The sequence below is a fragment of the Pseudomonas sp. ICMP 8385 genome, assembly GCF_002699915.1.
GTDB lineage: Bacteria > Pseudomonadota > Gammaproteobacteria > Pseudomonadales > Pseudomonadaceae > Aquipseudomonas > Aquipseudomonas gessardii.
In genome coordinates, this window is record NZ_LKBY01000067.1 from 1 (window position 1) to 111,049 (window position 111,049).

General features: G+C 61.7%; 108 protein-coding genes and 1 pseudogene (1 of these 109 cut by a window edge). 54 read left to right on the forward strand and 55 right to left on the reverse strand.

The features are described 5' to 3' along the window. From AO268_RS33695 to AO268_RS07460, 4 genes are all read right to left on the reverse strand, one after another. The coding region (locus tag AO268_RS33695) for a DUF6531 domain-containing protein (RefSeq protein ID WP_373562120.1) at positions 1–2,165 on the reverse strand (2,165 nt) is incomplete at its 3' end. After that, on the reverse strand, positions 2,141–2,512 hold the full coding sequence (locus AO268_RS33700) for a hypothetical protein (protein WP_373562119.1): 372 nt from the start codon (positions 2,510–2,512) through the stop codon (positions 2,141–2,143). The genes AO268_RS33695 and AO268_RS33700, both read right to left, overlap by 25 nt. Further along, positions 2,505–3,638, reverse strand: coding sequence for a hypothetical protein (locus AO268_RS33705; RefSeq protein WP_099168328.1), 1,134 nt, complete (start codon positions 3,636–3,638; stop codon positions 2,505–2,507). Before AO268_RS33705 ends, AO268_RS33700 begins: the two co-directional genes overlap by 8 nt. 172 nt (positions 3,639–3,810) lie before the next feature. Continuing rightward, on the reverse strand, positions 3,811–4,683 hold the full coding sequence (locus tag AO268_RS07460) for a WYL domain-containing protein (RefSeq protein WP_076964959.1): 873 nt from the start codon (positions 4,681–4,683) through the stop codon (positions 3,811–3,813). A 122-nt stretch (positions 4,684–4,805) separates the two neighbouring features. Between AO268_RS07460 and AO268_RS07465 the strand changes: the two genes are divergently transcribed. Both AO268_RS07465 and AO268_RS07470 read left to right on the forward strand, forming a co-directional pair. Then, entirely contained in the window at positions 4,806–5,039 is a 234-nt protein-coding gene (locus tag AO268_RS07465; protein ID WP_076964958.1) for a hypothetical protein, read from the forward strand. A 96-nt stretch (positions 5,040–5,135) separates the two neighbouring features. After that, positions 5,136–7,100 carry a hypothetical protein gene (locus AO268_RS07470; RefSeq protein WP_099168329.1) on the forward strand — a complete coding sequence of 655 codons (1,965 nt, stop codon included), beginning with the start codon at positions 5,136–5,138 and terminating at the stop codon, positions 7,098–7,100. Here AO268_RS07470 and AO268_RS07475 read toward each other — a convergent pair. The 11 genes and pseudogenes from AO268_RS07475 to exaC form a co-directional block, all read right to left on the reverse strand. Continuing rightward, positions 7,097–7,495, reverse strand: coding sequence for a MerR family transcriptional regulator (locus AO268_RS07475; RefSeq protein WP_099168330.1), 399 nt, complete (start codon positions 7,493–7,495; stop codon positions 7,097–7,099). The genes AO268_RS07470 and AO268_RS07475 overlap by 4 nt on opposite strands. Next, a pseudogene (locus AO268_RS07480) lies at positions 7,482–8,077 on the reverse strand (NAD(P)H-dependent oxidoreductase). The gene AO268_RS07475 and the pseudogene AO268_RS07480 overlap by 14 nt, the downstream one beginning before the upstream one ends. A gap of 383 nt (positions 8,078–8,460) precedes the next feature. Beyond that, positions 8,461–9,234, reverse strand: coding sequence for a LexA family transcriptional regulator (locus AO268_RS07485; RefSeq protein WP_099168331.1), 774 nt, complete (start codon positions 9,232–9,234; stop codon positions 8,461–8,463). 224 nt (positions 9,235–9,458) lie between these two features. Then, positions 9,459–9,986 carry an inorganic diphosphatase gene (ppa, locus tag AO268_RS07490; protein WP_003176323.1) on the reverse strand — a complete coding sequence of 176 codons (528 nt, stop codon included), beginning with the start codon at positions 9,984–9,986 and terminating at the stop codon, positions 9,459–9,461. A gap of 111 nt (positions 9,987–10,097) precedes the next feature. After that, positions 10,098–10,910 carry a zinc-dependent peptidase gene (locus tag AO268_RS07495; RefSeq protein WP_099168332.1) on the reverse strand — a complete coding sequence of 271 codons (813 nt, stop codon included), beginning with the start codon at positions 10,908–10,910 and terminating at the stop codon, positions 10,098–10,100. A gap of 6 nt (positions 10,911–10,916) precedes the next feature. Beyond that, positions 10,917–11,573 (reverse strand): DedA family protein, encoded by a 657-nt coding sequence (locus AO268_RS07500; RefSeq protein ID WP_038443607.1) that lies wholly within the window; start codon positions 11,571–11,573, stop codon positions 10,917–10,919. Between the two features lie 303 nt (positions 11,574–11,876). Then, positions 11,877–12,335 (reverse strand): GNAT family N-acetyltransferase, encoded by a 459-nt coding sequence (locus tag AO268_RS07505; RefSeq protein ID WP_099168333.1) that lies wholly within the window; start codon positions 12,333–12,335, stop codon positions 11,877–11,879. Between the two features lie 105 nt (positions 12,336–12,440). Further along, positions 12,441–13,280 carry an ethanolamine ammonia-lyase subunit EutC gene (eutC, locus tag AO268_RS07510; protein ID WP_099168334.1) on the reverse strand — a complete coding sequence of 280 codons (840 nt, stop codon included), beginning with the start codon at positions 13,278–13,280 and terminating at the stop codon, positions 12,441–12,443. Then, positions 13,277–14,671 carry an ethanolamine ammonia-lyase subunit EutB gene (locus AO268_RS07515; protein WP_076964949.1) on the reverse strand — a complete coding sequence of 465 codons (1,395 nt, stop codon included), beginning with the start codon at positions 14,669–14,671 and terminating at the stop codon, positions 13,277–13,279. The genes eutC and AO268_RS07515 overlap by 4 nt, the downstream gene beginning before the upstream one ends. A 52-nt stretch (positions 14,672–14,723) precedes the next feature. Further along, positions 14,724–16,157 (reverse strand): ethanolamine permease, encoded by a 1,434-nt coding sequence (gene eat, locus AO268_RS07520; protein WP_076964948.1) that lies wholly within the window; start codon positions 16,155–16,157, stop codon positions 14,724–14,726. Between the two features lie 204 nt (positions 16,158–16,361). After that, on the reverse strand, positions 16,362–17,882 hold the full coding sequence (gene exaC, locus AO268_RS07525) for an acetaldehyde dehydrogenase ExaC (RefSeq protein WP_099168335.1): 1,521 nt from the start codon (positions 17,880–17,882) through the stop codon (positions 16,362–16,364). 291 nt (positions 17,883–18,173) lie between these two features. Here exaC and AO268_RS07530 point away from each other — a divergent pair, with 291 nt between their 5' ends. The 5 genes from AO268_RS07530 (at position 18,174) to AO268_RS07550 (ending at position 24,081) form a co-directional block, all read left to right on the forward strand. Then, a complete protein-coding gene (locus AO268_RS07530; RefSeq protein WP_076964946.1) occupies positions 18,174–20,096 on the forward strand; it encodes a sigma-54-dependent Fis family transcriptional regulator in 1,923 nt (640 codons plus the stop codon). Positions 20,097–20,468: 372 nt separating this feature from the next. Next, on the forward strand, positions 20,469–21,560 hold the full coding sequence (locus tag AO268_RS32345; RefSeq protein WP_130898277.1) for a hypothetical protein: 1,092 nt from the start codon (positions 20,469–20,471) through the stop codon (positions 21,558–21,560). Positions 21,561–21,828: 268 nt separating this feature from the next. Continuing rightward, entirely contained in the window at positions 21,829–23,178 is a 1,350-nt protein-coding gene (gene mpl, locus AO268_RS07540; protein ID WP_099168336.1) for a UDP-N-acetylmuramate:L-alanyl-gamma-D-glutamyl-meso-diaminopimelate ligase, read from the forward strand. Beyond that, on the forward strand, positions 23,175–23,804 hold the full coding sequence (gene ubiX / locus AO268_RS07545; RefSeq protein WP_076964944.1) for a flavin prenyltransferase UbiX: 630 nt from the start codon (positions 23,175–23,177) through the stop codon (positions 23,802–23,804). The genes mpl and ubiX overlap by 4 nt, the downstream gene beginning before the upstream one ends. Beyond that, positions 23,797–24,081 (forward strand): YceK/YidQ family lipoprotein, encoded by a 285-nt coding sequence (locus tag AO268_RS07550; RefSeq protein WP_099168337.1) that lies wholly within the window; start codon positions 23,797–23,799, stop codon positions 24,079–24,081. Before ubiX ends, AO268_RS07550 begins: the two co-directional genes overlap by 8 nt. 624 nt (positions 24,082–24,705) lie before the next feature. On the opposite strand, the gene AO268_RS07560 is transcribed toward AO268_RS07550, so the two are convergent. From AO268_RS07560 to AO268_RS07570, 3 genes are all read right to left on the reverse strand, one after another. After that, complete coding sequence (locus AO268_RS07560; RefSeq protein ID WP_076964942.1) at positions 24,706–25,347, reverse strand: oxidoreductase; 642 nt, start codon at positions 25,345–25,347, stop codon at positions 24,706–24,708. Between the two features lie 29 nt (positions 25,348–25,376). Continuing rightward, the gene (locus AO268_RS07565; protein WP_099168338.1) at positions 25,377–27,095 is read right to left on the reverse strand and encodes a C13 family peptidase; all 1,719 of its coding nucleotides are present in this window, start codon (positions 27,093–27,095) and stop codon (positions 25,377–25,379) included. Positions 27,096–27,233: 138 nt separating this feature from the next. Next, the gene (locus AO268_RS07570) at positions 27,234–27,689 is read right to left on the reverse strand and encodes a MaoC family dehydratase (protein ID WP_099168339.1); all 456 of its coding nucleotides are present in this window, start codon (positions 27,687–27,689) and stop codon (positions 27,234–27,236) included. A gap of 208 nt (positions 27,690–27,897) precedes the next feature. Here AO268_RS07570 and AO268_RS07575 point away from each other — a divergent pair, with 208 nt between their 5' ends. From AO268_RS07575 to AO268_RS07590, 4 genes are all read left to right on the forward strand, one after another. Then, positions 27,898–28,260, forward strand: a complete 363-nt coding sequence (locus AO268_RS07575; protein ID WP_057438999.1) for a CidA/LrgA family protein — start codon at positions 27,898–27,900, stop codon at positions 28,258–28,260. Then, positions 28,257–28,973 carry an LrgB family protein gene (locus AO268_RS07580; RefSeq protein WP_076964939.1) on the forward strand — a complete coding sequence of 239 codons (717 nt, stop codon included), beginning with the start codon at positions 28,257–28,259 and terminating at the stop codon, positions 28,971–28,973. The genes AO268_RS07575 and AO268_RS07580 overlap by 4 nt, the downstream gene beginning before the upstream one ends. 21 nt (positions 28,974–28,994) lie before the next feature. Continuing rightward, a complete protein-coding gene (locus tag AO268_RS07585; RefSeq protein WP_099168340.1) occupies positions 28,995–29,585 on the forward strand; it encodes an LON peptidase substrate-binding domain-containing protein in 591 nt (196 codons plus the stop codon). Between the two features lie 107 nt (positions 29,586–29,692). Beyond that, positions 29,693–29,899: a hypothetical protein gene (locus AO268_RS07590; RefSeq protein WP_076964937.1), complete on the forward strand. Its 207-nt coding sequence runs from the start codon at positions 29,693–29,695 to the stop codon at positions 29,897–29,899. 1 nt (position 29,900) lies between these two features. Here the strand turns inward: AO268_RS07590 and AO268_RS07595 are convergent, their stop codons facing one another. Together AO268_RS07595 and AO268_RS07605 are read right to left on the reverse strand one after the other, a co-directional pair. After that, positions 29,901–31,217 (reverse strand): bifunctional DedA family/phosphatase PAP2 family protein, encoded by a 1,317-nt coding sequence (locus AO268_RS07595; protein ID WP_076964936.1) that lies wholly within the window; start codon positions 31,215–31,217, stop codon positions 29,901–29,903. A 159-nt stretch (positions 31,218–31,376) separates the two neighbouring features. After that, entirely contained in the window at positions 31,377–32,060 is a 684-nt protein-coding gene (locus AO268_RS07605) for a DNA-3-methyladenine glycosylase (RefSeq protein ID WP_099168374.1), read from the reverse strand. A gap of 177 nt (positions 32,061–32,237) precedes the next feature. Here AO268_RS07605 and AO268_RS07610 point away from each other — a divergent pair, with 177 nt between their 5' ends. From AO268_RS07610 to AO268_RS07670, 13 genes are all read left to right on the forward strand, one after another. Continuing rightward, on the forward strand, positions 32,238–33,503 hold the full coding sequence (locus tag AO268_RS07610) for a glutamate-5-semialdehyde dehydrogenase (RefSeq protein WP_099168341.1): 1,266 nt from the start codon (positions 32,238–32,240) through the stop codon (positions 33,501–33,503). Continuing rightward, positions 33,503–34,147, forward strand: a complete 645-nt coding sequence (gene nadD, locus AO268_RS07615; protein ID WP_076964190.1) for a nicotinate-nucleotide adenylyltransferase — start codon at positions 33,503–33,505, stop codon at positions 34,145–34,147. The genes AO268_RS07610 and nadD overlap by 1 nt, the downstream gene beginning before the upstream one ends. 70 nt (positions 34,148–34,217) lie before the next feature. Then, the gene (gene rsfS, locus AO268_RS07620) at positions 34,218–34,712 is read left to right on the forward strand and encodes a ribosome silencing factor (RefSeq protein WP_032861691.1); all 495 of its coding nucleotides are present in this window, start codon (positions 34,218–34,220) and stop codon (positions 34,710–34,712) included. Positions 34,713–34,721: 9 nt separating this feature from the next. After that, positions 34,722–35,189 carry a 23S rRNA (pseudouridine(1915)-N(3))-methyltransferase RlmH gene (rlmH, locus tag AO268_RS07625; RefSeq protein ID WP_029292262.1) on the forward strand — a complete coding sequence of 156 codons (468 nt, stop codon included), beginning with the start codon at positions 34,722–34,724 and terminating at the stop codon, positions 35,187–35,189. Positions 35,190–35,204: 15 nt separating this feature from the next. Next, a complete protein-coding gene (gene mrdA / locus AO268_RS07630) occupies positions 35,205–37,100 on the forward strand; it encodes a penicillin-binding protein 2 (RefSeq protein WP_076964192.1) in 1,896 nt (631 codons plus the stop codon). 31 nt (positions 37,101–37,131) lie between these two features. Continuing rightward, positions 37,132–38,235 carry a rod shape-determining protein RodA gene (gene rodA, locus AO268_RS07635; RefSeq protein ID WP_154220613.1) on the forward strand — a complete coding sequence of 368 codons (1,104 nt, stop codon included), beginning with the start codon at positions 37,132–37,134 and terminating at the stop codon, positions 38,233–38,235. 17 nt (positions 38,236–38,252) lie between these two features. After that, the gene (gene mltB, locus AO268_RS07640; protein ID WP_076964194.1) at positions 38,253–39,263 is read left to right on the forward strand and encodes a lytic murein transglycosylase B; all 1,011 of its coding nucleotides are present in this window, start codon (positions 38,253–38,255) and stop codon (positions 39,261–39,263) included. Beyond that, entirely contained in the window at positions 39,263–40,258 is a 996-nt protein-coding gene (locus AO268_RS07645; protein ID WP_099168342.1) for a septal ring lytic transglycosylase RlpA family protein, read from the forward strand. Before mltB ends, AO268_RS07645 begins: the two co-directional genes overlap by 1 nt. Positions 40,259–40,441: 183 nt before the next feature. Continuing rightward, positions 40,442–41,599: a D-alanyl-D-alanine carboxypeptidase family protein gene (locus tag AO268_RS07650; protein WP_029292257.1), complete on the forward strand. Its 1,158-nt coding sequence runs from the start codon at positions 40,442–40,444 to the stop codon at positions 41,597–41,599. 85 nt (positions 41,600–41,684) lie between these two features. Continuing rightward, positions 41,685–41,960, forward strand: a complete 276-nt coding sequence (locus AO268_RS07655; RefSeq protein ID WP_029292256.1) for a DUF493 domain-containing protein — start codon at positions 41,685–41,687, stop codon at positions 41,958–41,960. After that, the gene (gene lipB, locus AO268_RS07660) at positions 41,960–42,607 is read left to right on the forward strand and encodes a lipoyl(octanoyl) transferase LipB (protein WP_076964196.1); all 648 of its coding nucleotides are present in this window, start codon (positions 41,960–41,962) and stop codon (positions 42,605–42,607) included. The genes AO268_RS07655 and lipB overlap by 1 nt, the downstream gene beginning before the upstream one ends. A gap of 25 nt (positions 42,608–42,632) precedes the next feature. Next, entirely contained in the window at positions 42,633–43,634 is a 1,002-nt protein-coding gene (gene lipA / locus AO268_RS07665; RefSeq protein WP_162493910.1) for a lipoyl synthase, read from the forward strand. Between the two features lie 173 nt (positions 43,635–43,807). Continuing rightward, a complete protein-coding gene (locus AO268_RS07670) occupies positions 43,808–44,740 on the forward strand; it encodes a S66 peptidase family protein (RefSeq protein WP_099168343.1) in 933 nt (310 codons plus the stop codon). Positions 44,741–44,807: 67 nt separating this feature from the next. Here AO268_RS07670 and AO268_RS07675 read toward each other — a convergent pair whose 3' ends face one another. The 5 genes from AO268_RS07675 to leuS form a co-directional block, all read right to left on the reverse strand. Next, the gene (locus AO268_RS07675) at positions 44,808–46,133 is read right to left on the reverse strand and encodes a lytic murein transglycosylase (RefSeq protein WP_099168344.1); all 1,326 of its coding nucleotides are present in this window, start codon (positions 46,131–46,133) and stop codon (positions 44,808–44,810) included. Positions 46,134–46,194: 61 nt separating this feature from the next. Continuing rightward, positions 46,195–46,359 carry an alternative ribosome rescue factor ArfA gene (arfA, locus tag AO268_RS07680; RefSeq protein WP_032861705.1) on the reverse strand — a complete coding sequence of 55 codons (165 nt, stop codon included), beginning with the start codon at positions 46,357–46,359 and terminating at the stop codon, positions 46,195–46,197. 233 nt (positions 46,360–46,592) lie between these two features. Continuing rightward, positions 46,593–47,630 carry a DNA polymerase III subunit delta gene (holA, locus tag AO268_RS07685; RefSeq protein ID WP_076964200.1) on the reverse strand — a complete coding sequence of 346 codons (1,038 nt, stop codon included), beginning with the start codon at positions 47,628–47,630 and terminating at the stop codon, positions 46,593–46,595. 39 nt (positions 47,631–47,669) lie between these two features. Then, positions 47,670–48,275: an LPS-assembly lipoprotein LptE gene (locus tag AO268_RS07690; RefSeq protein WP_076964201.1), complete on the reverse strand. Its 606-nt coding sequence runs from the start codon at positions 48,273–48,275 to the stop codon at positions 47,670–47,672. 90 nt (positions 48,276–48,365) lie between these two features. Next, positions 48,366–50,972, reverse strand: a complete 2,607-nt coding sequence (gene leuS, locus AO268_RS07695; RefSeq protein WP_099168345.1) for a leucine--tRNA ligase — start codon at positions 50,970–50,972, stop codon at positions 48,366–48,368. 262 nt (positions 50,973–51,234) lie between these two features. Between leuS and AO268_RS07700 the strand changes: the two genes are divergently transcribed. After that, positions 51,235–51,549 carry a hypothetical protein gene (locus tag AO268_RS07700; RefSeq protein ID WP_076964203.1) on the forward strand — a complete coding sequence of 105 codons (315 nt, stop codon included), beginning with the start codon at positions 51,235–51,237 and terminating at the stop codon, positions 51,547–51,549. A gap of 85 nt (positions 51,550–51,634) precedes the next feature. Next, positions 51,635–52,396 carry a YdcF family protein gene (locus AO268_RS07705; RefSeq protein ID WP_099168346.1) on the forward strand — a complete coding sequence of 254 codons (762 nt, stop codon included), beginning with the start codon at positions 51,635–51,637 and terminating at the stop codon, positions 52,394–52,396. Between the two features lie 123 nt (positions 52,397–52,519). Here AO268_RS07705 and lnt read toward each other — a convergent pair whose 3' ends face one another. The 5 genes from lnt to miaB form a co-directional block, all read right to left on the reverse strand. Beyond that, the gene (lnt, locus tag AO268_RS07710; RefSeq protein ID WP_076964205.1) at positions 52,520–54,043 is read right to left on the reverse strand and encodes an apolipoprotein N-acyltransferase; all 1,524 of its coding nucleotides are present in this window, start codon (positions 54,041–54,043) and stop codon (positions 52,520–52,522) included. An 8-nt stretch (positions 54,044–54,051) separates the two neighbouring features. Continuing rightward, on the reverse strand, positions 54,052–54,891 hold the full coding sequence (locus tag AO268_RS07715; RefSeq protein WP_005791724.1) for an HlyC/CorC family transporter: 840 nt from the start codon (positions 54,889–54,891) through the stop codon (positions 54,052–54,054). 42 nt (positions 54,892–54,933) lie between these two features. Continuing rightward, the gene (gene ybeY / locus AO268_RS07720) at positions 54,934–55,392 is read right to left on the reverse strand and encodes an rRNA maturation RNase YbeY (RefSeq protein ID WP_099168347.1); all 459 of its coding nucleotides are present in this window, start codon (positions 55,390–55,392) and stop codon (positions 54,934–54,936) included. Beyond that, the gene (locus AO268_RS07725; protein WP_029292238.1) at positions 55,385–56,389 is read right to left on the reverse strand and encodes a PhoH family protein; all 1,005 of its coding nucleotides are present in this window, start codon (positions 56,387–56,389) and stop codon (positions 55,385–55,387) included. The genes ybeY and AO268_RS07725 overlap by 8 nt, the downstream gene beginning before the upstream one ends. 236 nt (positions 56,390–56,625) lie before the next feature. Beyond that, positions 56,626–57,954: a tRNA (N6-isopentenyl adenosine(37)-C2)-methylthiotransferase MiaB gene (miaB, locus tag AO268_RS07730; RefSeq protein ID WP_003215455.1), complete on the reverse strand. Its 1,329-nt coding sequence runs from the start codon at positions 57,952–57,954 to the stop codon at positions 56,626–56,628. Between the two features lie 132 nt (positions 57,955–58,086). Here miaB and AO268_RS07735 point away from each other — a divergent pair, with 132 nt between their 5' ends. Next, positions 58,087–58,413 carry a DUF1820 family protein gene (locus AO268_RS07735; RefSeq protein ID WP_003236992.1) on the forward strand — a complete coding sequence of 109 codons (327 nt, stop codon included), beginning with the start codon at positions 58,087–58,089 and terminating at the stop codon, positions 58,411–58,413. Between the two features lie 118 nt (positions 58,414–58,531). Here the strand turns inward: AO268_RS07735 and AO268_RS07740 are convergent, their stop codons facing one another. The 4 genes from AO268_RS07740 to AO268_RS07755 form a co-directional block, all read right to left on the reverse strand. Continuing rightward, positions 58,532–59,086 carry a tetratricopeptide repeat protein gene (locus AO268_RS07740; RefSeq protein ID WP_099168348.1) on the reverse strand — a complete coding sequence of 185 codons (555 nt, stop codon included), beginning with the start codon at positions 59,084–59,086 and terminating at the stop codon, positions 58,532–58,534. Positions 59,087–59,311: 225 nt separating this feature from the next. Further along, positions 59,312–60,595, reverse strand: a complete 1,284-nt coding sequence (gene hemL, locus AO268_RS07745; RefSeq protein ID WP_099168349.1) for a glutamate-1-semialdehyde 2,1-aminomutase — start codon at positions 60,593–60,595, stop codon at positions 59,312–59,314. Positions 60,596–60,612: 17 nt separating this feature from the next. Further along, positions 60,613–61,236 (reverse strand): thiamine phosphate synthase, encoded by a 624-nt coding sequence (gene thiE, locus AO268_RS07750; protein WP_099168350.1) that lies wholly within the window; start codon positions 61,234–61,236, stop codon positions 60,613–60,615. Positions 61,237–61,254: 18 nt separating this feature from the next. Further along, positions 61,255–62,052, reverse strand: a complete 798-nt coding sequence (locus tag AO268_RS07755; protein ID WP_076964210.1) for a hydroxymethylpyrimidine/phosphomethylpyrimidine kinase — start codon at positions 62,050–62,052, stop codon at positions 61,255–61,257. A gap of 285 nt (positions 62,053–62,337) precedes the next feature. On the opposite strand from AO268_RS07755, the gene AO268_RS07760 reads away from it, so the two are divergent. The 4 genes from AO268_RS07760 to AO268_RS07780 all read left to right on the forward strand — a co-directional run bounded on the left by AO268_RS07760 (position 62,338) and on the right by AO268_RS07780 (position 68,824). Beyond that, on the forward strand, positions 62,338–64,707 hold the full coding sequence (locus tag AO268_RS07760; RefSeq protein WP_099168351.1) for a hybrid sensor histidine kinase/response regulator: 2,370 nt from the start codon (positions 62,338–62,340) through the stop codon (positions 64,705–64,707). Positions 64,708–64,795: 88 nt separating this feature from the next. Further along, complete coding sequence (locus AO268_RS07765) at positions 64,796–66,445, forward strand: acyl-CoA dehydrogenase family protein (protein ID WP_099168352.1); 1,650 nt, start codon at positions 64,796–64,798, stop codon at positions 66,443–66,445. Between the two features lie 208 nt (positions 66,446–66,653). Continuing rightward, positions 66,654–68,117, forward strand: a complete 1,464-nt coding sequence (gene amn, locus AO268_RS07775) for an AMP nucleosidase (RefSeq protein WP_076964213.1) — start codon at positions 66,654–66,656, stop codon at positions 68,115–68,117. A 71-nt stretch (positions 68,118–68,188) separates the two neighbouring features. Beyond that, positions 68,189–68,824 carry a pseudouridine synthase gene (locus tag AO268_RS07780; RefSeq protein WP_076964214.1) on the forward strand — a complete coding sequence of 212 codons (636 nt, stop codon included), beginning with the start codon at positions 68,189–68,191 and terminating at the stop codon, positions 68,822–68,824. Here AO268_RS07780 and AO268_RS07785 read toward each other — a convergent pair. Further along, positions 68,819–69,028 carry a DUF2788 domain-containing protein gene (locus AO268_RS07785; protein WP_057439039.1) on the reverse strand — a complete coding sequence of 70 codons (210 nt, stop codon included), beginning with the start codon at positions 69,026–69,028 and terminating at the stop codon, positions 68,819–68,821. The genes AO268_RS07780 and AO268_RS07785 overlap by 6 nt on opposite strands. 213 nt (positions 69,029–69,241) lie before the next feature. After that, positions 69,242–69,721, reverse strand: coding sequence for an Lrp/AsnC family transcriptional regulator (locus AO268_RS07790; protein WP_003176264.1), 480 nt, complete (start codon positions 69,719–69,721; stop codon positions 69,242–69,244). A 406-nt stretch (positions 69,722–70,127) separates the two neighbouring features. Between AO268_RS07790 and AO268_RS07795 the strand changes: the two genes are divergently transcribed. Beyond that, a complete protein-coding gene (locus AO268_RS07795) occupies positions 70,128–70,946 on the forward strand; it encodes a DUF6515 family protein (RefSeq protein WP_099168354.1) in 819 nt (272 codons plus the stop codon). Here AO268_RS07795 and AO268_RS07800 read toward each other — a convergent pair. Together AO268_RS07800 and AO268_RS07805 are read right to left on the reverse strand one after the other, a co-directional pair. Beyond that, positions 70,943–71,836: a cation diffusion facilitator family transporter gene (locus AO268_RS07800; protein ID WP_099168355.1), complete on the reverse strand. Its 894-nt coding sequence runs from the start codon at positions 71,834–71,836 to the stop codon at positions 70,943–70,945. The genes AO268_RS07795 and AO268_RS07800 overlap by 4 nt on opposite strands. A gap of 15 nt (positions 71,837–71,851) precedes the next feature. Then, the gene (locus AO268_RS07805; RefSeq protein WP_076964217.1) at positions 71,852–72,271 is read right to left on the reverse strand and encodes a polyribonucleotide nucleotidyltransferase; all 420 of its coding nucleotides are present in this window, start codon (positions 72,269–72,271) and stop codon (positions 71,852–71,854) included. A gap of 138 nt (positions 72,272–72,409) precedes the next feature. Here AO268_RS07805 and hrpB point away from each other — a divergent pair, with 138 nt between their 5' ends. Continuing rightward, complete coding sequence (gene hrpB / locus AO268_RS07810) at positions 72,410–74,917, forward strand: ATP-dependent helicase HrpB (RefSeq protein WP_099168356.1); 2,508 nt, start codon at positions 72,410–72,412, stop codon at positions 74,915–74,917. Positions 74,918–74,968: 51 nt separating this feature from the next. On the opposite strand, the gene AO268_RS07815 is transcribed toward hrpB, so the two are convergent. Both AO268_RS07815 and AO268_RS07820 read right to left on the reverse strand, forming a co-directional pair. Further along, positions 74,969–76,057 carry an endonuclease/exonuclease/phosphatase family protein gene (locus tag AO268_RS07815; RefSeq protein ID WP_099168357.1) on the reverse strand — a complete coding sequence of 363 codons (1,089 nt, stop codon included), beginning with the start codon at positions 76,055–76,057 and terminating at the stop codon, positions 74,969–74,971. Between the two features lie 72 nt (positions 76,058–76,129). Then, the gene (locus AO268_RS07820) at positions 76,130–76,792 is read right to left on the reverse strand and encodes a YciC family protein (RefSeq protein ID WP_076964559.1); all 663 of its coding nucleotides are present in this window, start codon (positions 76,790–76,792) and stop codon (positions 76,130–76,132) included. 169 nt (positions 76,793–76,961) lie between these two features. Here AO268_RS07820 and AO268_RS07825 point away from each other — a divergent pair, with 169 nt between their 5' ends. From AO268_RS07825 to AO268_RS07835, 3 genes are all read left to right on the forward strand, one after another. After that, positions 76,962–77,654 carry a DUF2076 domain-containing protein gene (locus AO268_RS07825; RefSeq protein ID WP_099168358.1) on the forward strand — a complete coding sequence of 231 codons (693 nt, stop codon included), beginning with the start codon at positions 76,962–76,964 and terminating at the stop codon, positions 77,652–77,654. 119 nt (positions 77,655–77,773) lie between these two features. Further along, positions 77,774–78,250, forward strand: coding sequence for a LabA-like NYN domain-containing protein (locus AO268_RS07830; RefSeq protein ID WP_076964529.1), 477 nt, complete (start codon positions 77,774–77,776; stop codon positions 78,248–78,250). A 25-nt stretch (positions 78,251–78,275) separates the two neighbouring features. Continuing rightward, positions 78,276–78,887 carry a 3'-5' exonuclease gene (locus AO268_RS07835; protein WP_076964530.1) on the forward strand — a complete coding sequence of 204 codons (612 nt, stop codon included), beginning with the start codon at positions 78,276–78,278 and terminating at the stop codon, positions 78,885–78,887. A gap of 64 nt (positions 78,888–78,951) precedes the next feature. On the opposite strand, the gene AO268_RS07840 is transcribed toward AO268_RS07835, so the two are convergent. Then, a complete protein-coding gene (locus AO268_RS07840) occupies positions 78,952–79,410 on the reverse strand; it encodes an Lrp/AsnC family transcriptional regulator (RefSeq protein ID WP_099168359.1) in 459 nt (152 codons plus the stop codon). 160 nt (positions 79,411–79,570) lie between these two features. Here AO268_RS07840 and yedA point away from each other — a divergent pair, with 160 nt between their 5' ends. Together yedA and AO268_RS07850 are read left to right on the forward strand one after the other, a co-directional pair. Beyond that, positions 79,571–80,467 (forward strand): drug/metabolite exporter YedA, encoded by an 897-nt coding sequence (yedA, locus tag AO268_RS07845; RefSeq protein WP_076964532.1) that lies wholly within the window; start codon positions 79,571–79,573, stop codon positions 80,465–80,467. A gap of 48 nt (positions 80,468–80,515) precedes the next feature. After that, entirely contained in the window at positions 80,516–81,847 is a 1,332-nt protein-coding gene (locus AO268_RS07850) for a DEAD/DEAH box helicase (protein ID WP_099168360.1), read from the forward strand. 119 nt (positions 81,848–81,966) lie between these two features. Here AO268_RS07850 and AO268_RS07855 read toward each other — a convergent pair whose 3' ends face one another. Then, entirely contained in the window at positions 81,967–83,202 is a 1,236-nt protein-coding gene (locus AO268_RS07855) for a TIGR03862 family flavoprotein (RefSeq protein ID WP_099168361.1), read from the reverse strand. 174 nt (positions 83,203–83,376) lie between these two features. Next, the gene (locus AO268_RS07860; RefSeq protein WP_076964538.1) at positions 83,377–84,297 is read right to left on the reverse strand and encodes a histone deacetylase family protein; all 921 of its coding nucleotides are present in this window, start codon (positions 84,295–84,297) and stop codon (positions 83,377–83,379) included. 75 nt (positions 84,298–84,372) lie between these two features. On the opposite strand from AO268_RS07860, the gene AO268_RS07865 reads away from it, so the two are divergent. The 3 genes from AO268_RS07865 (at position 84,373) to AO268_RS07875 (ending at position 86,467) form a co-directional block, all read left to right on the forward strand. Then, positions 84,373–84,942, forward strand: a complete 570-nt coding sequence (locus AO268_RS07865; protein ID WP_076964539.1) for a GNAT family N-acetyltransferase — start codon at positions 84,373–84,375, stop codon at positions 84,940–84,942. Positions 84,943–85,013: 71 nt separating this feature from the next. Continuing rightward, positions 85,014–85,883, forward strand: a complete 870-nt coding sequence (gene tesB, locus AO268_RS07870; RefSeq protein WP_076964540.1) for an acyl-CoA thioesterase II — start codon at positions 85,014–85,016, stop codon at positions 85,881–85,883. Beyond that, positions 85,880–86,467, forward strand: coding sequence for an HAD family hydrolase (locus AO268_RS07875; protein WP_099168362.1), 588 nt, complete (start codon positions 85,880–85,882; stop codon positions 86,465–86,467). Before tesB ends, AO268_RS07875 begins: the two co-directional genes overlap by 4 nt. A gap of 39 nt (positions 86,468–86,506) precedes the next feature. On the opposite strand, the gene AO268_RS07880 is transcribed toward AO268_RS07875, so the two are convergent. From AO268_RS07880 to AO268_RS07890, 3 genes are read right to left on the reverse strand one after another with little or no spacing between them, the layout of a single operon-like run. Continuing rightward, the gene (locus tag AO268_RS07880; RefSeq protein WP_099168363.1) at positions 86,507–87,478 is read right to left on the reverse strand and encodes a hypothetical protein; all 972 of its coding nucleotides are present in this window, start codon (positions 87,476–87,478) and stop codon (positions 86,507–86,509) included. Then, positions 87,479–88,366 (reverse strand): KPN_02809 family neutral zinc metallopeptidase, encoded by an 888-nt coding sequence (gene ypfJ, locus AO268_RS07885; protein WP_099168364.1) that lies wholly within the window; start codon positions 88,364–88,366, stop codon positions 87,479–87,481. A 52-nt stretch (positions 88,367–88,418) separates the two neighbouring features. Next, on the reverse strand, positions 88,419–88,832 hold the full coding sequence (locus AO268_RS07890) for a hypothetical protein (RefSeq protein WP_076964544.1): 414 nt from the start codon (positions 88,830–88,832) through the stop codon (positions 88,419–88,421). Positions 88,833–89,027: 195 nt separating this feature from the next. Here AO268_RS07890 and AO268_RS07895 point away from each other — a divergent pair, with 195 nt between their 5' ends. Continuing rightward, positions 89,028–89,906 carry a DMT family transporter gene (locus AO268_RS07895; protein ID WP_076964545.1) on the forward strand — a complete coding sequence of 293 codons (879 nt, stop codon included), beginning with the start codon at positions 89,028–89,030 and terminating at the stop codon, positions 89,904–89,906. 1 nt (position 89,907) lies between these two features. On the opposite strand, the gene AO268_RS07900 is transcribed toward AO268_RS07895, so the two are convergent. Beyond that, positions 89,908–91,242, reverse strand: coding sequence for an MFS transporter (locus AO268_RS07900; protein ID WP_099168365.1), 1,335 nt, complete (start codon positions 91,240–91,242; stop codon positions 89,908–89,910). A 254-nt stretch (positions 91,243–91,496) separates the two neighbouring features. Between AO268_RS07900 and quiC the strand changes: the two genes are divergently transcribed. Both quiC and AO268_RS07910 read left to right on the forward strand, forming a co-directional pair. Then, positions 91,497–93,392, forward strand: a complete 1,896-nt coding sequence (gene quiC / locus AO268_RS07905; RefSeq protein ID WP_099168366.1) for a 3-dehydroshikimate dehydratase QuiC — start codon at positions 91,497–91,499, stop codon at positions 93,390–93,392. Between the two features lie 71 nt (positions 93,393–93,463). Next, positions 93,464–94,129 carry a TetR/AcrR family transcriptional regulator gene (locus tag AO268_RS07910; protein ID WP_076964548.1) on the forward strand — a complete coding sequence of 222 codons (666 nt, stop codon included), beginning with the start codon at positions 93,464–93,466 and terminating at the stop codon, positions 94,127–94,129. Positions 94,130–94,175: 46 nt separating this feature from the next. Here the strand turns inward: AO268_RS07910 and AO268_RS07915 are convergent, their stop codons facing one another. Both AO268_RS07915 and aroQ read right to left on the reverse strand, forming a co-directional pair. After that, entirely contained in the window at positions 94,176–95,030 is an 855-nt protein-coding gene (locus AO268_RS07915) for a shikimate dehydrogenase (RefSeq protein WP_099168367.1), read from the reverse strand. Beyond that, positions 95,027–95,464 carry a type II 3-dehydroquinate dehydratase gene (gene aroQ, locus AO268_RS07920; protein ID WP_076964550.1) on the reverse strand — a complete coding sequence of 146 codons (438 nt, stop codon included), beginning with the start codon at positions 95,462–95,464 and terminating at the stop codon, positions 95,027–95,029. Before aroQ ends, AO268_RS07915 begins: the two co-directional genes overlap by 4 nt. A 286-nt stretch (positions 95,465–95,750) precedes the next feature. Between aroQ and AO268_RS07925 the strand changes: the two genes are divergently transcribed. Then, positions 95,751–96,179, forward strand: a complete 429-nt coding sequence (locus tag AO268_RS07925; RefSeq protein ID WP_076964551.1) for a DUF4160 domain-containing protein — start codon at positions 95,751–95,753, stop codon at positions 96,177–96,179. After that, the gene (locus tag AO268_RS07930) at positions 96,176–96,613 is read left to right on the forward strand and encodes a DUF2442 domain-containing protein (RefSeq protein ID WP_099168368.1); all 438 of its coding nucleotides are present in this window, start codon (positions 96,176–96,178) and stop codon (positions 96,611–96,613) included. Before AO268_RS07925 ends, AO268_RS07930 begins: the two co-directional genes overlap by 4 nt. A gap of 32 nt (positions 96,614–96,645) precedes the next feature. Here AO268_RS07930 and trmA read toward each other — a convergent pair whose 3' ends face one another. Together trmA and AO268_RS07940 are read right to left on the reverse strand one after the other, a co-directional pair. Then, on the reverse strand, positions 96,646–97,725 hold the full coding sequence (trmA, locus tag AO268_RS07935) for a tRNA (uridine(54)-C5)-methyltransferase TrmA (protein ID WP_076964553.1): 1,080 nt from the start codon (positions 97,723–97,725) through the stop codon (positions 96,646–96,648). Next, the gene (locus AO268_RS07940; RefSeq protein ID WP_032861840.1) at positions 97,722–99,017 is read right to left on the reverse strand and encodes an NCS2 family permease; all 1,296 of its coding nucleotides are present in this window, start codon (positions 99,015–99,017) and stop codon (positions 97,722–97,724) included. The genes trmA and AO268_RS07940 overlap by 4 nt, the downstream gene beginning before the upstream one ends. Positions 99,018–99,228: 211 nt before the next feature. On the opposite strand from AO268_RS07940, the gene AO268_RS07945 reads away from it, so the two are divergent. Further along, positions 99,229–99,675, forward strand: a complete 447-nt coding sequence (locus AO268_RS07945) for a DUF4879 domain-containing protein (RefSeq protein WP_099168369.1) — start codon at positions 99,229–99,231, stop codon at positions 99,673–99,675. A gap of 6 nt (positions 99,676–99,681) precedes the next feature. Here the strand turns inward: AO268_RS07945 and AO268_RS07950 are convergent, their stop codons facing one another. Continuing rightward, the gene (locus AO268_RS07950; protein ID WP_076964555.1) at positions 99,682–100,902 is read right to left on the reverse strand and encodes an MFS transporter; all 1,221 of its coding nucleotides are present in this window, start codon (positions 100,900–100,902) and stop codon (positions 99,682–99,684) included. Between the two features lie 345 nt (positions 100,903–101,247). Here AO268_RS07950 and AO268_RS07955 point away from each other — a divergent pair, with 345 nt between their 5' ends. From AO268_RS07955 to AO268_RS07965, 3 genes are read left to right on the forward strand one after another with little or no spacing between them, the layout of a single operon-like run. Then, complete coding sequence (locus AO268_RS07955) at positions 101,248–102,687, forward strand: cytochrome ubiquinol oxidase subunit I (protein WP_076964556.1); 1,440 nt, start codon at positions 101,248–101,250, stop codon at positions 102,685–102,687. Positions 102,688–102,690: 3 nt separating this feature from the next. Then, entirely contained in the window at positions 102,691–103,698 is a 1,008-nt protein-coding gene (gene cydB, locus AO268_RS07960; protein ID WP_076964557.1) for a cytochrome d ubiquinol oxidase subunit II, read from the forward strand. 12 nt (positions 103,699–103,710) lie between these two features. After that, positions 103,711–103,878, forward strand: a complete 168-nt coding sequence (locus AO268_RS07965) for a DUF2474 domain-containing protein (RefSeq protein ID WP_076964558.1) — start codon at positions 103,711–103,713, stop codon at positions 103,876–103,878. Positions 103,879–103,927: 49 nt separating this feature from the next. Here AO268_RS07965 and AO268_RS07970 read toward each other — a convergent pair whose 3' ends face one another. Further along, positions 103,928–105,052 carry a methyltransferase gene (locus tag AO268_RS07970; protein ID WP_099168370.1) on the reverse strand — a complete coding sequence of 375 codons (1,125 nt, stop codon included), beginning with the start codon at positions 105,050–105,052 and terminating at the stop codon, positions 103,928–103,930. 176 nt (positions 105,053–105,228) lie between these two features. After that, positions 105,229–105,939 (reverse strand): autoinducer binding domain-containing protein, encoded by a 711-nt coding sequence (locus AO268_RS07975; RefSeq protein WP_076963557.1) that lies wholly within the window; start codon positions 105,937–105,939, stop codon positions 105,229–105,231. A gap of 472 nt (positions 105,940–106,411) precedes the next feature. On the opposite strand from AO268_RS07975, the gene AO268_RS07980 reads away from it, so the two are divergent. Continuing rightward, positions 106,412–107,188 (forward strand): ferredoxin--NADP reductase, encoded by a 777-nt coding sequence (locus AO268_RS07980; RefSeq protein WP_099168371.1) that lies wholly within the window; start codon positions 106,412–106,414, stop codon positions 107,186–107,188. A gap of 61 nt (positions 107,189–107,249) precedes the next feature. On the opposite strand, the gene mscL is transcribed toward AO268_RS07980, so the two are convergent. Next, positions 107,250–107,666 carry a large-conductance mechanosensitive channel protein MscL gene (mscL, locus tag AO268_RS07985; protein ID WP_076963559.1) on the reverse strand — a complete coding sequence of 139 codons (417 nt, stop codon included), beginning with the start codon at positions 107,664–107,666 and terminating at the stop codon, positions 107,250–107,252. A gap of 288 nt (positions 107,667–107,954) precedes the next feature. Between mscL and AO268_RS07990 the strand changes: the two genes are divergently transcribed. The 3 genes from AO268_RS07990 to radA form a co-directional block, all read left to right on the forward strand. After that, complete coding sequence (locus AO268_RS07990; RefSeq protein WP_076963560.1) at positions 107,955–109,496, forward strand: catalase; 1,542 nt, start codon at positions 107,955–107,957, stop codon at positions 109,494–109,496. 61 nt (positions 109,497–109,557) lie between these two features. After that, complete coding sequence (locus AO268_RS07995; RefSeq protein ID WP_076963561.1) at positions 109,558–110,088, forward strand: ankyrin repeat domain-containing protein; 531 nt, start codon at positions 109,558–109,560, stop codon at positions 110,086–110,088. Positions 110,089–110,123: 35 nt separating this feature from the next. Continuing rightward, positions 110,124–111,049 carry the 5' portion of a DNA repair protein RadA gene (radA, locus tag AO268_RS08000; RefSeq protein ID WP_057441136.1) on the forward strand. The gene runs 442 nt beyond the window's last position, so only the first 926 of its 1,368 coding nucleotides appear in the window; the start codon lies at positions 110,124–110,126; the stop codon falls past the right edge of the window.

Sequence of the window (111,049 nt, forward strand, 5' to 3'; positions counted from 1 at the left end):
TCGTCGTAGTGGTAGTGGCTGAGCAGTTGGCCCTGCTGGCGCTGGTGCTCGCGGCCGGCCTGGAACAGGTGTGAGGTGAGGGGCCGGCCATTCAGGTCGATAGTGGCAAGGTGCCCGCCCTTGTCGTGGTTGAAGGTCAGGCGGTTGTTGTCCGGCAGGCGCAGGGTTTCGAGTTGGCCACAGTGGTCGTAGCCATAGCGCAAGGTGCCCCAGCCTTGGTGTTCGGCAGTCAGGCGATTCTGGTTGTCGTATTCGTAGTGCAGCGGCCAGTGGCCGTCGTCGACGCTGAGGAGGTTGCCGAGGCGGTCGTAGGTGTAATCCACGGTACTGCCATCGGGCAGGGTTTTTCTGATAAGGCGGCCGGCGTGATCGCGCTGGTAGGTGGTAATCAGCTGACGGTCATCATCGCCAAACTCGGTTTTTTCCTGCAGGTGGCCGTTAAGGTCGTAGGCGTAGGCGGTGCGTTGGCCGTCGAAGCCGGTTTCCTGCTGGATCAGGCCGTTGGCGTGGTAGGCCAGTTGGTAGGTTTCACCGGCTTCGTTTTCGATTTCGGTCAGTAGCAGGCGGGTACTGTCGTAGCGATAGCGCAGCGCCGTGCCATCGGGATTGATCCGGCGACTGATCAGGTGCAAACCGTCGGCATATTCATAGCGGGTCACGCGCCCCAACTCATCACGCTCGGCGGTGATTTTTCCGTAGGGGTTGTAGCTCAATTCGCGGGTGGCGCCGCCCGGCATGACCACCTTGATCAGGCGGCCCACCGCGTCCCACTGATACTGGGTCAGCGCGCCGTGTTCATCCTCGCGGGCAACCTGCCGGCCGAAAACGTCATAGCGATAACGCCGCACACCGCCATTGGGTAGCTGCTCCCCAATCAGTTGCCCGAGATCGTTCCAGGTCAGGCGCTGACAGCTGTGGTCCGGGAACCAGATGGCCAGCAACTGCCCGCGCTTGTCGTAGCTGTACTCGGTGATATTGCCGTCTGGATCGGTCTGGCGCGTGATCGCGCCCTGCTCATTACGCTGGTACTTCCAGACCGCCTCACCCCGGCGCATGACCCGTACGAAACCATGCTCATGCTCGTAGGAGGTCGGCTCGTCATCCCCAGGAAACAGCGCCACCAAGCGCCCAGCCTCGTCGTACTGATAGGCCGTGATCGCGCCGAGGGGATCCTGCTCAACCGTCAGCCGCCCCTGGGCGTCGTAGGACTTGAAGTGCTTACCGCCATCGGGATCAACCCGCTGCACCAGGCGTGCCTGCGGGTCATGCACGTAGACTTCCTGGCTGCCATCGGCGTGCAGCAAGGTGACGCTGCCGTTGTCATCCCAGGCATAGCGCGTATCCATCTGCGCAAAACTGGCCCAATGCCGTACACAGCGCGCCGCCTTGCCAGACCGTTCCCACGCCCAGAAGAAACTCGCCCCACCGGCCAACTGCCGTTCAGTGATGACCGAGAGGCTGTCGTACTGATAGCGCTCGCTTTCGCCGACGGCATTGGTCGCCTCAAGCAGTCGCCACTGTTCGTCATAGCGGTAGGCAACCAGGTTCTGCTCGGTCACCCAGGCGTCGTCCGCTTCGCTGTCCACGCGAAACACCTGGTAGTCCACCGCCACGATATGCCCACGGTCATAGCGCAACAGCAGGGCGCGACCGGCACCGTTATCCAGGCGCAGAATCCGCCCCAAGCCATCGCGGGAAATACGCAGACGGTTGTCATACGCATCGCTGATCGCTGTCAGCACACCGTCGTGAAAGTGGTAGAACCGTGCCCCTTGAGCCAGCACCAGTTCATCCGACGCCGCCCCCAGATAAATCGCCGCTTCAGCCAGGCTATTGCTGATGGCCGGGCGAGCCGTGGAGGGTAGGGGAAAGGTGGTGCTGCGGTTCTCATGATCGGTCCACACCACCGAGCCGCCGACCACACGCAGGCGCTGGGCCAACGAATGGCTCCAGCCAAAGCCCAGGCCGCAATCCACCTCCACGGCGCTGGTGCGATACAGGCGCGTCCAGGCAAATGGCAGTACGCCATCCAGATGGCTCCAGCCAAAGCCCAGGCCGCAATCCACCTCCACGGCGCTGGTGCGATACAGGCGCGTCCAGGCAAATGGCAGTACGCCATCCAGTTCGCCATCGGTCAGGGTCAGCAGTTCTTCGCCGGTGACCATGGACACCGGGCAGCCGTGGGTCGCGGTTTTATCAGCGCTGGCGGTTGCTTCACCGTTGGGGGATCGCCGGTGACCATGGACACCGGGCAGCCGTGGGTCGCGGTTTTATCAGCGCTGGCGGTTGCTTCACCGTTGGGGGTTTTCGCGGAGGAGGGCGCGTCGTCCACGGCCTCTACCTGCTTGAGCGTGGTATTGCGCCGCGCCCCCCAGTGCATCCGCAGGCCACCCTTTTTCAAGCCGCCGACAACGCCGCGTACGGCCACGGCCTTGTAGCGCTCCACCGCCCCCATAAAACGCTTGAGGATGTCGAACACGCCCTTGACGAAGCCCACCGCCAGCTCAACCACCTGCGCCCCATACTTGGCCAGGCGCAGCCCCAGATAAACGCTTGAGGATGTCGAACACGCCCTTGACGAAGCCCACCGCCAGCTCAACCACCTGCGCCCCATACTTGGCCAGGCGCAGCCCCAGATATGCGATCCCGGCGCCTTGCAGGGCAATGGTCAGTACCAGCGCAATCAGCAAATCAATCAGCAACGACACGGCAAACCCGGCAAGCACCTCGGCGGTTTTCCCTGCAACCAGCGCAATCAGCAAATCAATCAGCAACGACACGGCAAACCCGGCAAGCACCTCGGCGGTTTTCCCTGCGACCTGGCTGGGCGGCAACGCCGACAGCCAGATCATCGCCGTGCGCAACATCAGGTACAGCGCGGCCTCGTCGCTGGCCAGCAACATCGCCTGTTCCATCACCTGCGGCGCCTCACGCGCCAGGGCTGCCAGCTCGGCGGCCTGGGTGCCTAGGCGTTCGATGTGCTTGGCCGGGTCCTTGAGGATGTCCTGCACCAGCGACAGGCTGTCCCACACCTCGGAAATGGCTGACCAGGTGCCGGCCAATATCCCACTGCCAATGGCACTTGACGCCGACGCCTGCCAATGCGGTTTGAACCCCCTCCATTCCTTGCGCAGCCAGGCTTGTAGCTCGGCGGTCAAACCGTCGTAGGAGGTAAACAGCGCCTCCACCTGCGCCGGCGTAACCCCGCCCTGCACGCGCACCTGATAGCGCCCACCGGCCGTGCAGTGATGGGTGCCCTTGCCCTGTGCATCCAGTTGGATCTGCGTGGAACTGCCATCATCCAGGCCAATCACCTGTACCTGGAGATTGCCCAGGGGCACGTCATACACCGACTCGAATTGGCTCTCGATCCTCAGCTCGCCGCCTGCCGGGCACACGGCAACACTGGAGGCAAAATCCGTGTCGCTCATGCTCACCGACACCTGGGAGTCACCAACCCGCAGCACCCGCTCCAGGCCCAGCAGCGACGGCAAATCCGCGGCATGGCTGGCCTTGTCCAGGGCCTGCGCGTACCAGCTTGTTACCTGCTGGCGGTACAACGCCAGGCTCTGGTGAAAGCCATCGAGCTCGTATTCGATCAGGTCGAGGGGCGATGAATCAGGGGCAGGGGCTGGCATCCATGACGTCTCTGCAAAAGAAAGGCGTCGGAGAATGCCGCAGGAAAAGGGAGGGTGGAGGTGTGGGCCGTTAAATCAGAATGGGCTTACGTGCAGGGGGCGTTTTCCAGGTGAGATCGCCGCTTATACCCACATGAAACGGCGATGCTGTTGACTGGTAAAAGCCGATTTTTCAGTCATACAACCAAGGCTTCAGCTCCTGCAGGTTTTTCACCACGATCTGCTGGGCCTCGGGTTTGGGGTCGAGGTTCTTCGGATCGATCTGGTAGCGCTGTAGGACATATTTCACCAAGGCCTGGCGACTGGGGATCACCAACTGCCCATCGACCATGCCCAAATCCGCCTCGATAATTGCCCGCTGCGCCGCTGCCAGGCGCTGGTCCGGGGTGATCACCAAGTCCACGGCGGCCTCCCAAACGTGATCGGCGTCGATCAGGTTCTCGGATTTGCCCAGCAACTCCGGTTCACCGCGCAGGCGGCTCAGGACGAAGTCGCGGTATTTGCCGTTCTTCTCGCAGTAGGCCCGGACATGCCAGCGCATACCGGTGTACACCAGGGTATGCGGGGCAATCAGGCGCACTTCCGGCTCGGGGTTGGCCAGGGACACGTACTCGGTTTCCAGGCGCAACCCTTCGCGGCAAGCCTTGAGCAGCGGGCGTAGGATTTGTGGGCGGATGCTGCGGTCCGGCACCTCCAGCACCTTGGTATGGGCATAGGCCAACGCCAGCCCTTCGATGTGCGGCGCGCGTTCGTTGTTCTGGTACAGCAGGTGCAAATAGGCGCTGGCACTGTCGTCGATAAAGCGCGGCTTGAAGTGCTTGCTCGGGATGTAGCCCTTGAGCTGCTTGTCATATGTCAAGTTTCGGGGCGCATGTTCGGTGATGTAGGTGTTGATATCTTTCGAGGCCTGCTGGCGACTGATGCCGAAGCTCTGGATCAAGTGCCCCGTGGTCAGGCGGCCTTCCCACCAGGCGACGGTTTCGATCAGGCGATAGCGAAGTGCCAGGTCCCAGCGCACCTGTTCGACGGATTGTTTGCGTTTCATGACCCCTCCCATATGTGCGATTACTTTACCTGTATCTGTCTACAGTATGGACCTGTAATAAAACACGACATATCGTTTTGCTGTCTTCGAGATCGCTCGAATTCACTAAGAGGATGCAGGATATGGGGATGTCGGAGCTTGTTTCGACCAGTGCGTTGGTACTCATTGGCGTGATCTTGCTGGTGCTGTTGATGCAGTACCTGCGCCTCCGGGAAATTTGGAGGTTTGTTGCGGGCTGCCGTACGGCGACACGCTGGGCCAAGATTCGCGAGATGGAAAACCGTGAACTCAAGCGCGCCCTGCGGGCAGAGCGGGCACGGGTCCAGGAGCTGAAGCTAAGGCTGGAGCTGTCTTGAAGGGTGATCAAGGTGATGGCCTAGTGCTATTCTGCCGCGCAGCTTCCGGCGTCCAGGCTCAATGACGCTGAAAAAATCAGAAAGGGAGATAGGGACATGTCGTTGTTGGAGTTTTTGCAGGCCAAGAAATATTCAAGTTCGGGGCGGGTTCATGTCGCACCCAACATCCCGAAGAAACTCTTGAGCAACGCCCTTTCTGCCTACGGCCTGACCGTGGACCCCAGCGAAGTGGTGGTGCTGATTGACGACACCATGTTTGCCAGCGGCAAGGACGGCTGCTTGATCGGCCAGGATTACCTGGCCATCCGCGAAAGCTTCAGCGATGCCGTGGCCTATGCCTACGATGAAATCGACGGGTTGGAAATCAAGGGCAGCAAACTCTTCCTCAACAAGCGTCAGGCGATTGCCTTCAACATGCCGGACAAAGACGACCTGCACGATTGCTTTTCCCTGTTGCAGGAATGGCTGCGTACCCGGGGCGGCGAGCAGTCGGCCCCGGTGGCGACGCCGGCGGCGGTAAAGGCCTCGGCCGGCAACCAGGAACTATCGGCAGCCCAGGTCGATTCCATTGTGCAAATGACCCTCAGCCTGGCCCAGCGCCTGGGGCTGGAGCGCGTGTACGTGCGCCCGCATATCCCGCAAAAAAAGCTGCAGGCGGCCCTGGAATCGTACGGCGCCAACATGAGCGAAGATGAAGTGCTGGTGCTGATTGACGACACCCTGTTCGGTGGCGCCAAGGAAGGCGTATTGATGGGCGAGAGCAAGCTGGCAGTGAAGATGGTCTTCGACACCCCGCGCCTGTTTTTCTGGCGCCACCTGGACTCGCTGGCCGTGGAAAAGCGCGACCTGTTCGTCAACTCGCGCAAGGTCGGAACCTTTACCCAAGTGGGTGAGAAAGAACTGGGTGAATTCTTCTCTGTGATTAACGAGGCCCTGGGGGATGCCCGCCGCGGGTTGGCCGATCAGCCGCTGGTGGCGGTTGCGCAACCTATCGTTGCAGTGGTTGCCGCCCAGCCTGAGGCCCCGACCCCACTGGCAGAACCGGTTGCCGAAGAGATCCTCGCCCTGGCAGTCATCGAAGAGACAACCTCTGACGGTCCACAGAAAAAAATCAGCGGCAAGGACAAACTGTTTGGCTACGTTGCCGTGGCCATCGAGCAGAATAAATCGAAGATCCTGCCATTCATCAAGGACAAGACCGGCGAGGCTTCCCTGGCGGCCTTGCGTGATGATGGCAATGTTGAAAAACTTGGTGGGTTTATTTACGCCTTCCTGCCTGGAGTCGTGCGCCTGGCCCTCAAGGAAGAAACTTTTGTGCGGTTCGTCCTCGACAACCGCAACAAGCTCCTCGACAAACTGCTGGCCGGCGAAGCCGAGCGGGTCGCGGCGCTGCAAGACATCACCCCGCCGACGCGACTGGCCCCGACCTATCACGCCGAACTCGATGACCTGCTGATGGACGACGAGCCTGTGGTGCAACCCGGGCAACGGGCTATCGAGAAAATGCAGGCCATCCTCGCCGACCTGAAGCAGGAACAGCGTGACGACCCGGATTCAGCGGTTATCTGGCAGTTGCCGATCAACTACCTGGGCGCGGTGATTCCCAAGGCGCAAAAACTTATTGGCTTCCCTGATGAAGAAGTCGAAGGCCAGATCTTCTTTGTGCTGGCCTTTATGTATGGCTTCTCGTTTCATAAGATTCCCGAGTCGGTTCGTCAGCAAGATGGTCTGCTCGAAGGTTTTCTGACCGGGTTTCTGATGGTGTGCGAGAACTACCAGGCGCGCAGCCCAGGCAGCAAGGTAAGGCCGGAAGACGACCAGATGTTGATGGCAATGGCCATGGCCAAAATGGCCACCAAGCAGCAGCTCAATGAAATGGTCAGGAAGATGCTGGATGAGTACAAGGATGTCGCCAAGCCTGGTGACTTTGAACTCGACGACATCATGTTGCTGCTGCGTGAAGCCAATGGTTTTGCCGAGCAATGGGTCGACAGCCTGACACGGGAAATTATCGCCGAAGAACGCGCCCTGCAAAACAAATGGGGCGATCTGCTGAACTAGCTGTGGCGCGCAGTGCCGGTTTCCACCAGACGTGCAAACTGGCACTGACCCTGGGCCTGCTCCAGGCTGCCTTCAAACGCCACCAGCCCTGCATGCACCTGTTGCAGGGCTTCGATCTGCGCCATCAACTCGTGCTTCTTTTGCGCGATCGCCTGGTTGGCGCGCTGCCACGGCAGTTCATCGCCACGGTGCCCGTGCAGAATCCCCAGCAACTCCTTGAGCTTGAAACCCAACTGCTGCGCGCACTTGATAAACGTCAGTAACTCAACGCTCTGCGCTGAGTAAACCCGATACCGACCCTCGCGTTGCGGGGGTGGCAGCAAGCCGATGTCCTCGTAGTGACGAATCGCCTTGATCGTCGTGCCTGACAACTGCGCGGCTTTACCGATGTACATGGAGGTCCTTTCCTAAAAGAATGTGCCGGCCTTTTTCAGCCACCTGTCCCGCTGCGCCGCAGTAGAGCCCAGCAGCGGGCCGAACAGCACTGTCTTGATCGGCTTGATGCCACAAAACTCAAGGGTGGTCTTACGCATCTGGTGCACGCCGGGCATGCGGTAGAACCAACGGTAATACCACGGTGGCGTATCCAGGGCTACCAGCAGATGGGCGGTGCGGCCCTTCAAGAGCTTGTCGGGGAATGCCTTGCCCTTGCGGTATTTGAAGGCAAAGCCAGAGAGGAAAATCCGATCGATAAACCCCTTCAACAAGGCCGGCACACCGCCCCACCAAATGGGGAAGACAAACGTCAGGTGTGTGGCCCAGAGTATGTCGGATTGGGCACCAAGCAAGTCGGGTTCCAAGGCTTGGTCCTGGTGATAGGCGTGGTGCAGGATCGGATCGAAAACCATCTCGCCGAGCCGTAGGATACGGACTTCATGGCCGGCGGCTTTGGCCGATTGGAGGTAGGCTTCGGCGAGTGCCGAACAGAAACTGGTGCTGGAGGAGTGGCCGAGGATGACCAGAGTGCGCTGAACCACGGGGAAAGCCCTAAGGGAAATGATGTTTAGCGTAGGGTCTGCCGTATAGGGGAGAGTCAAGGGCGGCAAAAAACTGGTGATTCAAGATGGGCTTGGTTCTGGGCGTGCGGGCAGTGCGGAATATTTGCGGTGGGGCGTGTTTGGGGGCTTATGTTGTTGGTTGGGGGCTTTTATAGGCATTAAAAAGCCGGCTTGTGGCCGGCTTCTCGGGGACTGGTTAAGTCTATTTTTGGTAAACCTCACCAGCCTTCAATCATTCACTCAGGCTTTCACCCAAATGATAAAGGGGGCATCAGCGGGAACTCCTCCGCATCGCCGGGCAGGGGGTGTTGGCGCTATGCCAACCCCTGCCAAATGTGCCGCGCATGATACTCATGTTTTCCTTAGTTTCCCAGCGTTTGGTCTGATTTAGAGCTGTCGTAGCCGATCAGATGGTCATCCAGCGGCACCGGTGGGCGGCGGTTGTTGAGGGTGGACCACCAGAAGACCCAGCCGAGGATTTGTACGTTTTGCTCGAAGCGTTGGTCGTAGGTCAGGAGTTCGTCGGGGTGTTCGTTGCTGTTGTGGCTGCGCATGCGCAGGCCGCCGCCGGGGCGGTTGTAGAGGTATTTGATGCGCAGCATGCCGTCGTGTTCGAGGGCGTAGATTTCGCCGTCGATGATCTGGGTGCGGCCGCGGTCGATGGCCAGGATGGCGCCGTCCTGGATAATGTCGATCATGCTGTTGCCGACCATATAGGCCCCCAAGGCGCGTTCGGCAGTGACGTTGAGTTGTTCCAGGGTGCGCAGGGAGAGGCGTAGGCTTTCCTGGGTGTTGAAGGAGGCGTGGAGGGGGATTTCCACGTCGATCTTTTCCGGGCCACTGGCGGGGCCGCAGAGATAGTGGCCGCAGTCTTCGCGTGTGGCAGCGCTGTTTGCGGGGTTGGGGCCTTCCAGCTGGAGGTTGGTCGGCGGGTATTTAGGGCCTTCGCCGGTACGCAGCCAGCGGCTGGTGACACACAGCAGTTCTGCTATTTCGTCGAGCCGGGCCATGGGCACGCCGCGCTTGAACCAGTTGTTCACATGCTGGGGCGTGACGTCGCGATTCTTGGCGAAGTCGGATGCGGAAAGATGAACTTCCCGAAGTAACATTCTTAAGCGATCACCTGATGTATTCATAAACGCAGAGTTTACTGGCCGGAAAAACAGATCAAATAAACCATGAGTTGAATTGGTGTATGTAGGTGTTTCCTTATTGCAAGTAAAATCCTGGCTAAATGCTGTGTGGTTAAACGTTAGTTGCTGTTTTGTTTATCCAGTTGAACATGTTGTTTAATTTTTCCCACAAAAAAAGCCCCGGATAATCGGGGCTTTTTTGATTGCCGGGGCAATGAGTAGCGGTATCAGCCTTTGTAGGCGGCTACCGACTTCATGATCTCGGCACGGGCGGCGTCTGCGTTGCCCCAACCGTCGATCTTCACCCATTTGCCTTTTTCGAGGTCTTTGTAGTTCTCGAAGAAGTGCTTGATCTGTTCCAGCAGCAGTGGCGGCAGGTCGGTGTATTCCTTCACGTCGACATACAGCTGGGACAGCTTGTCGTGTGGCACTGCGATGACTTTGGCATCGCCGCCGCCGTCGTCGGTCATGTTCAGGATGCCAACCGGGCGGGCGCGGATGACCGAGCCTGGGGTGACCGGGTAAGGGGTCACGACCAGCACGTCGAGGGGGTCGCCGTCGTCAGCCAGGGTGTTGGGGATAAAACCGTAGTTGGCCGGGTAGAACATCGGGGTGGCCATGAAACGGTCAACGAACAGGCAGTCGCTGTCTTTGTCGATTTCGTATTTGATCGGCGCATGGTTGGCCGGAATCTCGATGGCGACGTAGATGTCGTTCGGCAGGTCTTTGCCAGCCGGAATCTTGCTGTAGCTCATTGGGCGTTGCCCCCGTAGTTGGCCAGGTAAAGTGGCCGGATTGGCCTAAAAGTGGCGGCGATTATAGGCATATTCCTGCGCCGATGCCACGCGCCAGACGTCGTACGGTACTTAGCCTTCAGTCTGATAGCGCGGGTCGCTGGCCTGCAGATGTTTCAGGCGGGCCAGTGGATCCTGGCGGTAAAACTGACTCAGTTGCGCGTAGACCTGTGGATAACTGTCTGCGAGCAAATCCGGGGCGCTGAAGAAATATTCGCTGGTGACGGCAAAAAATTCTGCCGGGTTTTCCGCCGCGTAAGGGTCGATGGCGGTTTCGGCGTCGGGGTTGTGGTCGAGCTGGCGGTTGAGGTCGTCATAGGCGCTCTGCATCACACTGGCCCATTGCTGCACGGGCATGCCATGGTGCAGCGGCGGCAGGCCGTTGGCATCGCCATTGAGCATGTCGAGCTTGTGCGCCAGTTCGTGGATCACCAGGTTGTAGCCCTCCCAATTGCCGCTGGCCAGCACGCCCGGCCAGGCGAGGATCACCGGGCCTTGCTGCCAGGCTTCGCCGCTGTGTTCGCCATCCCATTCATGTTCCACGCCGCTGGCGTCGCGATGGCGCTGGGGGCTGCGGAAGTCATCGGGGTAGAGAATGATTTCGTGGAAACCCTGATACCACTCCAGCTCGCCGAGGTTCATCAGTGGCAGTTGGGCCTGGGCGGCGAGCAGCAGGCGTTGTTCCTGGTGCAGTTCGACGCCGGGCAGGGCGGTGAGGTGCTTTTCGGCGAGGAACAGCACGCTGGCTTCACGCAACCATTGGTCCTGTTCGGCACTGATACCGTCGAGGAAGGTCAGGTGATGGCGCACCCGTTGCCAGGTTTCATCGGCAACCGGGTGCTTGGCCAGGAGGCGCCGGCGACGCCAGGCGCTGAGGGACCACATGGCCGATCAGTGCGGCTTGGCTTCGGATGAGGTGCGGCCAAAGCGGCTGCGGGCCACGCCAATGATCATCGGCACCAGCGACAGCAGGATGATGAACACTACCAGCAGCGACAGGTTTTTCTTGATGAACGGTACGTTACCGAAGAAGTAGCCCAGGGTGACAAGGCCGCCGACCCAGAGGATGGTGCCCAGCACGCTGAAGCCAAAGAAGCGCGGATACGGCATTTTGGCGACGCCGGCGACGAACGGCGCGAAGGTGCGCAGGATCGGCAGGAAGCGCGCCAGGGTCACGGTTTTGCCGCCGTGCTTGTCGTAGAAATCGTGGGTTTTTTGCAGGTAATCGCGGCGGAAGATTTTCGAGTTGGGGTTGCTGAACAAGCGTTCCCCGGCGGTGCGGCCGATCACGTAGTTGGTGCTGTCACCGAGGATCGCCGCCAGCATCAGCAGGCCACCCAGCAGGACCGGGTCCATGCCGCCACCCGCGGCGACGGCGCCGGCAATAAACAGCAGGGAATCGCCGGGCAAAAACGGCATGACCACCAGGCCGGTCTCGCAAAAAATCACCAGGAACAGGATGGCGTAGATCCACGGACCGTAATTGGTTACCAGCAGGTCGAGGTACACGTCGAGATGCAGGATAAGGTCGAGCGGGTTGAAATCCATGGATGGCACCTGTGTGAATGACCCGACTCAGCGGGCCTGTGCGGAGGCTCGGGTAATAAGGCTACGCGTGTATGCCGTTTTTCTTACAACCCTAAAAGGTCGGCATTATACGGATTGAATGGTGAAAAGCGTGTTGGTTTTGTAGCGGGGGATGTCGCAGCTATTCTGACTAGCACTGATCCAAATGTGGGAGCGGGCTTGCTCGCGATAACGGTGTGTCAGTGAAAAATACCTCGACTGACCCAGCGCTATCGCGGGCAAGCCCGCTCCCACATTTTTTTGTGGTGTTTGGGCGAATGGCTTTTAGTCTTCGCTGATCGGCAGCGTGTAGTTCTTGAACTCGGTGTCTTCACGAAAGCCCATGGACTCATAGGTCTTCTGCGCCACGGCGTTGTCGCTGCTGGTCGATACGCGCAAGCGCACGGCATTGGTTTCCTTGGCCATCTTTTTTGCGGTGCGCATCAGGTTGTCGGCCACCAGTTGGCGGCGGGCATCCTCGGCGACGTAGATGTCATTGAGGATCCACACCCGTTTCAACGACAGTGAGGAAAAGCTCGGATACAGCTGGCAAAAGCCCAGCAGTTTTTTGTCGTCGTCATCCGCCAGGGCCAGGTAGATCACCGATTCCTTGCGCCGCAGGCGCTTTTCCAAAAAGGCCCGGGATGAGTCAGGAAAGGGCAGCGCGCCATAGAACTCGCGGTACTTGACGAATAATGGGGTCAACAGGTCCAGGTGTTCCAGAGTCGCTTGAGTAATCCGCATGCTAGGCCTCAACTTCTATAGGAATACAACGGCAAACGGTCCATTACTCGGGCGGCCGCCACTTGATGCTGCCTAAGGTGGCGAAAAATCGCAATCGTGCCGGCATCACTCCTTGGGCGGGCTAAGTAGGAAGTTACCTTTCATCAAGTCGGGATCATCCGACTCCAGTGTTTGAACCTGTGCCTCATCCTTGAGATTGACCCCCGACAACTGCCGCCGACAGGCCTCGCGCATCAAGTACAGCAAACGGTGCGCCGCCATGCCGTAGCTCAGGCCCTCCAGGCGTACATTGGAAATACAGTTGCGGTAGGCATCGGTCAGGCCGACCTTGGGGTTGTAGGTGAAATACAGCCCCAAGCTATCCGGTGAGCTGAGTCCCGGCCGCTCGCCGATCAGGATCACCACCATCTTGGCGCCGAGCAACTGGCCGATTTCATCGGCGACTGCCACCCGGCCCTGTTCCACCAGGATCACCGGCGACAACGACCAGCCTTCAGCGTGGGTCTGTTCTTCCATGCGTGTCAGAAACGGCGCGGTGTGTTTATGCACCGCCAGCGCCGATAAACCATCGGCCACCACCACCGCCAGGTCCACGCCGCCCGGGTTGGCCAGGGCATAGTCGCGCAGGGCCTGTGCCGACTCATCGCTCAGGCGGCGCCCCAGGTCCGGGCGTTGCAGGTAGCTGTGGCGGTCGGGTGCAGCGCTGCGCAGCAACAGGCTGTCGCGGCCACGTTCGGCCATTTGGCGGCTCAATCCGGCATGGTCAAAGGGCAGGTGTACCGCGTCGCGGGCCTGGGCATGGGCGAACTGGAAGTCCAGTTGCGCCCCCGTGGGAATGCTGGTGCCGGTGCGGCCCAGGGCAATCCGCGCCGGGGTCAGGCGCCGCAGTTCCAGCCACGGGTTATCGCTTTGAGGTGTGTCGATCTGCACTGGAGGCTCCTTCATCCCAATTGCGCCAAGGCGTGACGGAAGGCCGGGGGCAGGTTGTTGCCAAACCGCACCTTGCCATCGGCTTGCGTGAAGATGCCCATTTTCGCCAGCCACTGTTCAAATTCCGGCGCGGGCTTCAACCCCAGGGTTTGCCTGGCGTAGAGCGCGTCGTGGAAGGAGGTGGTCTGGTAGTTGAGCATGATGTCGTCGGAACCCGGGATGCCCATGATGAAGTTGATCCCGGCCACGCCCAGCAGGGTCAGCAGGGTGTCCATATCGTCCTGGTCGGCTTCGGCATGGTTGGTGTAGCAGATGTCGCAGCCCATGGGCACGCCCAGCAGCTTGCCGCAGAAGTGGTCTTCGAGGCCGGCGCGGATGATCTGCTTGCCGTTGTACAGGTACTCGGGGCCGATAAACCCGACCACGGTGTTGACCAAAAACGGCTTGAAGTGCCGCGCTACGGCATAGGCGCGGGTTTCGCAGGTTTGTTGGTCAATCCCAAAGTGCGCGTTGGCCGACAGGGCGCTGCCCTGGCCCGTCTCGAAATACATCAGGTTGTGCCCCAGGGTCCCGCGATTCAGGCTCAAGCCTGCGTCGTAACCTTCCTGCAACACATTCAGATTGATCCCAAAGCTGGCATTGGCGGCCTCGGTGCCGGCAATCGACTGGAACACCAGGTCCAGCGGCACGCCGCGGTTGATGGCTTCGATGGAGGTGGTGACGTGGGTCAGCACGCAGGCCTGGGTCGGGATTTCGTAGCGCTGGATGATGGCATCGAGCATTTCCAGCATGGCGCAGATCGAGGCGATGCTGTCGGTAGCCGGGTTGATGCCGATCATGGCGTCGCCGTTGCCATACAGCAGGCCGTCGAGGATGCTCGCGGCGATGCCGGCCGGTTCATCGGTCGGGTGGTTGGGTTGCAGGCGTGTGGACAAGCGCCCGCGCAGGCCCATCGTGCCGCGGAACTGGGTGACAACGCGGATCTTCTGTGCCACCAGCACCAGGTCCTGCACGCGCATGATCTTCGACACGGCGGCGGCCATTTCCGGGGTCAGCCCTGGCGCCAGGGCGCGCAGGCTGTGTTCGTCGGCCGCGTCGCTGAGCAGCCAGTCCCGCAGGCCGCCGACGGTCAGGTGGCTGACCACGGCAAAGGCCTGCTGGTCGTGGGTGTCGATGATCAGCCGGGTGACTTCATCGCTTTCATAGGGGATCAGCGCCTCTTGCAGGAAGTGCTTCAACGGGATATTGGCCAGGGCCATCTGCGCCGCCACCCGTTCGCCGTCGTTCTGCGCGGCGACGCCGGCGAGAAAGTCCCCGGAGCGGGCGGGACTGGCCTTGGCCATCACGTCCTTGAGGCTATCGAAACGGTAGGTCAATGCACCGACCGAGTGGGAAAAACTTGCCATACAGACTCTCCATGACGACGCGGGCGGTGGCCCGCGACGTGGTTTACGGCGTTTAGTGCAAGGCGGCCTCTGCGGCCTGGATCGCCGCGAACTCTTCTTCCGGCGTGCCTGCTACCAAGTGATGCCGACTGTAGAAAGCAAAGTAAGCAATTAATACTCCATAGATGATCGCCGCGCCAATCACCACGCGCGGGTCCACCAGGAAGCCTGCCACGACGGCGATGCAGGCCAGTATCAAGGCCAGGCCCGAGGTGAAGATGCCGCCCGGCGTGCGGTATGGCCGCTCCATTTTGGGGCGGCGGATGCGCAGGGTGATATGCGCAGCCATCATCAACACATAGGAAATGGTCGCGCCAAATACCGCCACCAGGATCAGCAGGTCGCCCTGGCCGGTCAGCGACAGGCCAAAACCGATGATCCCGGGAATGACCAGGGCCAGCACCGGTGCTTTGCTTTTATTGGTTTGCGACAATTTACGCGGCAAGTAACCCGCGCGGGACAGGGCGAAGATCTGCCGGGAGTAGGCGTAGATGATCGAAAAGAAACTCGCGATCAGCCCAGCCAGGCCCACCAGGTTGACGAAGCTGCCCATCCAGGTCGAGCCGCCATAGGCCAGGGCCAGGGATTCCACCAGCGGGTTGCCGGACTTGACCAGCGCCAGGGTGCCGGCGCCGCCCGGGGCGATCACCAGGATCAGCAGGGCAAAACTGGTGAGCACCACAATCGCGCCGATCAGGCCACGGGGCAGGTCGCGCTTGGGGTTCTTGGTTTCTTCGGCGGCCAGGGGCACGCCTTCGACGGCGAGGAAAAACCAGATCGCATAAGGGATCGCGGCCCACACGCCGACATAACCAAACGGCAGGAAACTGCTGGCGCCCCTGGCCTCGGTCACGGGAATGTCCAGCAGGTTGGCGACGTTGAAGTGCGGCACCATCGCTACCAGGAACACGCCCAGGGCAATCGCGGCAACGGCAGTGATCACGAACATCAACTTCAGCGCTTCACCGACGCCCAGGATATGGATGCCGATAAAGATGATGTAGAACGCCAGGTAGATCATCCAGCCGCCAATGCCGAACAGCGACTCGCAATAGGCGCCGATAAATACGGCGATGGCGGCGGGGGCGATGGCATATTCGATCAGGATCGCCGTGCCGGTGAGAAAGCCCCCCCAAGGGCCGAAGGCGCTACGGGCAAAACCATAGCCGCCGCCAGCGGTGGGGATCATGGACGACAGTTCGGCCAGGGAGAAACACATGCACAAGTACATGGTGGCCATCAGCAATGTGGCGAGAAACATCCCGCCCCAGCCGCCCTGGGCCAGGCCGAAGTTCCAGCCGGCGTAGTCGCCGGAAATCACATAGGCCACGCCGAGGCCGACTAATAGCACCCAGCCGGCGGCGCCTTTTTTCAGTTCGCGTTGTTGGAAGTATTCGGAGCCGACTTTTTCAAAGTCGACTGACGAACTGGTGGGTTCGCTAGGCATGGGGAAGTACCTTTGGTTCTTATTGTTTTATCCCGGCTGATTTGAGCCGGATGAGATGCCGAGTATTTGTGATGATTCAGTGTGGGAGCTGGCTTGCCTGCGATAGCGGTTTCACATTCAACATGAGTGTTGGTTGTGCTGGCCTCATCGCAGGCAAGCCAGCTCCCACACTTGATTGCATTTCAAGTGTGGGAGTGATGAGGGTTAGAAGAAGCCCAGTGGGTTGATGTCGTAGCTCACCAGCAGGTTTTTGGTCTGCTGATAGTGATCCAGCATCATCTTGTGCGTCTCGCGCCCCACGCCGGATTTCTTGTAGCCACCAAACGCCGCATGCGCGGGGTACAGGTGATAGCAGTTGGTCCACACACGCCCGGCCTTGATCGCCCGGCCCATGCGGTAGGCGCGGTTGATATCGCGGGTCCACAGGCCGGCACCCAGGCCAAACTCGGTGTCGTTGGCAATCGCCAGCGCTTCGGCTTCATCCTTGAAGGTGGTGATGCTGACCACCGGGCCAAAGATTTCTTCCTGGAACACACGCATCTTGTTGGTGCCCTTGAGCAGGGTCGGCTGGATGTAATAGCCGCTGGCCAGGTCGCCGGTCAGTTTCTCCACCTTGCCGCCGGTCAGCAGCTCGGCGCCTTCGCCCTTGGCGATTTCCAGGTACGACAGGATCTTGTCGAACTGCTGCTCGGACGCCTGGGCGCCGACCATGGTGTCGGTGTCCAGCGGGTCGCCACGTTTGATCGATTCGACCTTCTTCATCACCACTTTCATGAAGTCGTCGTAGATCGACTCTTCCACCAGCGCGCGGGAGGGGCAGGTGCACACTTCGCCCTGGTTGAAGAACGCCAGCACCAGGCCTTCGGCAGCCTTTTCGATAAATTGCGGTTCGGCTTTCATGATGTCGGCGAAGAAGATGTTCGGCGACTTACCGCCCAGCTCAACGGTGGACGGAATAATGTTTTCGGCCGCGCAATGCATGATGTGCGAGCCCACCGGGGTGGAGCCGGTAAAGGCGATCTTGGCGATACGCTTGCTGGTCGCCAGGGCCTCGCCTGCTTCCTTGCCGAAACCGTGCACCACGTTCAGTACGCCCGGTGGCAGCAGGTCGCCGATCACTTCCATCAGCACGTTGATGCCCAGCGGGGTCTGCTCGGCGGGCTTGAGTACCACGCAGTTGCCGGCGGCCAGGGCGGGCGCGAGTTTCCAGGCGGCCATCAGCAGCGGGAAGTTCCACGGGATGATCTGCCCGACCACGCCCAGGGGTTCGTGGAAGTGATAGGCGGCGGTGTGTTCGTTGATTTCGGCGCTGCTGCCTTCCTGGGCGCGGATGCAGCCGGCGAAGTAGCGGAAGTGGTCGGCGGCCAGGGGGATGTCGGCGTTGAGGGTTTCGCGCACCGCCTTGCCGTTGTCCCAGGTTTCGGTGATGGCCAGCAGTTCGAGGTTCTGTTCGATGCGGTCGGCGATTTTCAGCAGCACCAGCGAGCGGTCCTGGGCCGAGGTCTTGCCCCAGGCGTCGGCGGCGGCATGGGCGGCGTCCAGTGCCTTGTCGATGTCCTTGGCTGTGGAGCGCGGGAAGTCGGCGATGGGCTTGCCGTTAACCGGCGAAGTATTGGTGAAGTAGTTGCCATCGACCGGGGCCACAAATTCGCCACCGATGTAGTTGCCGTACTTGGCCTTGAACGAAACGATAGCGCCTTCAGTTCCAGGGTGTGCGTAACGCATGGGGGGTATCTCCTGACTTCTTATGTTTATTGGAGTGCAGCGTGGCTGCGCTTGATAAAGCGTAGAGCAAAGGTCGGGCCAGTGCCTTGCAGGTCAGGTAAATCAAGGGTTGTGGGTTTGTTGCAGGGCGTTGCTGTGACAGGCCTGGTACAGCCTGTGTGACACTTTGTGCCATAAACGGTACAGCCTGTGACCCATGGGTCGCTCCGGCATTGCAATGCGCCAAGGCCTGGAGGATGCTGGGTGCCCCGGTCCGCGGTGTGTCCCACGCAACAGGAGAACAATAAGAATATGCACAACGATGATTTCAGCCGCCATGCCCGGCAAGTCCTGACGGTCACCCGCGGGCAAGACCCGCTGCACGGCCCCGGCAGCGACCCATCGATCGCCCGCTCCTGGCTACGCTGCCTGGAGGACTACCACCTTGACCCGGCACTGACCATCGCCCCCACGGTGCTGGAGCATGATCGCCTGCTGGAAAGCCGCGAGCGCCTGCAACAAGTGCTGCACATTGCCGGCACCGAAATGAACCATTTGCATCAACAACTTTCCGGCGCGGGGCACGCGGTGCTGCTGACCGACGCGCGCGGGGTGATCCTCAATTGCGTCACCGCGCCCAGCGAGCGCAAGGTGTTCGAGCAGGCCGGCCTGTGGCTCGGCGCCGACTGGAGCGAGGCCTGTGAAGGCACCAACGGCATCGGCACCTGCCTGGTGGAGCGCCAGGCCCTGACCATTCACCGCGACGAACACTTTCGCGGGCGCCACACCGGGCTGACCTGTTCCGCCAGCCCGGTGTTCGACCCCCATGGCGACCTGCTGGCGGTGCTCGACGTGTCCTCGGCCCGCGAGGCGGTGTCGCGCCAGAGCCAGTTCCACACCATGGCGCTGGTCAATCTCTCGGCGAAGATGATCGAGAGCTGCTATTTCCTGCGTCACTTTGAAAACCACTGGTTGCTGCGTTTCCACCTGCAGGCCGAGTCCGTGGGCCTGTTCAGCGAAGGGCTGCTGGCGTTTGATGGCGAAGGGCGGATCTGTGCGCTCAACCAAAGCGCACAGAACCTGCTGGGCCAGCCGCGCGGGCGCTTGCTGGGGCTGCCGGTGGAGATGTTTTTCGATTGCACCCTGGACCAGTTGCTCGGGCGCGCCAGTGCCAATGCCAGCGCCAGTTGGCCTCTGCGCACCCGGGATGGGCGCAGTTTGTTTGCGGTACTGCGCGGCGAGGCCCGCCGGGCGCCGACTCCTGTAGTGCAAGCGCCACCAAAGGTTGAGCGACCACGCTTGCCGGGTATCTGCCTGGGGGATGAGGCGCTGCAAAACGATTTTCGCAAGGCCTTGCGGGTCTTCGAGCGCGATGTGCCGCTGCTGATCAATGGCGAAACCGGCTCCGGCAAGGAGGCTTTCGCCAAAGCCGTGCACCACGCCAGCCAGCGTGCCGACAAAGCCTTTGTCGCCCTGAACTGCGCGGCCATCCCCGAGAGCCTGATCGAGAGCGAGCTGTTCGGTTACCGCGGCGGCAGCTTCACCGGCGCCCGTAAGGAAGGCATGCGCGGCAAGCTGCAGCAGGCCGACGGCGGCACTTTGTTCCTCGACGAAATCGGCGACATGCCCCTGGCCTTGCAGACCCGGCTATTGAGGGTGCTGGAAGATCGGTTGGTGGTGCCCATTGGTGGCGAGCCGCAAGCGGTGGATGTGCGGATCATCAGCGCAACCCACCGTGACTTGTTGGCGCGGGTAGCCAGCGGCACTTTCCGTGAAGACTTGTACTATCGCCTCAATGGCCTGGAAGTGGCATTGCCACCATTACGCGAGCGTAGTGACAAGTCGCAGCTACTGGACTTTCTACTGGCGCAAGAAGCAGACGGGCAGCCGATAGTGCTGGCTATCGAGGCGCGTCAGGCACTACTGGATTTCTCCTGGCCGGGTAACGTGCGGCAACTGCGTACGGTGCTGCGTACATTGGCTGCACTGTGTGAAGGGGGGAGGGTAGGGTTGAGCGACTTGCCGGCGATGATTGGCCAGGCCTCCTCCCAGGCACAAATCGCCGTACCGCGAGGCAGGCAGCCATTGGAGGATGCCGAGCGCCTGGCATTGCTGGCCACCCTGGAGCAGCAGCGCTGGCATATGACCCTTGTTGCGGAACAGTTGGGCATCAGCCGCAATACCTTGTACCGCAAGTTGCGCAAACATGGCATCGCCTTGCGTTCAGCGGGCTGACTGAGGTCGAGGGGGCTTAAGCTCCCTGGATGACTTGCTTGTCTTGTAGTTGTGCGAATGGGTGATGGATTAATTGTTTTTTTGTATTTTAAGTTTGCTGATGGTCGGGTGGGAGAAGTCAGGTAGTAACTAATTAAAGCATTTTTTGCGTTTCCAGGTGATAGCGTAAAAGGTGGTAAAATTTCTGATGATTAGAGATTGTTGTTGTAAGTTGTAGTAGCTGTTTTTGTTTGTGTATTTTGTGGAACTGATTTTTGTTTTTTTATACTCAAGTGGGGCAGGCGCTTCAATGTTTATTGAAACGTTGGCTTCAGGGATGCTTGAGTTTAGCAGTGACGCTTCATGAGCTATTTTTACTATAGAGGTGAAGATATGAATATTACAAATTTCCCGGCGAAAAGTTCTCTGCAAGTTATGGAATCGGTCGCTTGGGGAGATAATCAACAAGTAGCCACCGGTACGAAAAGTGCGCCAAGCTTGAATGAAACAGCGGGCGTTCCAGAGGGCCCCGCACCCGGCGAGGCGAATACGGCGGGTGAAGGTTCTGTGCGCACAAAGAGGGGGTTTAAATCTTTAGGCCTTCCCAGGGTTTTCTCCAGGCCCAAGCCCAACATTCCCCAATCGCCTGGGCTTGCAGGTACCTATAAATCCCTTTCAGATAGCGTTCCGCGCCCGCCCGTCGGCCCTCCAAACACTCCTGGGATCACTAACTTCAGGAACCTCGCGTTCAAAACGCAGCACCCTGGCTCGCCAATCTCTGGTCCGGTCAAGCCGGCGGTTGCGAAACCGACGACTTTTGGCGATGTGGCAGGCAACCTGATTGCAGCCGATCGTCTGGTCAAGGCCGGTGTATTTAAAACGGGTCCGTCCTTGAAGACTGTCACACGTGATGCGGTTGTGAATGCGACTGTAAATGGACTTGTCAGCACACCGTTAAGCATTGGCACTTACGCGGGTTCAGTGTGGAGTGGTGAAACTATCAAAGGTAACTTTAGCGCCAATACCCCATTGTTGCCGCCGGCCCACCTGCCGGCACCAAGTCAGATGGCCAATGGCGTTGCTGCGGCGTCAGGCACTACGGGGGAGCAAGATGCCGCAACGATTAATTTGCGCTTGGATAATGCCGAGTTAAAAATGCTGCTTTTGACCAATACGCTCCAAACTCTTGTAGAGGGTGGCGAGGGCAAGGCTCTTGGGAAGAGTCCGGACTGGCCAACCGGGGTGAATGAGCGCCTCGAAAAACTTGATAAGATTTACTCTGGGGCAGAAAAGGCTTTGCAGGCAGTTGCCGAAGAAAATGAATTTATTTTCAAACCCTATAAAGATGAATCTGCGACCGGGTCCAGTAGTGTCACCCATCAATTGGATGTGCTTGATAAAAGAAGCGATCAGATCAGTAAAAGTATAGGGCGCATGGTCGCCGTCCGTGAGTTGGAAGAAAAGGAGAAAGGGAGCATAGTTTAAAAGTGAACTTTCTGTTTTTGGTTCGGTAGTTTAAATGTGTTTGTATGTTTTAATAACTGAAAGTTGTCGGGCCTGGTGTTGTACGGGGATTTCCCAATCACCGGGCTTGACTCAGTTCATTGAGTTGTAGAAAAAAGTAGAAAAAGCCCGCGACTGCTTGCCCGAGAACGCGGTGATCATGGCTGGAAAAGATTGCACGCTAATCGCTAAAAGAGTGCGAATTTTCCCACCCTACGCTAACCTGCCTCGATGTTTTACGAGGTCGACTATGCACATTCATATTCTCGGTATTTGCGGTACCTTCATGGGGTCGATGGCGGTCCTGGCCAAAGAGCTGGGCCATCATGTCACCGGCTCCGATGCCAACGTCTATCCACCCATGAGCACGCAATTGCAGGCCCAGGGCATTGAGTTGACCCAGGGTTACGACCCGGCGCAATTCAACCCGGTGCCGGACCTGGTGGTGATTGGCAATGCCATGTCCCGTGGCAACCCGGCTGTGGAATACGTACTGAACAACGGCCTGCCTTATGTCTCTGGCCCGCAATGGCTGGCTGACCATGTGCTGCAAGGCCGCTGGGTGCTGGCGGTGGCCGGTACCCATGGCAAGACCACCACCAGCAGCATGCTGGCCTGGGTGCTGGAGCACGCGGGCATGAGCCCGGGCTTCCTGATCGGCGGTGTGCCGCAGAACTTCTCGGTGTCGGCGCGTTTGGGCGATACCCCGTTTTTTGTCATCGAAGCCGACGAGTACGACAGCGCTTTCTTCGACAAACGCTCCAAATTCGTTCACTACCGCCCGCGCACGGCGATCCTGAACAACCTGGAGTTTGACCATGCGGACATCTTCCCCGATCTGCCAGCCATCGAGCGGCAATTCCACCACCTGGTCCGCACTATTCCCAGCGAAGGTCTGGTGATTCATCCCACCACCGAGCCGGCCTTGCAGCGCGTGATCGAGATGGGCTGCTGGACCCCGGTGCAAACCACCGGCGCGGGCGGGCAGTGGCAGGTCAAGTTGTTGAGCGAGGATGGTTCCAGGTTTGAAGTGCTGTTTGAGGGCGAGGCCCAAGGCATCGTCGATTGGGATATGACCGGCCAGCATAACGTCGCCAACGCCCTGGTGACCCTGGCGGCGGCGCGCCATGTCGGCGTGGTGCCGGCCATGGGCATTGCCGCGCTGAGTGCGTTCAAGAGCGTCAAGCGGCGTATGGAAAAGGTCGCTGAAGTGAATGGGATTACCATCTACGACGACTTTGCCCACCACCCCACGGCAATTGCCACCACCCTCGACGGCCTGCGCAAGCGTGTCGGCGATGCACCGGTGATCGCGATTATCGAGCCGCGCTCCAACTCCATGAAGCTGGGCGCACACCGCGATGGCCTGCCGGAAAGCGTCAACGATGCCGACCAGGTGGTGTGGTACGCACCGGCCAATCTGGGTTGGGACCTGGCGGCCGTGGCCAGGCTGTGCACGGTGCCGTCGGTTGTCAGCGACTCCCTGGAAGGCATCATCGAACAGGTCAAACGCCAGGCCAAGCCAGGCACGCATGTGGTGATCATGAGTAACGGCGGCTTTGGCGGCCTGCACGGCAAACTTGCGCAGGCGCTGCAATGAGCGGGCCGGAACGCATCACCCTGGCGATGACCGGTGCGTCTGGCGCGCCTTATGGGCTGCGCTTGCTCGATTGCCTGGTGCGCGAAGACCGCGAGGTGCATTTCCTGATTTCCAAGGCGGCGCAATTGGTGATGGCCACCGAGACCGATGTCTCGCTGCCGCCCAAGGTGCAGATGATGCAAGCCTTCCTCACCGAATACACCGGTGCGGCGGCAGGGCAGATCAAGGTCTACGGCAAGGAAGACTGGATGGCGCCAGTGGCCTCCGGCTCCGGTGCGCCGGCGGCGATGGTGGTGGTGCCGTGCTCCACCGGCACCTTGTCGGCGATTGCCACCGGTGCCTGCAACAACCTGATCGAGCGCGCGGCAGATGTGACCTTGAAGGAGCGCCGCCAGTTGATCCTGGTGCCGCGCGAGGCGCCGTATTCGAGCATTCACCTGGAGCACATGCTCAAGCTGTCGAATATGGGCGTGACCATTCTGCCGGCGTCGCCAGGCTTTTATCACCAGCCGCAGACCATCGATGACCTGGTGGATTTCGTGGTAGCACGGATTCTCAACCTGCTGAATATCCCCCAGGACATGCTGCCGCGCTGGGGTGAGCATCATTTGAGCAGCGATGAATAAAGCCCTGCTGATCGCGCTGGCACTGCACCTGACGGGCTGCGCCACCGCACGCACCCTGGATGCGGCCAAACCCGGCGCGCCAGTGGTGTATGCAGGCACGCGCCTGGATCTGTATGCAATGCAGGGTGGCTGCTGTGCCATGGACCGCTTTGGCGCCGAAGCGCCGAGCTACCCCGGCCTCGACCTGCCGGCCAGTGCCTTGCTCGACACGCTGCTATTGCCGCTGTCGGCGTTGACGGTGCTGGGGGTTGGGTTTAATGCGACGGGTGGGTTGTAGCCTGTAGCGGTGGATGTTGTCTGGGTGCGCCCCATCGCAGCATAGGTATCTACACAACTCTCTTCTCGGTCTGTGTACATATCCATTATTGCGATGGCGGCCAGTCAGCCAACGTATTTATCGACTGATACACCGCCATCGCGGGCAAGCCCGCTCCCACAGGGGGACGCGCACGCTTCAAGGATCAGGTCGGCTGTCAGGCCGCCTCGCTTTGCTTGTGATTTTGATCTTAGGCGCCCCGTTAAACCACGCTGGCCGTCATCCGATATTGATTTGGGGGGTAAACCGGCAGGACGCCGGTTTAGCCGCGCTGGGCCATGGATGGCCCATCGCGGCGGCCCCCCAAATCAATGTCGGATGACGGGCACACCGAGCCTAGGCGAGGTGCCGAGTGGTGGGGCAAGAGCCCTTTGGTTACTTTGGGGCTTTTCCAAAGTGACCCGCCGTCAGGGCGGAACCCTAAGTGGCCGTTACCGCAGCAATGGATATGTACTCATACCCAAAAGAGAGTTGTGTAGATACCTATGCCCATCGCAGGCAAGCCAGCTCCCACATTTGATCTGTGAATGCATTCATGTGGGAGCCGGGCTTGCCCGCGATGAGGCCCGCCCGGTCACCGCAGATTCACTTGCCGAGTTTACGCAACTCATCCGACTCGACAACCCGCACCCCATCCTGCTCTTCCAGCGCCAGGCGCCACATGGCCCGGGCCAGTTCGCACACTTCGATGCCGCGATACTTGCCGGGAATCAGCCGTGACAACGGCCCCACGAGTTTCTCCGCCAGGCGTGTCTCCAGGCGTTCACCCAGCAGCAGCGAGGGCCGCACGATGGTCAGTTGCGGCCAACCCTGGGTTTTCAAGGCCTGTTCCATCTCACCCTTGACCCGGTTATAGAACACCGAGGATTTTGGGTCGGCGCCGATCGCGCTGATCACGATCAGGTGCCGAGCCCCCATTTCCCGGGCGCGCTTGCCGAATGCCACCACCAGGTCCAGGTCAACCGCACGGAAGGCCTGTTCGGAACCGGCTTGCTTGAGGGTGGTGCCCAGGCAGCAAAAGGCCAGGTCGACCCGGCCGCTCAGGTGTGGCAGCAATACGCTGGGGTCGCCGACCGGGTTTTCCAGGTGCGGGTGCTCGGCCAGCGGGCGGCGGCTGGGGGCCAGCACGCGAGTGACGGTGGGCTCGTTGAGCAGGCGATCCAGCAGATGTTCCCCGGTCAAGCCCGAGGCTCCGGCAAGCAATATATGCTGAGGCGTCAAGTACATGGTGTTTCCCCCCTTGATACAGTTTCAGCTTAGTTGCTCTTGGCGTCCTTGCTATTGATAGAGACGCTTTCCAGCGCCTTTCGTGCCTGCTGATTACGCAATAATTGCCAACGGGCGATCACGCGCTTGGGGGCCCAGATCTGTGGTTCGGAGGCCTCGAAATTATCAGCCATTTCCCGTTCGGTCACATGCCGTTGGGCCAGCTTGAAGGCGTGCTGCAAATCGTCGGTCTGGGTCAGGGCCTGGGCGAACAAGGCATCGCCAAAGTAGGTGAAGTCGGCTTCTTCCGAGCAGCCAAACGACACGCGATCGGCGCGCGAGGCGGTCATGAGCAGGGTGTGTTCATCCTTGAGCGCCGGGATGAAGCCGCCGGAGTAGCACGCGGAAATCACGATGACCTTGTCGCGGTTTTTCAGTGGTGCCATCACCGCAGCCAGTTCGTCGCTTGGCAGGTCGGCCAGCTCCATGCGGGGTTGGTCGAGCACCAGTTGGTGTTCATGGGTGCCGTGGCTGGTCAGGTAGATAAACACCAGGTCTTCGGGGCCGGTGCGCTCGGCCAGAGTCTGCACGGCGCGGCGCAGGCTTTCGCGGGTCGCCATCGGGCGGTCGGCGATATGGTCGCGGTGGTTGACCAGGCGGATCTGCCCGCGCGCGCCGAAGCGGCTGGCCAGCAGGTTGCTGACATAGTCGGCCTCGCGCAGGAATACGCTTTGCTTGCCGTCGCCGGCCACCACCAGGGTGTATAGCTCGACGGCCGGGGTAGACGCCGGTACGGCGGCGAGGGCGTCGTCGAGCAAGCGGCCCTGGGCCAGTACCCCGACTTCCAGGGTATCGGGCAACAGCTTGCCGTCGGCATCGCGCACGCGCAGGCCGTTGGCCCAGGTCCCGGCCTGCACGGTGCCATCGGCGAGTACCAGGGTGCCCTGGCCGTGATAGCTGTCGTTGTCGAAACCACCGATATAGAAACTGCCATCACTGAGGTTCAGGCGCCCTTCACCGGTAAAGCGCCAGTCACTGAAGTGCCCGAGGTAATGGCTGCCATCCACGCCGGTCAGTTCGCCCTTGCCGCTGAGGGCGCCTTCGCGGAACTCGCCGGTCCACACGTCGCCGTCGGCGTTTTCGTAGCGGCCCTTGCCGTTGAGCTGGTTCTGCTTGAAGTGGCCGATGTACATGTCGCCTTCGGCGCTGTTGAAGGTGCCATTGCCCTCCAGCTGGCCATTGACGAAGCGCCCGCTGAACTGGTTGCCGCTGTCGTCGTTGCGCTGGCCTTCGCCGTTGGGCTTGCCGTGGGCAAACTGGCCCTGGTATTGGCTGCCGTCGGCCAGTTCCAGGCGGCCGAGGCCGGAATACTGGTCGTCCTTGAATTCGCCGCGATAGGTCATTTGCCCCTCTTTGAGGGTGCCTTCGCCATTGCGCCGGCCTTGCCTGAAGCCGCCGACGTAGGTATTGGCCGAGGTGGTCAGGGTGCCCTGGCCGTCGAACAGGCCTTGCTGGAACTGGCCTTTATAGACCTCGCCGTTGCTGCCATGCCATTCGCCCTGGCCATGCCACTGGCCCTTGTCGAATTGCCCGGCGTACCAACTGCCGTTGGGGTAGTCCACCCGGCCCTGGCCTTGCAACAGCCCATCGACCACATCCCCGCGATAACGCCCGCCGTCTGGCAGCCGGGCATCGGGCGGCAACAGGGGTTCGCCATCGCCGCAAGCGGTGAGCAACAAGGCGAGAGCAAGGGGGGCGAGTGGGCGCATAGCGGGATCCGGATAATTGAGCGCCGAGTATGCCGCAGCGGGGGAAGCTATACCTAGTGGTCTATGCGCGAATTAGGACTTGTCGGCGATGGCGCGCCTGCCGGCGCTATCGCCGGCAAGCCGGCTCCTACGGGTGTATCAGACGAAGCACAGTGACAACGACTCGGCGATGTAGGCCGGTTTTTCCTGGCCGTCGATTTCCAGGGTGCAGGTGGCCTTGAGCATCCACTGGCCAGGCTTTTTCTCGGTGGCGTCGGTGAGGGTCACCGCCAGGCGTACCCTGGAATTGACTTTTACCGGCTGGATAAAACGCACGCTGTCCAGGCCGTAATTGACGGCCATCTTCAAGCCCTCGGGCATGATCAGGATGTCTTCGATCAACTTGGGGATCAGCGACAACGACAGGAAGCCATGGGCGATGGTGCTGCCAAACGGCGTCTGGGCGGCTTTTACCGGGTCTACGTGGATGAACTGAAAATCGCCGGTCGCTTCTGCGAACAGGTTGATACGCTCCTGGTCGATGGTGAGCCATGGGGAACGTCCCAGTTCCTTGCCGACATAATCATTGAGTTGCGCTACAGGTACAAAGGGCATTGCGGCTCTCCTTGGTTCATCAATTTATCTCCCGGTAGGCGCGAGCCTGTTCGCGCCGGCGGGGGGTGTTGTTTTGGTTGGATTCCAGGGAACCAATGTAGATCATCATGGGCAAATGGCCCGGTCAACCCACCATGCTTTTGGCGAATGCCAGTTCATAGGGGCTGCGTGCTTATAATGCCCACGGGCTTTTGGGGGAGAAAAACCCATGTTGTTACGCGGTTTGACTTGGCTGGTGTTGTTTCAATTGCTTGGCACGGCGATCAATCATTTGTTCCTGCCGGTCTTGCCGGGGCCGATTGTCGGCCTGTTGCTGCTGCTGGCGTACCTGGTATGGCGTGGTGAGGTCGGTGAGCCGTTGAGCCTGGCCGCCGGCAGCCTATTGCGTTATCTGCCGTTGCTGCTGGTGCCGCCGGCGGTGGGGGTGATGGTGTATGCCAAGGACATTGCGGCCGATTTCTGGGCCATCGTCGGGGCGCTGGTATTGTCGCTGGTGATCGCCATGGCTTTTGTTGGCGTGCTGATGCAAAAGCTGGTCAAGCGCCAGGCGCAGCGGGAGGAGGGGCAATGACCTTCGATTGGCAGGGTGCGTGGGCCGCGGTGATCCACCATCCGTTATTTGGCATTGGCATTACCCTGGGCGCCTATCAACTGGTGCTGGCGGGGTTCGAGAAAACCCGCTGGATTTTCCTGCAACCGGTGCTGGTGTCGATGTTGCTGGTGATTGGCGTGTTGCTGGGATGCGGCCTGACCTACGTCGAGTACCGCAAAAGTACCGAGATCATGAGCATCCTGCTGGGCCCGGCCACGGTGGCGCTGGCGGTGCCGTTGTATCTGAACCTGAGGCGGATTCGCCAATTGTTCTGGCCGATTTTTACTACGCTGGTAGTGGGGGGCGTGTTTGCCACCGGCCTGTGTGTGTGGCTGGGGTGGTGGTTTGGCGCCGAGCATATGGTGCTGATGACCATGGCGCCCAAGTCGGTGACTTCGCCGATTGCCATGCTGGTGGCCGAGCAGATCGGTGGCGTCGCGGCACTGGCAGCGGTGTTCGTGCTGATCACCGGGGTGATTGGTGCGATGATCGGGCCGGCGTTCCTGTCGCGCCTGGGGGTACACAGCCCGGAGGCGCGGGGCATGGCCCTGGGCATGACGGCCCATGCGGTCGGCACCTCGGTGGCCTTGCAGGAGAGCGAGGAGTGCGGCGCGTTTGCCGCATTGGCGATGAGTCTGATGGGCGTGGCCACGGCGGTATTCCTGCCGTTGGCGGTGTCTTTGGTGATCTAAGTCGGGTTTAAGGAACGCTTTATGAGTCTGGCGCTTTTTCCGCTCAATACGGTGCTGTTTCCAGGCTGCACCCTCGATCTGCAACTGTTCGAGGCGCGCTACCTGGACATGATCGGCCGCTGCATGAAAAAGGGCGAAGGCTTTGGTGTGGTGTGCATCCTGGATGGCAAAGAGGTCGGCCTGGCGCCGGACGGCTATGCAGTGATTGGCTGCGAAGCGCTGATTCGGGACTTCAAGCAGCAGGACAACGGCTTGCTGGGGATTCGTGTCGAGGGCGGGCGCAGGTTTCGGGTGCTTGAGGCGGATGTGCAGCGCGATCAACTGCTGGTGGCCGATATCGAGTGGTTGCAAGAACAGCCCGAACGCCCGCTGGGCGAGGAAGACGCCGACTTGTTGGCCCTGCTTGAGGCCCTGGCGGAGCACCCGATGGTCGCCTCGCTGGACATGGGCGCCGATGCGCAAGGGCAGCAAGTGTTGGGTAACCGGTTGGCGTACCTGCTGCCGTTTACCGATTCCGACAAAATCCAATTGCTGCAACTCGACGATCCCGAGCAACGGCTGGACGCGATTCAATTGCTGCTGGATGAGCTGCAGGGCGAATTGTTCCCGTGAACCCTGTTGCTCGGAATTATCCGCAACAGATTCGGAATTTTCGTCGTTGCAGTACGCTCATCGCCTGAAATAGTGGGGCTTCAGCCACTATTTGTCAGGGAGTGAACATGATTCGTTTATCGCCATCGGAGCAGCCGGTCTGGGATGCTTTTTTTGTCAGCGTTACGACGCAACTGATTCAGCAGGCCAACGATCGAGGCCCGGAGTACATTGCCGAGCGGGCTGCCGAAATTGCCGATGAAATGCTGCTGGAGCGTCGGGAGCGCAGCGTCGAGCGGCGCAATGCTCCCGTGGACTGGGTTGGTCCGGCGTAGGTCAATAGGCGTATCGGAGCAGGGCGTGGGAGGTCCCGGTCAGGGCAAAAAAACCGAGGACCGCCACGCACCCCGGCACGATCAGCCACCACACCTTCGGCGCCATGGCCGGTAGTGGGTGCTGGCGCTGGCTCACGGTCAGGCTGAAGGCGCAGACCGTCATGGCCAGTAAGGTGCCAGCCAAGATGTCGCTCGGCCAGTGAGCCCCCAGGTACACCCGCGACAGGGCAATGGCGGCGGCCGGAATGGCACCCAGCAGCAGCCAGGCCAGGCGCATGCGGATCGGTTGGCCGCGACCGGCCAGCACCGCCAGCGCGAGGAAGAACGCAAACGCGCCAGAGGCGTGGCCGCTGGGCATGCTGAAGCTGGTCAGCGGGTCGACGAGGATTTCTGGCCGGCCACGGGCAAAGAACAGCTTGCTCCCGGTGTTGATCAGCGCGGCCCCCAGCAGCGTGGCCCCGACAAAAATCCCCTGGCGCCATTGCCGTGCCAGTAACAGCAGGCCGGTCAACACGGCGCTGGCGACGAACATCTTCTTGAACTCGCCCAGTTGAGTGATCATCACCATGGCCCGGTCCATGGCCGGGCTGCGATGTTCCTGGACCAGGGCCATCAAGCCCTGGTCAAAATGGTTCAGGTACGGATAACCGATAAACATCGCGATCAACAACGCCAGGCTGGCGCAGCCCGTCCACAGCGTGGCGCGGCGGTGGCCGCGCAGGGTGCTGTTGAGGGCGATGCCGAACAACACGGCCAGGCAGGCCGCGACTACCCCGGCCTCGGGCCAGAACCCTTCGGGCAGCGGCAGGCGAAATGCCGCGCCGGCGGCCCAGCCAGGCAACAGGTAGGCGACCGTCCAGCCGGCAGCGGCCAGTACGCTGACCGCGGCAAAGCGCGGGAACGGCATGTCGCACATCCCGGCCACCATCGGCAGCATGGGGCGCAAGGGGCCGATAAAACGTCCTACCAGCAGGCTGACGATGCCGTACTTCTGAAAGTAGGCTTCGGCGCCGTCCATCCACTCGGGATGATGACGCAAGCCGGGCAGGCGCCGGATGTTCTGGTGGAAATGCCGGCCCAGGTAGTAGGAAACCCCATCGCCCAGCAGCCCGCCGAGCAAGCCCAGCAGCAGGGTTTCCCCCAGGGACAGTGCGCCGCTGCCGGCCAGTGCGGCAATGGCGAACAGCAGCACCGTGCCCGGCACGATAATCCCGGCGATGGCCAGGCATTCCACAAAGGCGACGATAAAGACCGCCGCCGCCAGCCATTGCGGGTTAAGGGTCAGCCAGCCAGTAATGCCATCGAGCCATGGGCCCATACAATCAACTCCATTAATGGTCATCTCCCCCCGTAGAAACGAGCTTGTGTGGGAGCGGGCTTGCCCGCGATGCAAGCGACTCGGTATGACTGACAGACCGAGGTGCTGCTATCGCGAGCAAGCCCGCTCCCACATAAGCCCATTGCTGCAGGGCATATTTCAAATCAAAACGTAATCGCGGCCTTCGACCTGGCCGCGTCGCAAGGGGTTCCGTGTGCAATACGCCGCATAGCCCGCATCGACGAAGCGATACATCAGGTGTTCATCGCGCCCGCCGGGGATGCCCAGGCGGGTGGTCTGGATAATCTGCGCGGGCGCCAGGCCCACATCCTCGACGTAAAGCCGCTCCTGGTCGAAGCGTTTGGCGTCCCACATTGGCACTTTCAAATCCAGGGCCTTGCACAACAGGGTCTGCCCGGCGCAGAGCTTCTGGGGCGGGCGTGGCCGGCCGCTGGCATCGGGGTTGTTGAGGAGCATATGTGCCAGGCTGGCGGGCCCCGAGACGTCATCCACCCAGGGGTAGGCCGACTTGATCAGCACGGCATTGCCCGGCCCCTGGGCGCTGAAGTTCAGGGAGTCGCCGCCACGGGCGTAGTACATATAGATGTGGCCGCCATCCAGAAACAAAGCCTTACGCTTTTCTGTGTAGCCGAGGGACGCATGGCTGCCTTTTTCGGCCAGGTAATAGGCTTCGGTTTCAATAATTCGCGCCGACAGCCACACATCGCCGACCCGATGGCGGATGACTTTGCCCAGCAAATCTTTCGCGAGCGTTTGTGCGTCGCGGTCGAAAAAGCCATCAGGCAGGGCGTTGGCGGGGAGCTTCGGGGGAATACTGGACATGACGATGAACGGTTGCACAGGCCAAATGTGACCGAATGATATCAACTCCAGGCTTAATCACCGCTGAACCTTGAGTTTTTACAGTTCATTTCGACCATCCGCCCCTCACCGCTGTCCGTAGGACGGCGCGACAGCTATAATCTGCCGCTTTCCTCTTTGCCAAGACCCCACCAGACCATGACTGAGTCCGTTCTTGACTACATGACCCGCCTGGGTCGCGCTGCCCGTCAGGCCTCGCGGTTGATCGCCCGTGCGAGCACCGCGCAGAAGAACCGTGCCCTGCTGGCGGCCGCCGATGCTCTGGATGCCTCGCGCTCCGAGTTGACCGCTGCCAACGAGCTGGACCTGGCCAACGGCCGGGCCAATGGTCTGGAGCCGGCATTGTTGGATCGCCTGGCGCTGACGCCGGCCCGTATCGACGACATGATCGAAGGCCTGCGCCAGGTGGCCAAGCTGCCGGACCCCATCGGTGAAATCCGCGACATGCGCTACCTGCCCTCAGGTATCCAGGTCGGCAAGATGCGCGTGCCCCTGGGCGTGATCGGCATCATCTATGAGTCGCGCCCCAACGTGACCATCGACGCGGCGAGCCTGTGCCTGAAGTCCGGCAATGCCACCATCCTGCGCGGCGGCTCCGAGGCCATCCACTCCAACCGCGCCATCGCCGCCTGCATCCAGCAAGGCCTGGCCGTGGCCGAGTTGCCGGCCGAAGTGGTGCAAGTGGTGGAGACCACCGACCGCGCCGCCGTAGGGGCGCTGATCACCATGCCGGAATTTGTCGACGTGATCGTGCCACGCGGCGGCAAGAGCCTGATCGAACGTGTCAGTCGCGATGCCAAGGTGCCAGTTATCAAGCACCTGGATGGCGTCTGCCATGTGTTTATCGATGTGGCGGCCGATCTCGACAAGGCGATCCGCATTGCCGACAACGCCAAGACCCACCGCTACGCGCCGTGCAACACCATGGAAACCCTGTTGGTCCACGCCGGCATTGCCGAGCGTGTGTTGCCGCCGCTGGCGGCGATCTACCGCGACAAGGGCGTGGAACTGCGCGGTTGCGAGCGTACCCGGGCCTTGCTGGGCAGCGATGTGATCGAAGCCACCGAGCAGGATTGGTACACCGAATACACGGCGCCGATCCTGTCGATCCGTATCGTCGATGACCTGGACCAGGCCATCGAGCACATCAATACCTACGGCTCCAAGCACACCGACGCCATTGTTTCCGAGCATTTCAGCGATGCCCGGCGTTTCCTCACCGAAGTAGACTCCGCGTCGGTGATGATCAACGCCTCGACGCGCTTTGCCGACGGCTTCGAGTACGGCCTGGGGGCGGAGATCGGGATTTCCACGGACAAGCTGCATGCCCGTGGCCCGGTGGGCCTCGAAGGCTTGACCAGCGAGAAGTACGTGGTCTTTGGCGACGGTCATGTGCGCACTTGATGGCTAAACGCATCGGGCTGCTCGGTGGCACCTTCGACCCCGTGCACATCGGCCATTTGCGCAGTGCCCTGGAAGTGGCGGACACCCTCGGCCTGCAAGAATTGCGGCTGATCCCCAATGCCCGGCCGCCGCACCGGGACACGCCGCAGGTCAGCGCGCAGGCGCGCCTGGCGATGGTGCAGTGCGCGGTGGCCGGGATTGCCCCGTTGGTGGTGGACGACCGCGAGCTCAAGCGCGATAAACCGTCCTACACTATCGACACCCTGGAACAGACGCGGGCCGAGTTGGCCGCCGATGACCAGTTGTTTCTGCTTTTGGGTTGGGACGCATTTTGCGCACTGCCCACTTGGCATCGCTGGGAAGAGTTGCTCCAGCATTGCCACATCCTGGTTTTGCAACGCCCGGATGCCGACAGCGAACCGCCGGATGCCTTGCGCAACCTGCTGGCAGCGCGGTCGGTAAGTGACCCACAGGCCCTGACCGGGCCGAGCGGGAATATTGCATTTGTCTGGCAGACCCCGCTTGCGGTGTCGGCCACCCAGATCCGTCAACTGCTGGCCAGCGGTAAGTCGGTACGTTTCCTGGTGCCTGACGCGGTCCTGGCCTACATCGATGCGCACGGGCTTTACCGTGCGTCGAACTGAAAAGGCGCGCTTGAAGGCACGAATAGTCGTGTATTGAAGCGCCCGAACTAATGAGCAAAACGAGTTTTATATGACGAACAAAGACGTAAGCAAAGTTAAGCGCAAAGGCACGTTCAAGAGCGCACCGTTGCCGGTGGAAGCCCTGCTGGTCCCGGCTCCCGAGGGCGAAGCGCTGGTAGCGCTGGCCGTAGCGGCCCTGGAAGACGTGAAGGCCCAGGACATCCAGGTCCTGGACGTGCGTGACAAGCAAAGCATCACCGACTTCATGATCATCGCCACCGGTACTTCCAACCGCCAGATCGGCGCGATGCTGGACAAGGTTCGCGAAGCCGTCAAAGCCCAGGGCGTCAAGCCACTGGGTGAAGAAGGCAAGGGCGACAGCGACTGGGTGCTGGCTGACCTGGACACTGTGATCGTGCACATGATGACCAGCAACGCCCGCCAGTTCTACGACCTGGAGCGCCTGTGGAAAGGTGCCGAGCAGAGCCGTGCCGCCGATGGCAAGCACCACAGCCCTGAAGTCGGTCACGCGCACTTCGACAAGCTCAACAAAGACCAGGAATAAGGAACGGCTGTGCGCCTGCGTCTGATCGCTGTCGGTTCACGCATGCCCAAGTGGGTGGAAGAAGGCTGGCATGAATATGCCAAGCGTCTGCCATCGGAACTGGCGCTGGAACTGGTGGAAATACCGCTCAACACCCGGGGCAAGAACGCCGATGTGGCGCGCTTTATCCGTCAGGAAGGCGAGGCGATGCTGGCCAAGGTCGGTGCCAACGAGCGCATCGTCACCCTGGAGGTGCACGGCAAACCCTGGAGCACCGAGCAGTTGGCGGTGGAACTGGATCGCTGGCGCCTGGATTCGCGCACGGTCAACTTCATGGTCGGCGGCCCCGAGGGGCTGGCGCCGGAAGTCTGCGCGCGGGCCGATCAGCGCTGGTCGTTGTCGCCCCTGACGTTGCCCCATCCGCTGGTGCGGATTCTGATTGGTGAACAGCTGTATCGCGCCTGGACAGTCCTGTCCGGGCACCCTTACCACAAATAGTCTGCGCCCTGCCTGATGACCCAGCCGATCCGCATCAAGGACCACGAGAAAGACGCACGTCTTGTACGCGCGCGCGTGATCTTTGGCGCGATCGCGGTGGTGGTGCTGATGTGTGTGTTGATCGCCCGCCTGTATTTTTTGCAGGTGATCCAGTACGAGTATCACTCCACGCTGTCGGAAAACAACCGGGTGCATGTGCAGCCGATCCCGCCGACCCGTGGCCTGATTTTCGACCGTAATGGCGTGGTGATTGCCGATAACCGGCCCAGCTTCAGCTTGAGCATGACCCGCGAACGTTCCGGCGATTGGCAGCAGATCCTCGATGTGATTGTCGAGGTGCTGCAACTGACGCCGGAAGACCGGGCGATCTTCGAGAAGCGCATGAAGCAGGGGCGGCGCCCGTTTGAACCGGTGCCGATCCTGTTTGAGCTGACCGAAGAGCAGATCGCCAGGATCGCGGTGAACCAGTTCCGCCTGCCGGGCGTGGAGGTGGTGGCGCAACTGGTGCGGCATTACCCGCAAGGGGCGCACTTTGCCCACTCGGTCGGCTACATGGGGCGGATCAACGAAAAAGAGCTGAAAACCCTCGATCCGGTCAACTACAGCGGCACCCACCATATCGGCAAGACCGGTATCGAGCGCTTCTACGAACCGGAACTGCATGGCCAGGTGGGTTACGAGGAAGTCGAGACCAACGCCCGTGGCCGCGTGCTGCGGGTGCTCAAGCGCACCGACCCGATTCCCGGCAAGGACATTGTCCTGAGCCTGGATATCAAGTTGCAGGAGGCTGCGGAAATGGCTCTCGGCGGGCGTCGTGGCGCGGTGGTGGCGCTGGATCCGAACACCGGCGAGGTCCTGGCCATGGTCAGCCAGCCGAGTTTCGACCCCAACCTGTTTGTCACCGGAATCAGCTTCAAGGCCTATGCCGAGTTGCGCGACTCCATCGACCGGCCGCTGTTCAACCGGGTGCTGCGCGGTTTGTATCCACCGGGTTCGACCATCAAGCCGGCGGTGGCAATTGCCGGCCTGGATGCCGGTGTCGTGACTGCTTCCAGCCGGGTCTACGATCCGGGTTACTACATGTTGCCCAACTACGATCACAAGTACCGTAACTGGAACCGCACCGGCGACGGTTATGTGGACCTGGATACGGCGATCATGCGTTCCAACGACACCTACTTCTATGACTTGGCCCACAAGCTGGGGATTGATCGTTTATCGACCTACATGGGCAAGTTCGGCCTCGGTCAGAAAGTGTCCCTGGATATGTTTGAAGAATCCCCAGGCCTGATGCCGTCCCGCGAGTGGAAGCGCGCCACCCGGCGCCAGGCCTGGTTCCCCGGTGAAACCCTGATCCTGGGGATCGGCCAGGGCTATATGCAGGCCACGCCCTTGCAACTGGCCCAGGCCACGGCACTGGTGGCCAGCAAGGGCAAGTGGATTCGCCCGCACCTGGCCAAGACCATCGAGGGCGAAACGCCGGTGGATGAAAACCCGATCCCGGACATCGTCTTGCGCGACCCGTCTGACTGGGCCAAGGTCAACCACGGCATGCAGCAAGTGATGCACGGCGCGCGGGGCACGGCGCGCAAGGCGGCTGTTGGCGCGCAGTACCGGATTGCTGGCAAGAGCGGGACCGCCCAGGTGGTCGCGATCAAGCAGGGCGAGAAGTACGACCGCTCCAAAGTCCAGGAACGCCATCGCGACCACGCCTTGTTCGTCGGTTTTGCCCCGGCCGACAACCCGAAAATCACCGTGGCGGTGATGGTCGAGAACGGCGAGTCCGGTTCCGGCGTGGCCGCCCCGGTGGTGCGCCAGATCATGGACGCCTGGCTGCTGGACCAGGACGGCAAGCTCAAGCCTGAGTTTGCCAACCCTTCAAGCGCGGAGGCTACGGCCCGTGAAGAGTAATTTCGACCGCATCCTCTCCAGTGAGGATGTGATGCGTCGCCGCGCCACTTTGTTGCAGCGCATGCACATTGATGGCCCGTTGCTGATCCTGCTGCTGACCCTGGCGGCCGGTAGCCTGTTCGTGCTGTATTCGGCCAGTGGCAAGAACTGGGACCTGCTGATCAAGCAGGCGTCGTCGTTCGGCCTGGGCCTGTTGTCGATGGTGGTCATCGCCCAGCTGGAGCCGCGCTTCATGGCGCGCTGGGTGCCACTGGGGTATGTCGCCGGGGTGCTGCTGCTGGTGGTGGTGGACGTCATGGGGCATAACGCCATGGGGGCCACCCGCTGGATCAATATCCCGGGGGTGATTCGTTTCCAGCCGTCGGAATTCATGAAGATCCTGATGCCGGCCACCATCGCCTGGTACCTGGCCAAGCGCACCTTGCCGCCGCAGCTCAAGCACGTGGGGATCAGCCTGGTCCTGATCGGCATTCCGTTCATTCTGATCGTGCGCCAGCCAGACCTGGGCACTGGCCTGCTGATCCTCGCCGGCGGTGCGTTCGTGCTGTTCATGGGCGGCCTGCGCTGGCGCTGGATCATCAGCGTGCTGGTGGCGGCGGTGCCGGTGGCTGTCGCCATGTGGTTCTTCTTTATGCACGATTATCAGAAGCAGCGGGTCCTGACCTTCCTCGATCCCGAGAGCGATCCGCTGGGCACCGGTTGGAATATTATCCAGTCCAAGGCGGCCATCGGTTCCGGCGGCGTGTTTGGCAAGGGCTGGTTGCTGGGCACCCAGTCGCACCTGGACTTCCTGCCGGAAAGCCACACCGACTTTATTATCGCGGTGATGGGCGAGGAGTTCGGCCTGGTGGGCATCTGCGCACTGCTGCTGATCTACTTGCTGTTGATCGGGCGTGGCCTGGTGATTACCGCGCAAGCGCAGACGTTGTTCGGCAAATTGCTCGCCGGTGCGCTGACAATGACTTTTTTTGTTTACGTTTTCGTCAACATCGGTATGGTCAGTGGCCTGCTGCCGGTGGTTGGGGTGCCGTTGCCGTTCATTAGCTACGGCGGAACTTCGCTGGTGACATTACTGTCAGCGTTTGGGGTCTTGATGTCGATCCATACCCATCGCAAGTGGATCGCACAGGTTTGAATAAGGTGAAGATGTCAATGCAAGCAATGCGCGGCCGGGCTGCTCGATATGCGGCCTGCCTGGGCCTGTTGGGCGCCTTCGGCGCTGCACAGCCAGCCCTGGCCGGCGATTACGATGGCTCGCCCCAAGTCGCCGAGTTTGTCGGTGAGATGACGCGTGACTATGGTTTCGCCGGCGAACAACTGATGGGCGTGTTCCGCGAGGCCCAGCGCAAGCAGTCGATCCTCGACGCCATTTCGCGCCCCGCCGAGCGCGTCAAGCAGTGGAAGGACTATCGCCCGATGTTCCTCACCGACGCCCGGGTGGCGCGGGGGGTGGACTTCTGGCGCCAGCACGAGGCGGTGCTGGCCCGCGCCGAGCAGGAATATGGCGTACCGGCCCAGGTGATCGTGTCGATCATCGGCGTTGAAACCTTTTACGGGCGCAATACCGGCAGTTACCGGGTGATCGACGCCTTGTCGACCCTGGGTTTCGATTACCCGCCCCGCGCCGAATTCTTCCGCAAGGAGCTGCGTGAGTTCCTGCTGCTGGCCCGTGAAGAGCAGGTCGACCCCTTGACCCTCAAAGGTTCCTACGCCGGGGCCATGGGCCTGCCACAGTTCATGCCCAGCAGCTTTCGCGCCTATGCCGTGGATTTCGACGGTGATGGCCATATCAATATCTGGAGCAACCCCGATGATGCCATCGGCAGCGTTGCCAGCTACTTCAAGCGCCATGGCTGGGTGGCTGGCGAGCCGGTGGTGATCCGTGCCGATGTCACGGGCGAGCGCGCCGATGAGGGCCTGACCCAGGGCATCGAGCCGGTGAAAACTGTCGGGGAGTTGCGGGCGCTGGGCTGGTCAAGTCATGATGCGCTGCGCGATGATATGCCGGTTACCGCCTTCCGCCTGGAAGGCGCAGACGGCCCGGAATACTGGATGGGCCTGAAGAATTTTTACGCAATTACGCGTTATAACCGCAGTGTGATGTACGCCATGGCCGTGCATCAGCTGTCAGACATGCTGGTTCAAGCACGGGGCGTCAAGTAATGCGGGTATCGCCGATCAATAAACCGCTCAAGCTGGTGGCGCTGGCCGCATTGTCCTTGCTGGTTGTCAGTTGCTCCACCAGCCGCGCGCCGGCGCAGAAGGCCAGTGGCCCGGTAGTCCGCGCGCAGCCGGGGCTGGATATCAACCGGGCCCACAAGGACGGCGCGCCGTGGTGGGACGTCGACGTCTCGCGTATCCCGGATGCTACGCCGACCCTGCATACCGGCAACTATAAAGCCAACCCTTACACGGTATTGGGCAAGACCTACTTCCCGCTGCAGGAATCGAAGAACTATGTGCAGTCGGGCACCGCGTCCTGGTACGGCACCAAGTTCCACGGCCAGAACACCGCCAACGGCGAAGTGTATGACCTGTACGGTATGAGCGCGGCGCACAAGACCCTGCCGCTGCCGGCCTACGTGCGGGTGACCAACCTGGACAACAACCGCGTGGTGATCCTGCGGGTCAACGACCGCGGGCCGTTCTATTCCGACCGAATCATCGACTTGTCCTACGCCGCCGCGAAAAAACTCGGCTATGCCGAAACCGGCACGGCGCGGGTCAAGGTCGAAGGCATCGACCCGGCCCAGTACTGGGCCCAGCGCGGCAAGCCGGCGCCATTGATGCTCAACGAACCCCAAAGCGCGCAACCGCAGATCACCGCTTCGGCGGGCAAGGTCGAGCAGTGGACGCCGCCGCCCCAGCAACACGCCGCGCCAGTCGTGGCCGTGCCACAGGCGGCGCCGGGCAGTGCGGCGGGCGGGCAATACCTGCAAGTCGGCGCTTTCGCCAACCCGGATGCGGCAGAACTGTTAAGGTCCAAGCTCAGCGGGATGGTCAGCGCGCCCGTGTTTATCAGCTCCATCGTGCGTAACCAGCAGACCCTGCACCGGGTTCGCCTGGGCCCCATCGGCTCGGCGGGCGAGATTGCCCAGGTGCAGAACAGCGTGCGCTTGGCCAACCTGGGCCAGCCCAGCGTGGTCAGCGCCGAATAAGCAGTAGCGGATCGAGGGTGCTGGCGCGCTTGCGTGCCGGGGCCCTGGTTGCAGGCTCGTCGAATAATAAAAACCCGAAGGCAAGGGTTGAGCTGGCAACTGAATACGCGACAGCCTGGCAACGGGCTGTCTGAATAGTTTTGCCCGCGAGGGCAAGTTTCCATAAGCAATTTCGAGAGACGGATGAACATCACCACCTTAGCCAAACGCCTGTGCCTGCTTGTCCCGCTGATCATCGCGCCCGCTGCCTGGGCCGTCGAAATGATGCCAGCGCCACCGCAACTGGCCGCCAAGTCCTACGTGCTCATGGATGCCGCCAGCGGCAACGTGCTGGTCGAAAACAACGGTGACCAGCGCCTGCCGCCGGCCAGCCTGACCAAGCTGATGACCGCCTACATCGCGACCCTGGAAATCCGTCGTGGCCAGATCGGTGAAAACGATCCGGTGACCGTCAGCGAAAACGCCTGGCGTACCGGCGGTTCGCGGATGTTCATCAAGGTCGGCTCCCAGGTCACGGTGAGCGACCTGCTGCACGGCATCATCATCCAGTCCGGTAACGACGCCAGCGTCGCCCTGGCCGAGCACATCGCCGGCAGCGAAGATGCATTCGCCGACATGATGAACAAAACCGTGACTGACCTGGGCATGACCAACAGCCACTTCATGAACCCGACCGGCCTGCCCAACCCAGACCACTACTCGTCGGCCCATGACATGGCGATCCTGGCGCGCGCGATCATTCGCGTCGACCCGGTGCACTACGCCATCTACTCCCAGAAGGAATTCTTCTGGAACAACATCAAGCAGCCTAACCGCAACCTGTTGCTGTGGCGCGACAAGACCGTCGACGGCCTGAAAACCGGCCATACCGACGAAGCCGGCTACTGCATGGTGTCTTCGGCTGTGCGTGATGGCCAGCGCCTGATCGCCGTGGTGTTCGGCACCAACAGCGAACAGGCCCGCGCGGCTGAAACCCAGAAGCTGCTGACCTACGGTTTCCGCTTCTTTGAAACCCAGACCTTCTACCAGAAGGGCGCCGAACTGGCCCAGGCTCCTGTGTGGAAAGGCACCGAGCGTCAAGTCAAGGCCGGCCTGGCTGACGACCTGACCTTGACGATGCCTAAAGGCCAGCTCAAGAAACTGGCTGCCAGCATGACCATGAACCCGCAACTGACCGCGCCTATCGCCAAGGGCGATGTGATCGGTAAAGTCGAAGTGAAGCTGGACGACAAAGTCGTACACAGCGCCGATCTGATCGCGCTCGACGCTGTTGAGGAAGGTGGTATCTTCCGTCGCGTGTGGGATAGCATCCGTCTATTCTTCTACGGCTTGTTCAACTGATTGTGTGCACCCGCAAGGCCCCGCGTTGATCCGACGCGGGGCCTTGCCCGTCGCCACGGCTTACCGCTTACGAGGCCGTTTCGCCATGACCGATAAAGAAGTAAAGGCGCCAAAGATCGAATTCCCGGTGACGGATTATCCCGTCAAGGTGATCAGCGATACCGGTGTGGGCAACAAAGACAAGATCCTCGAGATCATGCGTAAACACGCAACGATCAACGACAACCGTGTGGATGAGCGCTTGAGCACCAACGGTAAGTACACCACGATCCAGTTGCACATCGTTGCAACCGGTCAAGACCAGCTCTACGACATCAACAGCGAACTGCGAGCCACCGGTTTCGTACACATGGTGTTGTGATGTCCCAGGTCCTGGGCTTTCGCGAGCTCGGCCAGATGGCTTACGAGCCCGTCTGGCATGCCATGCAGCGCTTCACCAATGAACGCGGCAGCTCGGCGCCCGACGAAATCTGGCTGGTGGAGCACCCACCGGTATTTACCCAGGGCCAGGCCGGCAAGGCTGAGCATCTACTACTTCCGGGTGATATTGCGGTGGTGCAGGTCGACCGAGGTGGCCAAGTGACTTACCATGGCCCCGGGCAACTGGTGGCGTACTTGCTGCTGGATGTGCGCAAGCTGGGTTACGGCGTGCGCGAGCTGGTCAGTCGCATGGAGAACTGCCTGATCGAGCTTTTGGCCAGCTATGGTGTGACTGCCGTGGCCAAGCCCGATGCTCCTGGTGTGTATGTCGACGGCGCGAAAATCGCCTCCCTGGGCCTGCGCATCCGCCATGGCTGTTCCTTTCACGGCCTGGCCTTGAACGTGGACATGGACCTGGCGCCGTTTCGCCGGATCAATCCCTGTGGTTACGCCGGTTTGGCCATGACCCAGTTGAGCGATCACGCAACACCCCTAGAATTTGCCGAGGTAAGTGCCCGGCTGCGCGCGCAGCTCGTCAAACACCTCGACTATGCTGAGCAGACGACCCTGACGGGCGGAATCGACTGATATGACTACTGATGTTGTGCAAACCATGATCCCGACGCTGGACATTACCGAGCGTCCGGCCCCGGCTCCGCGTGCCAAGGTGGAAGCCGGCGTCAAGCTGCGCGGCGCCGAGAAGGTTGCACGCATCCCGGTGAAGATCATTCCGACCACCGAACTGCCGAAAAAGCCCGACTGGATCCGTGTGCGCATCCCGGTCTCGCCGGAAGTCGACCGCATCAAGGCGCTGTTGCGCAAACACAAGCTGCACAGCGTGTGCGAAGAAGCCTCCTGCCCGAACCTGGGGGAGTGCTTCTCTGGCGGCACCGCCACCTTCATGATCATGGGGGACATCTGCACCCGTCGCTGCCCGTTCTGCGACGTGGGCCACGGCCGGCCCAAACCGTTGGACGTCAACGAGCCAGAAAGCCTGGCCATCGCCATCGCCGACCTGAAACTCAAGTACGTGGTGATCACCTCGGTAGACCGCGATGACCTGCGCGACGGCGGTGCCCAGCACTTTGCCGACTGCATCCGTGAAATCCGCAAACTGTCGCCGAACGTGATGCTCGAGACCCTGGTCCCGGACTACCGTGGCCGCATGGACGTCGCCCTGGACATCACCGCCGCCGAGCCGCCCGATGTGTTCAACCACAACCTGGAAACCGTGCCACGCCTGTACAAGGCCGCGCGCCCGGGGTCGGACTACCAGTGGTCGCTGACCCTGCTGCAGAAATTCAAGCAGATGATGCCGCATATCCCGACCAAGTCCGGCCTGATGCTGGGCCTGGGCGAAACCGACGAAGAAGTCATCGAAGTCATGAAGCGCATGCGCGAGCACGACATCGATATGCTGACCCTCGGCCAGTACCTGCAACCGTCGCGCAGCCACTTGCCGGTGCAGCGTTTCGTGCACCCGGACACCTTTGCCTGGTTTGCCGAAGAAGGCTACAAGATGGGCTTTAAAAACGTTGCGTCGGGCCCGTTGGTGCGTTCGTCGTACCATGCCGACGAGCAGGCCAAGCTGGTCAAGGCCAGCCTGGTTTCCTAAGCCTTAGCGCCGATCCATTTGCCTGGATGGGCGTGTGTGGGAGCTGGCTTGTGTGGGAGCGGGCTTGCCCGCGATAGCATCGCCTCGGTGCAACTGATACACCGAGGCGTCTGTATCGTGGGCAAGCCCGCTCCCACAGTTCGTTGCGCTGTACAGAATAGGGAGAACCAAGGATGACCAACCCGCCCGCCACCGCCGTCCCCGCCCTGCGCGCCGAAGGCGTGATCGGCCTCATCGCTCCCGCCGGCCCCGCTGCGCTGGATGTTGAAAAGGCCGGGCACTGGATGCGCGCCCGTGGCTACGAGCTGCGGATTTTCTCGGGGGTGTATGAGCGCGATGGCTACCTGGCCGGCAGCGATAAAGTACGCCTGCGCGACCTGCACGCGGCCTTTGCCGATCCTGAGATCGACGCCATCTTCTGCCTGCGCGGTGGCTACGGCACCCCACGCCTGCTCGATAGCGTGGATTTCGAGCTGCTGGCGGCCAATCCCAAGCCCTTCGTCGGCTACAGCGATATCACCGCGCTGCACCTGGCGATCAGCCGCTATGCCGGCTTCGTGACCTTCCACGGCCCGATGCTCAATGCCGACCTGCTCGGTGACAAGCAACAACCCACCGAATCATCACTGTTCAGCCTACTCCGTGGGCAACTGGGCGCTGGCAGTGTGCTGGCGCACCCTGTGGCGTACCCGTTGACCACCATTGAGCCTGGCATCGCCTATGGACGCCTGCTGGGGGGCAACCTGTCGATGATCGCGGCTGTGATGGGCACGCCGTACGAGCTTGATGCCGAGGGCATCATTCTGTTTATCGAGGACGTCAACGAACCGCTCTATCGCATTGACCGCCTGCTGACGCACTTGCGCCTGGCGGGCAAGCTGGCGCAGGTGCGCGGTGTGTTGGTGGGGGATGTGGCAGGGGTGGAGAGCGGGGCGCTGGAGCGGCTGCTGAAGCAGACCTTTGAACCGTTGTGCATTCCGGTCCTGTCCGGCTGGCGCAGCGGCCATTGCGACCCGAACCTGACCTTGCCGATGGGCGCCCTGGTGCGCCTGGATGCGGGGGAGCAGTGCTTGGTGCTGGAGCAGGATGTGGTGTTCAAATCCTGAGGGGTTTTTGCCTGCTCTACCGCCATCGCGAGCTTGCTCGCGATGGCGGTAGACGCCTTACGCAGTTCTAGCGGTTCTGCAACGACTCCAGCAGCTTCACCGTCGGATACCCATCCGCCGGCCAGCCCAACGACTGCTGCGCCGCACGAATCGCCTTACGCGTGTTAGCGCCGATAATCCCATCCGGGTTGCCAGCCTCGTACCCCTTGGCACTCAACACCGTCTGCAATTCGATACGCTGGGTGCGGGTCAGTGGCAGTTCATCCGTTGGCCAATCCCCGCGAATCACCCCGCCACCGGCAAAACGCTCGGACAGCAGGCCGACCGCCAGGGCATAGGACGACGAGTTGTTGTACTTGAGGATTGCGCGGAAGTTGTCCAGCACCAGGAACGCCGGGCCACGATGGCCGGCCGGCAGCAGCAGGGCGGCCGACAGCGTTTCGACATTGGGCGGCACGCTGGCACCGGCTGGCACCCGCAGCCCGAGTTTCAACCACTCGCCCACCGGCTTGCGCCCCACGCCATCGGCCAGGGCGTAGTCGAAATTCTCCGGCAACTGCTGCACCTCAAAGCCCCATGGTTGGCCTTTCTGCCAGCCCGAGCTTTGCAGGTAGTGGGCGGTGGAGGCGAGGGCGTCGGCCGAGCTGTTCCAGATATCGCGGCGACCGTCGCCATCGAAATCCACGGCGTGAGTGTTGTAGGTGGTCGGTATGAATTGGGTCTGGCCCATGGCCCCGGCCCAGGAGCCACGCATCTGTTCGGCCGGGATGTCACCGTGCTGGATGATTTGCAGCGCGGCCAGCAACTGCGCCTGGGCGAACGCCGGGCGGCGGCCTTCGTAGGCCAGGGTCGCCAGGGAGCGGATCACCGAGTTATTGCCCTGGAACGCGCCGAAGTTGCTTTCCATGCCCCACACCGAGACCAGCACCTGGCGATCAACGCCGTAGCGCTGTTCGATGCTTTGCAGGATATCGGCATGCTTGATCAGCAGGGCCTGGCCATTGCGCACGCGCACTGCGGACGGGGCACCGTTGAGGTATTCCCATACCGGGCGGGAAAACTCCGGTTGGCTGCGGTCGGCACGGATAACCGCCATGTCGGGGCTGACGTTGGCGAAGGCGGTGTCGAACACCGCAGGGGTAATCCCGGCTTTCAGGGCCTCGATGCGAAAACCTGCCTGCCATTGGGCGAAGGTCTGGGTTGGTTGGATATCGAAATTGGTCACGGACAGGGGCGCAACTACGGCGGGTGCGGCAACCGGTGCGGTCTGGAGCGTGGGCAGGGGCTGAGCGTCGGCGGCGGTGGGTTTTTCGGCGCAGGCGACTAACAGGATCAGGCTGGAGGCGGCAATCAATTGGCGAAGGTGCCAACGACGGGAAAGACTAGAGGGCATGCACAGGTCCAGGAAATACGAATCAGGTGCAGACCTTATCATGCCAGAGGGGCGCTTGCCTTCAGGCAGCCAGAAAGTAAGAAGCCTCCCAGCTATTAGACTGGAAGGCTTCGCGGCGGTAGCTGCCTTTGCCTTTGCCGGCGCGTTCCTGGCGACTGCGGAACAACGGCTGGGCGATAAGGGATTTGGCCTTGTTGGGGCCATGCTTGGATGGCTTTTTGCTCATGATCGGGACGCTCCGATGGGGTGGGTGGTGCGGTGCAAATCATCTGCCGAAGTTTGGCGGCTGTCCAGCCCGGCGTGATGTAGGAAATGACCTCGGTCTAAATGTTGCAGAGGTTTTGTGGGAGCGGGCTTGCTCGCGATAGCGGTGGGTCAGTTAATGGATACTTGACTGACCCACCGCTATCGCGAGCAAGCCCGCTCCCACATGGGTATTGCGTTGTCTGGGGGGATTTCTTATTCGGCAGGCAGTGCCAGGCGCTGGCCGGACATAAGCAGCGACAAACGACTCAAGCTCATCCACGGCGACCCGGCGGCCTGGCCCTTGATCTGCGCGTCGATGCGCTGGGCTTCGAGCAACAATTGCGCCCAGCGTTGCGCCGAGTGCCGTTGCAGGGCCTTGCTCATCAGGGGCTTGCGCTTGTCCCATACTGGAGGGCGGGCTTGGCTGAAAGCCTTGTCCAGCGGCGTACCCTGGCTGTATTGCAGGGCAATATTGGCCAGCAGGCGCAACTCCCGGGCCAGGGCCCAGAGAATCACTGGCGGTTCCACGCCTTCGCCGCGTAGCCCTTCGAGCATACGCAGTGCATGGGCTGGTTCGCCATTGAGTATCGCGTCCACCAACCCGAATACGTCAAAACGCGCACTGTCGGCCACCGCACCTTGCACGGTTTCGACGGTAATCTGCCCGTCTTCGGCCATCAGCTTGAGCTTTTCGATCTCTTGGGCTGCGGCCAGCAAGTTGCCTTCAACCCGGGCGGCGATCAGCTCGACCGCGTCCTGGCTGGCAGACAACCCGGCCTGGGACAGGCGCTGGCGGATCCATTGCGGCAACTGACTGCTGTCGACCGGCCAGATCTGGATGAACTGGGTCTGCGGCCCTTCCACCAGCGCCTTGCCCCATTTGGTTTTCTGCGCGCTGCCATCGAGCTTGGGCAGGCTGATCAGCAGCAGCGTGTCCTCGGCGGGGCGGGCGCAATATTCCATCAGGGCCGCCGCGCCTTTGTCGCCGGGCTTGCCCGAGGGCAGGCGCAGCTCCAGCAGGCGTTTTTCGGCAAACAGCGACATGCTGGCCCCGGCCTGGAGCAGGGTGCCCCAGTCGAAGCTGGCGTCGGCGCTGAACACCTGGCGTTCATCAAAGCCTTGCTGGCGCGCAGCCTGGCGGATGGTGTCGGCGGCTTCCTGGCACAGCAGCGGATCATCGCCACTGACGATGTACACAGGCGCGAGGTTGCCTTGCAGGTGCTTGGCGAGTTGGGCGGGGGCGAGTTTCATAGGCTGGATGGACGGGGCGCATGACGCGCCCCGCCTGGTTTACTCGGCAGGGACTTCAACAGGCGACTGTTTCGGCACGCTGTTTTCATAGTCCTGCGCGGCTTTCAGTGCCTCGGCGTCTGCCTTGGCCTTGGCGTCGGCAGTCTGCTGCAGGGCATCGAGCTGGGCCGGGCTGATCATCTGCAGGCGCAGGACCATCCGCTGGACCAGGTCACGGCGCATTTCATTACGCACCTGAGTGACCTCGGTGTCGGAACCCACCAGGTTGTTGCCGTCATGGGTCACGACTTTCTGCACTTGCAGCTTGTCGCTGATCAGCGGCAACTGGTCGTGGCCCTGGATCTGGAACATGAGCACGTTGCTCAATTCGATGTCCGAAGAGCGGCCGGCACTGGCGTAGCTGAGGTTGCGCTGGGTCTCTTTCTCATCGACCAACACCAGCTTGTAAGCCGCACCGTTATAGACTTTGACGCCGCTGTTTTCCAGGGTTTGACGCAGCTGGGTCACGGTTTCGCCATAGGCGTTGCGTGCGCTGACATCCAGTTCCTTGATCGCCAGTTCCGTGGTGCCGGTGCCGCGCAGCTGGAAGCCGCAAGCGCTCAGCAGTACGGCAAGGCCCATCACCAGCAGGTTGCGTTTGATCATTTTATTGCTCCCCTTGAAACCATGTGGGCCTTATCGAGGCCCTGGAGGTTTTGTTCGGCGCCGGGGCTCTTGCCCTGGCGCCCGATCCGATTAGCTTGCGACGATATTGACCAGTTTGCCGGGCACCACGATCACTTTGCGGATCGTCAGGCCTTCGGTGAAGCGCAGCACGTTCTCATTGCTGCGAGCGGCGGCTTCGACTTCTTCGCGACTGGCGCTGGCCGGCATATCGATCTGGCCGCGCAGCTTGCCGTTGACCTGAATCACCAGTTGCAGGGTGTCCTGTACCAGGGCGCTGTCATCTGCTGTGGGCCATGGGGCATCGATCACCGCGCCGCTGTGGCCCAACTGGCTCCACAGGTCGTGGCTGATGTGCGGGGTAATCGGCGCCAGCAGCAGGACGACGGTTTCCAGGCCTTCCTGTACCAAGGCGCGGTCCTGTTCGGTGGCCTGTGGCGCTTTTTCCAGCACGTTCATCAGCGTCATCACCTGGGCGATGGCGGTGTTGAACTTGTGGTGCTGGCCCACGTCCTGGCCGGCTTGCTTGATCGCCAGGTGGGTGCTGCGGCGAATGAGCTTTTGCTCGTCGCTCAACGACGCCACGTCCAGTTTGCCCGGCAGGCCCTGGCTGACATGGGCGTGCGCCAGGCGCCAGACGCGCTTGAGGAAGCGGTGCGAACCTTCGACGCCGGAGTCGGACCATTCGGCGCTCATGTCGGGCGGCGAGGCGAACATCATGAACAGGCGGCAGGTGTCGGCGCCGAACTGATCGATCATCGACTGAGGGTCGACGCCGTTGTTCTTCGACTTGGCCATCTTCTCGGTGCCGCCGATTTCCACCGGCAGGCCGTCGGATTTCAGCTTGGCGCTGATGACCTTGGCCTTGCTGTCACGCTCAAGCTCCACGTCCGCCGGGTTGAACCAGGTGTAGGCGCCATTGGCTTCGCGGCGATAGTACGTCTCGGCGATCACCATGCCCTGGGTCAGCAGGTTCTTGAACGGCTCGTTGGAACTGACCAGCCCTTCGTCACGCATCAGCTTGTGGAAGAAGCGCGCGTACAGCAGGTGCAGGATCGCGTGCTCGATGCCACCAATGTACTGGTCCACCGGCAACCAGTGGTCGGCCGCGGATTTTTCCACCAGGCCGCCTTCATAGTGCGGCGAGGCGTAGCGGGCGTAGTACCACGAGGACTCGACGAAGGTGTCCATGGTGTCGGTTTCGCGCTTGGCAGGCTGGCCGCATTTCGGGCAACTGCACTCGTAGAACTCGGGCATGCGCGCCAATGGCGAACCGGCGCCGTCCGGCACCACGTCTTCGGGCAGTATCACCGGCAATTGGTCTTCCGGTACTGGCACGTCGCCACAGCTTTCGCAGTGGATGATCGGGATCGGGCAACCCCAGTAGCGCTGGCGGCTGATACCCCAGTCGCGCAGGCGGAACTGGGTGCGCGAGGCACCGAGGTTTTTCTTGATCAGGGCGACTTCCATGGCGTCGAAGGCGCCTGCGAAGTCCAGGCCGTCGAACTCGCCGGAGTTGATCAGGGTGCCGTGTTCGTTATAGGCGTCCTGCCACGGGGCCGGGTTGGTTTCACCGGAGCTGGTGCGCACCACGGACTTGATCGGCAGGTTGTATTTGGTGGCGAATTCAAAGTCGCGCTCGTCATGGGCGGGCACGGCCATTACTGCGCCATCGCCGTAGTGCATCAGCACATAGTTGGCGACCCAGACCGGCAGCTTTTCGCCGGTCAGCGGGTGCTCGACGAACAGCGAGGTCGGCAGGCCCTTTTTCTCCTGGGTGGCGACGTCGGCTTCGGCCACGCTGCCGCCTTTGCATTCGGCGATAAAGGCCTGCAGCTCAGGGTTGTTCTGGGCGGCCAGGGTGGCCAGCGGGTGTTCGGCGGCCACGGCGACGTAGGTCGCGCCCATCAGGGTGTCCGGGCGGGTGGTGAAGACTTTCAGGGCGCCAGCAACGCCTATGGAATCGACGTTGTACGGGAACTGCACTTCCATGCCCTTGGACTTGCCGATCCAGTTGCGCTGCATGGTCTTGACCTGTTCAGGCCAGCCCGGCAGGTCGTCGAGGCTCGACAAGAGTTCATCGGCGTAGGCGGTGATCTTGAAGTAGTACATCGGGATTTCGCGCTTCTCGATCAGCGCGCCGGAACGCCAGCCGCGACCGTCGATCACCTGCTCGTTGGCCAGGACGGTCTGGTCGACCGGGTCCCAGTTCACGGTGCCGCTTTTTTTGTAGATCACGCCTTTCTCGAACAGGCGGGTGAACAGCCATTGTTCCCAGCGGTAGTAGTCCGGCTTGCAGGTGGTCACTTCGCGGGACCAGTCCACGGCCAGGCCCAGGCTGCGCAGCTGGGTCTTCATGTAGGCGATGTTTTCGTAGGTCCACTTGGCGGGCGCTACGTTGTTTTTCATCGCGGCGTTTTCCGCGGGCATGCCGAAGGCGTCCCAACCCATAGGTTGCAGGACATTCTTGCCGAGCATGCGCTGGTAGCGGGAAATCACGTCGCCGATGGTGTAGTTACGCACGTGCCCCATGTGTAGTTTGCCGCTGGGGTAAGGGAACATCGATAGGCAGTAGTAAGTCTCCTTGCCTGGCTGTTCACTGACTTCAAAGGACTTTTGCTCGTCCCAGAAAGTTTGGGCGGCATTTTCTATTTCACGGGGCTGATAGTGTTCGTGCATGGCTACTTTTGAACTGAATAGGGGTGGCCTAATCCTCTTCGGTGCATTGTCCGGGTTGATCGACACCAAAAAGCGGCGCGTCCGTGCCCAAACCCTGCGGGAAGTGGAGTTACAGGAAGCGCCGTAGCATACATGACCCCGCTCTATCGAGGGAAACCCTGATTGCGCAGTGCAGGCCGTTGGTCGCGGCACCCGGTTGGTTCCGTCAGCGCAGCTACGCTGTTTATTGGGGAGTGAGACTTATCTTTAATGAGGTGAGGGGATGGTTGATTCGCAGCGAATGATAACGAAACCGGAAGTGTATGAAGGACTGATCGACCGCTTGGGTCGAGCGCTGGATGCGGCAAGAACCGCGGGCCGATTGCGTGACGAGCGGCCCGCAGAGTTGGAACTGCGCGGTTTGAGCCCCGCAGAGTTCGAGGTGATCAAGGCCTACCTGGACTTGAACGCCCGCCCAGTCCCGCAATGGGTGGCGCCTGTGCCAGCCAGGGAGCCTGTGCGATCGTCCAAGGTGGTATGGCTCAAGGACTTGTCGGCCGCTCGCGGCCCGGAAATCCGCGCCGTACGGTTCAAGTAACCACTTCAGTGCCTGTTCCACACGGGTAAAGATTGTCGCTAAACCCCGTTACACCTTAGGCTTCGGGCATCTTTGGAGATGCTCGATGCCTATTCGTTATTTCATCAAACAATTATTGCTGCCGCCCGGCATTCTCTTGCTGCTGCTGGCCCTTGCCTGGTGGTTTCGCCGCACCCGTCCACGCTTGGCCGGCGTGTGTTTTGCCCTGGGGTTTGGCGGGATGTGGCTGATCAGCTTGCCGGTGATGGTGGAGTGGGGCGCCCGCGCCCTGGAAACCGAGCCCCCACTGGCCGTGGAAGACTGGGACAGCCTGGCGCAACGGGCCGATGCCATTGTGGTGCTGGGCTCGGGCCGCGAGCGGGGGGACCCGGCCTGGGGCGCTGATCAGCCGACCGGGATCGGCCTGGAGCGTCAGCGCTATGCGGCGCGATTGGCCAAGGCGTCGGGGCTGCCGGTGCTGACCAGCGGCGGCCTGCACTACGGCACGCCGCCCAGCGAGGCGCAGTTGATGGCGGTGTCGATGCAGGATGACTTTGGCGTGGCCGTGCGCTGGAAGGAAGAGCGCAGCCGCACCACCTGGGAAAATGCGCAGATGAGCGCCGAGATCCTGCTGCCCCAGGGCGTCAAGCGCGTGGTGATCGTGACCCAGGCCTGGCATATGCCGCGTTCGGTGTGGAGCTTCGAGAAGGCCGGCTTTACCGTGGTGCCGGCGCCGGTCGGCTTCCTGGGGGTGGACAATGCCCGGCCGTTGGGCGGTTGGATGCCGGAATTCAAGTCGATCTGGCAGAGCGGGCAGTTGATTAATGAGGCGGTCGGGCAGGTGGGTTACCGCTTGTTCTACCGTTAACGGCGCACATCAAAATGTGGGGCTTGTGTGGGAGCGGGCTTGCCCGCGATGGCGGTGTATCAGTCAGAATTTTTAGTGACTGACCCACCTCCATCGCGGGCAAGCCCGCTCCCACATTGGGTGTCAGACGGTCTTGGCCATGCGCCCGGCCAGCAGCGCCCAGCCAAACAGCCCCAGGCACAGGATGATCAGCGGCCACGAACGCCATTGCAGGTACGGCGTCAGGTTGTGCATGGGCACGACCTCGCCATAGAGAATGCCGCGCTCGAACTGCGGGATCTGCTCGGTGATCTGCCCGAACGGGTTGATCAGGCCGGTCACGCCGTTGTTGGTGGCGCGGATCATCCAGCGGCCGGCTTCCAGGGCGCGCATCTGGGCCATTTGCAGGTGCTGCAAGGGGCCGATGGAGGTGCCGAACCAGGTGTCATTGCTGATGGTCAGCAGCAAGTCGCTGCGGGCGGCGAGGCCGGCGGCGAACTCCGGGTAGACCACTTCGTAGCAGATATACGGCGCGATCTGATAGCCCTTGGCTTGCAGCAGTGCCTGGTCTTCGGGACCGCGGGCAAAGTCCGACATCGGCAGGTCGAAGAACGCAATCAGGCCGCGCAATACATCCTGCAATGGTACGTACTCGCCAAAGGGCACCAGCTTTTGCTTCAAATAGGTGCCATCACCCTGGCCGACCACGGTGATGCCATTGAAGTAGCGCTTTTCATGACGCACTTCCTGGCGGATCGGCACGCCGGTGATCATCGCCGCGTTCCGGTCGGCGGCGAACTTGCCCATCATCCCCAGGTAGCCCTCGACGGACTCCATGAGCACCGGCACGGCAGTTTCCGGCCAGATCAGCAGGTCTACGCGCTTGGAGGCAAAGCTCATGTCGCGGTACAGCGCCAGTTGCGCGTTGAGCTGCGCCGGGTCCCACTTCATGCTTTGCTCGACATTGCCCTGGATCGCCGCGACGCTTAGCGGCTCGCCAGCGGGGCTGGTCCAGGCGTGATGCTTGAGCGCCAGGCCAATCGCCCAGGGCGCAACCAGCAGCACCAGGCCCGCGCCGATAAACGCGTTGCGCCTGGTCGCCAGCAAGCGCGGCAGGTTGACGAGCAACGCTGCGCTCAAGGCCAGGGCAAACGAAATCAGCCATACCCCACCCAACGGTGCGAGCCCGGCCAGCGGGCCGTCGAGCTGGCTATAACCGGAGTACAACCAGGGGAAACCTGTCAGGAACCAGCCGCGAAATGCTTCCTGGCCCACCCACAGCGCGGCAAACGCCAGGGCATCGGCCAGGGGCGCTTCGTTACGGCGCAGCCAGCGGGCCCAGAGCCAGGCGGGCAGGGCAAAGAACAAGGCAATCGCGGCGGTGAACGCCAGCATCAACAGCCCGGCCAGCAATACCGAAGCGCCGCCAAAGTGATGGATGCTGTAGTAGATCCAGCTGGTGCCCGCGCCAAACAGGCCAAAACCGAAACACCAGCCACGCCCGAAGGCCTGGCGGGGTGTCAGTTGGCACATCCCGGCATAGAACACCCCGACCGCCACCAGCGCCAGCGGCCAGATATCGAACGGCGCCAGCGCCAGGGTGGTGATAGCACCGGCCACCACGGCCAGCAGGTTACCGGGCCAGCCGGGTGCGGTGAGACGGCGCATATCAGTCCTTAGCGGGCAATAGGTGTCAGGCGGATCAGGTGGATACGACGGCTATCGGCATTCAGGATGCGGAAGCGGTAGGCGCCGATCTCGGTGGTTTCGTTGCGCTTGGGCAGATGGCCAAAGGCACTCATTACCAGGCCGCCGACAGTGTCGAACTCATCGTCGGAGAATTCGCTGTCGAAGAACTCGTTGAAGTTCTCGATCGGCGTCAGTGCCTTGACCAGGAAGTCCCCGCTGGGCAGCGGCTTGATGTAGCTGTCTTCTTCGACGTCGTGTTCGTCTTCGATATCGCCGACGATCTGTTCCAGCACGTCTTCGATGGTCACCAGGCCTGCGACGCCGCCGTATTCGTCAATCACGATGGCCATATGATTGTGGTTGGCGCGAAACTCGCGCAGCAGCACATTCAGGCGCTTGGACTCGGGTACGAAGGTCGCAGGCCGCAGCAGGTCCTTGATGTTGAAGCTGTCGCCGTTCTCCTTGAGGATCAGCGGCAGCAGGTCCTTGGCCAGCAGGACACCCATGACGTCGTCATGGCTTTCGCCGATCACCGGGTAGCGCGAGTGCGCCGAGTCGATCACGGCCGGGAGGAATTCCCGTGGGGTCTGGGTCGCCTTGATGCTGATCATCTGCGAGCGCGGGACCATGATGTCCCGGACTTGCAGGTCAGCCACCTGGATGGCGCCTTCGACGATGGCCAGCGCTTCGCTGTCCAGCAACTTGTTCTGATGGGCCTCGCGCAGCAGCTCCAGCAGCTCCTGGCGGTTTTTCGGCTCGTGGGCAAAAGCCTGGGTCAGTTTACCCAGCCATGACTTTTGCCCGTTGCTCGATCGGTCTTCGCTCATAGCGATTACTCTAAATCCTTGATTGTTTCAGTTGAGTGTCGATTAGTGTTCGTCGTCTGCATAGGGGTCAGGGTGCCCCAACTCTGCAAGCAACGTTCGTTCCAGTGCTTCCATTTCTTCGGCTTCTTCATCATCTATATGGTCGTAACCCAACAGATGCAAGCAGCCGTGCATGACCAAATGGGCCCAGTGGGCCTCCAGGGCCTTGCCTTGTTCCTTTGCCTCGCGCTCCACCACCGCGACGCAGATCACCAGGTCACCCAGCAACGGGATATCCAGCAGTTCATCCGGCACATCGGCGGGGAACGACAGCACATTGGTCGCGTAGTCTTTCTGGCGCCAGGTGTGATTCAGTTCGCGGCCTTCAGGTTCATCCACCAGACGAATGGTCAGTTCCGAGTCGGCGCTGCGCTGGCGCAGGGCCAGTGTGCACCATTGGCGGAACTGTTCTTCGCTGGGGGCTGGCGCTTGGGTGGCCAGTTGCAGATCAAGCTCAAGCATCGCGGCGGTTGTCCTTGGACAGCCCGTCGTCGCGGTGTTCAAAGCGCTCGTAGGCTTCGACAATGCGCTGTACCAGCGGGTGACGCACCACGTCCTTGGGCATGAAGTGGGTAAAGCTGATGCCCGGTACGTCCTTGAGCACCTCGATCACCTGGCCCAGGCCCGACTTGGTGCCCTTGGGCAGGTCGACCTGGGTGATATCGCCGGTGATCACGGCCGTGGAGCCAAAGCCGATGCGGGTCAGGAACATCTTCATCTGCTCGACGGTGGTGTTCTGGCTTTCGTCGAGGATGATGAAGCTGTTGTTCAGGGTGCGGCCGCGCATATAGGCCAGCGGGGCGATCTCGATCACCTGGCGCTCGATCAGCTTGGCCACGTATTCAAAACCGAGCATTTCATACAGTGCGTCGTACAGCGGGCGCAGGTACGGGTCGATCTTCTGGGCCAGGTCGCCGGGCAGAAAGCCCAGTTTTTCGCCCGCTTCCACTGCTGGGCGCACCAACAGGATGCGTCGCACCTGTTCACGCTCCAGGGCGTCCACTGCACAGGCCACCGCCAGGTAGGTCTTGCCGGTGCCGGCCGGGCCGATACCGAAGTTGATGTCGTTGCCGAGGATTTCCTTGACATAGCGCTGCTGATTCAAGCCGCGCGGGCGAATCATGCCTTTTTTGGTGCGCAGCGCCACGCTGGCTTCGGCCACCGGGTTGTTGGCCAGGTCTTCTACGGCGGATTCCTGCAGGTACAGGTGCACGGTTTCCGGCGACAGCTCGCTACCCTTGGTTTCGCGGTAGAGGCGACGCAGCAGGTTTTCTGCAGACGTGGTGTGCTGGGGTTCGCCAATCAGCTCGAACTGGTTGCCGCGGTTGCGGATCTCGATGCTCAGGCGTTGTTCGATCAGGCGCAGGTGCTCGTCGAACTGTCCGCACAGGTTGGCGAAACGACGAGCCTCAAACGGCTCGAGGAGGAAACGATGGGGTTCTGCTATGGGTGCGTTCAAGGTTGCTTTTAGCCGCCCTTTGGCTGTTTAGGTGAAATAGAGGATAACGCCAGCCGCCGGTGTGCGAAAGCACTTAAATGGCCTGGGTTCGCTCTCAGGAGCAACGAAGAACCCCTGTGGGAGCTGGCTTGCCTGCGATAGGGCCGGTCCATTCAAAAGAGATACCGCCTGTTACATCGCTATCGCAGGCAAGCCAGCTCCCACATTTGATCTGCATTTGTCCCGAATCCGCCGCGTCAGTTGATCAACGAGCCGCGCAGCGAGTGCGGTTGCGCCGCGTCGATGTGCACGTCGGCGAACTGGCCGATCAGCGTGGGGTTATCGCAACGGAAGTTGACGATCCGATTGTTCTCGGTGCGTCCCTGCAACTCGCCCGGGTCTTTTTTCGAGTAATCGGTGACCAGGATGCGCTGGGTCGAACCGACCATTTGTCGGCTGATCTCGAACCCCTGCTGGTTGAGGCGATGTTGCAGCGCGTTCAGGCGCTCCTTTTTCAGCGCCTCCGGGGTTTCGTCCAGCAGGTCGGCAGCCGGGGTGCCCGGGCGCTGGCTGTAGACGAAGGAGTAGGAGAAGTCGAAACCGACGTCTTCAATCAGCTTCATGGTCTGCTGGAAGTCTTTCTCGGTCTCGCCGGGGAAGCCGACGATAAAGTCCGAACTGATGCAGATGCCCGGCACGGCGGCGCGCAGTTTGCGCAGCTTGGACTTGTACTCCAGGGCCGTGTGGTTGCGCTTCATCGCCGAAAGGATGCGGTCCGAACCCGATTGCACCGGCAAATGCAGGTGCTTGACCAGCTCCGGCACTTCGGCGTGAGCCTGGATCAGGCTGTCGGAGAACTCCAGCGGGTGGGAGGTGGTGTAGCGAATGCGCTCGATGCCGTCTACCGCCGCGACCACGCGAATCAGCTCGGCCAGGTCCGCCAGGCGCCCATCGTGGGTCTGGCCCCGGTAGCCGTTGACGTTCTGCCCCAGCAGGGTCACTTCCCGCACGCCGTTTTCGGCCAGGTGGATGATTTCCGCCAGCACGTCGTCGAACGGCCGGCTGACTTCTTCGCCACGGGTATACGGCACCACGCAGAAGGTGCAGTACTTGCTGCAACCTTCCATCACCGACACATAGGCACTGGGGCCGTCGATGCGTGGTTCGGGCAAATGGTCGAATTTTTCGATTTCCGGGAACGAGACGTCCACCTGCGGCAGCTTGGTGATACGCGCGGCGTCGATCATTTCCGGCAGGCGGTGCAGGGTCTGCGGGCCGAAGACCACGTCGACATAGGGCGCGCGGTCGCGAATGGCGGCGCCTTCCTGGCTGGCCACGCAACCGCCGACGGCGATCACCATGTCCGGGTTGGCCAGTTTCAGTTCGCGCCAGCGGCCCAGCTGCGAGTAGACCCGGTCCTGGGCCCGTTCGCGGATCGAGCAGGTATTGAGCAGGATCACGTCGGCATCTTCGGCGCGAGCCGTGACTTCCAGGGCCTGATGTTCACCCAGCAGATCGACCATGCGCGAGCTGTCGTACTCGTTCATCTGGCAACCGTGGGTTTCGATGTAAAGCTTCTTGGCCATGGGAATCGTCAACTGGTGGTAAAGAACCGCGCATTATAGGGGGCATGCCCATTGGTTCCTAGCACTGTGCATCGGGTGCCATGCTATAGTTCGCGCCCTCATTTATATCCGCCGATGTGCTGCCCGCCCCCCATGACCAAACGTGAAGCTCCAATCTACAAGGTGATTTTCCTTAACCAAGGCCAGGTGTTCGAAATGTACGCCAAGCAGATCTATCAAAGTGATCTGTGGGGCTTTTTGGAAGTGGAAGAGTTCGTCTTTGGCGAGCGCACACAGCTGGTCGTCGATCCGGGCGAGGAAAAACTCAAGGCCCAGTTTGAAGGCGTGGTGCGCAGTTTTGTGCCGATGCATTCGATTGTGCGCATCGACGAAGTCGAGCGCCTGGGCACGCCCAAGATCAGCGAGGCGCGGGGTGTGAGCAATGTCATGCCGTTTCCGATGCCGATGCCTGAGAAGTAGGCTTTTAGACCGCGTCGCGCCCATCGCAGGCAAGCCAGCTCCCACATTTTGATTTGTGAATACATTCAAATGTGGGAGCTGGCTTGCCTGCGATGGGGGGAGACGGGTTTAGATAATGTCAGGGCAGCGGCGAAAAAGGCGAACGCCCATCCGCGCTCTGCAGTTCCTGCAGGTAATTGCGGAAAATCTGCCCCAGCACCTGGGTCGCCACTTCCAGCTCATCGCGCTGCATGTGTTCGGCCACTTCGTCAGCGGTGTCGAGCGCCTCTTCGGCGCCATTGACCGCCGCCATCTTCAGCACGATATACGCCTGCACGTTATTGGCCGGTACGCCTTCGCCATGGAAGAACATGCTGCCCAGCTTGAACTGCGCCTCGGCATGCCCCTGCAACGAGGCCTTCTCAAAGAAGCTCAAGGCTTTATTGAGATCACGGGCAGGGTTTTTGTCGTCGTAGAAGAATTCGCCCAGCTCGTATTGCGCCTGCGCATCCCCGCCATCGGCCAGTGCCTGGCAGGCGCTCAGCGCCTCGGCCTGGCTGTCGGGCTGAGTATTGAGGGTGCAACGCCCCATCGCCGGGATCAACAATGAGTTACCGCCCGCTTGTGCATGCGCAAGCAGCGGCTGAAGGAGCAACAGGCAGCCCAGAACCAGGGTGCGGCCGGTGCGTTTCATGGGAATCGACTTACCTCTGACGGGGCGCGTGGAGCCACGTGGGGATCCAATAAGCGCGCATTATGAAATAAGCAGGCCTCTGCTTACAAAGTCTTTACTCGTTTTTCTGCTGCGTGGGCAAGTTATCTGCCGGATTGCAGGTGATTTCTCGAAAAAACGAGGAAATTTCTGTAAGCAAGGTAACAAATCTGACGCCGCCAGGGGCGGCGTCAGGTTGTGGCTGGCTTACTTCAATGCGGCGAAGGCACGTTCGGCAGCATCCAGGGTCAGTTTCAGCTCGGTCTCGCCATGGGCGATGGAGGTGAAACCGGCCTCAAAGGCACTCGGCGCCAGGTACACGCCACCTTCGAGCATCAGGTGGAAGAAGCGCTTGAACAGGTTGGCATCGCTGCCCATCACATCGTCAAAGGTCACGATGTCGTCGGCACCGCTGAAATACAGGCCGAACATGCCACCGGCCTGGGTCGTGACGAACGGAATGCCTGCCGCATCGGCGCGTTGTTGCAGGCCGTCGAGCATGCGCGTGGTGTAGTCGCTTAACTCGGCATGGAAGCCCGGGCGGCTGATCAGGCGCAGGGTGGTCAGGCCGGCGGCCATGGCCAGCGGGTTACCGGACAGGGTGCCGGCCTGGTAGACCGGGCCCAGCGGCGCGATGTGCTGCATGATTTCGCGCTTGCCGCCGAAGCAGCCCACCGGCATGCCGCCGCCGATGATCTTGCCGAAGGTGCTCAGGTCTGGCGTCACGCCGTAGTAAGCCTGGGCGCCACCGAGGGCGACGCGAAAGCCGGTCATCACTTCATCGAAAATCAACACCACGCCGTGCTGGTCGCACAGGGTGCGCAGGCCTTCCAGGAAACCGGGCGCTGGCGGCACGCAGTTCATATTGCCGGCCACCGGCTCGACGATGATGCACGCCACCTCCTGGCCGACTTCGCTGAGCATGGTTTCGACGGCAGCGATGTCATTGAACGGCAGGGTCAGGGTGTGCTTGGCAAACGCCGCCGGCACGCCGGCCGAACTCGGTACGCCCTGGGTCAGCAGGCCGGAACCGGCCTTGACCAGCAGGCTGTCGGAGTGGCCGTGGTAGCAGCCTTCAAACTTGATGATGCTGTCGCGGCCGGTGAAACCACGGGCCAGGCGAATCGCGCTCATGGTCGCTTCGGTGCCGGAGCTGACCATGCGCACCATCTCCATCGACGGCACGATCGAGCACACCAGGTCTGCCATCTCGGTTTCCATGGCGGTGGGCGCGCCGTAGGACAGGCCGTGCTCCAGTTGCTTGCGTACCGCGTCCAGCACGTCGGGATGGCTGTGGCCAAGAATCATCGGCCCCCAGGAACCCACGTAGTCCACATAGCGCTTGTCATCTTCATCGGTGACGTAGGCGCCTTCGGCGTGCTTGAAGAACAACGGCGTGCCACCGACGCTCTTGAATGCGCGCACGGGGGAGTTCACACCACCGGGGATATGTTTCTGGGCATTGGCAAACAGGGTTTCGGAACGAGACATGGGCAGGCTCTCTGAATTCAGGATTTAAGGAGTTCGTTGAAGGCGCGGGCGCGGCGCGTCACGTCCTGGGGGCTGTCGGCACCGAACAGGCCGTGGACCACCGCCAGCAGATCGGCACCGTGTTCCACCAGGGGCGCGGCGTTTTCCAGGGTGATGCCGCCGATCACGCAGATCGGCACCTGCAAGCGGGCGCGGGCCTGGGCGAGCAGTTCAACGGTGGCCGCGGGCGCGCCGGGCTTGGTCGTGGAATTGAAGAAGCGCCCAAAGGCAACATAGCTGGCGCCTTCGCGTGCGGCCTGTTCGGCCAGTTCGATCTGGCTGTGGCAGGTGGAACCGATGATGGCATTGCGCCCGAGCAGCGCCCGGGCCGGGGTCAGCGGGCCGTCGGTCTGCCCCAGATGTACGCCGACGCCCAGGCGCGCGGCCAGCTCGGCATCGTCGTTGATGATCAGTTGGGTCTTGTAGCGCGAGCACAATTCACGCAGCGCCTCGGCTTCGCGCAGGCGCCGGGCCTCGTCGCTGCTTTTATCGCGGTACTGCAGCAAGGTCACGCCGCCTTCCAGCGCGGCCTCGACGTAGGACAGGAACTTACCGGCCAATAGTTGGCTGTCGGTAATGGCGTACAGGCCACGTAGTTTCATCGAGCAGGCCCCTTGAGATTACCCACAGAAATCCAATGGCAGGCGACGCGGTACAAATTGGCCGTGGCCCAGTTGTTCGGCATCGCGCAGGGTGCGCCAGGTGTAATTGAGTGCCGACTCCACGGCGCTGGCCAGGCCTTCGCCCTGGGCCAGGCGACCGGCCAGGGCGCTGGCCAGGGTGCAACCGGAGCCATGATAGCTGCCAGGCAGGCGCTGGCAGGTGAAGGTGCGGCGCGTGCCGTCGCGGCTGTATAGGCGATTGTGCACTTCATGCTCGTCGCCGTGGCCGCCGGTGATCAACAGGTGCTTGATAAACGGCAGCAGTTTCTCGGCGCATTCGTCCGCCGTGCCGTCGGGCAGTTCGGCGAGGATGCGGGCTTCAGGCAGGTTGGGCGTGGCAATCAGCGACAGGGGCAACAGCCGCTCGCGCATTGCATAGCCGACTTCATCCTTGCCCAGGCTGCCGCCGCCACCGGCGCGCAGCACCGGGTCGCAGACCACCGGCAGGTGTGGGTGCTGCTGGAGCAGTTCGACCACGGTATCGACCATCACCGTGGAGCCGAGCATGCCCAGCTTGACCGCCGCAACTTGCGAGTCGCCGAGCACGGCATTGGCCTGGGCCAATACCCACTCGCGGTCGAGCACGCGGAAGTCGCTGACATTCACGGTGTTCTGCACGGTCAGCGCGGTCACGGCCGGGGCCGCATGACAGCCTTGGGCGAGCAGGGCTTCGATATCTGCCTGCAAGCCGGCGCCACCACTGGGATCATGGCCGGAGAGACAGAGGACAACGGGGCGAGAGCTGTAGATATTCATGGTGCGCGAGCTTACCACCAAACGCTTTTTGCGTGGCTGTTGGGCGGTGCCTGTATTTCACACTAAAAGATGCGGAAAAATGGCTATAAGCCATCATTTATTTCCAGGCGTTGGCACGCTGAAAGCCCCGTCCTAGAGCCTTTCAAAAAATTATTTCAATGGTGTCTTTTGGCCTTTACCGGCTATGCTAGAGTGGATCCAAACAACTTAATGTATGCCGGTGTACGTCTTCTCAAAAGGAATGGGGGGCTTTTGACATCACCGGACAGGCCACGCTGGGGCTCTATGCGCTATTTGCTGATGTTTCTCTTGTGCGGGCTGCCGATGCTGGCCGGCGCCGTCGAGTTCAATGAAACCACCCGCAGCCTTCCCCTGGGCCGGGTCATGCAAGTACTGGAAGACCCAAGTGGCGGCATCACCATCGCCGAGGCCCGTTCAGCGGCACTGGCCAGTCGCTACACCCACCATGATAAAGACACCCTCAATGCCGGCTATTCGCGCTCGGCATTCTGGCTCAAGGTCGACCTGCATTACCTGCCCAGGGAGCCCCACGCCCCGCGCACCTGGCTGCTGGAGCCGGCCTACCCGCCCCTTGATCATCTTGAGTTGTACGTCCCCGATGAGGTCGGTGGCTACCGCCTGGCTGGGCGTACCGGGGACGCATTGCCCTTTGCCAGCCGCGAGGTCCGCCAGAACAACTACTTGTTCACTGTCGACTTCAAGGCGGGCGAGCAGAAAACCCTCTACCTGCGCCTGCAAAGCGAAGGTTCGATCCAGGCACCGCTGACCCTGTGGTCGAGCACCGCCTACCTGGAAGACCAGCCGCTGCGCCTGTATGTGCTGGGCCTGATCTACGGCGTGCTGCTGGGCATGCTGGTGTACAACCTGTTTATCTACCTCAGTGTGCGTGACACCAGTTACCTCTATTACATCCTCTATATCGCCTCGTTCGGCCTGTACCAGCTCTCGGTGAATGGCGCGGCGGTGGAATATTTCTGGCCCGACAACCCCTGGTGGGCGAATGCGGCGACGCCGTTCCTGATCGGCGCCTCGGCGTTGTTCGGCAGCCTGTTTGCCCGCAGCTTCCTGCACACCGCCCTCTACAGCCGTTGGCTTGACCGGCTGCTGCTGGTGCTGGTGGGCACGGGGGGGGCGGTGATGCTGTTGTCGCTGATGACCAGCTATGCCCTGGCCTTGCGCCTGGCGACCGCGCTGGCGCTGGTTTTCACCGTGACCATCTTTGTCGCCGGGATCAAGGCCTGGTGCTGTGGCCAGCGGGTGGCGCGGTATTTCATCATCGCCTGGTCGGCGTTCCTGATCGGCGGGGTGGTCAATACGCTGATGGTGCTGGGCTACCTGCCCAACGTGTTTCTCACCATGTATTCCAGCCAGATCGGCTCGGCCATCGAAGTCGCCCTGTTGTCCCTGGCCCTGGCTGACCGGATCAACGCGATGCGCGAACAGCAGGCGCAAATCCTGTTTGATGCCAGCCAGAAACTGGAAGTGCTCAACCAGCAACTGGCCCACAGCAACCAGTTGAAAGACGAGTTCCTCGCGACCCTGACCCATGAGCTGCGCACGCCGATGAATGGGGTGATTGGTTCATTGGAGCTGATGCAGACCGTGCCCCTGGCCGGGGACCTGGCGCAGTACCAGCAAACCGCCGCCGGCTCGGCGCGGGACATGATGCGCATGGTCAACGGCATTCTCACCCTCACCGAGTTGCAAGCCGGCCGCTTGAGCGCGCAGCCGCAAGTGTTCAGCCTGCGCGGGGTGCTCGATACCTTGCGCCAGCAATTTCGCGGCAATGCCCAAGGCAAGGGGCTGGCGTTTTCCATCGACGTGGCGGGTGAACTGCCGGATCGCCTGGAGGGCGATGCAGGCAAACTGATGCAGTGCCTGGAATGCCTGCTGGATAACGCCTTCAAGTTCACCCACCAAGGCGCGGTGCGCGTGCGTGTGGTGGGCGTGCCCCGGGCCGATGGCCATTTGCACCTGACCTTTATCGTCACCGATTCCGGGATTGGGTTTGCACAGCTGGATGAGGCGACCCTGTATCAGCGTTTCTTCCAGGTGGATGGCTCGACCACCCGCGAATATGGCGGCCTGGGCATTGGCCTGGCGATCTGCCGGCAGCTGATCGAGTTGCTCGGCGGGCGCCTGACCCATCATTCCGAACCGCGCAAAGGCAGTCGCTTCCAGTTGGAGGTGGCGGTCATTGCGGTGCCACCGGAGCCGGCCCGCGCTGTTGATCTGCACCGCGCGCCACAGGACTGCACGGTCCTGCTGGTGGATGACAACAGCGTCACGCAGTTGGTGTTGCGTGGCATGTTGCTCAAGCTGGGTTACCGGGTAAAAGTCGCGGACAGCGGCCCGGCGGCCCTGGCGATGCTGCAGGAGGGGACGTTTGATGCGGTGCTGCTGGATGTGCCCGAGGATGGTTTTTCCCTGTGTTGCCAGGTCCGGGCCTTGCCAGGCTGCGGCGAGCTGCCGGTGATCGCCTTGAGCGACTCCCTGCAAGGCAGCGCACGCCAGCATTGTCACGGCATCGGCCTGACCGAGCAGTTGCTCAAGCCGGTGCGTTTCGAGCTGTTGCAGGGCGTATTGCAACGGCGCCTGTTGTGCCCGCTAGAGGGTGAAAGCGCCGGCAGTTAGGCGTATATGCCACTTTTTTAAGGGCGGTGACGATGCTTAACTGAATTCAAGGCCTCAATGAACGTGGCCTTTTATCAGGAGGCCCGTCATGAATCTGCACCAGTTCGCCGAAACCCACGACGTTACCAACCAGCCGCCGTCATTGGACGGCGCCAACCTGTATCGCCTCGACCTGCCCCTGCAGGAGTGGTCGCGGCGCTTTGGCGCGGGTTGGGCCGAGGCGCGTATCGATGCCTACGGCGCCTTGGCGGGCGGGCCGCTGATGGCGGCGGGGTTCCTGGCCAACCAGAACAAACCGGTGTTCAACAGCCATGATCGCTATGGGCACCGCATTGACCTGGTGGAGTTTCATCCGGCCTATCATGAGTTGATGCGCACCGCCGTCGAGCATGGCCTGCCGTCGTTGCCCTGGGCCCATCCCCAGCCTGGCGCCCATGTCGCCCGCGCGGCCCTGGGCTACCTGCACAGCCAGGCCGAAGCCGGCACCGGTTGCCCGCTGACCATGACCTTCGCCTGCGTGCCGGCCCTGCGCCTGCAGCCAGACCTGGCTGATAGCTGGCTGCCGAAAATCCTCAACACCGAATATGACCCGCGCAATGTCGGCATCGCCCACAAGGCCGGTGCAACCATCGGCATGGCCATGACCGAGAAACAGGGCGGCACCGATGTGCGTGCCAACACCACCCGTGCCTATCCCGTGGGTGCCGGCGGCCCTGGCCAGGCCTATGAACTGGTGGGGCACAAGTGGTTCTGCTCGGCGCCGATGTGCGATGCCTTCCTGACCCTGGCCCAGACGGACAAGGGTCTGACTTGTTTCCTGCTGCCCCGGCACCGCCCGGATGACACACGCAACCCGTTCTATATCCAGCGCCTGAAAAACAAACTCGGCAACTGTTCCAACGCCTCCAGCGAAGTCGAATTCCGCGGTGCCCTGGCGTGGATGGTCGGCGAAGAAGGCCGTGGCGTACCGACCATCATCGAGATGGTGGCCATGACCCGTTTCGATTGCATGGTCGGTTCCAGTTCCCTGATGCGTCAGGCGCTGACCCAGGCCAGTCATCATTGCGCTCATCGCTCAGTCGGTGGCCGCGTGCTCAGTGAGCAACCGTTGATGCAAAACGTGCTGGCCGACCTGGCCCTGGAAAGCGAGGCGGCCCTGGCCCTGAGCCTGCGCATGGGCCGGGCGCTGGACCATCTGGACGATGAGCAGGAAGCCAAGTTCGCGCGGCTGGTGACAGCGGTGGGCAAGTATTGGATCTGCAAGCGCGCGCCGGCGATGATCAACGAAGCCGCTGAATGCATGGGCGGCGCCGGGTATGTCGAGGACAGCATCCTGCCGCGCCTGTACCGTGAGGCACCGGTCAATTCGACGTGGGAAGGTTCCGGTAACGTGCAATGCCTGGACGTGCTGCGGGCCTTGTCGAAAGAGCCGGGCGTGCTGGAGACATTGTTTGTCGAACTGGGGAACGGGCATGGCGATAAACGCCTGGCCCGGCATATCGAGCAGTTGAAATTGGCGTTTATGGACACCCAGGACATTCAGTACCGGGCGCGGCAATTGACCGAAGACATCGCCGTGGCGTTGCAGGCCAAGTTGCTGCTGGAGGCGGGCAATGCCAGTGTCAGCGATGGGTTTATGGCCAGCCGCCTGGGCGAGTCATCGGGGCGGGTATATGGCACCTTGCCACGGGGGGTGGAGGTGCAGGCCATTGTCGCCCGCTCAACCCCATCGCTCTGAATAAACCCGGTAAACAATGTGGGAGCTGGCTTGCCTGCGATAGCGGTGGGTCAGCTACCTCTATATTGGCTGACCCGCTGCCATCGCAGGCAAGCCAGCTCCCACAGCGGTTGCATTGATCTTCAGTGGGCATTCCAATTCAGAGTTTGCGTCTGGCAGCGATGCAGGCAAGATGACCTCCTGCATGTAAGAAAACAGGAAGCCTACCGTGACCGAAGCTTTTGTTGTCGTTCAAACCGCCGAAGAGGCCGTGGACCGGCTGGCGGCTCTGCATGAGCGTGCTACCGGCGCGCTCAACCAGGCCCTCAAGCAATACCTCAAGGATCGCGTCGAACCCGACGCTGCACAACGTGCACTGTTTCGCTACCCGGAACTGCGCCTGACCTACCACTGCCACGGCGAAGTCCCACAGACCACCCGCGCGTATGCCAAGGTGCAGTTGCCGGGCACCTACAGCGTCACCGTCACCCATCCGTCGGCGTTCCGTAAATACCTGCTGGAACAGTTGGTGCCGCTGATGCACGACTTCACCGTGACGGTGGAGGTGGGCGCCAGCCAGCAGAATATCCCTTACCCCTACGTGGTGGAGCAGGGCGATGAACTGGCCGGTTCCGGCGTGACCGCCGCGACCCTGGCGCGGGTGTTCCCCAGCACCGACCTGTCGGCCGCCACCGATGGCATCGCCGATGGCCTGTACGATTGGGAGAACACCGACCCACTGCCCCTGGCGCTGTTCGATGCGGCCCGTGTGGATTTCTCTCTGCGCCGCCTGGTGCACTACACCGGCAGCGACTGGCGCCATGTGCAGCCGTGGATTCTGCTGACCAACTACCACCGCTATGTCGACCAGTTCATCGTGCATGGCCTGGAACAGTTGCGCAGCGACCCACGTTTTATCCGCATGGTGTTGCCGGGCAACGTCATCATCGACAAAAACATGGACCATGGCGAAGCCTCTGCCATTGCCGCAGGCGTGGTCTGGCACCGTTACCAGATGCCGGCCTACCACTTGCAGGCCAGCGACGGCCACGGCGTGACCCTGGTCAACATCGGCGTCGGCCCCTCCAATGCCAAGAACATCACCGACCACCTGGCGGTATTGCGTCCCCATTGCTGGCTGATGATCGGCCACTGTGGTGGCCTGCGCCAATCCCAGACCATCGGCGACTATGTGCTGGCCCACGCTTATATGCGGCGCGACGGCATTCTCGACCGCGTAGTACCGCCGAACATCCCGATCCCGGCCCTGGCCGAAGTACAGATGGCGTTGCAGCAAGCGGCGGCCAATGTCACCGGCGAGAAGGGCGAAGAGCTGAAAAAGCGCCTGCGCACCGGCACCGTGTTGACTTACGACGACCGCAACTGGGAGCTGCGCTGGGCCCAGGAACGGCCGCTGATCAACCTGTCCCGCGCCGTGGCGGTGGACATGGAAAGCGGCACCATCGCCGCCCAAGGCTACCGCTTGCGCGTACCGTACGGCACCTTGCTGTGTGTGTCGGACAAGCCGCTGCACAGTGAAATCAAGTTGCCAGGTTCGGCCAACGCGTTCTATGAACGGGCCGTGAGCCAGCACTTGAAGATCGGCATCGAGGCGGTGGACCTGCTGCGCACCGAGCTCAACTCGCTGCACTCGCGCAAGCTGCGCAGCTTTGACGAGCCGCCGTTCCGCTAACATAGCGGGGTGGTTATTTAACGGTCGGGCCACTAGCATGGTCGGTCCTGACCGTTAGATATTCCGTTGCCATGTCCCGTCCTGCCCGTCCCGACTCGCGCCGCCCTGGCGTGAAACCTCCCCATGCCGCTGCGCGCCGTGTCGCCAAGGCGCCACCGGCCGAGCCGAAATTGATCCTGTTCAATAAACCTTTCGATGTGCTGACCCAGTTCAGCGACGAAGGCGGGCGGGCGACCCTCAAGGATTTTATCGATATCCCGGGCATCTACCCGGCCGGGCGCCTGGATCGGGACAGTGAGGGCCTGCTGCTGCTGACCAACGATGGCCAGTTGCAGGCGCGGATTGCCGACCCCAAGCACAAACTGGCAAAGACCTACTGGGTACAGGTGGAAGGCGAGCCCACCGAGGAGCATCTGCAACGCCTGCGCGCAGGGGTGGAACTGAACGATGGCATGACCTTGCCGGCTGAAGCCCGTCGACTGGATGAGCCGGCGCTATGGCCACGCAACCCGCCGGTGCGTTTTCGTAAAAACGTGCCGACCTATTGGCTGGAGCTGGTGATTCGCGAGGGGCGCAACCGTCAGGTGCGGCGCATGACCGCCGCCGTGGGTTTGCCGACCTTGCGCCTGGTGCGAGTAAAAATCGGCGAGTGGTCGATTGACGGCCTGGGCCAAGGCCAGTACCGCGAAGTGCCGGCGCGCTTATAAAGCCCCGGATTCGATCAGGCCGATCACCACGCTCTTGATGATAAACGCGGCCACGCCCAGGCCCAGCACGAAGAACAGAATCAGCGAGCCAAAGCGCCCGGCCTTGGACTTCTTCGCCAGGTCCCAGACGATAAAGCCCATGAAAATGATCAGGATGGTGACCAGGCCGGTCATCATCCATTCTTCAAACAGCACGGGGTCAATCGAATTCATTGGGCAGGTTCCGACAAAGGCAGGCGCGAAGTATAAGGCAATGTGGCCGGTGCAGCGTTGACCTGCGTCGGTGCGTCGCAGGTTGAACACGGTAAAAAATGTGGGAGCGGGCTTGCTCGCGATAGCGGTGTGCCTGTCTCCGAATGCATTGACTGACACACAGCTATCGCGAGCAAGCCCCACACATGGGGTTGGTGGTGAGTCTTAGGTGCGCAGGTGAGTCAACGGCAACTCGGTGCTGTTGAGCACCTGGTTGAGCACAAAGCTGGAGCGCACGCTGGTCACGCCCTCAATCCGGGTCAGGTGCCCCAGCAGCAGTTTTTGATAGTGATCCATATCCGGCACCACCACCTTCAGCTGATAGTCGGCATCCATCCCGGTGACCAGGCTGCATTCCAGCACTTGCGGCAAGGTGCGGATCGCCGCTTCAAAGTTCTCGAAACGTTCGGGCGTGTGTCGGTCCATGCCGATCAACACGTAGGCCGTGAGGCTCAGGCCAAGCATCTTGCGGTCGAGCAGGGCGACCTGGCGCGAGATATAGCCGTCGTCCTCCAATTGCTTGACCCGGCGCGAGCAGGGTGACGGCGACAGGCCGATCCGCTCGGCCAGCTCCTGGTTGGAGATCCTCGCGTCGCGCTGTAATTCCGCCAAAATACTCAGGTCGTATCGGTCAAGTTTGCTCATGGGGCTGGCCTTTGTCGTAACTATTGCTGCGAATTATCTATCCAGGGTTAAAAATTGCGCAAGCACTGTTTATTGACGCAATCTTCGCAATCATCTGCCGGCGCCTCACGCCTATGATTACCAACAGAATCACTGCCCGGACATAGAGTCCACTGCAGCCCGCCCAACCAGGCCGGCTGCGGCCCGCCAACCCCACCGGGTTGCGCCGGCCCCCGGGCTGCACACTGTCCACAAGACGGCGTGAGGTGAGCCAACGTCAAAAGCGTTGAGCCAGGACGAAGTTCTCAAGGGGCGACCGACGGGTCGCCCCTTTTCTTTTGCCGGCGAAAATTGTCCGGGCGGCTGATAACCTGTTGCAGAACTTTCCAGTCTTATGCATAGGCCCTAATCCGCAGTGAGGAATAGCATGAAGCCCATCTGGCGTTTGGCAGGTGCAGGTGTGTTGATGGTTACCTTGGGCACGCCGGTGATGGCCGACGAACGTGGCTATTCAGCGCAGGCGGGGAGCAGTCTGCCGATCCAGGCCCGGCCCGACTCCGTGGGCCAGACCCAGGAGCCGCGCCAGGGCAACTACCGTGATATTCCCCGGCGCAATGATGGCAACCCGCATTGGCAAGCCGATGGCCCTGGCTACAATGGCCGCCCCGATGACAACCGCTGGCCGGGTCGCCCCGATGGGCATGGCAATGGCTGGGGCCCCGGCCCGCAGTATCGCCCCGGCTACACGGTAGACCGCTTCCCCGAGCGTCATGACCGCGTGCCCTATCGTGGCCAGGATTACTTCTTCGCGGGCGGCTATTGGTACCGGCCCCAGGGGCCGCGTTATGTGGTGGTCACGCCGCCCTATGGGATCGGCGTGCATGACCTGCCGGACTATGCGCGGGAAGTGTGGGTGGGCAACACGCTGTTTTTCCTCGCCGCTGGCGCCTACTACAGCTACGAGGCCAGCACCCGGCAGTACGTGGTGGTACAACCGCCGGTGGCCAGCCTGCCGCCACCGCCGGCGCCCCAGGGCAATGGCTATGACGTGGTGGCCTATCCCGCCAACGGCCAATCGCCTGCCCAGGTGCAGCAGGATGGCTACGATTGCTATCGCTGGGCGGTGCAGCAGAGTGGCTTCGACCCCCAGACCGGCACCTACGCGCCGGCGCCGGCGGTGGTGCAAACCTACCGCCAGGCTCAGGGCAACTGCCTGGGCAGTCGCGGGTATCAGGTGACCTACTAGGCCTTGTGGCCTGTGACCACTTCCTGTGGGTCGGCGTGCACCAGCACTTCGGCCCGTGGGTAGGCCTGATGGATGGCATCGGCGGCCTGGTCGCTGATGCCGTGGGCCACCGACAGGCTCAACTCCCCCGGTAACTCCAGGTGCAACTGCACAAACCAGTGGTTGCCGGAAATCCGCGTGCGCAAATCATGGGCGCCCAGTACGCCGGGCACGCTACAGGCCAGTTCCAGCATGTGCAGGCTGACTTCGGCTGGCAGCTCCTCGTCCATCAGCACCGCAAAACTTTCCCGGGCAATCTGGATCGCGCTCCACAAGATGTAGGCGGCAATCCCCAGGCCAAACCAGGCATCGACTTGATGCAAGCCGAAGGCCGCCAGCACCAGGGCCAATAGAATGCTGCCATTGAGCAACAGGTCCGAACGGTAATGCAGTGAGTCGGCGCGCACGGCGTTCGAGCCGGTTTCGCGGATCACCCGGTGTTGCAGGGTCAACAGTGCCACGGTCAGCGCCAGCGACAGCACAATCACCGCGATACTCAGCCAGGGCGCGCCCACCGGTTCCGGGTGTAGCAGGCGCTGGTACGCCTGGAAGGCAATCAACACCGCGCTGCCGGCGATAAACAGCGCCTGGGCCATACCCGCCAGGGATTCCGCCTTGCCATGCCCGTAACGGTGATCGTCATCCGCCGGGCGCAGCGCGTAATGCACCGCCAGCAGGTTGAGCAGCGACGTCACGCCGTCGAGCAGCGAGTCGGTCAGCCCGGCGAGCATGCTTACCGAACCACTGAACCACCAGGCGACGGCCTTGCCGATAATCAGGATACTGGCCACGCCGACCGAGGCGCGGGTCGCCAGGCGCAAGAGCCGGGCGTGTTCGGTGCAGGTGCTCATGGGGCAATCGAATCCTTACGCAGCAGGTTGCAGACCGAGCATGGCCAGTTGCTGCACGCTGCCCTTGAACTGGATCAGGCGCGGGTCGTCCAGCGGCAGGCTGCGGCCGGTTTCGTGCTCGATGATGGTTTGCAGCTTGGTGTTGTCCACCTTGCCGTCGGCGCCGATGGCTTGCTGCAGCTTCTCGGGGGCCACTTGTGCGCTTTTGCCGGGCTCGAAATAAATGGCGCCGGTGGCGAAATCGACACCGAAGGCGATCAGGCCGGGGATCACATAGAACAGCAGGCCGACCGCATCGAGCACGGCAATCGCCGGGTCGATCTTGCCGTCGATCTGGCCACGGCGATCAGGATAGAAAATCGAACCGCAGGCTGTCAGCTGGCTCAACAGGGTGACGGCCAGAACACCGCCGATGACACGGGAAGCATTACGCATGGGACTCTCCTGAATACTTGTAGGGTGTGACTATAAAGCAGATCTACCGCGCATTCCCAACGGGACACGGCATCGCCTGAGAGGCCACCGATATCCAACCGTTCGCCGTTATACTCGCCGCTCTGCCTTGGAGCCAGTATGAATTCGTTGCCAATCGATGATGTTTTACCCGCCTTGCGTGAAGCCTTGGCGACGCGCCATGAAGCGGTGCTCGAAGCACCGCCCGGCGCCGGTAAAACCACGCGGGTGCCATTGGCGCTGTTGCAGGAAACCTGGCTGGCCGGGCAAACCATCCTGATGCTTGAACCGCGCCGGCTTGCCGCCCGCGCCGCTGCCGAACGCCTGGCCAGTGAGCTGGGGGAAAAGGTCGGCGAAACCGTCGGCTACCGCATCCGCCTGGACAGCAAGGTCGGCCCTAACACCCGTATCGAAGTGGTCACCGAAGGCATCCTCACCCGCCGTTTGCAGGACGACCCGGCGCTGGAGGGCGTGAGCCTGCTGATCTTCGACGAATTCCACGAACGCAGCCTCGACGCCGACCTGGCGCTGGCCCTGAGCCTCAACGGCCGCGAGCTGTTGCGTGACGAGCAGCCGCTGAAAATCCTCCTGATGTCCGCCACCCTTGAGGGCGAACGCCTGTCGGGTCTGCTGGACGACGCGCCGATCCTGCGCAGTGAAGGGCGCATGTACCCGGTGCAGATGCGCTGGGGCCGGCCGTTCCAGCCCGGTGAATTTATCGAGCCGCGGGTGCTGCAGACCATCCTCGAAGCCCTGCACGACGAAACCGGCAGCGTGCTGGTGTTCCTGCCGGGGCAGGCGGAGATTCGCCGGGTCCATCAACAGTTGGCGGATGCCCTGGGTGAGCGCGGCGATGTGCTGCTGTGCCCGTTGCATGGCGAACTCGACCTGGCCGCCCAGCGGGCGGCCATCGACCCGGCGCCGGCGGGCAAGCGCAAGGTGGTGCTGGCCACCAACATTGCCGAGACCAGCCTGACCATCAATGGCGTGCGGGTGGTGATCGATGCCGGGCTGGCGCGGGTCCCGCGTTTCGACCCCGGCAGCGGCATGAGCCGCCTCGACACCCAGCGCATCTCCCGCGCCAGTGCCACGCAACGCGCGGGGCGGGCCGGGCGGTTGGAGCCGGGCGTGTGCTATCGGTTGTGGTCCGAGGACCAGCATGAAGGGCTGGCGGCCTATAGCAGCGCAGAGATCCTCTCGGCGGACCTGGCCGGCCTGGCCCTGCAGCTGGCGCGCTGGGGCGTGACGCCGACGCAACTGGTGTGGCTCGATGTGCCGCCCGCCGCCGCCTATGCCCAGGCCCAGGACTTGCTCGAACGTTTGGGCGCGCTGAAGGACGGGAGCCTGACCGCCCACGGGCAGAAAATGGCCAGCCTGCCGGCGCACCCGCGCATCGCCCATTTGTTGTTGCGCGGGCAGGACCTGGGGCTGGCGAGCATGGCGAGTGATGTCGCCGCGCTACTGGGTGAGCGCGACATCTTGCGCGGTGCGGGCGCGGACTTGCACAGTCGCCTGGCGTTGTTGTCTGGCGAAGAGCGCGCCCGTGGCACTCAAGGCGGCGTACAGCGGGCCAGGCAATTGGCTCGGCAATATCGCGGTTATCTAAGGGGGCAGGCTGCGCAACCGGTGGCCGATCCCGAGCATCCGCGCTGGCTGGGGGCCTTGCTGGCGCTGGCTTACCCGGACCGGGTGGCCCAGCAGCGTCGCGCCGGGGGCGCTGAATATCGCCTGGCCAACGGGCGTGCAGCGCTGTTTGCCGAAGCCGACAGCCTGATGAAGCAACCGTGGCTGGTGATCGCCGACCTGGGCAGCCGTCAGGGCCAGCGTGAAGAGCGGATCTACCTGGCCGCCGACTTCGACCCGGCGCTGTTCGACTCGGTGTTGGCCGAACAGGTGCGTAGTTTCGACCACTTGGATTGGGACGAGCGCGAAGGCGTGTTGCGCGCCGAACGCCAGCGCAAGGTCGGTGAACTGGTACTCAGCCGCGAGGCGCTGACCGGCCTCGACGAATCTGCCCGCAGCCAGGCGCTGGTCAACCTGGTGCGGCGCAAAGGCCTGGAACTGCTGCCCTGGACCCCGGAACTGCGCCAGTGGCAGGCCCGTGTCATGCTGCTGCGCCAGTTGGACGCCGGCCAACCCGGCCAATGGCCCGACGTCAGCGACAGCGCCTTGCTCGCCAGCCTGGAGCAGTGGCTGATGCCGTACCTGGGCAAGGTCTCGCGCTTGAGCCATTTCGCCCACCTGGATATCTCCAGCTTCCTGCATAACCTGTTGCCCTGGCCGCTGCCCCAGCGCCTGGACGAACTGGCGCCCCATCATTTGAAAGTACCCTCGGGCTCATCGGTGCGCCTGGACTACAGTGAGCAACCGCCGATTCTTGCGGTGCGCTTGCAGGAATTGTTTGGCCTTGCCGATACCCCGCGCATTGCCGGTGGGCGGCAGGTGGTGAAGTTGCACCTGCTGTCGCCCGCGCGGCGGCCGGTGCAGGTGACCCAGGATCTGGCGAACTTCTGGCGCAGTACCTACGCCGAGGTGAAGAAGGATCTGAAGGGGCGGTATCCCAAGCATTACTGGCCGGATGACCCGCTGGTGGCAGAGGCGACTGCGCGGATCAAGCCGCGCAAGTAATCCCGGAGACGCCAGCTCCCACACAAACCCTATTTCACATTGGGCTTGGTGTTATTGCGCCGCAGGCAGCAGGAACCGCGCAATCACCGGCAGGTGGTTGGAAATACGCAATGTATCGTCCTGCCGCACCCGCGCTTCGACCTTCTTCAGCCTGGGGCTATAGAACAGATAATCCACCGTGCGATCCGGCCCATTGAGGCTTGGGTCGTTGGGAAAGTGGGTCAGCCACTGGGCCCGGTCGATCCCGCTGGACTGGCTGTTGCTGGGCACCATCGGGTATTTGTCCCACAACAGATGCAGTTCGCTGTCTGGCGAATACTGCCCACGCTTGCCGGCGTCCAGGCGCAGGAATTGCCCGAGCGGCAGCAGGTTGAAATCCCCGCCGATCAGCCACGGCGTGCCGCGGCTTTCGAATTTATCCAGCAGCTTGATGGTCGCCTGCACTTGTTCGCGCACCGCGCTATGGCCGGGTGCGCCGTTGTCCAGGCGGGTGTTGAGCACTGCCAGTTGGCCGCCATCGCTCAATGGCAGGTAACTGAGCAGCAACGCCGGCTTGGGCTGGAACTGTCGGCTGATCAGGTTGGCCGAGGCCACCGGCAGTTGCAGGCGTTCGGCATGTTCGATCTGGTAGCGGCTGAGGGTCACCAGCTTGCGGCCGACGCTGCCGAAGATATGCCAGTCGGGCACAAAATCGGCTTTCCAGTCGAAGGCCTGGACGCTGCACGGGTAGAGGTCCACCAGCCGCTCCTGGAGCAGCGCCAGTTGATCCTGGTAATGGGACGGCTTGGCGCCTTCGTCCAGTTCCTGCAGCAACAGCACGTCCGGTTGTTCGTCACGGATCACCCGCGCTACTTCATCCAGGCTGGAGGCCATGTCTTCCACCGTGGGCCGTTCGTCTGGGCCACTGCCGTCCGGGGTGTCGTACCAGAACACGTAGTTCTTGCCCGCCAGGTATTGCACGTTCCAGGTCATCACCTTGAGCGCCTGGCCGGGTAGCAGGGTGGGCGCGCGCGGCACGCCGCAGTGTACGGGCAGGATCTGCTTGTCGTCGGGGCGCCAGGTCAGGCTGTAGACCAGGGCGGTCAGCAAGCCTGCGAGGATCAGCAGGCCCACCAGGGTTATACGCAGTAAACGGGTCATCGGCTCGCCTTAGGGCGCTGCAGGACAGGCCCCGAGCATACCCGACCGGCGGCCGGGAGCCCAAGGGCCACGTTAGCGGGCGTCGGCATCGCCGGCGATCAGCATGAACAGGCGGAACAGCACCACGCTGGTAAACAGCTGCAAGAAGCTATGGGCGCTGTCGATCAGCACCGCCAGCAGCGGGTTCTGCAGGTCGGGCCAGGCCGCGACGCTGGCGCCCTTGAGCAGCCACAGCGGGGTCATCACGCACAACAGGCAGACCAGGATGCGCAGGAAATGCCCTCGGGTCAGGCGAAAACTTTCCTTCATCGCCGCCAGCGCCGTCATACCACGCAGTACCAGCAGATATTCGGCGAAGGCCAGGGTGACCATCAGCCACAGCCCCGGCAGGAAATACAGCGACAACCCCAGCAGGATCAACAGGGTGCTCATGGCGGTCAGCAGCGCATAGCGTGGCCACAGGGTCAGCGCCATGGCCAGCACGTCGGCGGTGCGCGGCGACTCGCCACGGCTGCGGGCGTCGAGGAACAGGATCAGGGCGGCGGTGTACAGCGGATACACCAGCAGGCCCACGATCATGCTGTAGCCGGTAAACGCCTCCGGGCCCAGGGTGTGATCGAGCACTTGTTGCAGCACGGCCTCCAGGATCACCAAGGGCAGGCACAACTGCACGATGGCGCCCAGGTTGCGCTGGAAAAAGTAGAAAGAGTCGCGCAGAACAGTCAACGGATTCATCAAGGTCATCACAGGCGGAAAAAGCAGCGGACACTTTAACCGATCACCGACAAACGTAAACCTTGGGTAAAGATCATTGAAACGTCACGGCCCAGCCCCATTACTGGTGTCGTACCTTGCCCATTGCGGGCGGGACACAGATTTTTACCGGCAATCTAACGAGGTCGCCATGAACAGCGAAGAGCAAACCCTGATCGATGGACTGTTTTCACGGTTGCAGCAAGCCGAAACGGACTCAGCCCCCCGCGACGCCCAGGCAGAAGCGCGGATCAAGGAGCACATCACTCGCCAACCGGCCGCCGGGTATTTCATGACCCAGGCGATTCTGGTGCAGGAAGCCGCGATCAAGAGCCTGGATGCGCAGAACCAGCAGCAGGCGCAACAGATCCAGCAATTGCAGGATGAACTGCAACGGGCCAGGAGCGCGCAGCCGGCGGCGGGCGGCGGTGGGTTCCTGTCGAGCATCTTTGGTGGCAGCTCCCGCGAGCCGCAGCCTGCGCCCAGTGCGCCGGCATCAAACGCGGGCGGTTGGCGCGAACCGACCCGGCCGGGCTTCAACAGCGCGCCGGCGCCGCAACAGAACTATCAGCAACCCCAGCAGGCAGCGCCCATGGGCGGCGGCTTTCTCGGCGGCGCCCTGAAAACCGCAGCCGGCGTGGCCGGTGGTGTGATGCTGGCCCAAGGCATCAGCAGCCTGTTCAGCCATAACCAGCAGCCGCAAGTGGTGGAAGAGATTGTCCGCGAAGAACCGGCGCCGGCCAGCGACAACAGTGGCTGGGGCAACGACAGCGCGGACACCTACGCCGACAGTGGTTATACCGACGATTCCTCCTTCCTTGGCGACGACGATTCTTTCGTCTGACACACACTGAACCGGGGCGCATTGTCGTCCCGGTCTGATTTTTCTCGGAAAGCGCCTCTTGGCTGGCATACTGACGACCTTTGCGGGCCATCACGTCCCCGGTGCCATGAGGATATGCGGTGAAAAAAATAGCAGTGTTCGCCGATGTCCAGAACCTCTACTACACCGTGCGCCAGGCCTACGGCTGCCACTTCAACTACGCCGCCCTGTGGGCCGATATCAGCCAGCGCGGGCAGATCGTCGAGGCGTATGCCTATGCCATCGACCGTGGCGACAGCAAGCAGCAGCAATTCCAGCAGATCCTGCGCAACCTGGGCTTTACCGTGAAGCTCAAGCCGTACATCCAGCGCAGCGATGGCTCGGCCAAGGGCGACTGGGACGTGGGCATCACCATCGACATCATGGACGCCGCCGCCCAGGTCGACGAAGTGGTGCTGGCCTCGGGGGATGGCGATTTCGATATGTTGCTCGACCGCATCATCCATAAACATGGCGTCGAAGCCGTGGCCTACGGCGTGCCGGGGCTGACGGCCAACTCGTTGATCCGCGCGGCCAGCCGCTACGTGCCTATCGAAGGCGCGTTGTTGCTCAAATAGATTTTCAGATGGGGTTGGAACAGGTTTGGAACGGATAGCGGTCATCGACTTTGAAACCACCGGCATCTCGCCGAGCAGCAGTTGCCGGGCCACGGAAATCGCCGTGGTCATCCTGGAGCAGGGCCAGATCGTGGACCGCTACCAGAGCCTGATGAACGCCGGCGTACGCGTGCCAGGGTTTATCGAGCAACTGACCGGCATCAGCAACGCCATGCTGCGCAGCGCACCGCCGGCCGAGCGGGTGATGAACGAGGTCAATGAATTTGTCGGCACCACACCGCTGCTGGCGCACAACGCCGCGTTCGACCAGAAGTTCTGGGACTTCGAGCTGGGCCTGATCCGCCGCACCCGCCTGCAAAAATTCGCCTGCTCGCTACTCCTGGCCCGCCGGCTGATGCCCGCTGCACCGAACCACAAGCTTGGCACCCTGACCGCCTACGCCCAGTTGCCCCACACCGGCAAGGCTCACCGGGCAATGGCCGACGCCGAAATGGCGGCCAACCTCACCGCCCACCTGGCCCAGGAACTGCGCCGTGCCCACGGCTTGCGCGAACTGTCCCACGATCTGCTGTGCAGCTTGCAGAAAGTGCCGGCGGCGAAGATCACGGATCACCTGAAGAAGCATCGCGGGTTCTGATCTCGATCCTGAGAACAACCAAGACCAAACTGTGGGAGCCGGGCTTGCCCGCGATGGCGCCCGCTCAGGCGCCGCCATTCTTCCTCTCCAGATGCCCCAATGGCACCCGTCGTTCTATGGCGCTCGACAAGATGATCGAGGTCTTGCTGAACCCGAATTTCGCCACGCGGTTGATCAGGTTTTCCAGCTCCGGCATCGAGCCCACCGCCGCCTGCATGATCACGCACGGGTCGCCGGTGACCCGGTGGCACTCGGTCAGCTCGGGGATTTCTGCCAGCGCGTCGTACACTTTCTGGCTGCCGTTGTTGGTCAAGCGCAGTTCGATCGTGCACTGGATCGGCAAGCCGATCTTGGACAGGTCGACCTTGGCCTGGTAGCCGGTGATCACGCCGCTGGCTTCCAGCTTGGCCACGCGTTCGGCCACGGCGGGGGCGGAGAGGTTTACGGTGCGGGCCAGTTGCGCGTAGGTGGCGCGGCCATCCTCCAGCAGGGCGCTGAGGAGCATGCGGTCGTATTTGTCCATGAATAAGGCTCTGGCAGTGAGGGGCTTTTGAATACAAGGCTTATAGCCCTGATAACCATAATTTGAAAAGTGTATGGGCACTTTAAACAGGTTTTGTAACTTATGTTTATTGGTGTGGATTTCTAAAATAGCCATCCCTTGTCTTGCCGCAGAGCTGCCCATGCCTGGCCCACGCCGTTTTCCCTTACCGTTGATCGCCGCTTTTTTTGCACTGTATGTGATCTGGGGGTCTACCTACCTGGTGATCCGCATTGGCGTGGAGTACTGGCCGCCGTTGCTGTTGGCGGGCATTCGCTTCTGTGTGGCGGGGGCACTGATGTATGGCTACCTGCGTTGGCGCGGGGTGCCAGCGCCGACCTGGGCGCAGTGGAAAGCCGCCGGCATGATCGGCATCTTGCTGCTGACCTTCGGCAATGGCGCGGTGAGTGTGGCTGAACACACCGGTGTTACCTCCGGGGTTGCGGCGCTGGCCGTGGCGACGGTGCCGCTGTTTACCTTGCTCTGTGGCTATTTTTGGGGCGCGCGTAATACCCGTCTGGAATGGGCCGGGGTGATTCTGGGGATGATCGGCATTGCCATGCTCAATATGGGCTCCAACCTGCAGTCGAGCCCGCTGGGTGCAGGGTTGCTGTTGTTCGCTGCTGCCTCCTGGGCGTTTGGTTCGGTCTGGAGCCGGCACTTGCCGTTGCCCCAGGGCGCCATGGCCAGCGCCGCTGAAATGCTGGTCGCCGGGGTGGTGTTGTTGATCGGCAGCGCACTCAAGGGCGAACACCTGGAAGCCATGCCCCCAGTGGAAGGCTGGCTGGCCCTGGCCTACCTGACCGTGTTTGGCTCGATCATCGCCTTCAACGCTTATATGTACCTGCTCAAGCATGTGCGTCCGGCGGCGGCCACCAGTTATGCCTACGTCAACCCGGCGGTGGCGGTGTTGCTGGGGATTGTGTTCGTGGGTGAGACCATCGGCCTGGAGGAAGCCCTGGCGATGCTGGTGATTATCAGCGCGGTGCTGTTGATCAGCCTGCCCCAGTGGCGCAAGCCGAAGCCGGAAATAAGGTAAACTGCCGCGCATTACGCCCTTGCGCTGAATTTTTCCTACGGTAAACACATGACTTTCGCCACACTTGGCCTGATCGAACCCTTGCTGCGCGCCCTTGAGACGCTTGGCTACCAGACCCCGACGCCGGTGCAGGCGCAAGCCATCCCGGCCGTGCTGGCCGGCCGCGACCTGATGGCCGCGGCCCAGACCGGCACCGGCAAGACCGCCGGTTTCGCCGTGCCGCTCCTGCAATTGCTAACCCTGGAAGGGCCAAAAGTCAGCGCCAACTCGGTGCGCTCGCTGATCCTCTGCCCGACCCGCGAGTTGGCCGAGCAGGTTCACGCCAGCGTCGCCCAGTACGCCGAACACCTGCCGCTGACGACCTACGCGGTGTACGGCGGCGTCAGCATCAACCCGCAAATGATGAAGCTGCGCAAGGGGGTCGATGTGCTGGTGGCCACCCCTGGCCGCCTGATCGACCTGTTCCGCCAGAACGCGCTGAAACTCAATCAGCTGCAAACCCTGGTGCTGGATGAAGCCGACCGCATGCTCGACCTGGGCTTCTCGGAAGAGCTGGCGAACATTTACCGCATGTTGCCGAAAAAGCGCCAGACCCTGCTGTTTTCCGCGACCTTCTCCGATGACATCCGCCTGCTGGCCGGGCAGATGCTCAATGACCCTTTGAGCATTGAAGTCAGCCCGCGCAACGTCGCCGCCAACACCGTCAAGCAGTGGGTGGTGCCGGTGGACAAGAAGCGCAAGGCCGAACTGTTTGTGCACTTGATGCGCAAGGGCAAGTGGAAGCAGGTGCTGGTATTCGCCAAGACCCGTAATGGCGTGGATGCATTGGTCGATAAGCTACAAGGCCTGGGGATCAATGCCGACGGTATCCACGGTGACAAGCCACAAGCTACGCGCCAACGTGCCCTGGACCGTTTCAAGGCCAGTGATGTGCAGATCCTGGTGGCCACCGATGTGGCGGCCCGTGGCCTGGATATCGAGGACTTGCCGATGGTGGTCAACTTTGACCTGCCGATTGTCGCCGAGGATTACATCCACCGCATCGGCCGCACCGGCCGGGCCGGCAATACCGGTGAGGCGATTTCCCTGGTGTGTGCCGATGAAGTGAACATGCTTTCGGCTATCGAAATGCTGACCCGCCAGACCTTGGCTCGCCATATGGAGCAGGACTTTGAACCCGAGCACCGGGTGCCGGACACCGATGCCAGCGGGCAAGTGGTGAAGAAGCCGAAAAAACCGAAGAAGCCTAAGACGTCTGGCGGGGGCGGTAAGCGTAACCTGGGCAAATGGGTGGAAAGCGGGGAAGTGGCGGCGGAGCCATCGATCAAGCCGGTGCGCAAGGTGCCTGTGTTTAATACCGGGCCGCGTAAGAAGAAGTAACTTCCTTGGCGTCTGTCAGGGCCTCATCGCAGGCAAGCCAGCTCCCGCATTTGAAGGTGTTCACAGATCAAAATGTGGGAGCTGGCTTGCCTGCGATGGCGGACTGGAACTCACCGCAACTATCGGCGCTGGAGCCACTCCAGCATGCCCCACCCCGCCGCCCGCCCGCTGGCAAAACACCCCGTCAGCAGATATCCGCCCGTCGGCGCCTCCCAGTCCAGCATCTCGCCGGCACAAAACACCCCCGGCAATTGCTTGAGCATCAAACGCTCATCCAAAGCTTCAAACGGCACGCCGCCTGCGGTGCTGATGGCTTCGTCCATTGGCCGGGTTTTCACCAGGGTCAACGGCAGAGCCTTGATATCGCCGGCCAATTGCTGCGGGTCGTTGAAGTGTTCGGCGGGCGCCAACTCGCGCAACAGCGCGGCCTTTACCCCATCCAGGCCCAACTGGCTGTGCAAATGCTTGCTCATCGAGCGTGAGCCACGGGGCTTGGCCAGCGCCGCCTGCACCTTGTCCAGCGGCTTGCCCGGCAGCAGGTCGATGTGCACGGTGGCAGAGCCTTCGCGGTTGATGGCTTCGCGAAGCGGCGCCGACAGCGCGTAAATCAGGCTGCCTTCGATACCCGTCGCGGTGATGACGCATTCGCCCAGGCGAGGCTTGTCATCTGCCAGGCCTATCGCGACATTTTTCAGTGGCGCGCCGGCGAATTTGCTCACCATCAATTCGCTCCAGGCTGACACCTCGAAGCCACAATTGCTCGGTTGCAGCGGGGCGCAGGGTACGCCTTGGTCTTCCAGCAACTTCAGCCAGGCGCCGTCGGACCCCAGTCGCGACCAGCTGCCGCCACCGAGGGCCAGGAGCACGGCATCGCTGTGGACCGTTTTCTCGCCATCGGGGCTGTGGATAATTAAGCCGCCGTCGGCATGCCAGCCCAGCCAGCGATGCCGGGTGTGGATAACCACCCCTTGGTCGCGCAGGCGCTTGAGCCAGGCCCGCAGCAGCGGTGCGGCTTTCATATCGGTCGGAAACACCCGGCCGGAGCTGCCGACAAAGGTTTCGATACCCAGGCCATGAATCCATTCGCACAACGCCTCGGCACCAAACTGGCGCAGCAGCGGGGCGATATCTGGCGCGCGTTCGGCATAGCGGGCGAGGAACGCCGGGTAGGCTTCGGAGTGGGTGATATTCATGCCACCCACGCCCGCCAGCAGGAACTTGCGCCCCACCGAGGGCATGCCGTCATACAGGTCCACCCGGACCCCGGCCTGGCTCAGGACTTCGGCGGCCATCAGCCCGGCGGGGCCGCCGCCGATGATCGTGACGTGATAAGGCTGGGCTGGGATTTGCGGCATGGCGGTGGCTGCGGTTCGGCGAAGTAGGCCGAGCATTCTACCCGAGGACCGCGAAACTGCCTGATCAAAAAACGTACATCTTCCTACATGCTATACGGTTCCTGCCTTACAGGCGTTTACGCTCAAGTTATCCACAGGCCGTTCCACAGGCATTGTGGGTAACGCGCTCATACTTCAATGACAACCTGATGACGTCCACACCCGCTGCGCACTGTGGTGCAGGATGCCATGGCGGCGGGCCAGGGCAGGGCGGTCCTTGCTGTAGCCGCCACCAATCACCCCCATCACTGGGATGTCGCGGCCCAGGCAGTGGCGCATCACGCTTTCGTCACGGGCGGCGACGCCTTCGTCTGTCAGCTTGAGGTAGCCGAGGGCGTCATCCTTATGCACATCGACGCCGGCGTCATACAGCACCAGGTCAGGCTGGTACAACGGCAGCAGGTAGTTGAGGGCATCGTCCACCACCTTGAGGTAATCGGCATCCCCCATGCCCATGGGCAGCGGGATATCCCAGTCGCTGGTGGCCTTGCGTGCGGGGAAGTTTTTTTCGCAGTGCAGGGACACGGTAATGGCATCGGGGGTGTCGTGGAGGATGCGTGCGGTGCCATCGCCCTGATGCACATCACAGTCGAAGATCAGCACCCGGTTGACCCGCCCGCTGGCCAGCAGGAAGTGGCTGATCACCGCCAGGTCATTGAAGATGCAAAAGCCCGCCGGGTAATCGTAATGGGCGTGGTGGGTGCCACCGGCCAGGTGGCAGGCCAGGCCGTGTTCCAGGGCCTGTTCGGCCGCCAGTAACGAACCGCCGACCGCCCGCACCGTACGCCGGGCCAGGGCTTCGCTCCAGGGCAGGCCGAGGCGCCGTTGGTCTTCGCGGGACAAGTCGCCGCTCATATAGCGTTCGATATAGCCAGGGTCATGGGCCAGGGCGAGGACGTCGGCCGGGCACAACTGGGGGCGCAGCAGTTGGCTGTCCTGGGCCAGGCCGCTGTCGACCAGGTGATCGCGCAGCAGCCGGAACTTGTCCATGGGGAAGCGATGATCCGCCGGGAACTCGGGGCTGTAGTCGTCGTGGTAGATCAGTGGCAAAGGCATGGCAATTTCTGACAGGAACCAGCGACGGATCTTAACAGCGCTGTACACTCACGCACATGGCCGGGGAGGGGAACGATGGAGCCGATACTGGAGTTGGAAAGCGCGCGCCTGGTGCTGCGCCAATGGCGCGACAGCGATCTGCCGGCGTTTGCCCGCATGTGCGCCGACCCGCAGGTGATGCGCTATTTCCCGGCCCCCCTGGACCGCCTGGAAAGCGCCGCCCTGATCGGGCGGGTACGCGGGCATTTTGCCGAGTTCGGGTTTGGCCTGTGGGCCCTGGCACGCAAGGACAGCGGCGAGTTTATCGGCCTCACGGGGTTGATGCATGTCGGCTTTGAGGCCGACTTCACCCCGGCGGTGGAGATCGGCTGGCGTCTGGCCCGCGAGCACTGGGGCCTGGGCTTTGCCAGTGAGGCGGCCTGGACCGCGTTGCGTGGTGGGTTTGATCGTTTGCTACTGGAGGAGATCGTGGCCTTTACCACCGAGGCCAACCTGGCGTCGCAGAAAGTCATGCAGGCCATCGGCATGCATTACGATCCGGCGGCAGATTTTCAGCACCCCAGGCTCGCGGCGGATGATCCGCTGCGCCATCATGTGTTGTACCGCATCACCCGCGCCCAATGGTTGGATACGCTGCACGGATAAGCAGGCCGCCCGATGTGATTCCCCGCCGCAGCCAAGACTGCGCGGTTTTGCCCTGTGTGAGGAGAGTTTGAATGAGCCAAGTGTTGGAAGATCTGGTCGACTTGCTGACCCTGGAACCGATTGAAGAAAACCTCTTCCGTGGTCGCAGCCAGGACTTGGGCTTTCGCCAACTGTTCGGCGGCCAGGTCTTGGGCCAGTCGCTGTCGGCGGCCAGCCAGACCGTTGAAGAGGCGCGGCATGTGCATTCGTTGCACGGCTATTTCCTGCGTCCGGGGGATGCCGGGCTGCCGGTGGTCTATCAAGTGGACCGGGTGCGCGATGGCGGTAGCTTCAGCACGCGCCGGGTGACGGCGATCCAGAAGGGCAACCCGATCTTCACCTGCAGCGCCTCGTTCCAGTACGACGAAGAAGGCTTCGAGCACCAGACCACCATGCCGGTGGTGGTAGGCCCGGAGAACCTGCCGTCGGAGCTGGAGCTGACCCGGCAGCGCGCCCACTTGATCCCCGAACCCATGCGCGAAAAACTGCTGTGCCCCAAGCCGATCGAAGTGCGCCCGGTGACCGAGAAAGACCCGTACAACCCGCAGCCGGGCGATCCGGTCAAGTATGTGTGGTTCCGCGCCGATGGCGCCCTGGCCGACTTGCCGGCCTTGCATAAGTACCTGCTGGCCTACGCCTCGGACTTTGGCCTGCTGACCACCTCGTTGCTACCCCATGGCAAGACCGTGTGGCAGAAGGACATGCAAGTGGCCAGCCTGGACCATGCGTTGTGGTTCCACGCCGACCTGCGGGCCGATGACTGGTTGTTGTACGCCATGGACAGCCCATGGTCCGGCAATTCCCGTGGGTTCTCCCGTGGCAGCGTGTACAACCGCGCCGGCCAACTGGTGGCCTCGGTGACCCAGGAGGGTTTGATCCGCCATCGCAAGGATTGGGCATGAGCCTGGCCGACGTTAAGCACTGGGTGTTTGATATGGACGGCACCCTGACCGTGGCCGTGCATGACTTTGCGGCAATCCGCGTGGCCCTGGATGTTCCGCCTGCCGACGACATCCTCACTCACCTGGCGACATTGCCCGCGGCTGAAGCGGCGGCCAAGCATGCCTGGTTGCTGGAGCATGAGCGTGAACTGGCGCTGGGGTCGGTGGCGGCCACGGGCGCGGTGGAGCTGGTTCGGGACTTGGCGGCACGGGGCTATCGCCTCGGGATCCTGACGCGCAATGCGCAGGCGTTGGCGCACATCACCTTGCAGGCCATCGGCCTGGCGGACTGCTTTGCCGTGGAGGATGTGTTGGGACGTGACGATGCACCGCCCAAGCCGGCCCCCGGAGGCCTGTTGAAACTGGCCCGGGCCTGGGATGTGGCGCCGGCCAAGATGGTGATGGTGGGTGACTATCGCTTTGACCTGGATTGCGGGCGGGCGGCGGGGACGCGGACGGTGTTGGTCAACCAGCCTGAAAACCCCTGGCCCGGGCTGGCTGACTGGCATGCCAAGGACTGCGCGGCATTGCGCCAGATGATCTAGCCCAGGCACCACATTTTTGATTGGGTTTTTCCAGGGCGGTTAGTGAAACAAGGCTTCCTGCCCCTGCGGCGAGGTAAACATCTTGTCGCCATCATGCCCAACCCCAGGCACTTCAACCAACCTTTGGCTCAACTGCGGATGCCGCAGCTTGAGGTAGTCAAAATAGTTGTGCCCACGAATCAGCCGGTAGGCGCCCTGGGCCTCGGCCGCGCAGCTCTTGTCCAGGGCCGGGTGGTTGGGGTCGGTGTCCTGCTGGCCCAGCAGGTAGGTGATATCGCGCGCGACGTAGGCTTTTTCCAGTTGCTGGGGGCTTTGGCCATTGGCATAGGCCGGCAGCTTTTGCAGGCCGTATTTCCAGGCATTGAAGTCCGGGCAACTGGCCGGGGTAAACGGCACCGGGCGTTGCGGGCTGAAGTAGGCGTAGGACGACGGGTTGGCGATCACATAGCGCAGGCTGATCCCGGCGGTTTGCAGGGCCGGGTGGGCATGGCCGGTCAGGGCAAAGCGCTGCACCACCTGGCCGCCGCCGGAATGCCCGGCGACCACTATTGCCTTGAGGGCCGGGAACAGTGTGCGGTTGCCCAGGTGCTGGATGATCTGGTCCAGGGCCCCGTAGGAGCTGATCTGGTCATGGCCGATTGACGCCTCGCCAGCCATCCACCCATTGCCGTGCCAGCGTAAAACGCTATCGCCCAGATGATGGCGCTGGCTATCGGCCTCGTTGAGAAACTGCGGCGCGATTACCAGGGTATTGGCACCTTGCCCGGCGTGGGCCGCTGCATCTTCGGCACTGTTGAGGTAGGTCTGGGCGTTGCGCAGCCGGCCATGCACGATAATCAACGCGCGAGTGATTTGTGGCAGCGGCTGGCGCCAGTCCTGGCTCAGGCCCAGGCTCAGGTCGCCGGCTTGCAGAGAAAAGCGCTCGGGGCTGACCACCTTGACCGCCTGCCCGGCGGCCTGGGTAGCGCTGGTGATCATCACGCCCAGCAGCCATCCGCAGCGTTTATTCATTTACAGGCTCTTGGCCGTAAACGTGTCGCATTGGGAGATCTGGCCTTGGGCAAACCCGGTCTTGAACCAGCGAACCCGCTGTTGCGAGGTGCCGTGGGTGAACGAGTCGGGGACCACACGCCCCTGGCCCTGTTGCTGCAAGCGGTCATCGCCGATGGCGTTGGCGGCGTTCAGCGCTTCTTCGATATCGCCCGGTTCCAGCCAGTTCAGGCGCTTTTGCGCACGGTTGGCCCAGACCCCGGCGAAGCAGTCGGCTTGCAGCTCCTGGCGGACCAGCAGGCCACCATCGCCTTGCATCTGCCGGCCTTGCTGGCGCGCCACCTGGATTTTTGACGAAATCCCCAGCAGGGTTTGCACGTGATGGCCGACTTCGTGGGCGATCACATAGGCCTGGGCAAAATCGCCGGCCGCCTGGAAGCGCTGGGACATTTCCCGGAAGAAATCCAGGTCCAGGTAGACCTGCTGGTCGGCCGGGCAATAGAACGGGCCACTGGCCGAGGTCGCGCCGCCACAGGCGGAATTCACCCGGCCACGGAACAGGATCAGCTTGGGGTTCTTGTAGGCCAGGCCGTTTTCCTGGAACACCTGGCCCCAGGTGTCTTCAGTGTCGCCCAGCACCGCGCGCACGAAATCCGCCTGCTCATCATTGGCCGGCGGCGCCTGGCGCGTTTGCGGGCTGACCGAAGGGGCCTGCTCGGTCATCTGGCCGCTCAGTTGCCCGAGGATCTGCATCGGGTCCTGGCCGGTCAGCAGGCCGATTCCGACGATCAGCACAATGGCGGTCAGGCTCAGGCCCTTGCCACCCCCAAAGCGCATGCCGCCGCCATCGCCGCCGTCATTGCGCGCGTCGACCACGTTGTCGCTGCGTCGACCCTTTTTCCATAGCATGGGGCAATCCTCTTGATGATCGTGTTGTTAGCGCCGTGATTGAGTATGGCCGTTATTCGCGGCAATACCCTTCGCCCGTGTTGACCACCAGGCAGTCTTTTTTATCCGCCAGCCATTTCAAACCGGTGGCGGCACCATTGCCGGCGCGCAGCACCTGTGGGCCGTCCGGGCGGTTGAAGAGGATGCCGTCTTCGCCAGCCTGACCCTTGAAGGTGCCGGCCGCATCGGCATCCAGGCCGTATTGCATGGTCAGCAGGTAATGCCCGCGCCCGATGCTGTCGTCCTTGCTGACGGTCAGGTGCAGGCCTTCGACGCCGATCCATTTGCCGACCCATTTGTCGGTGGGCAGGGTTTCTGGCACCAGGCTCGCCTGTACCGAAGGCGGCGCCGGCTTGGGCGCCTGGGGGGCTTTATCGCAGGCACTGAGCAGGGCGAGGGTCGAAAGCAGCAACAGGGTTTTTTTCATCGGGGATTGGCCTTGGTTAAAAAGCCTGCAATGGCAGGCTGGCGTGCAGGGTTGGACTGGGTTTGGGCGAATTAGTGCGCTGATCGCCCGCTGTTTGGTTATGCTCTTGAGACCGATGCACCACCCGCTCTAGATTAGCGCGTTGAGTGCCACTGCTTGCGGCGGTCATTTCAGCCTGTCACGCACGAGAATTCAATGACTCTCAGCACCCCACTTTCCGGCGTCAACCATCCCTTCAAGGGCATCGTGCTGATTGTGCTGGCCACGTTCCTGTTTTCCAGCCACGACGCCTTGTCCAAATACCTGGCCGGGTTCTATCCGATCGTGATGGTGGTGTGGGCCCGCTACATGGTGCATACACTGCTGATGGCGGGGATTTTCCTGCCGCAATCGGGCTTGCGCGTGCTGCGCAGCAAGCGCCCGTTATGGCAAGTGGCCAGAGCCTTGTGCCTGCTGGGCACCAGCCTGTTTTTCACCGCCGCCCTGCATTACATCCCGCTGGCGGAAGCCACGGCGGTGAACTTCCTCGCGCCGATCCTGGTGACGGCCCTGTCGGTGCCGCTGCTGGGCGAGCATGTGACGCGGGGCCAGTGGCTGGCGGTGATCTGTGGGTTTGTCGGGGTGATCATCATCGTGCATCCGGGCGGTGAGTTGTTCACCCCGGCGGTGTTGTTGCCATTGGTCTCGGCGTTGTTCTTCTGTTTCTACCAACTGCTGACCCGCATCCTCAGCCAGTACGACAGCCCGACCACCAGCAACTTCTTCGCCGGCCTGTGCAACACCCTGGTGATGAGCGCGTTGGTGCCGTTCTTCTGGCAGGTGCCGACCCTGGGCCATGGCCTGTTGATGCTGGCCCTGGGCACCTGTGGGATGACTGCGCACTTGATGCTGACCCAGGCCTTCCGCTTCGCCGCGCCGGCCTTGCTGGCGCCGTTCGGCTATTGCCAGATCGTGTTTGCGGGGTTGTTGGGCTGGCTGGTGTTCAATCACACCCCGGACCTGACCACGGTGGTCGGGATCGGGGTGATCTGTCTGAGCGGCCTGGCCGCAGCCTGGCAGCAGCGGCGGCGTTGAATCAGGTCACGACGGTGGGGATCTTGCGCGGTGCCATGAAGTACATCCAGGCCAGGGCGATGAAGTACATCGCCGGGATCAGGGTGAACAGCACGGTGTAATTGTTGTGGGTCACGGTCAGGATATGGCCGACGATCTGGGTCATGAACATTCCGCCGATAGCCGCGCACATCCCGCCAAAGCCAAACACTGTGCTCATCATGTGCTTGGGCGTGTAGTCCATCACCAGGCTCCAGATATTGGCGGTCCAGGCCTGGTGCGCGCCGATGGCCAGGGAGATGGCCAACACCGCGACCCACAGCTGGCTTGCGCCGGCGGCCATGATCACGCCGACGATGCAGCAGGCAAACAGCAGCATCGACAGCAAGCGCGCCTTGATCGGCGGCATGCCACGGCCGATCAGGAACGAGGACAGAACCCCACCGCCCACGCTGCCGAAGTCGGCCGTCAGGTAAATGATGATCAGCGGGATACCCATCTGCGTCACGTTGATCCCCAGGTTATATTGCTGGTTGAGGAACGGCGGCAGCCAGTACAGGTAGAACCAGAACACCGGCGCGGTCAGGGCGTAGGCAATGGCGAAGGCCCAGGTGCCACGCATGCGCAGGATGCGGCTGAACGGCACGCGAGGTTGTTCCGGCTCGACTTCCTGTAGCACGTAGTCCAGTTCCGATTGCTTCACGCTCGGATGCTCTTCGGGGTTGTAGTACTTCAGGCCCCAGAACACCAGCCAGATCCCACCCAGTGCCGCCATGCACAAAAAGGCGGCCTGCCAGCCCCATACATGCAGCACCAGTGGCAGCAGCATTGGTGTGAGCATGGCGCCGACGTTGGTGCCGGCGTTGAAGATCCCGGTAGCCACCGCCCGCTCGCCGGCGGGGAACCACAGGCGGGTGGTCTTGACGCAAGCGGGGTAGTTGGCCGCTTCGGTCAGGCCGAGGATAAAGCGGCAGACCATAAAACCCAGCGCCGAGGTGGCCAGGCCGTGGGCGCCGGTGGCGATGCTCCACAGCAGCACTGCGCAGAAGAACACGCGCTTGACGCCGACCCGGTCGATCAGCCGGCCTTGCAGCACGAAACCAATGGCATAACCCACCTGGAACCAGAAGTTGATGTTGGCGTAGTCCATCGCCGTCCAGCTCATCTCCTTGGCCAGGATCGGCTGCATCACACCCAGGGCAGCACGGTCGATGTAGTTCAGGGTGGTGGCAAAAAATACCAGGGCCAGCATGCCCCAGCGGGTTTTGCCAACGGCGAGGGCGCCGCGAATCTTGTCGCCAATGGCCGCTTGCGGGTTGCCGGGGCGCGGGGCTACGGCGGAGTTTTGCGAAGGCATGAGAAGTACCCGTTTTTTAAAATTGTTAGGGTGTGTTCTGGGTCTTGATCACAGGTTTGCGCCTTGAAAAAGCGGCCCTGGATGCGCATTCGATGGTGCGCAGCGGCTAAAAAATCGTCAATTCGCCAATCGCCATTGTGTTCGATAATCGCCCATAAAACTAACCGGTTGGTACATTTTAAATTGCCGCTTTATCGCCGGGGGCCAATAATTTGCCGCAAACAACACCAGCTTTCATTGCCGGGAGTCACCCCATGCAGCGTTCCATCGCCACTGTTTCCCTGAGCTGCACCCTGCCGGAAAAGCTCGAAGCCATTGCGGCGGCCGGGTTCGATGGGGTGGAAATCTTCGAGAACGATTTGCTGTATTACGACGGCAGCCCCCGCGAAGTGCGGCAGATGTGTGCCGACCTGGGCATTGCCATCACCTTGTTCCAGCCGTTTCGCGACTTTGAAGGGTGCCGCCGCGAGCGCCTGGCGCGCAACCTGGAACGGGCCGAGCGCAAGTTCGACCTGATGCAGGAACTGGGCACCGACCTGGTGCTGGTGTGCAGCAATGCCTCGGCGGACTCCACGGGCGAACATTCGATCCTGCGTGATGACTTGAGCCTTTTGGCCGAACACGCCGGCCGGCGTGGCTTGCGCATTGGCTACGAGGCCCTGGCCTGGGGCCGGCACGTCAACACCTGGCAACAGGTCTGGCAACTGGTACGCGAGATCGATCATCCCAGCCTCGGGGTGTTGCTGGACAGTTTTCATACTTTGTCACTCAAGGGCGACCCGACGGCGATCGCCCGGATCCCTGGCGACAAGATCTTCTTCGTGCAAATGGCCGACGCGCCGCTCCTGGCCATGGATGTGCTGGAGTGGAGCCGGCATTTCCGCTGCTTCCCCGGTCAGGGCGAGTTCGACCTGCCGGGTTTTCTCGCGCCGATCATCCAGAGTGGCTACACCGGGCCGCTGTCCCTGGAGATTTTCAACGATGGCTTTCGCGCTGCGCCCACCCGGGCCAACGCGGCGGATGGTTTGCGCTCATTGCTGTACCTGGAAGAGAAGACCCGCCAACGCCTGGCGCAGCAGGCCACGCCGGTGGACATCCTGTTTGAGACCCCGGTCGCCAGCGAGTACGACGGCATCGAATTCCTCGAGTTTGCGGTGGATGAAAACCTCGGCGCCCGGCTGACCCAATGGCTGCAACGCCTGGGCTTCGTCAAGGCCGGGCAGCACCGTTCCAAGAGCGTGAGCCTGCTGCGCCAGGGCGATATCAACTTGATCCTCAACTGCGAGCCGTACTCCTTTGCCCACAACTTTTTCGAGGCCCATGGCCCGTCGTTGTGCGCCACGGCGATTCGCGTCAAGGACAGCGCCAAGGCCCTGGAGCGGGCGGTGGCTTACAAGGGCCAGCCTTATCGTGGCCTGGTCGGGCCCAATGAGCTGGAGCTGGCGGCGGTGCGCGCGCCGGATGGCAGCCTGATCTACCTGGTGGACCCGCATGCCGGCGGGTTCTACGACACCGATTTCAACCTGCAGGCCGCCAGCACCCGTGGCGGCGGCCTGCTGCGCATCGACCATATGGCCATGGCGCTGCCGGCCGACAGCCTTGACAGTTGGGTGCTGTTCTACAAGAGCCTGCTGGATTTCGAGGCCGACGATGAAGTGGTGCTGCCGGACCCTTACGGCCTGGTCAAGAGCCGGGCGCTGCGCAGCCGCTGCAGTTCTATCCGCCTGCCGCTGAATATTTCCGAGAACCGCAACACGGCGATTTCCCACGCCTTATCCAGTTATCGTGGCTCCGGTGTGCATCACATAGCCTTCGATTGTGCGGATATTTTTGCCGAGGTCAGCCGGGCCAAAGAGGCGGGCGTGCCACTGCTGGATATCCCGCTCAACTACTACGATGACCTGGCGGCGCGTTTTGATTTCGACGATCAGTTCCTCAGCGAGCTGGCGTACTACAACGTGTTGTACGACCGTGATGCCCAGGGCGGTGAGTTGTTTCATGTGTACACCGAACCCTTCGAGGGGCGGTTTTTCTTCGAGATCATCCAGCGCAAAAACGGTTATGCGGGCTATGGCGCCGCCAATGTGGCGGTACGCCTGGCCGCGATGGCCAAGTCACGCAGCGGGGCGTTGCGTCAGGCCAAGTTGTAGGGCGCTGGCGCTTCCTTCGTACGACGTGGCGGCCCATAATCGGCACCTGCATCAATGGCCGTGAGCGCACCATGACCCCGACCTCCGAACTGCCCGACGCCCCCCTGGCGCCGCGCAAGAGCCGCAAGAACAACCCGGAAAAGACCCGCGAGAACATTCTGCAAGAGGCCATTGTCGAGTTCGTGCAGCAGGGCCTTTCCGGGGCGCGGGTGGATGCCATCGCCGAGCGCATCCACACCTCCAAGCGCATGATCTATTACTACTTCGGCAGTAAGGAGCAACTGTACGTCGAGGTCCTGGAAAAGCTCTACGGGGATATCCGCAACACCGAAACCCGGATGAACCTCACCGCGCTGGAACCCCGTGAAGCGATCCGGCGCCTGGTGGAGTTCACCTTCGACCACCATGACCAGAATGTGGATTTTGTGCGGATTGTCAGCATCGAGAATATTCACAACGCTGAGTACGTAAAGCAGTCGGATGCGATCAAGGCGATGAACAGCAATATCCTTGAGGCGCTCGGGGCGACCTTGCGCCGGGGGGCGGAGCAGGGGCTGTTCCGCGCGGGGCTGGAGCCGCTGGATGTGCATTTGCTGATCAATTCGTTCAGCTTTTACCGGGTGTCCAACCGCCATACCTTCAGTGAGATTTTTCAGATCGAATTGTCGGATGAAGCAATCAAGCAGCGGCATCGCGCGATGATTTGCGAATCGGTGCTGCGTTACCTACAGGCCTGATCCACCGCCGAATTCAATGTGGGTGTGCTTGTGTGGGAGCTGGCTTCTACAGTGAAGTATTCATGCTCTGGAAATGATCGAGCATCCTTTGTGCATCTGCTTTCTCACCACTGAACAACTCAAAGGCCTTCACCGCCTGGAACACCGCCATATTGCCCCCATCCAGCGTGCGACAGCCCAAGGCCCGGGCGCTGCGCAGCAGCTCGGTTTCCAGCGGGAAGTAGACGATTTCCGCGACCCACAAATCCGCACGCAACAACCCCGCTGGCACGGGCATGCCCGGCAGCTTGGCCATGCCCATGGGCGTGGTGTTGACCAGGCCGTCGGCTGCCGCCATCGCGCTATCCAGGTCGCTGCCGGCGTACGCCCGGTCTGGGCCGAAGTGCTGGTTGAGGTTGGCGGCCAGGCTTTGGGCGCGGTCGTTATCCACATCGAACACACTCAACTGGCCGACCCCCTCGGCCAACAGCGCATGGGCCACCGCCGCGCCCGCGCCACCGGCGCCCATCTGCACCACACGCTGGCGCGCCGCATCCGGCAGGCCACGGCGAAACCCTTCGGCAAAACCCAGGCAGTCGGTGTTGTGGCCGATACGCTTGCCCTCGCGCCAGACCACGGTGTTGACCGCGCCGATGCCCCGGGCTTCGGGCGAGAGTTCATCGAGCAGCGGCAGGATCGCCTGCTTGCACGGGTAGGTGATGTTCAGCCCGGTGAAGTTCATCTGCTCGGCAGCCTTGAGCAGCTCGGGCAGGGCGTTGCTGTCCAGGTGCAACTGATCCAGGTCGATCAGGCGATACAGGTAGCGCAAGCCTTGGGCATCGCCTTCCTGCTCATGCAGGGCCGGCGTGCGGGACGCCTGGATGCCGGCGCCGATCAGGCCGGCGAGGATGGATGGTTTCATTTGAGCACCCGCCCCAAATGCTCAAGGGCCAGGTGGTAGCCGTGGCTGCCAAATCCGGCGAGCACAGCCTTGGCGATGGGCGAGACGAAGGAGTGATGACGAAAGGGGTCGCGGGCATGCACGTTGGACAGATGCACTTCGATCACTGGCAGTTCACTGGCCACCAGGGCGTCGCGGATGGCCACGCTGGTGTGGGTCCAGGCCGCCGGGTTGATCACAATCCCGGCACAGCGGGCGCGGGCGCCGTGGATCCAGTCCAGCAGCTCGCCCTCGTGGTTGGTCTGGCGAAACTCCAGTTTCAGCCCGAGCTGTTCAGCGCTGCGTCCACAGAGCGCGGCGACATCAGCCAGGGTTTCGTGGCCATAGGTGGCCGGTTCGCGGGTGCCGAGCAGGTTCAGGTTGGGGCCGTTGAGGACCAGCACGATAGGTGGCATGGGGGTGTCTCCGGTGTTGTTTTTATGGATGGGAATAAAATGTACTGAATAGTTAATTTGGTCAATTGGCGTGGGCTCCTGCGCAGGGGAAGTGTTCGATTAACGAACGATCAATTGTGGGTGAGGGCTGTATTGGCTGGGGCACGCGCGGTTACAACCCGGCATTTGAAGCGGTGCCAATCGTTACTAGGCTGTGAGGCAGCTCTGGCGATTGGAAGGAGCCGGCTGTCGGTTGATGCTCGTTAAAGCGCCGATCGGTGATAAATAACCTAACGGATGGGTTACGATGAAAGTAGGCACTTACAAAGGACATGTGATTGCAGTGTTGCTCAGGGATGAGCATTGCCCGCCACACGTACATGTCGGGGGCAAGGACTGGGATGCGCGTTTTTGCTTCAGCTTTCTGCATGGGGACGTGGCGTTGTGGGATGTGGATCCCGAGCGGCGGCGGCCACCCAGTGGGGTGCTGGAAGGCATCCGCCAGGCATTGAAGCAGCCGCATTATCTGGCGCGGGCGCGAAGGATCTGGTGGGAGAAGCTGCACACGGTCTGCCTGGAGAACCATTCCTGGGATTGGGAGGCCGATGAGGTCGTGCCGGGGTTGGTCATCCGGCGGGGTGTCTACGTGATCGCCAAGGCCCGGCACGATGTGGCGGGGCGGCGAACCATTTTGAACCTGGTGAGGGCGCCAGGATCCGTGGAGATTGAGTTATGAAAATTGTAAAAGCCAAGGTACGGCCCGATGTCCCGCTCACTGAGGCCGCCATCGATAAGGCGGTGGCCCGTGGGCGCAAGCTCAAGCGGGTGTACGCCAATGCCAGCTCCGTGGGCTATGAAGACGACTGCATCTGCATCGGCTTCAGCGACGGCAGCCGCATTCTGTTGCCGGTGGCTGGCCTTGCGGAGTTTGAAGGGTTTTCTGTGCAGGACTTCCAGCAGCTGGAGCTCGGGTTTGGCGGCAAGGCGCTGTGCTGTGAGGCCCGCGACCTGCATGTGTCCATCGCCGGCCTGATCGCCACGAGCCAGCCCTTGATGGACCTGGCGGCGAGCATGGTGGCATCGCGCAATGGCCGTAAGACCAGTGCCGCCAAGTCCGAAGCCGCCCGTACCAATGGCAAGAAGGGCGGGCGGCCACGCAAGGAGGAATGAGCCGGTGGATACTCACCACATCCACTAAGGGGTTAGCGCCGGGTCAGCAGCACACCCGATTCCATATGGTGGGTCCACGGGAACTGGTCGAACATCGCACAACGGGTGATGCGGTGGGTGTCATGCAGTTGCGCAATGTTCGCCGCCAACGTCTCCGGGTTGCAGGAGATGTACAGGATGTTCTCGAAACGTCGGGTCAACTCGCAGGTGTCCGGGTCCATGCCGGCGCGGGGCGGGTCGACGAATACGCTGCCGAACGCGTAGCTCTTGAGGTCGATACCGTGCAGGCGTCGGAACGGCCGCACCTCGTTCAGGGCTTCGGTCAGTTCTTCGGCAGACAGGCGCACCAGGGTGACGTTACCCACGGCGTTTTCATCGAGGTTGCTCAGGGCGGCGTTGACCGACGTCTTGCTGATCTCGGTGGCCAGTACCTTGCGCACGCGGGTGGCCAGGGGCAGGGTGAAGTTGCCGTTGCCGCAATACAGCTCCAACAGGTCATCGCTGCGATCGCCCAGGGCTTCATAGGCCCAGTTGAGCATCTTCTGGTTCACCGTACCGTTGGGCTGGGTGAAGGCGCCTTCGGGCTGGCGATAGCTGAAGGTGCGACCGCCAACCTCGAGCTTCTCGACTACATAGTCGTGGCCGATCACATCGCGCTTGCCCTTGGAGCGGCCGATGATGCTGACGTTCAGCTCGGCCGCCAGCTTGTTGGCCGCGGTGTGCCAATGTTCGTCCAGCGGGCGGTGATAGCACAGCGTGATCATCGCGTCGCCAGCCAGGGTGGTGAGGAACTCTACCTGGAACAGCTTGTGGCTCAGGGCGGCGCTGGCTTGCCAGGCGGCCTTGAGCTGCGGCATCAACTGGTTGATGCGCAGGCTGGCAATGGGGAATTCCTCAATCAGGATCGGCGTGCGCTTGTCGTCCTGGGAGAACATCGCGTAGTGGCGCTGGCCGTCTTCGCGCCACAGGCGGAACTCGGCGCGCAGGCGGAAGTTCTGCAGGGGCGAATCGAACACCTGCGGCTCGGGCGCGTCGAACGGCGCGAGCAGGTCACGCAAGCGCGTGACCTTTTCTTGCAGTTGCTGGGCGTAACTTGCTGCGTCAAAAGTCATGCGGGGAACCAGCCTAGCTTGATCACGAACAGGATCGACAGGATCACCAGCGCTGGGTTGAGTTCACGGTAGCGGCCCGTAAGCAGCTTGATACCGGTCCAGGCGATGAAGCCGAAGGCGATGCCGTTGGCGATGGAGTAAGTGAAGGGCATCGCCAGGGCGGTGATCACCACCGGGGCGGCAACCGTAATATCGTCCCAGTCGATTTCCGCCAGGCCGGAGGTCATCAGTACCGCGACAAACAGCAGGGCGGGGGCGGTGGCAAACGCCGGGACGCTGGCGGCCAGCGGCGAAAAGAACAGTGCCAGCAGGAACAGGATCGCCACCACGATGGCGGTCAAACCGGTGCGGCCACCGGCACTCACGCCAGCAGCCGACTCGATGTAGCTGGTGGTGGTCGAGGTGCCCAGCAGCGAACCGGCCATGGCCGCGGTGCTGTCGGCGATCAGGGCGCGGCCCATTTTCGGCATGTGGCCGTCCTTGCCCATCAGGCCGGCGCGCTTGGCGACGCCGATCAGGGTGCCGGAGTTGTCGAACAGGTCAACGAACAGGAAGGCGAAGATCACGCTGATCAAGCCCACGTCCAGGGCGCCGGCGATATCCAGTTGCAGGAAAGTCGGGGCCAGGGAAGGTGGCATCGAAACCACGCCACCGAACGGGGTGACGCCAAGCGCGATGGCGGCGATGGTCACGGCCAGGATGCCGATCAATACGGCGCCGCGCACCTTCAGGGCTTCCAGGGCCACAATCAGGAAAAAGCCCAGGGTGGCCAGGATCGGTGCAGGCTTGGCCAGGTCGCCCATGCCCAGCATGGTCGCCGGGTTGCTGACCACGATGCCGGCGTTATGCAGGGCGATCAGCGCCAGGAACAGGCCGATACCGGCGGCAATCGCCGAGCGCAGGGGCAAGGGGATGGCATTGATGATCCATTCACGGATACGGAAGATCGACAGCAGGAAAAACAGCACGGCGGAGATGAAGACCGCACCGAGCGCCACTTGCCAGGTATGGCCCAGGTGCAGGACCACGGTGTAGGTAAAGAAGGCGTTCAGGCCCATGCCCGGTGCCAGGGCAATCGGGTAGTTGGCGATCAGGCCCATGATCGTCGAACCGATGGCCGCCGCCAGGCAGGTGGCGACAAACAGCGCGCCCTTGTCCATGCCGGTCTCGCCGAGAATGCTCGGGTTGACGAACAGGATGTAGGCCATGGCCAGGAATGTCGTGATACCGGCCAGAATCTCGGTACGCACGTTGGTGTTGTGTGCCTTGAGTTGAAACAGCTTTTCCAGCATGCCTGCTCCCTGTGGCGCGCTTGGCGCCGTGATTTGTTGACCTCAAAGTCAAAGCACAAACTGCGCCAGGCGCTGCGTGTTTTCTACAGAGGATCGGAAAAAGCGGCGCATCATACCAGCAGGTCGACGGCCTGTGGCGCCCAGCCTCGGTTTTGTTGAGTGTGGCCTTGAGGCATACTCCGTCGACGTTCAGTCCAGGGTCATCGAAAGCATGAAAAAAGCCATCGCGTGGAGTCTAGCTCCGTTCGCCTGTATCGGCCTGTGGCTGGCGGCGGCACCAGCGTGGGGCGCGCCTGCACCGGCCTTGAGCGAGGTGCGGGTATTCCAGGTGCAGTCCCAGGTGTGCAACGAGTCCATCGCCGAGGGCGTCGACAGCACCCGGCAGTGCCAGCACCGTGGGCCGACGCGGATCTCGGTGATGGAAGCGGGGCTGGGCAATAATTCCATCGCCACCTTTGATGGGGCGCGGCTTGCGGGGCAAAAGACGGCGATCTGCCAGGTCGGCGCCGTCAGCCAGGCCTGCAATGGCGCGGGTACATTGATGGGCTACATCTATATATTTGACGTGGATATCCGCGCTGCAGGCTGGTTCGAGTACAGCAACACGTCGATCAATGCGCCCCGCAATACCCTGGTGAGCCAGTTGCGTATCCAGTGAGGCAACTTACGGCGTATGCATGCGGTCCCGCTTGGCCAGCGTCGGAAACAACTTGATCCACACCCCAGTCACCACCAGCGTGCCAACCCCGCCCAGCACCACGGCGGGCACTGTGCCCAGCCAATGCGCCGTCACCCCGGATTCAAACTCGCCCAACTGATTGGACGCCCCAATAAACAAGCCATTGACCGCACTGACCCGCCCGCGCATTTCATCGGGGGTTTCCAGTTGCACGAATGAGGCGCGGATCACCATGCTGATCATGTCGGCCGCCCCCAACACCACCAGTACCGCCAGCGAGAACCAGAACGAGGTGGACAGGCCGAAGGCAATGGTCGCCACGCCAAACACACCGACGGCGGTAAACATGACGCGGCCCACGTGCCGGTCCACGGCGAACCGCGCCAGCCACAACGACATCAGCAGCGCACCGACTGCCGGCGCCGAACGCAGCAGCCCCAGGCCCCAGGGGCCGGTTAGCAGGATGTCCTTGGCAAACACCGGCAGCAACGCGGTGGCCCCGCCCAGCAACACGGCGAACAGGTCCAGGGAAATCGCCCCGAGGATGTCCGGTCGGCTGCGGATAAAACGGATCCCTGCGAGCAGCGAATCCAGGGTGGCCTTGCCCTTGTTCAACGGGGTCTGCCGTGCCGGCAGGTTGAGGGTCAGCCCGCAGGCTATCAGGTACAACAACACGGTCGGGCCATACACCCAGGCGCTGCCGAAGGCATAGAGCAAACCGCCCAGGGCCGGCGCGACGATGGTGGCCGATTGCTGGGCCGATTGTGCCGCCGCCACCGCCCGCGGGAACAGGGCGCTGGGCACGATGCTCGGCAGCAGGGCCTGGGTGGTGGGCATTTCAAAGGAGCGGGCCGAGCCCAGCAGGAAGGCGAGGATAAAGATCATCTCGCGGGTGATATGGTCCGTCAGGCTGCCAATCACCAGCGCCAAGGCAATCAAGGCCTGCAGCGTCTGGCAAAGAGCGGCGACCTTGCGCCGCTCGTAGCGGTCGGCCACATGCCCGGTGTGCAGCATGAACAGCACCCGTGGCACAAACTCCACCAGGCCCACCAACCCCAGGTCGAGCACGTTACCGGTCAGTTGGTAGAGGTTCCAGCCGATGGCCACGGTGAGCATCTGGAAGCCGCTGGCGGTAAAGATCCGTGCCAGCCAGAACGCGATAAAAGGGCGGTGATGACGTAACAGCAGCGGGGTTTCACTGGGCATCGGCGAGGACTGGACTGAGCGTGGGGAACGGCGAGATTAGCATCAACCTGTAACAAATAGTTGCTGTCATACAGATATCCTTAGCAAGACATCCATTTTACCGGGGCAGCCTGTCGCGCGGCAAAAGACCACACCATCCCGTCCGAAAAATGGGACTATTCTTTCAGCGTTGTTTGATCCAGATCAATGCTGATTGCAGCGTTGGCATGGTGGCCGAAAGGCCAGAATCCCTACGTGGTCGGTTATAAAAAGAACGAATTGCAATTCGCCACACTCCATATCCGTGGGGGCAGTGGGTGCAGGCCTCCCCGCCTGCAGCTGGTATTACCTGACAGAGGAAGACTTATGTTCGGTTTGGAGGCGCTAGATCTCGCCCGAATTCAATTCGCATTCACCATCTCGTTCCACATCCTGTTCCCGGCCATCACCATTGGCCTGGCCAGTTACCTCGCGGTACTGGAAGGCCTGTGGCTCAAGACCCGCAATGATACCTACCGTGACCTCTACCACTTCTGGTCGAAGATCTTTGCCGTCAACTTCGGCATGGGTGTGGTCTCCGGCCTGGTCATGGCCTACCAGTTCGGCACCAACTGGAGTCGCTTCTCGGACTTCGCCGGTTCCGTCACCGGGCCGCTGCTGACTTATGAAGTGCTCACGGCGTTCTTCCTTGAAGCCGGTTTTCTTGGGGTGATGCTGTTCGGCTGGAACAAGGTCGGGCGCAAGCTGCACTTCTTTGCCACGGTGATGGTGGCCGTCGGTACCTTGATCTCGACTTTCTGGATCCTGGCCTCCAACAGTTGGATGCAGACGCCGCAAGGTTTTGAAATCGTCAATGGCCAGGTCATTCCAACCGATTGGATGGCGGTGATTTTCAACCCCTCGTTCCCCTATCGCCTGGCGCATATGGCCACGGCGGCGTTTGTTGCCACGGCATTCTTTGTCGGCTCCTCGGCGGCCTGGCACTTGCTGCGGGGCAAGGACAACCCGGCGATCCGTACCATGCTGTCGATGGCCATGTGGATGGCGCTGATCGTTGCGCCGATCCAGGCGGTCATCGGTGACTTCCACGGTCTCAACACCTTGAAGCACCAGCCGGCAAAAATTGCCGCCATCGAAGGCCACTGGGAAAACATCGGTAATGAACCGACCCCGTTGATCCTGTTCGGCTGGCCGGACATGAAAGAGGAAAGAACCAAGTACAAGGTGGAAATCCCGTACCTGGGCAGCCTGATCCTCACCCATTCCCTGGACAAGCAAGTGCCGGCCCTCAAGGAGTTCCCGCCTGAGGATCGCGCCAACTCGACCATCGTGTTCTGGTCATTCCGGATCATGGTCGGCCTGGGCATGCTGATGATCTTCACCGGTCTGTTCAGCCTCTGGCTGCGCAAGGGCGACAAGATGTACACCAACCGGCCGTTCCTGTACCTGGCACTGTGGATGGGGCCGTCGGGGTTGATTGCGATCCTGGCCGGCTGGTTCACCACGGAAATCGGGCGCCAGCCCTGGGTGGTCTACGGCTTGATGCGCACGGCGGATGCCTCTTCCAACCACAGCCTGATGCAGATGAGCATCACCCTGGTGCTGTTTGTGGTGGTGTATTTCGCCCTGTTCGGCGCTGGCCTGGGCTACATGATGCGCCTGGTGCGCAAAGGCCCGATCGCCCACGACAGTACCGAACCGGCCCATGGCGGCCCCGGGCAGCAACGTACCCCGGCGCGTCCATTGTCGGCAGCCGATGACAGCGGCGACGCTGATCACGGCGACACTCTGAACAAGGGGAATTGAATCATGGGTATTGATCTTCCGCTGATCTGGGCTGTGATCATCATCTTCGGCATCATGATGTACGTGATCATGGACGGCTTTGACCTGGGGATCGGCATTCTCTTCCCCTTTATCCCGGGCAAGACCGACCGTGACGTGATGATGAACACCGTCGCCCCCGTCTGGGACGGCAACGAGACCTGGCTGGTACTGGGGGGCGCGGCGTTGTTCGGCGCGTTCCCGCTGGCCTACTCGGTGGTGCTCTCGGCCTTGTACCTGCCCCTGGTCCTGATGTTGATCGGCTTGATCTTCCGTGGCGTGGCCTTTGAGTTCCGCTTCAAGGCCAAGGATGACAAGCGCCACCTGTGGGACAAGGCGTTTATCGGCGGCTCGCTGACGGCGACGTTCTTCCAGGGCGTGGCGCTGGGGGCGTTTATCGAAGGCTTTCCGGTGGTCGACCGCCAGTTCGCCGGTGGCTCACTGGACTGGTTTACCCCGTTCACCCTGTTCTGTGGCGTGGCCCTGATCGTGGCCTATGCGCTGCTGGGCTGCACATGGTTGATCATGAAGACCGAAGGCAAGTTGCAGGAGCAGATGCATAACCTGGCGCGGCCCCTGGCGTTCGTGTTGTTGGCGGTGATTGGCATCGTCAGTATCTGGACACCCCTGGCTCACCCGGAAATCGCCTCGCGCTGGTTCACCCTGCCGAACCTGTTCTGGTTCCTGCCGGTGCCGATCCTGGTCCTGGTGACCCTGTATGCGCTGGTGCGTGCCGTGGCCCGCAACGCCCATTACACGCCGTTCCTGCTGACGCTGGTGTTGATCTTCCTCGGCTACAGCGGCCTGGGCATCAGCCTGTGGCCCAACATCATCCCGCCGTCGGTCTCGATCTGGGATGCCGCCGCGCCGCCGCAAAGCCAGGGCTTTATGCTGGTGGGCACGCTGTTCATCATCCCGTTCATCCTGGGCTACACCTTCTGGAGCTACTACGTGTTCCGCGGCAAGGTGACCCATGAAGACGGCTATCACTAGGAGGCTTGGACCATGACCGGTAAACCTTCACTGGACGATATCGAACAGGCCGAGAAAAAGCCGCTCTGGCAGCGCCTGGGCTGGCTGGCAATGATCTGGGCCGGTAGCGTATTGGCCCTGTTCGTGGTGGCCAGCCTGATGCGCATGTTTATGAACGCCGCGGGCCTGAGTACTCCCTGACATCCCATGCAGTCTTGACCCTCCTCACGGAGGGTTTTTTTTGCGTGGCTTATTTGCGGGCCTTGAGAATCACGAATTTAGGGGTTGCCGCCACCTGCTCCACCCCGCGGAACAGCCGCGCCAGCTTGCTGTGATAACCCAGGTGACGGTTGCCGACGATATACATCGCGCCGCCAACTACCAGCGCTTCGCGGGCCTGCTGGAACATGCGCCAGGCAAGGAAATCCCCCACCACCTGCTGCTGGTGGAACGGTGGGTTACACAGCACCACGTCCAACGATTGCGGCGCCTGGTCCGCCAGGCCGTCGCCGGGGCGAATGGTCACGGGGCGATCACCCAGGGCCGTGTGCCAGTTCTCGGCGGCCGATTGCACGGCCATGTAGGACTCGTCCACCAGGGTGTACTGCGCCTCGGGGTTTTGCAGGGCGCTGGCAATCGCCAATACGCCATTGCCGCAACCCAGGTCTGCCACGCGTGCGCTGCCCAGGTTGTGCGGCAGGTGCGGGAGAAACGCCCGAGTGCCGATGTCCAGGCCCTCGCGGCAGAACACATTGGCGTGGTTGAGCAACTCGATGGCCGGGGTGTCCAGGCGGTAACGCGTGGGGTAGGGCGATACCGCCTGGGGCCGGTCGGCCAGGGTGGCAATCAGCAGTCGTGCCTTTTTCACCGCCAGCGACGCGTGCATCGGCCCAATGTAGCGCTCCAGCAGTTCACCGGCGGCGCGCGGCAGATGCTTGACCATCGCGCCGGCGATCACTTCGGCACCGGGTGCCAGTTGGCCTTGCAGGCGGATCAGCTGTTCTTCCAGCAACGCCAGGGTTTTTGGCACCCGGATCAGCACACGATCGAAGGGCCCGCGCGGCACCTGGCTGGCAGGCACGATCGACACGGCATCGAAGGTCTTGTGGTTGCGCACCAGGTTTTTTTGCAGGGCCTGGGTGCCCAGGAACGAATCGCCGCTAGTGGTGACACGCACATGCCCCTCAAGGCTGGCCGCCAGTGCGCCGAAACTGTCATTGAGCACCAGCACGCGGGTACTGCTGGCCGGTTGCTGCTCGGCCAGGTAGGCGAGCATATATTCGTCGGCCGCATCGAAGGCTTGCAGTGGTTCGTTTTGCTGCTCGGGCTGGCGGATCAGGTCGAGTTGGGCGAAGGGGCTATCGAGCAGGGGCATGGCGGGGGAAACTCTGGATAATCGACGGGTGTTCCGGGCCTGGGCGAGGAACCTTCTGAGTGGACTGCGACGCGGGCTTTGACGGGCGGCGTCATCACTCAGAGCTGGTCGTAAATGTTACGTTTTTTTCACGGGTATTACATTCGGTGTTTTCAGTCGGATCGATGCAGGTGGCACTAGAAAAGGCCATGCCTCATGGCCGTGAACACGGCGGCAATCTTGTTGGTGACCCCCAGCTTTCTCATGGCGCTGCTGATATGAAAGCCGACGGTACGCTCTGAAAGGCACAGGATCGTTGCGATATCGGCTGCGGTCTTGCCCATGGCCGACCATTGCAGGATCTCGGTTTCGCGGTTGGTGAGTTTATTGGGGCACTGGAACACCGGCTCCTTGGCATAGGTCTGGGCGACCACGGTATGCAGGGCATGGCATATCCACAGGACCTGGCCCGCTTTCTCGTAGAGTTCATGGGCGCACACCGGACGCTCGCGCCGCCCCAGGCGGATCATGCTGAAAAAACCCCGGAAGTCATGCACCGACTGGGCCCAGCCATAACTCAGCCCTTGGGTTTGTACGTGAACCCACATGTCAGGTACTGCTGAAAAGGTCTTCTCTTCCCAGACGAGCGGTAGCACATCGCGTCTACAGTGAGAGACCAAGGGATCTATTTCAAAGTAGTTTTCTGCTTTGTAGATTCTGTTCCATTCATCTGGATAGTTGTTGAGGTGGATGTTCCTGTTCGGCCGGTAAAGAGCATTGGAGCCCATTATAAAACCGCAATATTCAAAGCCTAGCTCATATGTAATGTTCAGAGCGGCGTCAAACATCGTGGTCACCTCATCCTCACCTTCAAGTTTGGGTACGCGTGTGTTTCGCCAGTTGACCATCGATCACACTCCATGAGTCATATCCTGATTGTCCGTAACGCACGTCCTCATAGCGTTACCGAATCGAGTGTAGGACAGCATCCAAATCCAGGGTGGGAATTTTCGCACTTAGCAGGGCGTTTCTTAGTGGAAATGATCGTTGGCGTCTTGTTGGAAAAATGTGGTTGGGAGGGTGCGCAAGGTAGAGGTTTTTATATTTTTCATAAGCTTATTGATAGTTGCTAACGCATGTGGCGCATGAGGGATAGTTGGAGGTAACGCCGATGGACAGGAGCTAATAGCTAAATAGTTTTAGTTGGTGTCATATTGCTATCTCTTTATATTCAACATATTGACCCTACCGCGAATCTGGTTTTTTACCCCCCCTAAACAACCTCAATGGCACGCCTGGCTGGATGTCACTACAAACCAGCGGTGTTTCCGGGCGACGCTTTGGGGGACACTAGGGGTTACCTGTAGAGCGGAGCCCCCCATGACGGCCAGTGCGGAAAAATTCACACGCCAGACCCTGATCGATGTGCAGTCATTGACCCCCAGCCTGTTTACCCTGCGCACTACCCGTGATCCGGGTTTTCGTTTCACCGCCGGGCAGTTCGTGCGCCTGGGCGTGACCAAGCCCGATGGCAGCCTGGTATGGCGTGCCTATTCGGTGGTGTCGTCGCCCTTCGATGAGTTCCTGGAGTTTTTCTCCATCGTGGTTCCCGGCGGGGAGTTCACCAGTGAGCTGAGCCGCTTGCGCGTGGGCGATGAGTTGCTGGTGGAGCGCCAGGCCACCGGCTTCTTGACCCTCAATCGATTTGTCGATGGCCGCGACCTGTGGTTGCTGGGCACCGGCACGGGGATCGCGCCGTTTCTGTCGATTCTGCAGGACTTTGAAGTCTGGGAAAAATTCGAGCGCATCATCCTGGTCTACAGCGCCAGGGAAGCCCGGGAGCTGGCCTACCAGAGCCTTATCAAGCAATTGGGCGAGCGTGAGTACCTGAGCGAATACGCCCATAAACTCACCTACCTGCCCCTCGTGACCCGTGAGCAGCATCCAGGTGCATTGAATGGGCGGATCACCACCCTGATCGAGAATGGCGAACTGGAGCGTGCAGCAGGCGTGGCACTGACGCCGGAGCATTCGCGGGTGATGATTTGCGGCAACCCGCAGATGATTGATGACACCCGGCAATTGCTCAAGCAGCGCGATATGCAGTTGAGCCTGACGCGTCGGCCAGGGCAGGTGGCGGTAGAAAACTACTGGTAAAAAAAGGCGCCCGGTGAGAGGCGCCTTTTTGATTCAACGGCCGACAGGGGTTGCGGGCCGGCTACAGGGGCTTGTTGTTCTGGGCCTTGAGCAGATCGCGGATCTCTCCCAGCAGTTCCTCTTCCTTGGTGGGCACCGGTGGCAGGCTTGGCGCGGCAGCTTCTTCACGCTTGAGACGGTTGATGGCCTTGACGCCCATGAAGATCGCGAACGCGACGATCACAAAGTCGATGATGCTCTGGATGAATTTGCCGTAGGCCAGGACCACCGCCGGGACGTCGCCCTGGGCTGCCTTGAGCGTTACCGCCAGATCACCGAAGTCCACACCACCGATCAACAGGCCGATGGGAGGCATCACCACGTCGCCTACAAAGGATGAAACAATTTTGCCGAAGGCTGCGCCGATGATAATACCGACGGCCATGTCGACCACATTACCTTTGACCGCGAAGGCCTTGAACTCACTGATCACGCCCATAGGTTATTCCTTGTTACAGTTGAGAGGAGAGGAAGTCAGTGTAAGTCAGTCTGCAGTGGCCTGCTTGATACAACTGCTAACACTGTTCGTTGTAATCGACACATTAAATCGCAAATAGTTTGCAAAGTGCCATCAATCGCGCGCGAAATAGCCGGCATTTCAACGCTTTACCACACTATTTTTTCAATCGGCTTGGTATGTGTTTTCTATTTATCTTCTGGCGCCAGGATCACTAGCCTCTGGCAAGCACCTGTAAAAGTGCATTACAAAAAACCAGAGGATTGCTTGATGAAAAACCTTACTAGCCGCAGGTCTATTGCTGCGCGCAATCTGCTGTTGATTGCCAGTACCAGCCTATTGTCGTTGTCGGTCAGCGCCGCCAACCTGACCCGCGATAATGGCGCGGCCGTAGGCGACAACCAGAACTCACAAACCGCCGGCGCCAACGGCCCGGTCCTGCTGCAGGATGTGCAACTGATCCAGAAGTTGCAGCGCTTTGACCGTGAACGCATCCCCGAGCGTGTGGTGCATGCCCGTGGCACCGGCGCCCACGGCACCTTCACCGTCACCGATAACCTCAGCGACCTGACCAAGGCCAAAGTGTTTGCCGCCGGCGAGACCACGCCGGTGTTTGTACGTTTCTCCGCTGTAGTCCACGGCAACCACTCCCCGGAAACCCTGCGTGACCCCCGTGGTTTCGCCACCAAGTTCTATACCACCGAAGGTAACTGGGACTTGGTGGGCAATAACTTCCCGACGTTCTTTATCCGCGATGCCATCAAGTTCCCGGACATGGTGCATGCCTTCAAGCCGGACCCGCGCACTAACCTGGATGACGACTCCCGTCGCTTCGACTTCTTCTCCCATGTTCCAGAGTCCACCCGTACCCTCACCGAGTTGTATTCGGACTCCGGCACCCCGGCCAGCTATCGCGAGATGGACGGCAATAGCGTACATGCCTACAAGTTGATCAACGCCAAGGGCGAAGCGCACTACGTCAAGTTTCGCTGGAAGAGCCTGCAAGGCATCAAGAACCTGGATCCCAAACAAGTTATCGACGTCCAGGGCCGTGATTACAGCCATATGACAAACGACCTGGTGACCCATATCAACCAGGGCGACTTCCCCAAGTGGGACTTGTACGTGCAAGTACTCAAGCCCGAAGAACTGGCCAAGTTCGATTTCGACCCGTTGGACTCCACCAAGATCTGGCCCGATGTTCCCGAGCGCAAAGTCGGGCAAATGGTGTTGAACCGCAACCCGGGCAATGTATTCCAGGAAGTCGAGCAAGTCGCCATGGCCCCGTCCAACCTGATACCGGGTATCGAACCGTCGGAAGACCGTATGCTGCAAGGCCGGTTATTCTCCTATGCCGATACGCAAATATACCGTCTGGGCGCCAATGCCCTGCAACTGCCCATCAACGCGCCACGGGTCACCGTCAACAACGGTAACCAGGATGGTGCAATGAACGTGGGCAAGACCAGCACGGGCGTGAACTACCAGCCAAGCCGCCTGGAACCCCGGCAAGAGCCGCAAGGCGCGCGCTACAGCCAGATGCCCCTGGCCGGTAGCACCCAGCAGGCGAAGATCCAGCGCGAGCAGAACTTCAAGCAAGCAGGCGATCTGTACCGCTCCTTCAGCAAGAAGGAACGCCAGGACTTGATCGAGAACTTCGGTGGTTCCCTGGCGACCTCGGATGACGTCAGCAAGCACATCATCCTGTCGTTCCTCTACAAGGCCGACCCGGAGTACGGCACGGGCGTGGCCAAGGTGGCCAAGGGCGACCTGGCGCGGGTCAAGGCCCTGGCGGAAAAACTGACGGACTGATCCAGCCCTTCTGTAGGCGCGAGCACGCTCGCGCCTACAGAAGCCGTAGAGGAGGTTGAAGATGCGTAGCTTTATAGGGGCACTATTGACCTGCTGGTCCTTGAGTGTGTTCGCCGACCCGCAGGCCCTCAAGGCGCAGTTACAGGATTACTACTTCGACGCCGCCCGGCGTGGCGACGTGGAAATGCTCACGACCTTTATCGAATCGGGCTATTCCTTGAATACCGTCGATGACAAGGGCTACACCGCGCTGATCCTGGCCGCCTATCACGGGCACGAACCGGTCGTGGAGCAACTGCTGGCCGCTGGTGCCGATGCCTGTGTCCAGGACAAACGTGGCAATACGGCGCTGATGGGCGCGATCTTCAAGGGCGAGCTGAGCATTGCCCGACGCTTGCTGGGCACCGCCTGCAACCCCGACCAGCGCAACGGCGCCGGACAGACGGCGGCCATGTACGCCGGGCTGTTCAAGCGCGTCGAATTGCTCGATGCACTCAAGGCCCAGGGCGCCGACCTGGACGCCGAAGACCCGCTGGGCAACAGCGCCACACGATTGGCCAACGGTGAAATCCGTACCGCAGCGCCACGCTGAGCTATCATCGCGGTTTTTCGGTTGGAGGTTCTCAGATGGCAAAGGCCAAGCGCATGTACGGCTGCACGGAGTGCGGCGCGACCTTTCCCAAATGGGCGGGCCAGTGTGGCGAATGCGGGGCGTGGAACACCCTCACTGAAACCATGATTGAAAGCGGCGGGGCTGCGGCGCCCAGCGGTCGCTCCGGCTGGACCGGGCAACAAGCCCAGATCAAGACCCTGGCAGAAGTCAGCGTCGAAGAAATCCCGCGTTTTTCCACGGCATCCGGCGAGCTCGACCGGGTACTCGGCGGTGGTCTGGTGGACGGCTCGGTGGTACTGATCGGCGGCGATCCGGGCATCGGCAAGTCAACCATCCTCCTGCAGACCCTGTGCAGCATCGCCAGTCGCATGCCGGCCTTGTACGTCACCGGCGAAGAGTCCCAGCAACAGGTGGCCATGCGCGCCCGTCGCCTGGGCTTGCCCCAGGACCAACTGCGGGTCATGACCGAAACCTGCATCGAAAGCATCATCGCCACCGCCCGTGTGGAAAAACCCAAGGTGATGGTGATCGACTCGATCCAGACAATCTTCACCGAGCAACTGCAATCGGCGCCGGGCGGGGTGTCCCAGGTGCGTGAGAGTGCAGCGTTGCTGGTGCGCTACGCGAAGCAGAGCGGCACGGCGATTTTCCTGGTGGGCCATGTCACCAAGGAAGGCGCGCTGGCCGGCCCGCGGGTGCTGGAGCATATGGTCGATACGGTGCTGTATTTCGAGGGTGAGTCCGATGGACGCCTGCGCCTGTTGCGGGCGGTAAAAAACCGGTTTGGCGCGGTCAACGAGCTGGGGGTGTTCGCCATGACGGACCGGGGGCTGAAAGAAGTCTCCAATCCTTCGGCGATCTTTCTGACCCGCGCCCAGGAAGAAGTGCCGGGCAGTGTGGTGATGGCAACGTGGGAGGGCACCCGGCCGATGCTCGTGGA

What these genes read in the sequence shown, in the direction of transcription:
- AO268_RS33705 (WP_099168328.1), bottom strand. Translation starts at nt 3,638, where the DNA reads ATGCCAGCCCCTGCCCCTGATTCATCGCCCCTCGACCTGATCGAATAC.
- AO268_RS07460 (WP_076964959.1), bottom strand. Translation starts at nt 4,683, where the DNA reads ATGAAACGCAAACAATCCGTCGAACAGGTGCGCTGGGACCTGGCACTT.
- AO268_RS07465 (WP_076964958.1), top strand. Translation starts at nt 4,806, where the DNA reads ATGGGGATGTCGGAGCTTGTTTCGACCAGTGCGTTGGTACTCATTGGC.
- AO268_RS07470 (WP_099168329.1), top strand. Translation starts at nt 5,136, where the DNA reads ATGTCGTTGTTGGAGTTTTTGCAGGCCAAGAAATATTCAAGTTCGGGG.
- AO268_RS07475 (WP_099168330.1), bottom strand. Translation starts at nt 7,495, where the DNA reads ATGTACATCGGTAAAGCCGCGCAGTTGTCAGGCACGACGATCAAGGCG.
- AO268_RS07485 (WP_099168331.1), bottom strand. Translation starts at nt 9,234, where the DNA reads ATGAATACATCAGGTGATCGCTTAAGAATGTTACTTCGGGAAGTTCAT.
- ppa (WP_003176323.1), bottom strand. Translation starts at nt 9,986, where the DNA reads ATGAGCTACAGCAAGATTCCGGCTGGCAAAGACCTGCCGAACGACATC.
- AO268_RS07495 (WP_099168332.1), bottom strand. Translation starts at nt 10,910, where the DNA reads ATGTGGTCCCTCAGCGCCTGGCGTCGCCGGCGCCTCCTGGCCAAGCAC.
- AO268_RS07500 (WP_038443607.1), bottom strand. Translation starts at nt 11,573, where the DNA reads ATGGATTTCAACCCGCTCGACCTTATCCTGCATCTCGACGTGTACCTC.
- AO268_RS07505 (WP_099168333.1), bottom strand. Translation starts at nt 12,335, where the DNA reads ATGCGGATTACTCAAGCGACTCTGGAACACCTGGACCTGTTGACCCCA.
- eutC (WP_099168334.1), bottom strand. Translation starts at nt 13,280, where the DNA reads ATGAAGGAGCCTCCAGTGCAGATCGACACACCTCAAAGCGATAACCCG.
- AO268_RS07515 (WP_076964949.1), bottom strand. Translation starts at nt 14,671, where the DNA reads ATGGCAAGTTTTTCCCACTCGGTCGGTGCATTGACCTACCGTTTCGAT.
- eat (WP_076964948.1), bottom strand. Translation starts at nt 16,157, where the DNA reads ATGCCTAGCGAACCCACCAGTTCGTCAGTCGACTTTGAAAAAGTCGGC.
- exaC (WP_099168335.1), bottom strand. Translation starts at nt 17,882, where the DNA reads ATGCGTTACGCACACCCTGGAACTGAAGGCGCTATCGTTTCGTTCAAG.
- AO268_RS07530 (WP_076964946.1), top strand. Translation starts at nt 18,174, where the DNA reads ATGCACAACGATGATTTCAGCCGCCATGCCCGGCAAGTCCTGACGGTC.
- AO268_RS32345 (WP_130898277.1), top strand. Translation starts at nt 20,469, where the DNA reads ATGAATATTACAAATTTCCCGGCGAAAAGTTCTCTGCAAGTTATGGAA.
- mpl (WP_099168336.1), top strand. Translation starts at nt 21,829, where the DNA reads ATGCACATTCATATTCTCGGTATTTGCGGTACCTTCATGGGGTCGATG.
- ubiX (WP_076964944.1), top strand. Translation starts at nt 23,175, where the DNA reads ATGAGCGGGCCGGAACGCATCACCCTGGCGATGACCGGTGCGTCTGGC.
- AO268_RS07550 (WP_099168337.1), top strand. Translation starts at nt 23,797, where the DNA reads ATGAATAAAGCCCTGCTGATCGCGCTGGCACTGCACCTGACGGGCTGC.
- AO268_RS07560 (WP_076964942.1), bottom strand. Translation starts at nt 25,347, where the DNA reads ATGTACTTGACGCCTCAGCATATATTGCTTGCCGGAGCCTCGGGCTTG.
- AO268_RS07565 (WP_099168338.1), bottom strand. Translation starts at nt 27,095, where the DNA reads ATGCGCCCACTCGCCCCCCTTGCTCTCGCCTTGTTGCTCACCGCTTGC.
- AO268_RS07570 (WP_099168339.1), bottom strand. Translation starts at nt 27,689, where the DNA reads ATGCCCTTTGTACCTGTAGCGCAACTCAATGATTATGTCGGCAAGGAA.
- AO268_RS07575 (WP_057438999.1), top strand. Translation starts at nt 27,898, where the DNA reads ATGTTGTTACGCGGTTTGACTTGGCTGGTGTTGTTTCAATTGCTTGGC.
- AO268_RS07580 (WP_076964939.1), top strand. Translation starts at nt 28,257, where the DNA reads ATGACCTTCGATTGGCAGGGTGCGTGGGCCGCGGTGATCCACCATCCG.
- AO268_RS07585 (WP_099168340.1), top strand. Translation starts at nt 28,995, where the DNA reads ATGAGTCTGGCGCTTTTTCCGCTCAATACGGTGCTGTTTCCAGGCTGC.
- AO268_RS07590 (WP_076964937.1), top strand. Translation starts at nt 29,693, where the DNA reads ATGATTCGTTTATCGCCATCGGAGCAGCCGGTCTGGGATGCTTTTTTT.
- AO268_RS07595 (WP_076964936.1), bottom strand. Translation starts at nt 31,217, where the DNA reads ATGGGCCCATGGCTCGATGGCATTACTGGCTGGCTGACCCTTAACCCG.
- AO268_RS07605 (WP_099168374.1), bottom strand. Translation starts at nt 32,060, where the DNA reads ATGTCCAGTATTCCCCCGAAGCTCCCCGCCAACGCCCTGCCTGATGGC.
- AO268_RS07610 (WP_099168341.1), top strand. Translation starts at nt 32,238, where the DNA reads ATGACTGAGTCCGTTCTTGACTACATGACCCGCCTGGGTCGCGCTGCC.
- nadD (WP_076964190.1), top strand. Translation starts at nt 33,503, where the DNA reads ATGGCTAAACGCATCGGGCTGCTCGGTGGCACCTTCGACCCCGTGCAC.
- rsfS (WP_032861691.1), top strand. Translation starts at nt 34,218, where the DNA reads ATGACGAACAAAGACGTAAGCAAAGTTAAGCGCAAAGGCACGTTCAAG.
- mrdA (WP_076964192.1), top strand. Translation starts at nt 35,205, where the DNA reads ATGACCCAGCCGATCCGCATCAAGGACCACGAGAAAGACGCACGTCTT.
- rodA (WP_154220613.1), top strand. Translation starts at nt 37,132, where the DNA reads ATGCGTCGCCGCGCCACTTTGTTGCAGCGCATGCACATTGATGGCCCG.
- mltB (WP_076964194.1), top strand. Translation starts at nt 38,253, where the DNA reads ATGCAAGCAATGCGCGGCCGGGCTGCTCGATATGCGGCCTGCCTGGGC.
- AO268_RS07645 (WP_099168342.1), top strand. Translation starts at nt 39,263, where the DNA reads ATGCGGGTATCGCCGATCAATAAACCGCTCAAGCTGGTGGCGCTGGCC.
- AO268_RS07650 (WP_029292257.1), top strand. Translation starts at nt 40,442, where the DNA reads ATGAACATCACCACCTTAGCCAAACGCCTGTGCCTGCTTGTCCCGCTG.
- AO268_RS07655 (WP_029292256.1), top strand. Translation starts at nt 41,685, where the DNA reads ATGACCGATAAAGAAGTAAAGGCGCCAAAGATCGAATTCCCGGTGACG.
- lipB (WP_076964196.1), top strand. Translation starts at nt 41,960, where the DNA reads ATGTCCCAGGTCCTGGGCTTTCGCGAGCTCGGCCAGATGGCTTACGAG.
- lipA (WP_162493910.1), top strand. Translation starts at nt 42,633, where the DNA reads ATGATCCCGACGCTGGACATTACCGAGCGTCCGGCCCCGGCTCCGCGT.
- AO268_RS07670 (WP_099168343.1), top strand. Translation starts at nt 43,808, where the DNA reads ATGACCAACCCGCCCGCCACCGCCGTCCCCGCCCTGCGCGCCGAAGGC.
- AO268_RS07675 (WP_099168344.1), bottom strand. Translation starts at nt 46,133, where the DNA reads ATGCCCTCTAGTCTTTCCCGTCGTTGGCACCTTCGCCAATTGATTGCC.
- arfA (WP_032861705.1), bottom strand. Translation starts at nt 46,359, where the DNA reads ATGAGCAAAAAGCCATCCAAGCATGGCCCCAACAAGGCCAAATCCCTT.
- holA (WP_076964200.1), bottom strand. Translation starts at nt 47,630, where the DNA reads ATGAAACTCGCCCCCGCCCAACTCGCCAAGCACCTGCAAGGCAACCTC.
- AO268_RS07690 (WP_076964201.1), bottom strand. Translation starts at nt 48,275, where the DNA reads ATGATCAAACGCAACCTGCTGGTGATGGGCCTTGCCGTACTGCTGAGC.
- leuS (WP_099168345.1), bottom strand. Translation starts at nt 50,972, where the DNA reads ATGCACGAACACTATCAGCCCCGTGAAATAGAAAATGCCGCCCAAACT.
- AO268_RS07700 (WP_076964203.1), top strand. Translation starts at nt 51,235, where the DNA reads ATGGTTGATTCGCAGCGAATGATAACGAAACCGGAAGTGTATGAAGGA.
- AO268_RS07705 (WP_099168346.1), top strand. Translation starts at nt 51,635, where the DNA reads ATGCCTATTCGTTATTTCATCAAACAATTATTGCTGCCGCCCGGCATT.
- lnt (WP_076964205.1), bottom strand. Translation starts at nt 54,043, where the DNA reads ATGCGCCGTCTCACCGCACCCGGCTGGCCCGGTAACCTGCTGGCCGTG.
- AO268_RS07715 (WP_005791724.1), bottom strand. Translation starts at nt 54,891, where the DNA reads ATGAGCGAAGACCGATCGAGCAACGGGCAAAAGTCATGGCTGGGTAAA.
- ybeY (WP_099168347.1), bottom strand. Translation starts at nt 55,392, where the DNA reads ATGCTTGAGCTTGATCTGCAACTGGCCACCCAAGCGCCAGCCCCCAGC.
- miaB (WP_003215455.1), bottom strand. Translation starts at nt 57,954, where the DNA reads ATGGCCAAGAAGCTTTACATCGAAACCCACGGTTGCCAGATGAACGAG.
- AO268_RS07735 (WP_003236992.1), top strand. Translation starts at nt 58,087, where the DNA reads ATGACCAAACGTGAAGCTCCAATCTACAAGGTGATTTTCCTTAACCAA.
- AO268_RS07740 (WP_099168348.1), bottom strand. Translation starts at nt 59,086, where the DNA reads ATGAAACGCACCGGCCGCACCCTGGTTCTGGGCTGCCTGTTGCTCCTT.
- hemL (WP_099168349.1), bottom strand. Translation starts at nt 60,595, where the DNA reads ATGTCTCGTTCCGAAACCCTGTTTGCCAATGCCCAGAAACATATCCCC.
- thiE (WP_099168350.1), bottom strand. Translation starts at nt 61,236, where the DNA reads ATGAAACTACGTGGCCTGTACGCCATTACCGACAGCCAACTATTGGCC.
- AO268_RS07755 (WP_076964210.1), bottom strand. Translation starts at nt 62,052, where the DNA reads ATGAATATCTACAGCTCTCGCCCCGTTGTCCTCTGTCTCTCCGGCCAT.
- AO268_RS07760 (WP_099168351.1), top strand. Translation starts at nt 62,338, where the DNA reads ATGCGCTATTTGCTGATGTTTCTCTTGTGCGGGCTGCCGATGCTGGCC.
- AO268_RS07765 (WP_099168352.1), top strand. Translation starts at nt 64,796, where the DNA reads ATGAATCTGCACCAGTTCGCCGAAACCCACGACGTTACCAACCAGCCG.
- AO268_RS07780 (WP_076964214.1), top strand. Translation starts at nt 68,189, where the DNA reads ATGTCCCGTCCTGCCCGTCCCGACTCGCGCCGCCCTGGCGTGAAACCT.
- AO268_RS07790 (WP_003176264.1), bottom strand. Translation starts at nt 69,721, where the DNA reads ATGAGCAAACTTGACCGATACGACCTGAGTATTTTGGCGGAATTACAG.
- AO268_RS07795 (WP_099168354.1), top strand. Translation starts at nt 70,128, where the DNA reads ATGAAGCCCATCTGGCGTTTGGCAGGTGCAGGTGTGTTGATGGTTACC.
- AO268_RS07800 (WP_099168355.1), bottom strand. Translation starts at nt 71,836, where the DNA reads ATGAGCACCTGCACCGAACACGCCCGGCTCTTGCGCCTGGCGACCCGC.
- AO268_RS07805 (WP_076964217.1), bottom strand. Translation starts at nt 72,271, where the DNA reads ATGCGTAATGCTTCCCGTGTCATCGGCGGTGTTCTGGCCGTCACCCTG.
- hrpB (WP_099168356.1), top strand. Translation starts at nt 72,410, where the DNA reads ATGAATTCGTTGCCAATCGATGATGTTTTACCCGCCTTGCGTGAAGCC.
- AO268_RS07815 (WP_099168357.1), bottom strand. Translation starts at nt 76,057, where the DNA reads ATGACCCGTTTACTGCGTATAACCCTGGTGGGCCTGCTGATCCTCGCA.
- AO268_RS07820 (WP_076964559.1), bottom strand. Translation starts at nt 76,792, where the DNA reads ATGAATCCGTTGACTGTTCTGCGCGACTCTTTCTACTTTTTCCAGCGC.
- AO268_RS07825 (WP_099168358.1), top strand. Translation starts at nt 76,962, where the DNA reads ATGAACAGCGAAGAGCAAACCCTGATCGATGGACTGTTTTCACGGTTG.
- AO268_RS07840 (WP_099168359.1), bottom strand. Translation starts at nt 79,410, where the DNA reads ATGGACAAATACGACCGCATGCTCCTCAGCGCCCTGCTGGAGGATGGC.
- yedA (WP_076964532.1), top strand. Translation starts at nt 79,571, where the DNA reads ATGCCTGGCCCACGCCGTTTTCCCTTACCGTTGATCGCCGCTTTTTTT.
- AO268_RS07850 (WP_099168360.1), top strand. Translation starts at nt 80,516, where the DNA reads ATGACTTTCGCCACACTTGGCCTGATCGAACCCTTGCTGCGCGCCCTT.
- AO268_RS07855 (WP_099168361.1), bottom strand. Translation starts at nt 83,202, where the DNA reads ATGCCGCAAATCCCAGCCCAGCCTTATCACGTCACGATCATCGGCGGC.
- AO268_RS07860 (WP_076964538.1), bottom strand. Translation starts at nt 84,297, where the DNA reads ATGCCTTTGCCACTGATCTACCACGACGACTACAGCCCCGAGTTCCCG.
- AO268_RS07865 (WP_076964539.1), top strand. Translation starts at nt 84,373, where the DNA reads ATGGAGCCGATACTGGAGTTGGAAAGCGCGCGCCTGGTGCTGCGCCAA.
- tesB (WP_076964540.1), top strand. Translation starts at nt 85,014, where the DNA reads ATGAGCCAAGTGTTGGAAGATCTGGTCGACTTGCTGACCCTGGAACCG.
- AO268_RS07875 (WP_099168362.1), top strand. Translation starts at nt 85,880, where the DNA reads ATGAGCCTGGCCGACGTTAAGCACTGGGTGTTTGATATGGACGGCACC.
- AO268_RS07880 (WP_099168363.1), bottom strand. Translation starts at nt 87,478, where the DNA reads ATGAATAAACGCTGCGGATGGCTGCTGGGCGTGATGATCACCAGCGCT.
- ypfJ (WP_099168364.1), bottom strand. Translation starts at nt 88,366, where the DNA reads ATGCTATGGAAAAAGGGTCGACGCAGCGACAACGTGGTCGACGCGCGC.
- AO268_RS07890 (WP_076964544.1), bottom strand. Translation starts at nt 88,832, where the DNA reads ATGAAAAAAACCCTGTTGCTGCTTTCGACCCTCGCCCTGCTCAGTGCC.
- AO268_RS07895 (WP_076964545.1), top strand. Translation starts at nt 89,028, where the DNA reads ATGACTCTCAGCACCCCACTTTCCGGCGTCAACCATCCCTTCAAGGGC.
- AO268_RS07900 (WP_099168365.1), bottom strand. Translation starts at nt 91,242, where the DNA reads ATGCCTTCGCAAAACTCCGCCGTAGCCCCGCGCCCCGGCAACCCGCAA.
- quiC (WP_099168366.1), top strand. Translation starts at nt 91,497, where the DNA reads ATGCAGCGTTCCATCGCCACTGTTTCCCTGAGCTGCACCCTGCCGGAA.
- AO268_RS07910 (WP_076964548.1), top strand. Translation starts at nt 93,464, where the DNA reads ATGACCCCGACCTCCGAACTGCCCGACGCCCCCCTGGCGCCGCGCAAG.
- AO268_RS07915 (WP_099168367.1), bottom strand. Translation starts at nt 95,030, where the DNA reads ATGAAACCATCCATCCTCGCCGGCCTGATCGGCGCCGGCATCCAGGCG.
- aroQ (WP_076964550.1), bottom strand. Translation starts at nt 95,464, where the DNA reads ATGCCACCTATCGTGCTGGTCCTCAACGGCCCCAACCTGAACCTGCTC.
- AO268_RS07925 (WP_076964551.1), top strand. Translation starts at nt 95,751, where the DNA reads ATGAAAGTAGGCACTTACAAAGGACATGTGATTGCAGTGTTGCTCAGG.
- AO268_RS07930 (WP_099168368.1), top strand. Translation starts at nt 96,176, where the DNA reads ATGAAAATTGTAAAAGCCAAGGTACGGCCCGATGTCCCGCTCACTGAG.
- trmA (WP_076964553.1), bottom strand. Translation starts at nt 97,725, where the DNA reads ATGACTTTTGACGCAGCAAGTTACGCCCAGCAACTGCAAGAAAAGGTC.
- AO268_RS07940 (WP_032861840.1), bottom strand. Translation starts at nt 99,017, where the DNA reads ATGCTGGAAAAGCTGTTTCAACTCAAGGCACACAACACCAACGTGCGT.
- AO268_RS07945 (WP_099168369.1), top strand. Translation starts at nt 99,229, where the DNA reads ATGAAAAAAGCCATCGCGTGGAGTCTAGCTCCGTTCGCCTGTATCGGC.
- AO268_RS07950 (WP_076964555.1), bottom strand. Translation starts at nt 100,902, where the DNA reads ATGCCCAGTGAAACCCCGCTGCTGTTACGTCATCACCGCCCTTTTATC.
- AO268_RS07955 (WP_076964556.1), top strand. Translation starts at nt 101,248, where the DNA reads ATGTTCGGTTTGGAGGCGCTAGATCTCGCCCGAATTCAATTCGCATTC.
- cydB (WP_076964557.1), top strand. Translation starts at nt 102,691, where the DNA reads ATGGGTATTGATCTTCCGCTGATCTGGGCTGTGATCATCATCTTCGGC.
- AO268_RS07965 (WP_076964558.1), top strand. Translation starts at nt 103,711, where the DNA reads ATGACCGGTAAACCTTCACTGGACGATATCGAACAGGCCGAGAAAAAG.
- AO268_RS07970 (WP_099168370.1), bottom strand. Translation starts at nt 105,052, where the DNA reads ATGCCCCTGCTCGATAGCCCCTTCGCCCAACTCGACCTGATCCGCCAG.
- AO268_RS07975 (WP_076963557.1), bottom strand. Translation starts at nt 105,939, where the DNA reads ATGGTCAACTGGCGAAACACACGCGTACCCAAACTTGAAGGTGAGGAT.
- AO268_RS07980 (WP_099168371.1), top strand. Translation starts at nt 106,412, where the DNA reads ATGACGGCCAGTGCGGAAAAATTCACACGCCAGACCCTGATCGATGTG.
- mscL (WP_076963559.1), bottom strand. Translation starts at nt 107,666, where the DNA reads ATGGGCGTGATCAGTGAGTTCAAGGCCTTCGCGGTCAAAGGTAATGTG.
- AO268_RS07990 (WP_076963560.1), top strand. Translation starts at nt 107,955, where the DNA reads ATGAAAAACCTTACTAGCCGCAGGTCTATTGCTGCGCGCAATCTGCTG.
- AO268_RS07995 (WP_076963561.1), top strand. Translation starts at nt 109,558, where the DNA reads ATGCGTAGCTTTATAGGGGCACTATTGACCTGCTGGTCCTTGAGTGTG.